We start from the raw sequence: 110,385 nt of genomic DNA, 5'->3' as shown, positions 1-110,385 counted from the left end.
GCCTCCAGCCTGGGCCCGGTGGCGGTCAGCACCGCCGACCCTTACAGCCCGCTGGGCCAGGACCTGGCCACCGCGCTCGAACGCGCCGGCGCCACGCCCGCGGTGGAAGGCCAGCCGGCCGCCACGCTGCAGGTGATGGCCGAACGCATGCGCACCCGCCCGATCAGCTTCCAAAGGGGGGCCAGCGTGCGTGAGTACCAGACCCTGTACCGGGTGGACTTCCAGCTCACCGGCGCCGACCGCAAGCTGCGGGTGCCGCGCCAGACCGTCGAACTCACCCGTGAGTACACCTACGACGCCGTGGGTTCGATCGGCTCGCCGGCCGAGGAGCGCCTGCTGCAGGAAGAACTGCGCCGCGACATGGTGGCCACCATCCTGCGCCGCCTGGACGCCGCGCTGCGCGCCGACTGATGGAGCTGCGCCCGGCCCAGTTCGCGCGCCAGCTGGCCGCCGAACCGCTGCGCCCGGTGTACCTGGTGGCCGGCTCCGAACCCCTGCTCGTGCAGGAGGCGGCCGACGCCGTGCGCGCCTGCGCCCGCGACCAGGGCTTCGGCGAACGCGAGGTCTACGACGTCGATTCCGACTTCGACTGGAACCGGCTCAGCCAGGGGCTGGCGTCGATGAGCCTGTTCGCCACGCATCGCCTGTTCGAACTGCGCCTGCCCACCGGCCGGCCCGGCAAGGAAGGCGGCGAGGCCCTGCGCGAATTCTGCGAAAACCCGCCGCCCGACACCGTGCTGCTGGTGACCTCGCAGGAGTGGAGCAAAAAACACGCCGGCAAGTGGAGCGAGGCCATCGCCCGCGCCGGGCACCTGGTGGTGTTCTGGCCGCTCAAGTCGCACGAACTGGGCGACTGGCTGCTCCAGCGCCTGCGCAGCCGCGGACTGGTGGCCACGCCCGACGCGGTGCAGCGCCTGGCCGACCGGGTCGAAGGCAACCTGCTGGCCGCGGCCCAGGAAGTGGACAAGCTGGCCCTGCTGGCCGGCGGCACCCGCGAGGCGATCGACGTCGACCAGATGGAAAAGCTGGTCGCGGACTCTTCGCGTTTTGATGTCTTCACCCTGGTCGATGCCGCCCTGGCCGGCGAATCCGCCCGCGCCGTGCGCATGCTGGCCGCCCTGCGCGCCGAAGGCGACCAGGTGGCCGGGCTGATGCCGATGGTGGCGAAAGAGGTGCTGGGCCTGTGCGCCCTGGCCCGCGCCAGCGAAGGCGGCCGCCTGGCGGCGGCGATGCGCGACGCCCACGTCTGGCAGAACAAGCAGGCCGCCTACCGGCGCGCGATCGAACGCCACCCGAGCTCGCGCTGGGAACAGTTCGTCGCCGAGTGCGGCCGCATCGACCGCAGCGCCAAGGGCCGCGGCGACGGCGATCCCTGGCTGCAGCTCGAACGCCTGCTGGTGGCGATCGCCGACGGCCGCGCCCGCGGCCTGCTGGCCTCGTGAGCCTGCGCGTTTTCTACGGCGGCACCTTCGACCCGGTGCATGCCGGCCACCTGGCCGTGGCCCGCGCCGCCCGCGACACCCTGCACGCCGCCGTGCACCTGGTGCCGGCCGCCGTGCCGCCGCACCGCGGCCCGACCGCCGCCGGTGCCCGGGACCGCGCCGACCTGCTGGAGCTGGCGGTGGCGGGCGAGCCCGGCCTGGCCGTCGATGCCCGCGAACTGCGCCGCAAGGGCCCGTCCTACACCGTGGACACCCTGCGCGAGGCGCGCGCGGACATGGGCTCGCAGGCACCGTTGGCCTGGCTGGTGGGGGCCGATGCCTTCCGGGGCCTGGCCCATTGGCACGACTGGCGGGAACTGTTCGACCTGGCCCACTTCGTGGTCGCGGTGAGGCCGGGCCACGGCCTGGAAGACCTTCCCGAGTCCTTGTCCGAGGCCTGCTCGGGCCGCTGGGCCAGGGCGCCCACCGCGCTGTCGGAGTCCGCCGCAGGCCACCTGTTCAGGCTGGACCTGCCGCCGCATCCGGCGTCCGCCAGCGAGCTTCGCCGGCGCCTGGCGGCCGGCGAGGACCCCGGCGATTGGTTGCCGCCCTCGGTGGCGGCCGAAATCGCACGCCGCGGACTGTACCGGGCGGCTTAAGGTGGCCCGGCGTATAATCCGCACCCGAATTCACCCAACGAGCCGCCCTTGACCACCCAAGCCCACGTCATCAAGACCCGGATGCCCGATCCGGCGCCCTCGCCGGAAGCCCTGCTCGAGCAGGTCCACGCCGCGCTGGAGGAAATGAAGGCCAAGGACGCCGTCGAAATCGACGTTCGCGGCAAGACCAGCATCGCCGACTACCTGGTGGTCGTTTCCGGCACCTCCACCCGCCACGTGAAGTCCGTGGCCGACGAAGTCGTTAAGTTCTCCAAGAAGTGCGGCGTCATGCCGCTGGGCGTGGAAGGCGAGCGCGAGGCCGAGTGGGTGCTGGTCGACCTGGGCGACGTCATCGTGCACGTCATGCTGCCGCGCGTGCGCGAGTTCTACGCGCTCGAACGCCTCTGGACCGTCGGCGACCAACCGCCCGAAGCGCCGGCCGAAGGTTCGCCGGAGGCTTGAAGCTGCTTTTTAGCCACGGATGAACACGGATGTACACGGATAGAGCAAAGTCAGGTCAGGTTTGTTTTGGCCTTATCCGTGTTTATCCGTGTTCATCCGTGGCCAATAGCTCCTTCAACGTCAGCCGATGAAGGCCCGGTTGATCGCGGTCGGTGAGAACCCGCCCGGGTGGGTGGCGGAGGGGTTCGGGGAGTACCAGAAGCGGCTTTCGCACTGGCTGCCGCTCGACCTGGTGGAAGTCGCGCCCGGGATGCGCGGCAAGGGCCGCGACGCCGCCCGCGCGATGGCCGACGAAGGGGCGCGCGTGCAGGCCGCCCTGCCGCGCAATGCCTGGGTGGTCGCGCTCGACGGCCGCGGCAAGGCCCACAGCTCCGAAGGCCTGGCGCAGCGGCTTGAACACTGGCGCCAGCAGGGCCGCGACCTGGTTTTCCTCATCGGCGGCCCCGAGGGACACGCGCCGGACGTGCTTGCGGCGGCCGACGAACGCTGGTCGCTGGGCCCGCTGACCCTGCCGCACATGCTGGTGCGGCTGGTGCTGGCCGAACAGCTGTACCGCGCCTGCAGCCTGCTCGCCAACCATCCCTACCACCGGGCCTGACCGGCTATCCTTGGGCGATGCTCTACCTCGCCTCGCAATCACCGCGCCGCCGCGAACTGCTCGCCCAGCTGGGCCTCGAGTTCGGCCTGCTCGATGTCGACGTTCCCGAGCAGCGCGAGCCCGGCGAACCGCCGGCTGCCTACGTCAGCCGCGTCGCCCGGGAAAAGGCCGGCGCCGGGCTGCTGCAGGTGGTCGCAAGCAAGGGCGCCGTGGTCCTGGGCGCCGACACCGAAGTCGTGCTCGACGACGAAGTCTTCGGCAAGCCGGCCGACGCCGCCGACGCCGCGCGCATGCTGCGCCGGCTCTCCGGGCGGGTGCACGAGTGCATTTCGACGGTGTGGGTGCTAAGCGCCGGCCGCGAACAGCACGCCGCCTGCGTCACCCAGGTGCGCTTCGAAAAACTCACCGACGCCCGCATCGACGCCTACATCGCCACCGGCGAATGTTTCGGCAAGGCCGGCGCCTACGCCATCCAGGGTCGCGCCGCGGCCTTCGTGGCCCATCTTTCCGGCAGCCACTCCGGCGTGATGGGCCTGCCCTTGCACGAAACCGCGCAGCTGATGCGCGATTTCGGCCTCATGGACTGAGGAGCCCCCCGTGTCGGAAGAAATCCTGGTCAACGTCACCCCGCGCGAAACCCGCGTGGCGGTGGTTGAAAATGGCATGCTGCAGGAACTGCACATCGAGCGCGCCTCGCGCCGCGGCGTCGTCGGCAACATCTACAAGGGCCGCGTGCAGCGGGTGATGCCCGGCATGCAGGCCGCCTTCGTCGAAATCGGCCTCGAGCGCGCCGCCTTCCTGCATGCCTCCGACATCCTGCGGCTGCCGGCCGCGCCCAGCGGCGAAGGCGAGGGCGAGGTGCTGGCCCCTTCGCCGCCGCCGGCGATCACGTCGCTGGTGCACGAGGGCCAGGAAATCGTCGTGCAGGTGGTCAAGGACCCGATCGGCAGCAAGGGCGCCCGCCTCACCACCCAGGTGTCCATCCCCTCGCGTTACCTGGTGTTCCTGCCGCATTCGCGCGTGCTCGGCGTGTCCGCGCGCATCGAGGACGAAACCGAACGGACCAGGCTCAAGACCCTGGTCGGCGAGCTGGCCAACGGCAGCGGCCAGGGCTACATCGTGCGCACCAATGCCGAAGGCCAGCCCGACGAGGCCCTGGCCGAGGACGTGGCCTACCTGCGCAAGGCCTGGGACGTCATCCGCGAAGCCAGCGCCAGCTGCAAGGTCGGCCAGCGCATCTACGAAGACCTGGCCTTGCCCCTGCGCGCGGTGCGCGACCTGATGCGCAAGAACGTGGACACCGTGCGGGTGGATTCGCGCGAGGCCTACGACCGGCTCAATGCCTTCGCCCACCAGTTCATGCCCGAACTGGCCGCGCGCATCGAGCACTACACCGGCGAACGCCCGATCTTCGACCTCTACGGCGTCGAGGACGAAATCCAGCGTGCGCTGCAAAAGGAAGTTCCGCTCAAGTCGGGTGGTTACCTGGTGATCGACCAGACCGAGGCGATGGCCACGATCGACGTCAACACCGGCTCCTTCCTGGGCCAGCGCAACCTCGAGGAAACCGTCTACCGCACCAACCTCGAGGCCGCCCAGTCGGTCGCCCGGCAGCTGCGCCTGCGCAACCTGGGCGGCATCATCATCATCGACTTCATCGACATGAACGACGACGAGCACAAACGCCAGGTGCTGCGCACGCTCGAGAAGGGCCTGGCGCACGACCACGCCCGCACGTCGTTCCACGAATTCTCGCCGCTGGGCCTGGTCGAGATGACGCGCAAGCGCACCACCGACAGCCTCGAGCGCCAGCTGTGCGAAACCTGCCCCGAGTGCAACGGGCGCGGCACGCTCAAGACCGGCGAAACCCTCACCTACGAAATCTTCCGCGAGATCACCCGGGCCGTGCGCCAGTTCGAGGCCCAGCAGCTGCTGGTCATCGCTTCGCCCAAGGTGGTGAACAAGATCACCGAAGAAGAATCGGCGGCCGTGGCCGAACTCGAGGAATTCCTGGGCAAGACCATTCGTTTCCAGGCCGACGAGCAATATGCTCAGGAACAATACGACGTGGTCCTGCTCTAAGCCGGCATGACCAGCCCGCTGCGCCGCCGCTTCCGCCATGCCCGCCGCGTGCTGGGCTACGGTTTCCTCGTCCTGCTGATCCTGCTGGCGACCGGCGTCGGCGCGCTCAACCAGCTGCTGCCCCTGGTCGAGCGGCATCCGGACAAGGTGGCCCACTGGCTGTCCGAACGCCTGGGCGAACCGGTGGCCTTCGAAAGCGCGCGCGGCGAATGGACCCGCCAGGGTCCGCGCTTCACCCTCGGCGGCCTGCGCATCGGCGAAGGCGAACGCCAGCTCGAGGTCGGCCAGGCCGAACTCCTGGTTGCCGTGTATTCGGGCCTGCTGCCGGGAGAACCGCTGACCGCGCTGAAGGTGCGCGACCTGTCCCTGGTGCTCGAGCAGGGCGAAGACCGCCGCTGGCGCCTGGCCGGCCTGCCGTTCGAACCCAAACCCGGCGTCGATCCGCTCGATACGCTCGAGGCCCTGGGCGAACTGCAGGTCGAGCGCGCCCGGCTGCAGGTGCGCTCGCCGGTCCTGCGCGCGCCGCTGGAAATGGCCCGCGTGGACCTGCGCCTGCGCGTGGACGGCGACACCGTGGTGGCCGGCCTGCGCGCCTGGGCCGACCCCGCCACGCCACCGCTGTCGGCCGTGGCCGACCTTCGCCGCGACGACTGGTCGGGCCAGCTCTGGGCCGGCGGCGACCAGCTGGTGCTGCAGGCCTGGTCGGCGCAGATGGCCGATACCGGCGTGGTGCTGGCCGGCACGGGCAAGCTCGACCTATGGGCCCGCATCGACAACCGGCGGGTGATGGACGTGCGCAGCCGCGCCGAGTTTTCGCCGCTCGCCATCGGTGCCCGCCAGCCCTGGTTGCCGGGCGCGGACGGACGGCTGGCGTCGCCGCCGGTGGCCTACGAGTCGGCCAGCCTGCTGGCGCGCTGGCAGGCCGGCGACGACGGCGCCTGGCAGCTGCATGCGCCGCGCCTGCGGCTGAGCGACCCCGGGCGCACCGAACCGCGACGCCTGGATGGCCTGTGGCTGGCCGGCGGCGAACGGTTCGCGCTGCTCGCCCCGAGCCTCGACCTGGTGCCGGTGCGACAGTGGGCCAGCCTCAGCGCCCGGGTGCCCGACGGACTGCGGCAGTGGCTGCACCGGGCGGCGCCGGAAGGCCAGCTGCGCCAGGTGCGCCTGCAGGGCCGGGAAGGCGACTGGCAGGCGTCCGCGGCGCTCGACGGCATTGCCTGGAACCCCAACGACGGCCGCCCCGGCCTGCAGGCGCTGGCCGGCCACGTCGCCATGGACCAGGACGGTGGCGTGCTGCAGCTCAGCCCCGGTCCCGCGTCCTTCCAGTGGCCCGAACGCTTTCGCGAACCACTGGACTTCCGGCTCGAGGGCCTGCTGGGCTGGTGGCGCGACGGCGGAGGCTGGACGCTCGGCGCCAGCCGGCTGTCGATTCGCGGACCCGACTACGGCACCCGGCTGCGCGCCGAGCTGGCCTTCCAGGGCGATGGCAGCAAACCGCGCATCGACCTGGCGGCCGTCGTCGACACCTCGCCGGTCGGCGCGGCGGGCCGGTTCTGGGTGCAGGGCAAGATGCCGGAAAAGACCATCGACTGGCTCGACCGTGCGCTGCTCGAGGGCGAAGTGCGCGACGGTCGCATCAGCCTGGCCGGCGACCTCGACGACTGGCCGTTCCGCGACGGGGAAGGGCGCTTCGACGCCCGGGCCCGCCTGGCCGGCGCACGCGTGCACTTCAGCGATGACTGGCCCGACGCCGAGGACATGGACATCGATGTCGGCTTCGACGGCGCAGGCATGACCCTGGACGGCCAGGCCGCGATCGCCGGCAACCCGGTGGATCGCCTGGTCGGCGGCATCCCGGAGTTCCGCGACCCGCGCCTGCTGCTCGATGTCTCCTCGGCCACCCGCGGCGAGACCCTGCAGTCCCTGATGCTGGCCAGCCCGCTGGCCGAACGCTACGGCGACCACCTGCGCGAAACCAGCGTGTCCGGCCTGGCCCGGGTGGCGCTGCTGCTTGACCTGCCGCTGGTGGCCCGCCTGGAAGGTCGCCGCATCGAAGGCCACCTCGACCTGGCCCAGGCGCGCCTGGCCGACCCGCGCTGGGACATCGTCTTCACCGACGTCAGCGGCCGCACCCGTTTCGGCGCGGGTGGTTTCTACACCGAAGACCTGCAGGTGCTCTTTGACGGCGAGCCGGGCGTGTTCAACCTCGCGGTCGGCAACGACACCGACGACCCGGCGCTGGCCGCACGCGCGCGCCTGCTGGGCGAATTCCCGGTCAAGGACCTGCTGGCCCGGCATCCACCGCTGGCCTGGCTGGATCCGCACGTGGACGGGCGTGGTTTCTGGGACATCCGCGTGGACGTGCCGGTGACGCCGGACGGGCAGCCGGCGCCACCTTCGCGCCTGCGGGTCGAGAGCGACCTGGCCGGCGTGCGCCTGGACCTGCCGGCGCCGCTGGCCAAGGCCGCCGACCTGGGGCTGCCCATGCGCCTGGACGTGCCGCTGCCGGTGAGCAAGGGCGAAGTGCAGCTGCGCCTGGGTTCGCTGGCGCGCCTGCGCGGCCGCATCGACGAACAGGGCCGGCTGACCGGTGCGCTGCGCCTGGGCGAAGACGGCCCGCTGGACCTGCCCGACTCGGGCCTGGTGGTGGTGGGCCAGAGCGCCACCCTGGATGCGGCCGGCTGGATCGGTTTCGCGGGCAGCGGCAGGGACCCCGATGCCGGCCCGGGCGAGGGCGGCGGCACCGTGCTGCGCACCGTGGACCTGCGCGTGGACCAGCTGGACCTGATGGGTTCGCGGTTCGCCGACACCCACGTGCGCCTGGCGCGCGGCGAGGACCGAACCCGCGTGACCCTGGACGGCCCGGAGATCGCCGGCAACATCGTCGTGCCATTCGCCGAAGGGGCCGCCGTCGAAGGGCGCCTGGAGCGCCTGTACTGGCCGGAGAAGACGCTGGTGCAAGCCGACGGGGCCGGGGCAGCTGCCGCTGACCCGGTCGCCGCGGAAGCCGGCGTGGCGGCGGTCGTCGGTGCCGCGGTGCCGGAAACAGCCGCGGCAGGCGAGGGCCAGGATCCGGCCACGCTGCCGCCGCTGGATTTCCAGGTGCGCGACCTGCGCATGGGCACGCTGGTGCTGGGCGAGGCCACGCTGCGTGCGAATCCGGTGCCCGCCGGCCTGCACATCGACACCTTCAGCACCCGCTCGCAGGGCTACCAGCTCGATGCCTCGGGCGACTGGCTGCGCGACGCGGACGGCGGCACCCGCTCCGACTTCGACGTGCGGTTCTCGGCGCGGGCGCTGGGCGACCTGCTGGGCGCGTTTGGCCTGGAAGGCATGGTCGAGGAAGGCCCCACCACCGGCCTGCTCGACGGCGGCTGGGCCGGGTCGCCCGGCGAATTCTCCCTGGCCGCCTTCGAAGGCCTGTTGAAGGTGGAAGTGGGCGAAGGCGCGCTGCTGGAGGTTGAACCCGGCGGTGGTGGCCGCGTGCTGGGCCTGATTTCCCTGGCCGAGATCCCGCGCCGGCTGACCCTGGACTTCAAGGATTTTTTCAACAAGGGTTTCGGCTTCAACTCCATGGCCGGCGAGTTCGTGTTCGCCGACGGCGTCGCCCGCACCGACCTGCTGCAGATCAACGGCCCGGCGGCGGAAATCCGCGTCAGCGGTTCCACCAACCTGCGCAGCCAGCAGTACGACCAGCGCATCGAAGTGCTGCCCAAGGCCGGCGGCGTGCTGCCGGCCATCGGCGCCATCGCCGGCGGGCCGGTCGGCGCCGCCGTCGGCGCCGTGGCCCAGGCCGTGCTGCAAAAGCCGCTCAAGGAAGCCGCGCGCACCGTTTACCACGTCACCGGCGACTGGGCCGACCCGGTGGTCGAAGTCGTGGAAAAGGGCCCGCCGGCCACGCCGCCGACGCCGCGCCAGCCTTGAAGGCCGCGCCCGCAGGCCGCATCTGGGACACTAAGGCCTTTCCCCAGTGAACCCCCGGATGACCCAGACCCTTACCCTGGCGCAATCGCGCCTGCTCACGCCTGCCGGACTCGGCCTGGAATCGCTCGAGCCCGCCTTCGGCCGCCTGATGGGCCCGGGCGTGGACTACGGCGACCTGTACTTCCAGCATTCGCGCCGCGAAAGCTGGGTGGTCGAGGACGGCATCGTCAAGGATGGCTCCCACGCCATCGAACAGGGCGTGGGCGTGCGCGCGGTCAGCGGCGAAAAAACCGGCTTTGCCTATTCCGACGACATCCGCGCCGAGGCGCTGCTGGAATCGGCGGCGGCGGCGCGCGCGATCAGCCGCGATGGCCGCGCCCAGGCCGCCGGCCACCGCGTGGTGGTGCCGGGCCGTTCGCTGTACCCGGCCATCGACCCGATCGAAGGCCTGGGCGCCGATGCCAAGATCACCGCCCTGCGCGAAGTCGACCAGTGGCTGCGCGACGCCGACCCGCGCGTGCAGCAGGTCATCGTCAGCCTTTCCGGCGGCGTGGACACGGTGCTGGTGGCGCGCAGCGACGGCGTGGTCGCCGCCGACGTGCGGCCGCTGGTGCGCTTGAACGTTCAGGTGATCGTCGAACACAACGGCCGTCGCGAACAGGGCTATGCCGGCGCCGGCGGCCGCTATTCCTACGAGGAGCTGTTCGCCAACGGCAAGCCGCGCGAGGTCGCCGCCGAAGCCCTGCGTCAGGCGCTGGTGTGCCTGGAGGCCGAAGACGCACCCGCCGGCACGCTGCCGGTGGTGCTGGGCCCGGGCTGGCCCGGCGTGCTGCTGCACGAAGCGGTGGGCCATGGCCTGGAAGGCGACTTCAACCGCAAGGGCACCTCGGTCTACGCCGGCCGCATCGGCGAACGCGTGGCCTCGCCCGGCGTCACCATCGTCGACGACGGCACCCTGGCCGGCCGCCGCGGTTCACTGAACGTGGACGACGAAGGCACGCCGACCCAGTGCACCACGCTGATCGAGGACGGCATCCTGCGCGGCTACCTGCAGGACACGCTCAACGCGCGCCTGATGGGCATGGCGCCCACCGGCAACGGCCGCCGCGAAAGTTTCGCCCAGCTGCCGATGCCGCGCATGACCAACACCTACATGCTGGCCGGCAACCACGACCCGGGCGAAATCATCGCGTCGGTGAAGAAGGGCCTGTACGCGCCCAACTTCGGCGGCGGCCAGGTGGACATCACCAGCGGCAAGTTCGTGTTCTCGGCTTCCGAGGCCTACCTGATCGAAGACGGCAAGGTCACCCGGCCGGTGAAGGGCGCCACGCTGATCGGCAACGGCCCGGAAGTGATGAACCGAGTCTCGATGGTCGGCAACGACCTCAAGCTCGACGAGGGCGTGGGCATCTGCGGCAAGGACGGCCAGTCCGTACCCGTCGGCGTAGGGCAGCCAACGCTGCGCATCGACGCGTTGACCGTGGGCGGTACGCGCCAGTGAGGGTTTCGTTTTTGAACACGGATTTACACGGATCAAAGCCGATAAACACGGATAAGGCAAAAGCACCCTTGAATGGCTTCTGCTCTATCCGTGTTCATCCGTGCAAATCAGATTTTATCCGTGTCCAAAAACGATCAGTCGTCAGCAGACGAATCGCCCAGCAAATCGCGCAGTTCGCGGAAGAGTTCGCGAAAGGCGTGCGGCGGTTTGTTGCGGGTTTTTTCCAGGGCGGCGTTGCGGGCCAGTTGGCGCAGGTGCTGGCGGTCGGCCGCCGGGTGTTTGTCCAGCAGTTCGGTCAGCGCCGCGTCGCCCTCGGCGACCAGCCGGTCGCGCCAGTATTCGACCTGGTGCAGGGCCTGCGCCTCGCGCCGGTGGTCGGACTTGTCGTGGTCGAGCGCGGCGCGGATCGCGTCCAGGGCCTCGGGCTCTTCCCGGCGCAGGTGCTTGGCCAGGAACTGCACCTGCCGCTTGTGGGCGATCTGCGCGGTGATGCGCTGCGCCGCCCGCGCCAGGTCGCGCAGGTCCTCGTCCATCGGGATCTGCACCAGGCGCGCCTCGGGCTGTTCGACCAGGCGCTTGGCCAGCTCAAGCACGGCCAGCGCGTCGCGGCGTTCTTCGCTGCGGCTTGGGCCGAACTCGCCTTCGTCTTCGTTGTATTGGTCTTCTTCGTGCATCGTCCACCATCCGTCCAAGGCGAAAGGATACGCCCATGAGCCACCCGGCCGCAGTTTCCGATGATTCCGCCCTGCGCCAGGCGCGCCTTTCCGAGGCCGCCCGAGAAGTATTGCGCCTGGCCGCAGCCCGCGGCGCCAGCCAGGCCGACGTCATCCTCAACGACGACAGCGGGCTATCGGTGAACGTGCGCATGGGCGAGGTCGAGACGGTGGAACGCAACCGCGACCGCGGCGTCGCCGTCACCGTCTATTTCGGCCAGCGCAAGGGCAATGCCAGCACCGCCGACCTGCAGCCGGGCAGCCTGGCGGCCACGGTCGAACAGGCCTGCGCCATCGCCCGCCACACCGAACCCGACCCCTGCAACGGCCTGGCCGACGCCGCGCGCATGGCCACCCAGGCCCGCGATTTTGATTCCTGGCACCCCTGGCCGATCGATGCCGACACCGCCATCGCACTGGCGATCGAGGCCGAGGACGCCGGCCGCGGCGCCGACCCGCGCATCAGCAATTCCGACGGTGCTTCGGTGCACAGCGGCGACAGCGTTTCGGTGTACGCCAACAGCCACGGTTTCCTGGGCGCCGAGCGCGGCACCAGCCAGTCGATCAGCGTGTCGATGATCGCCGGCCGCGGCGACGGCATGCAGCGCGATTACTGGTACACCAGCGCGGTCTCGCCCGACGACCTGGAATCACCCAAATACGTGGGCCGCAAGGCCGCCGAACGCACGGTCGCCAGGCTGGACCCGAAGCCGATCCGCACCGGCGAATACCCCGTGCTGTTCGCGCCGGAAGTCGCGCGCAGCCTGGTCGGGCACCTGCTGCAGGCTGCGTCCGGCGGCGTGCTTTACCGCAAGGCCAGCTTCCTCGTGGACCACGCCGGCAGGAAGATCCTGCCCGGCTGGTTCAACATCCGCGAACTGCCGCACCTGCCGCGCGGCCATCGTTCCTCGGACTTCGACCACGAAGGCGTGGCCACCGTGGATTCGGACCTGGTGCGTGACGGGGTGCTGGTGCGCTACCTGCTGTCGAGCTATTCGGCGCGCCGGCTCGGGCTTGAAAGCACCGGCAACGCCGGCGGCGCCCACAACCTTGAAGTGGCCGCGAATGCCTCCGGCCTGCACGAGATGGTGCGCGGCATGGGGACCGGCCTGGTGGTCACGGAAATGATGGGGCAGGGCGCCAACCTGCTGACCGGCGACTACTCGCGCGGCGCCAACGGATTCTGGGTCGAAAACGGCCACATCGTGCATCCGGTCGATGGCCTCACCATCGCCGGGCAGCTTCCGGCCATGTACCAGGCCATCGAAGCGGTGGGCGCCGACGTCGACAAGCGCTCGCACATCGCCATGGGCTCGCTGTTGGTGGGCCGGATGATGGTGGCCGGCGAGGCGGGCGCGGCGGCTTGACACTGCCTTCACTTGCCTTGACAGTAAACGGGTTGCGGCGCCGCGGGCGCTGCGTTTTCGACAGAAGGGGAGCCTCGTGAACGACACCATCCAGACCGCCGCACCGCAGGAAGACCGGACCATCGCCCTGATCACGCACCTTTCGGGCATCATCGCGGGCTTCATCGTCCCGCTGATCATCTGGCTCATCAACAAGGACAAGCCGGAGAAGGCCTGGCTTACCGACCAGTCGAAGGAAGCGCTGAACTTCCAGATCACCCTGCTGCTGGCCTATATCGTGTGCGTGGTGCTGAGCTTCGTGCTGATCGGCGCGCTGCTGATGCCGCTGGTCTGGATCGCCTCGCTGGTCCTGATGATCCTGGCCGGCGTCGCCGCCAACAAGGGTGAAAACTACCGCTACCCGGTGACCCTGCGCCTGATCTCCTGATCGCGCCGTCCCGCTGGAGAAAAAGCGGCCTTCGGGCCGCTTTTTTTTGCCCGCGCGCCGGCGTCAGTGCGCGCGCGAGACGGCGAACTCCAGCAGGCCGCGGAGCACGCCGGCCTCATCGCCGAAGCCGCCAAGGGCCTGGCGGCCACGGGCCGCGACCTCGTCCAGGTGCTGCCGGGCGCCGTCCGGGCCAAGCAGCGCCGGATAGGTGGACTTGGCCTGGGCCTGGTCCTTGCCGGCGGTCTTGCCCAGCTGTTCGCTGCTGGCCTCGATGTCGAGCAGGTCGTCGCGGATCTGGAAGGCCAGGCCCAGCGCGGCGGCGAAATCGTCCAGCGGTTGCAGCAGCGAGTTGTCGTGGGTGCCCGCCAGCGCGCCCATTCGCACGGCGGCGCGGATGAGTGCGCCGGTCTTTAGCGCGTGCAGGCGTTCCAGGTCATCGAGCGCCAGCGTCGCGCCGGTGCCGGCCATGTCCAGGGCCTGGCCACCGCACATGCCGGCGGCGCCGGTGGCGTTCGCGAGCGTCGCCAGCCAGGCCACGCGCAGGGCATGCGGGGCGCGGGTTTCACCGGCGAGCTCGGTGAAGGCCTGGGCCTGCAGCGCGTCGCCGGCGAGGATGGCCGTGGCCTCGTCGTAGGCCACGTGCACGGTCGGCCGGCCGCGGCGCAGCGCGTCGTCGTCCATCGCCGGCAGGTCGTCGTGCACCAGCGAGAACGCGTGCACCAGTTCGACCGCGGCGGCGGGCGCGTCGAGCAGGTCTTCGTCGGCCTGCACGGCGGCACCGGCGGCATACACCAGCATCGGCCGCAGGCGCTTGCCGCCGCCCAGCACGGCATGGCGCATGGCGCCATGCAGCGCCTGCGGGGACTGGTCGGCCGCGGGCAGGGTGGCTTCGAGCCGGGCCTCGACGCGCTGCAGCCAGCGCGCCAGGCGCGGGTCAGCCGGCATCGGGCTGGAAGGGTTGGGCGCTGTCGGGTTCGGCCGGGTCGGTCAGCAGGCGCACGCGAAGTTCAGCCTGTTCGAGCGCGCCCTGGCACTGGCGGTAGAGGCTGACGCCACGTTCGTAGGCGGCCAGCGACTGGTCGAGCGACATGTCGCCCTTTTCCATCTTCTGGACCAGTTGTTCAAGCTCGTCGAGCGAGGTCTCGAACTGCGCGACGGGCGACGGCGGCGGTGCGGGGGTCTTGGCGGCCATGTCGTGAAGTTTGGGCGCTCGCCGGCGGGTGGTCAACGGGGCGCGCAGGGGTGTTCAACGCCGACGACCCATCGTAGCCGCCCTCCCTGGGTGTCCAGCCAGTGCTGGAATTCGCCGGCGACAAGCAAATCGCCGGCGGCGAGCAGGCGGCCGTCGGGGTGGCTGAGCAGGGGCAGGCGGGCGCGTTCCCAGGGCGGGACGCCGAGGTCCTGCAGGGCGTGCTTGAGCGTGGTGTGGTGGTCGCGGCCCGGCAGTTGCAGGCGTTCGCCGCCCTGGCGTGCGTGCACGCGCAGCGGGGTGTCGAAGGCCAGGCCGGGTTCGAGCCGAAGCAGGTCGCCGGTGGGCAGCGCCAGCGGTTCGAGGCCGGACCATCGAACGCTGAAATCGCCCGCCAAGGGCGCCCTATCAGGGCCGGCGTGCAGCAGGTCGCGCCAGCGCCGGACCACGGCGCCCGACCAGGCGAAACAGGCCTCGGCATCGTCCCGGGCCGCCAGCAGTTCGGCCTCGATGGTGGCGGGGGCGTCGCCCGGCAGCGGCGGCAGGCCCAGGCCAGCGACCCAGGCCCGCAGCAGCCGGGCGCGCCAGGGCGGCGCTTCGGCCAGCAGCGCCGGCAGGCTGAGCGTGGCCGGGTCCAGGCCCTGCACCCGGGCCAGGCGGCGCTGGTCCTCGCCGGCCAGCAGATCGGCCTGTTGCGCCAGCAGATGCGCGCTGCGGGCCAGGGCCTGGCCGGCCTGCGGCCAGCGCTGTGCCAGGCGCGGCAGCACGTGGTGGCGCAGGAAATTGCGGTCGTGGCGGTCGGACTGGTTCGAGGGGTCTTCCAGCCAGTGCAGGGCGTGCTCGCGGGCATAGGCCTGCAGGGCCTCGCGCGGCACGTCCAGCAGCGGCCGCCACAGCCAGCCATTCGCGAACGGGCGCAGCGGCCGCATCGCCGCCAGGCCGTCGCCGGCGCCGCGCAGCAGGCGCAGCAGCACGGTTTCGGCCTGGTCGTCGCGGTGGTGGGCGGTGACCAGCCCTTCGCCGGGCGCAAGCGTTTGCGCGAAGGCGGCGTGCCGCGCCGCGCGTGCGGCGGCTTCCAGGCCCTGGCCGGTCTCGACCACGCTTACCCGGTGGACCTGCAGCGCGATGCCCAGCTGCCGGCAGTTCGCGGCGCAGGCTTCAGCCCAGGCCGCCGACTGCGGATGCAGGCCGTGGTCCACGTGCACCGCGCGCAGGCCGCGCGCGCGCAGTGCCGGTTCGCCGGCAAGGCGGTGCAGCAGCACGGTGGAATCCAGGCCGCCGCTGCAGGCCAGCAGCAGCGGGCCGTCGCGGGGAACCGGGGGCAGGGCGAAGGCCATGGCGGGGCGGGGCGCGCGGGCCCCGGGCTCAGGCCGCCTCGTAGGCGCCGTAGCGGCGCAGGCGCTGGTAGCGTTGTTCGAGCAGGGCGGGGGTTTCCAGGTGGTCGAGCGCCGCCAGCTCCAGCTGGATCTGCTGCTTGAGCGTGGCCGCCATCGCCGCCGGGTCGCGGTGGGCGCCGCCCAGGGGTTCGGGCACGACCTTGTCGATCAGGCCGTGTTCGAGCAGGCGCACCGCGGTCAGGCCCAGGGCCTCGGCGGCGTCGCGGGCCTTGTCGGCCGACTTCCACAGGATCGAGGCGCAGCCTTCCGGGGAAATCACCGAATAGGTGCCGTACTCGAGCATCAGCGTGCGGTCGCCGACGCCGATGGCCAGGGCGCCGCCGGAACCGCCTTCGCCGATGACGGTGCAGATGACCGGGATCTTGAGCTCGGCCATTTCCAGCAGGTTGCGGGCGATGGCCTCGGACTGGCCGCGCTCTTCCGCGCCCACGCCCGGGTAGGCACCGGGGGTGTCGATGAAGGTGAGCAGGGGCAGGCGGAAACGTTCGGCCATCTTCATCAGGCGCAGCGCCTTGCGGTAACCCTCGGGGCGCGGCATGCCGAAGTTGCGGCGGATCTTGGCCTTGGTGTCGCGGCCCTTCTGGTGGCCGATGACCATGACCGCGCGGCCGTCCATGCGGGCCAGGCCGCCGACGATGGCGGCGTCGTCGGCGAAGGCGCGGTCGCCGGCGAGTTCGTGGAATTCCTCGAACATCAGGCCGATGTAGTCGTTGGTGTAGGGCCGCTGCGGATGCCGGGCCAGCTGCGAGATCTGCCAGGGCGTGAGCGACTTGAAGATCTCGGCCGTGCGCGCGCGCAGTTTTTCCTGCAGGCCGTTGACCTCGGTCTCGATGTTCACCGCCGGGCCGGTGCTGGCCTTGCGCAGTTCCTGGATCTTGGCTTCCAGTTCGGCGATGGGTTGTTCGAAATCGAGGAAGTTGGGGTTCATTCGGCTGCCTGGAGCAAATACTCAGAAGCGCGATTCTACCGGGCAAAGGCCCGCGGTAGAACCGTCAGCCGCCCTGCTGCCAGGGACGGTGCAGGGCCAGGCTGACCTGGCTGACGCCGGGCAGGGCGCGCAGCTGGCTGAGCAGGCCCGGTTCGGTGCGCACGCCCAGGGCCCCGTTCACGTCCAGGCTGCCGCGTGCCTTGCGCGGACTCAGCAGGTCCAGGCGCAGCGGCGTGGCGCCGGGGCGGAAGCCGGCCAGGGCGGTCTCCAGGCGCTCCCAGGCGCCCTTGGCGCGCAGGTCGACGGTGATCGACAGGCGGCGCGCGTGTTCGGCGCACAGGGCGTGGAAGTCCCAGCACTGCCGGGCGCGCAGCACGAAGCCGCCGCTGAACTGGTCTTCGGCCAGGTTGCCTTCGACCAGCAGGATGCGGTCGCGCGACAGCAGGTGGCCCGATTCGGCGAAGGCTTCGCGGAAGAAGGCGACCTCGAGCTGGCCGCGGCCGTCCTCGAGGCGGGCGAAGGCCATCGTCTCGCCGCGCTTGCGCACCGCGCCGACCAGGCCGGCGAGCACCACGGCAGCTTCGCCGCGGCGGTCCTTCTTGCTCGACCAGATCGCGTCGAGGTCGGCCAGGCTCGCGCCCACCAGCGACTGCAGTTCTTCGCGCCAGGGGTCGAGCGGGTGGCCGCTGAGGTAGTGGCCCAGGGTTTCGCGTTCGCCCAGCAGCTTGGTTTCCAGCGGCCAGTCGGGCGCCTCGGGCAGTTCGATGTGGATGGCCGGCGCGTCGCCGCCGCCGCCGAACAGCGATACCTGGCCGGCCTCGCGCTCACGCGCCAGCTGTTCGGTGGCCTTCATGGCCTCGGGCACCTGCAGCAGCAGCGAAGGCCGGTTGGCGCCGATGCCGTCGAGCGCGCCGGCGTGCACCAGGGCTTCGAGCACGCGCCGGTTGAGCTTGCCGCTGTCCACGCGCTGGCAGAAATCGAGCAGGTCGCGGAACTCGCCGCCGGCCTTGCGCGCTTCCACGACGGCTTCGCAGGCGCCGCGGCCGACGCCCTTCACCGCGCCCAGGCCATAGCGCACGGTCTTGGCGTCGAGCGCTTCGAACATGTAGCCGGATGAGTTCACGTCCGGCGGCAGAACCGCCAGGCCTATCTCGCGCGCCTCGTCCAGGAACGTGACCACCTTGTCGGTGTTGTCCATGTCCGAGGACAGGGTCGCGGCCATGAACTCGGCCGGGTAGTGCGCCTTGAGCCAGGCCGTCTGGTAGGCCACCAGCGCATAGGCCGCCGAGTGCGACTTGTTGAAGCCGTAGTCGGCAAACTTCTCCATCAGGTCGAAGATGGCGGTGGCGTTGCCGGGGTCGATGTCGCGCTGCGCCGCGCCAGCCTCGAACTTGACGCGTTCCTTGGCCATTTCCTCGGGCTTTTTCTTGCCCATCGCGCGGCGCAGCAGGTCGGCGCCGCCCAGCGAATAACCCGCCAGGACCTGGGCGATCTGCATCACCTGTTCCTGGTAGACGATCACGCCGTAGGTGGGCTTGAGGATCGGCTCGAGCAGCGGGTGCGGGTAGCTGACTTCGGCCCGGCCATGGCGGCGGTCGATGAAGTCGTCGACCATGCCCGCGCCCAGCGGGCCGGGGCGGTACAGGGCCGCCAGCGCGATCAGGTCCTCGAAGGTCGAGGGCTGCAGCTTGCGGATGTACTCCTTCATGCCGCGCGATTCGAACTGGAACACCGCGGTGGTCTGGCCCTTCGACAGCAGGGCGTAGGTATCGGGGTCGTCCAGCGGCAGCGCGATGATGTCCACCGGCTCGATGCCGGCGCGTTCGCGTCGGGCATTGATGGCCTTCACCGCCCAGTCGATGATCGTCAGCGTGCGCAGGCCCAGGAAGTCGAACTTCACCAGGCCCACGGCTTCGACGTCGTCCTTGTCGAACTGGGTGACGATCGAGCGCGAGGATTCGCCCTTGGCCAGGTGTTCGGCGAACAGCGGGCTGAAGTCGGTCAGCGGCGTCGGCGCGATCACCACGCCGCCGGCGTGTTTGCCGGCGTTGCGGGTCAGGTCCTCGAGGCTGCGCGCCAGGTCGACCAGGTCGCGCACGTCGTCTTCGGACTGGTAGCGCGCGATCAGTTCGGCCGAAGCCAGGTCGGCGTCCTTGCGGGCTTTTTCGCTCAGGCCCAGCGCGTCGTCGAGGGTGATGCCAAGCGTGTTCGGGATCAGCTTGGCGATGCCGTCCACGAAGCCGTAGGGATGCCCAAGCACGCGGCCGCAGTCGCGCACCGCGGCCTTGGCGGCCATGGTGCCGTAGGTGATGATCTGGCTGACCTTGTCGCGGCCGTACTTCTGGCCGACGTAGTCGATCACCTCGTCGCGCCGGTCCATGCAGAAGTCGACGTCGAAGTCGGGCATGGACACGCGTTCGGGGTTGAGGAAACGTTCGAACAGCAGGTCGTAGCGCAGCGGGTCGAGGTCGGTGATGCCCAGCGCGTAGGCCACCAGCGAACCGGCACCCGAACCACGCCCCGGGCCGACCGGGATGTCGTTGGACTTGGACCAGTTGATGAAGTCCGCGACGATCAGGAAGTAACCCGGGAAGCCCATCGACACGATGACGTCGAGCTCGGTGCCCAGGCGCGCGGCGTAGTCGGACGCGGACTTGCCCGGCGCCAGGTCGATGCGGGCCAGGCGGCCGGCCAGGCCGCGGTGGGCTTCTTCGCGCATCCAGCTGTCGAGCGTGTGGCCATCGGGCACCGGGAAATCGGGCAGGAAGTACTTGCCCAGGCTCAGCGCCAGGTTGCAGCGTTTGGCCAGTTCGACGGTGTTTTCCAGCGCCTCGGGCAGGTCGGCGAACAGCTCGGCCATTTCCTCGGGCGACTTGAGGTACTGCTCGCGGCTGTATTCGCGCGGGCGCTTGGGGTCGTCGAGTACGCGGCCGGTGGCGATGCACACGCGCGCTTCGTGCGCCTCGAAGTCCTCGCGCGACAGGAAACGCACGTCGTTGCTGGCCAGCAGCGGCAGGCCCAGCTCGCCGGCCAGCGCCACCGCGGCGGCGTTGAAGGCGTCCTCGCCCTCGCGGCCGGTGCGGGTGAGTTCAAGGTACAGGCGGTCGGGGAAGGCGCGGGCCAGCTCGTCGAGCTGCTGGCGGGCGGCTTCTTCGCGGCCGCCCGCGAGGCAGCGGCCAACCGGGCTTTCCCGTCCGGCGATGGCCACCAGGCCGGCGCTGTCGGCGTAAAGCCATTCTGGCTGCACGGCCACGTAATCGCCGGCGTGGCCGTCGAGGTAGGCGCGGCTGATCAGGCGCGACAGGGCCAGGTAACCTTGCTGGTCGAGGCAAAGCAGGGTGATGCGCGCCGGCGCGGCGCCCGTTTCGATCCACAGGTCGGCGCCGGCCAGGGGCTTGAGCCCCGCGCCTTCGGCGGCCTTGTAGAACTTCACCAGCGCGAACAGGTTGCTGGTGTCGGTGACCGCCACCGCAGGCAGCCCGAGGGCGGCGCAGCGCGACACCAGCTCCGGGATGCGGATGCTGGAATCGGTGAGCGAATATTCGCTGTGAAGGTGGAGGTGGACGAATCGCGGGGACATGCCGGCTGCCAAAGACCAGCCGGCAGTTTACCCCGAGGGCGGGCCCGCCCGCCCCCGATCAGGAGACCCGGAACAGCGCCTGCAAGGGCTGGCCACCGGCATACGGGCGCGAGCGCACGTCCCGGCGCTGCTGCAGCAGGGCCAGTTCGGCCAGGCGGGTGCTTTCCCAGGCCAGACGGCGTTCGGCGGCGGTGCCGCGCGGCTGCTCCTGCTTGCGGAAGGCGCAGAAATCGCCGTAATCAAGCGACTGGTCGCGGAAGGCCGGCCAGGCCAGTTCCACCAGCAGGGCGTCGTCGAGGTGGCCGACCAGCGGCAGGTCGTCGGGGATCAGGTCGTTGACCTCGTGCAGGTAGCTGATGAGCAGGCGCGAACGTTCGCGCAGCTCGGCGTCGAGCTCCCAGTCGCCGTCGTTGAGCATGCGCCGCAGGTGTTCGGCGCGGCGCAGGCGTTCGGCCAGGATGGCGACGGCGCGTTCGCGCGGCTGTTCCTGCAGCCAGCGGGCCAGCGTGACCAGCTGGTCGGCGGTCACGCGCGGCGCGTTCGGGTCGAGCTGGGCCAGCAGCGCGTTGAAGCGTGCGACGGCGGTTTCCTCCAGCGCCAGGTCACCGACGTGGCGGCGGCGGGAGTCGGGGGACTCGGGCGGCAGTCGAAGGGCGAGCGGATCGTGGAAGGTGGACAACATGGCGGACTCCCGGGGCAGGGGGCGCAGGGACGATTCCCCGCGCACCTGCCTTTCACAGATGCCGCGCCAGCTTGCCCGGTTGCATCGCCATCGTCGCGTTCCGGAAGTGTGCGTTACCTTCGGCCCAATTCAGCCGGCCGACAGCTTCGTCCCCTGTTTCAGACGACGCGCAGGCCGCCTTCGAGCGGGCCGTAGTCGACGTAGTGCTGGTGGCGCACGCGGTGGAGCTGTTCCCACAGCGCGCCTTCCTCGAGCCGCGACTGCAGCCAGTTGTCGCGGGTGGGATGGCCGCCGAAGGCGTCGCCGGATTCTTCGCGGAAGCGCTGGAAGTCGCGATAGTCCTCCAGTTCCTCGGCGACCATCGGCCAGGCCAGCTCGACCAGCAGCGCGTCGTCGAGACGACCGACGCGCGGCGTGTCGTCCGGGATCAGGTCGCGCACGCGATCGACGTAGGCAAGCATGCGGCCGATGCGCCTGGCCAGGGCCGGCTCGACCGCCCAGTCGGGGTCGGCCACCAGGGCCTGGAGTTCGGCCAGGCGGCCCAGGCGCGCCTGCAGCAGCGCCTCGCCCTGGTCGGGCGGCAGGTCCATCAGCCAGCGGGCGACGCTGGCCACGGCGTCGGCGTCCACGTGCGGCGCGTCGGGGTGCAGTTCGTGCAGCAGGTCGTTGAATTCCGCGATGGCCCGGGGGGCAAGCGGCACCGGCCCGGCAAAGGCGGGGCCCTCGTGGCGGGCAAGGCGGGGCAGGGGCAGGGGCGTGCCTGCCGGGAGGGGAGGTTGGTGGCGCATGGCAGTCCTCGCTGCCGGCCGGTGGGGGGCGCGGTGCGCGGCTGGTCGGCGGTGGCCGCACGCCGCCGCATCCGCCGGGATGCAGGTCTTGGTCTACGCCTGCGCGGCGCCGGTGTCCAGTGCCGGCTCGTTCAGTCGAGCAGGGTCGGCGCCAGCAGCGCGCGCACCGGCGCGAAGCTGCGGCGGTGCTGTTCGCAGGGACCCAGTTCGCGCAGGGCCTGGAAATGTTCGGGCGTGGGATATCCCTTGTGCAGGGCGAAGCCGTAGCCGGGATGGCGGTGCTCGAGTTCACGCATGAAGTGGTCGCGTGCGACCTTGGCCAGGATCGAGGCCGCCATGATCGCCGGCTCGCGGGCGTCGCCCTTCACCAGGGCCTGCGCCGGGCAGGGCAGGTCGCGCGGCAGGCGGTTGCCGTCGATCAGGGCGTGCGCCGGACCGGGGCTGAGCGCGCGCAGGGCGCGGGACATGCCGGCCAGGGTGGCGTGCAGGATGTTCAGGCGGTCGATTTCGGCGGGCCACACCCATTCCACGTGCCAGGCCAGGGCCTGGGCCTGGATCAGCGGGGCCAGGTGTTCGCGGCGGGCCTGCGACAGGGCCTTCGAATCGCCCAGGCCGGCGATGGGGCGCGCCGGGTCGAGGATGACCGCGCCCACGGCGACAGGTCCGGCGAGCGGGCCGCGACCGGCTTCGTCGACGCCGGCGACCAGGCCGTGGTTCATCGCCCGGCCAGCAGGTCGGCCACGGCTTCGGCCGCGGCGGCGTCGGCGTCGCCGCGCAGCTTGGCGTGGATGTGTTCGTAGCGCGGCAGCAGCGTCGCCCGGGCGTCGGCATCGCGGAACCAGGACATGACCGCTTCGGCCAGGTTTTCCGGCGTGCAGTCGTGCTGCATCAGCTCGGGCACGATCGGTTCGTTGGCCAGGACATTGGGCAGGCTGTAGCGGGTGACGCGCATCAGGCCCAGGGCCATCACTAGGCGATAGGTCAGCGCCGAAATGCGGTAGCCCACGACCATCGGCCGCTTGGCCAGCATGGCTTCCAGCGCCGCGGTGCCCGAGGCCAGCAAGACGACGTCCGCGGCCACCATCACGTCGTGCGCCTGGCCGTCGTAAAGCGCCACGTTGGCCAGCTGCGAATTCGCCAGGCCGCGCTCGATCGCATCGCGGCAGGCCGGGTCGGCGGCCGGCACGGCCACCGCCAGGCCGGGCATCTGCAGCGTCACCAGTCGCGCGGCGTTGATGAAGGTGGGCCACAGGCGCTGGATCTCGCCCTGGCGGCTTCCGGGCAGCACGGCCAGCACGGGCACGTCCTGCGCCAGGCCCAGGCGTTCGCGCGCGGCCTGGCGGTCCGGCACGGCCTCGAAGGCTTCGGCCAGCGGATGCCCGACGAAGCGGGCATCTATGCCGTGGCGCTGGTAGATCGGCGGTTCCATCGGAAACAGGCACAGCACGCGGTCGGCGCTGCGCCCGATCTTCGCGGCCCGGCCTTCGCGCCAGGCCCAGACCGATGGGCTGACGTAGTGCACGGTGCGAATGCCGGCTTGCTTGAGCTTGCGTTCCAGGCCCAGGTTGAAGTCCGGCGCGTCGATGCCGACGAAGACGTCGGGCTTCCAGTCCAGCAGGCGGCGGCGAAGCCCGGCGCGCAGGCGCAGCAGCCGGGGCAGGTGGCGAATCACTTCGGCCAGGCCCATCACCGCCAGTTCGCCGCTTTCATGCCAGGCCTCGAAACCTTCGCCCAGCATGCGCGGCCCGCCGATGCCGGCGAACTGCGCGTCCGGGAAACGTTGTTTCAGCTCGCGCACCAGGCCGGCGCCGAGCAGGTCGCCGGAGGCTTCGCCCGCGACCAGGGCGAAACGCAGCGGACGCGGCTGGTCGCCGCCCATGCCGGCGTCAGCGCAGCAGGCCGCGCCCGCTGTGTTCGATGAAATCGAGCATCAGCTGCACGTCCTGCGAGTCGGCGGCGCCGGCGGCCAGTTGCCCGCGCACTTCGGCCAGCGGTTTGCCGGAAAGGTAAAGCGCGCGGTAGGCGCGCTTGATCGCCGAAATGCGGTCGGCGTCGAAGCCGCGGCGCTTGAGGCCTTCGGCATTGATGCCGCGCGGGGCGGCGTATTTGTCGGCGACCATCACGAAGGGCGGTACGTCGGCGTTGACCAGGCTGCCCATGCCGATGAAGGCGTGGGCACCGATCTTGCAGAACTGGTGAATGCCCGCGAAGCCGCCCAGGATCGCCCAGTCGCCCAGTTCGGCGTGGCCGGCCAGGGTGGCGTTGTTGGCCAGGATGCAGTGGTCGCCGACGATGCAGTCGTGGGCGATGTGCACGTAGGCCATGATCCAGTTGTGGCTGCCGATGCGGGTGACGGCGCCGCCGTCGCCGGTGCCGCGGCTGATGGTGGTGAACTCGAAGATGGTGTTGCCGTCGCCGACCACCAGTTCGGTGCGTTCACCGGCGAACTTCTTGTCCTGCGGGTCGTTGCCGACCGTGGCGTGGGCGTGGATGACGTTGTCGCGGCCGATGCGGGTGGGCCCGCCGATAACGGCATGCGGGCCGATCCGGCAGCCGTCGCCGATTTCCACTTCGGCGCCGATGATCGCATAGGGGCCGACCTCGACCCGCTCGCCGATCCGCGCCGTGGCGTCGATCAGGGCAGTCGGGTGGATCATGCTATTCCTTGCCTTCGGCGCACAGGATTTCCGCGCTGGCGACCACCTTGCCGTCGACGCGGGCGGAACCCTCGTAAAGCGCCATGTTGCGGATATTGCGCTTGAGCACCACCTCGATGTCGAGCTGGTCGCCCGGCACCACCATGCGGTTGAAGCGCGCGTTGTCCACCTTCACCAGGTAGAACAGCTTGCCGTCGCCGATCGCGTCGCGCGGCAGAGACAGCTGGGTGAGCAGGCCGCCGGCCTGGGCCATGGCCTCGATCACCAGCACGCCGGGCATCACCGGGCGGCCCGGGAAATGGCCCTGGAAGTAGGGTTCGTTGAAGGTGACGTTCTTGATGGCGCGGATGCGCTTGTGCGCTTCCAGCTCGACCACCCGGTCGACCAGCAGGAAGGGGTAACGGTGGGGCAGCAGGTGCAGGATGCAGGCGACATCCACGGGCAGCTTGATGGCGTCTTCGCTCATCCTGGGGTTCCTTGGCGGATTCAATCCTTGGGCGGGGCGCCCATTCTACGCGCCAGCGCGTCCAATTGCCGGAACCGGGCGGCATTGCGGCGAAAACGCCGGGCTTCCTGCGCGGCCATGGCCGAGGCGTATTCGCCCGGCTCGGTGATCGAGGCGGTGACCAGGCTCATGGCGGTGATCGTGACCCGGTCGCAGACCGACAGGTGGCCGGCGATGCCGGCGCCGCCGCCGACCAGGCAGTAGCGGCCGATCCGGGCCGAACCAGCCACGGCCACGCAGCCGGCCATGGCGGTATGGGCCCCGATGTGCACGTTGTGGCCCACCTGCACCAGGTTGTCCAGGCGCACGTCCTGTTCGAGCACGGTGTCGTCCAGGGCGCCTCGGTCGATGCAGCTGTTTGCGCCGACCTCGCAGTCGTCGCCGATCTGCACGCCGCCCAGCTGCGGCACCTTCAGCCACTGGCCGGCTTCCATCGCCAGGCCGAAGCCTTCGGCGCCGATCACGGCCCCGGGATGCACCCGCACCCGCGCGCCCAGCCGGACCCGGGTCACCAGCGTGACCCGGGCCAGCAGCTCGCAGCCGGGGCCGACCACGCAGTCGTCGCCGATGACGCAGCCCGGGCCGATGACGGCGCCGGCGCCAACCTGGCAGCGCGCGCCGATGCTGGTGAAGGGGCCGACGTGGGCGCCGGGATCGACCCGGGCGTCGTCGGCAACCACGGCGGAGGCATGCACGCCCGGCGCCGGGGCCGGACCGGTTTCGAACAGGGCCGCGATGCGGGCGAAGGCCGCATACGGTGATGCCGCGACCAGGCAGGGCACCGGGCAGTCGGCGGCATCGGCCTCGGCCAGCACCACCGCCGCCGCGCGGGTGCCCGCCAGGTCCTGGCGGTAGCGCGGGTTGGCCAGGAAGGCCAGCTGGCCTTCGCCGGCCCTGGCCAGCGTCGCCACGCCGCGCACCCGGACGGCGCCGTCGCCGCGCAGGCCCAGCGCGAAGCGCGCGGCGAGCTCGGCCAGCGTCGGCGACGGGGCGGGCATCGCCCCGGCCTTAGAAACTGCCGCCGAAGGTGAACTGCAGGCGCTCGACCTGGTCGGAACGCTCGCGCTGGATCGGCAGGGCGTAGCTGATCTGGATCGGACCCATCGGCGACTCCCATTGCAGCGCCACGCCCGTCGAGATGCGCAGCGTCTTGGCTTCCCAGTCCTCGAAGCCGTTGTAGACGTTGCCGTAGTCGATGAAGGCCGACAGGCGGGTGCCGCGGTTGTCGAACAGGGTGGGGAAATAGAACTCGATGGTGCCGGCGGTCTTGAGCGAGCCGCCGATCGGCTGGCGGAACCCGTCGCTGGCGAACTGGTAGGTCGGGCCGACCGTGTTGACTTCGAAGCCGCGGATCGAGTTCGGGCCACCGGCGTAATAATTGCGGAAGAACGGCAGGCCGCAGTTGGTGGTGGTGGTGATGATGTCGCCTTCGGTGTCGAAGCTGTCGCACAGCGCGTCGGCCGTGTCGCCGTAGCTGTCGCCGTAGCCCAGCTCGACACCGAACTTCATCACCAGCCAGTTGGCCAGCGGGATGTAGTGTTCGAAGTTGTAGCCGAGCTTGTAGTACTCGAGGTCGCTGCCGGGCAGCACGATCTCGGCGTTGATGCGGTGGTAGGTGCCGCGGGTCGGCAGCAGGAAGTCGTTGCGCGAATCACGCACCCAGCCGGTCTGCAGGCGCCAGGCGTTGACGTTCCACTGGCGCGAGCCGCCGGTCTGCAGCGGGTCGGTGGTGGTCGGGTCGTCGTCGTCGTTGTCCGGCGGCGTGGTGGGGTCGCGGTCATCGTCGACGTGGAACTGCGGGAAACGCTGGCGGTCGCCCAGGGTGCTGACCAGGTACTGGATCAGCGGTTCGGGCGTGAAGCCGTCCTGGGTGGTGATCTGGTTGCGGTCGATGCCCAGCGAGAACTGGATCGAGTCGGTTTCGGTCAGCGGGATGCCGGCCAGGATCTCGGCGGCCGACACGGCGTTGTTGTACTGGGCCAGGTTGGCGTCCTGGCGCGAGTAGCTGTAGTCGCTGTGGCTGAGGTTGTAGCCGACGCTGATGCCCGAGTCGGTGAAGTACGGGTCGGTGTAGCCGATCGAGTACTGCTTGGAGAAGCTGTTGTTCTGCACCGCGATGGAAACGCGGTTGCCCGTGCCCAGGAAGTTGTTCTGCACCAGCTGCAGGCTGGTGATCAGGCCGAAGGTCTGCTGGTAGCCCAGGCCGAAGGTGAACTGGCCGGAGTTGCGTTCCTTGACGTTGACAACCACGTCCACCTGGTCGGGCGCACCGGCGACCTCGGGGGTCTCGATGTCGATTTCCTCGAAGAAGCCCAGGCGCTGCAGGCGGACCTTGGAGCGATCGACCGCGGCCTGCGAGAACCACGCACCTTCGAACTGGCGCATTTCGCGGCGCAGGACCTCGTCGGCGGTGCCGGTGTTGCCCTTGAAGACGATGCGGCGGACCTGCACGCGCGGACCCGGCTCGACGAAGAAGTTCAGGCCGACGACGCGATTTTCGCGGTCGATGTCCGGCACCGGGTTCACCTGGGCGAACGCGTAGCCGATGTTGCCCAGCAGCGCGATCATCGCATCGGTGCTCAGTTCGACGCGGGCGCGCGAGAAGGTGCCGCCCTCGCGCACGAACAGCATCTTCTCCATTTCCTCGACCGGCAGGATGGTGTCGCCCGAGACCTTGACCTCGCCGATGGTGTAGACCTCGCCTTCGGCGACGTTGGCGGTGACGAAGATGTCGCGCTTGTCCGGGCTGATCGCGACCTGGGTGGACTCGACGTTGAAGTCGACGTAGCCGCGGTCCAGGTAATAGTTGCTCAGCTTCTCGAGGTCGCCCGAGAGCTTCTCGCGCGAGTACTGGTCGTCGCGGCGGTACCAGGACAGCCAGTTGCTGGTGTCCGATTCCCAGGTCTCGCGCAGGTCTTCTTCGATGAAGGTTTCGTTGCCGACGATGTTGATGTCGCGGATGCGCGCGGCCTTGCCTTCCTCGATGATGATCGTGACATCGACGCGATTGCGGTCGAGGTTGGAGACCGACGGCAGGATCGAGACGTTGTACTTGCCGCGGTTGTTGTACTGGCGGATCAGTTCCTGGGTGATGCGGTCGAGGTTGAGCGGGTTGTAGGTCTCGCCTTCGGCCAGGCCGATGCTGCGCAGGCCGACCATCAGGTCGTCGGTCTTGATGTCCTTGTTGCCGGTCAGCGTGATGGAGTTGATGGCCGGCCGTTCGGTCACCACCACGACCAGGATGTCGCCCTGGCGTTCGAGCCTGACGTCGCTGAAGAAGCCCGTGCGGAACAGCGCACGGATGGCGTCGCCGGAGCGGCTGCGGTCGAGGGTGTCGCCGCGTTCGACCGGCAGGTAGGTGAAGACCGTACCCGCGGAGATGCGCTGCAGGCCTTCGACGCGGATGTCGGCGACCTGGAATGCCTCGTAGTTCTGGGCGTGGGCGGGGCCGGCAAGAGCGGCGGCGAGCGCGATGCTCAGGAGGCAGCGTCGGACAGTGGGTCGCGTCATCGTCAATCCGTGGAAACCGGGCGGAATCGCCCGCAATGGGTGGAAGCTCAGGAGCCGAGCCGGAGAATATCGTTGTAAAAGGCCAATCCCATCAGGCCGGCCAGCAGGGCCAGACCGATGTATTGGCCCGCCATGAGGCTGCGTTCGCCGACCGGACTGCCCTTGACCAGCTCGATAAGGTAATACAGCAGGTGCCCACCATCCAAGACGGGGATGGGCAGCAGGTTCATGATGCACAGGCTCAGCGAGAGTATCGCGAGGAAGTTAAGAAACCATGCGGGGCCCAGCCCGGCGCTGCCGTTGGCGACCCGGGCGATGGTGATCGGGCCGGAAATGTTCTTCAGGGATGCCTGGCCCGAGACCATGCGCCAGAGCATGCCCAGCACGTCCGAGGTCATCTGGCGGGTCTCGGCCAGGGCCGCCGGCACCGCGGCCAGGGGGCCGAAGCGCAGCAGGGCGTCCTGTTCCAGCGGCGCGGCCAGCACGCCCAGCTGCCAGACCGCCTGGCCATCGCGTTCGACCCGCTGCGGGCTGACTTCCAGCGCCTGGCTGCGGCCGTCGCGCTCGACCTGCAGGACCAGCGGGCGGTCCGGACCGGCCAGTTCCTGCAGCAGGGGCGACACCTGGTCGTAGGTCTGCACCGGGCGGCCGCCCAGGGAAAGGATGCGGTCCCCGGCCCGCAGGCCGGCGGCGTCGGCCGCCGAGCCGGGCGCGACCTCGCCGACCACGGCCGGCCAGGCCAGGCTCAGGCCCAGGTCCGAGAACGGGCGTTCTTCGCTCAGCACCAGGCCCGGGCGGTCGAGCGGCAGCAGGCGCACGCGTTCCTGGCCGTCGGCGGTGCGCACCCGCACGGCCGTGGGCTCGCGGTCGATGACGGCGGTGGCCAGCGCGACGCCGGCCTCGCTCCAGCTGCGGATGGGGCGCCCGTCCACGTCCAGCAGGCGGTCGCCGGCCTGGAAGCCGGCTTCGGCGGCGAGGCCCTGGGCGCGGCCGATGTCGGGCTGGAAGTCGGGCTTGCCGACCACGAACATCAGCCACAGCAGGGCGATGCACAGCAGCAGGTTGGCGATCGGGCCGGCCGCGACGATGGCGATGCGCTGGTAGACCGACTTGGCGTTGAAGCTTTCGTGGCGCTCGGACGGGGCGACCTCGACCTCGCGTTCGTCGAGCATCTTCACGTAGCCGCCCAGCGGGATCCAGGCCACGGCGTATTCGGTGCCGTCGCGGCCGATGCGCTTCCATACCGGCCTGCCAAAGCCCACCGAGAAGCGCAGCACGCGCACGCCGCAGCGCCGCGCGACCCAGTAGTGGCCGAACTCGTGGAAGGTGACCAGGATGCCGAGGCTGACGATGAGCCACCACACCGAGCCGAAGAATTCCGTCATTGCCGCTGCATCCTCGCGATGATTTCCCCGGCCAGGCGCCGGGCCGCGGCATCGGTTTCAAGCAGGTCTTCCAGCGATTGGGCCGGGCCGCCCGGGTGGGCGTCCAGGCAGGCCTGGACCAGGTCCGGGATGCCAAGGAAGCCCAGTGTGCCCTGAAGGAAGGCTGAAACGGCGACTTCGTTGGCGGCGTTGAGCACCGCCGGGGCGCCGCCGCCGGCCGCGAGCGCCCGGTAGGCCAGGCCCAGGCAGGGGAAGGTTTCCAGGTCGGGCGGCTCGAAGTCGAAGCGGGCCAGGGCAGCCAGGTCGAGCGGCGCCACGCCCGAATCGATGCGCTCGGGCCAGGCCAGGCCATGGGCCAGCGCCGTGCGCATGTCGGGGTTGCCCAACTGCGCCAGCACCGAGCCGTCGACGTAGTCGACCAGCGAGTGGATGACGCTTTGCGGGTGCACCACCACTTCGATGCATTCCGGCGGCAGGCCGAACAGGTGCCGGGCTTCGATGACTTCCAGGCCCTTGTTCATCAGGGTGGCCGAATCCACCGAAATCTTCCGGCCCATCGACCAGTTCGGGTGGGCGCAGGCCTGGTCGGGCGTCACCGCGGCCAGCGCCGCGCGGTCGCGGCCGCGGAACGGGCCGCCGGACGCGGTCAGCAGCAGGCGGCGGACCCCCTGGCGGCCACCGTCGGCCGGCAGGCACTGGAAGATGGCGTTGTGCTCGCTGTCCACCGGCAGCAAGGTGGCGCCGCCTTCGCGGGCCGCGCGCACCAGCAGGTCGCCGGCCAGGACCACCGATTCCTTGTTGGCCAGCAGCAGGCGCTTGCCGGCCCGGGCCGCGGCCAGGGTCGAGGCCATGCCCGCGGCGCCGACGATGGCGGCGACCACGGTGTCGTGGGCCGGGTCGGTGGCGACCTCGTCCAGGGCGTCGGGGCCGGCCAGGGCCCGCGTGGACAGGCCCAGGGCCGCCAGGCCGTCGCGCAGGGCGGGGTAGGCGGCCTTGTCGGCCACCACGGCGGTGTCGGGGCGGAACCGGGCGCACAGGGCCAGCAGCGCGTCCACGCTGCCGTTGGCGGTGAGCGCGCCGACCCGGAAGCGATCCGGATGCCGGGCCACCACGTCCAGGGTCGAGCTTCCGATCGAACCGGTGGCGCCCAGCAGCGCGATCGTTTTCAGAGGCCGAGCCATGCCTTGCCCACCACGAACACCGGCAGGGCGGCCAGGATGCTGTCCAGCCGGTCCATCAGGCCGCCGTGGCCCGGGAACAGGTCGCCGGAATCCTTGACCCCCGAATGCCGCTTCATGAGGCTTTCGAACAGGTCGCCGACCACCGAGATGGCCGCCACCGCCAGGGTGACCAGCCACAGCGCCGGCAGCTGCGACCAGGCCAGGCCCAGCACCGGCACGGCCGGGATGGCCAGCAGGGCGCTGGTGGCCAGGCCGCCGTAAACGCCTTCCCAGCTCTTGCCCGGGCTGATGGTGGGCGCCAGCTTGCGCTTGCCCCAGCGGGAGCCGGCGAAGTAGGCGCCGCTGTCGGCGGCCCAGACGATCAGCAGGGCGAACAGGGTCCAGCGGGCGCCGTAGGGGTCTTCCGAGTGCAGCCAGCCCAGGGCGCACCAGGCCGGAATGATGCCCAGGCTGCCGGCCAGCAGCTTCAGGCTGCGGTTGGCGGCCGTGTCGGCCTTGCCGAAGGCGGGCCGGGCCAGCCACAGGCAGACCACCGCCCACCACAGCACGCCCACCATGCTCATCAGCTTGAGCGTGAACAGGCTGGGCCCGCCACCCCAGACCAGGGCGGCCATCAGCAGGGCGTTGGCGGTGAGGAAGGCGGCGCGCGGCAGGCGCTCGTGCACGCCGGCGAAATGGGTCCATTCCCACAGGCCGGCCAGCAGCACCAGGGCGACGATGGCCGCCAGCCAGGGCGTGGGCAGGAACAGCACCGCCAGGATCGGCAGCGGCGCCAGCACCACGGCCGTGGTGATGCGCTGGCGGCGGCTCACGTGGCACCCCCGGCGACCTGGGCACTGGTCAGGCCGAACCGGCGCTCGCGATCGGCGAACGCGGCCATGGCGGCGTCCAGCACCGCGTCGTCGAGATCGGGCCACAGGGTTTCGGTGAACCACAGCTCGGTGTAGGCCAGCTGCCAGAGCAGGAAATTGCTGATGCGCAGGTCGCCACCGGTGCGGATGAACAGGTCGGGCGACGGCAGCCCGGCCAGGCTGATGCGCTCCCCGAGCAGGGTTTCGGTGATGTCGCCGGGGGCCAGGCGGCCGGCCGCGACGTCCCCGGCCAGGCTCCGGCAGGCCTGGGTGATGTCCCAGCGGCCGCCGTAACCCACGGCGATGTTCAGGGCCAGGCAGGGCTGCGCGGGTGGATGCTGTTCGGCCTGGGCCATGCGGGTCTGGATCGTCTCCGGGAAGCCGCTGCGGTCGCCGATGAAGGACAGGCGCACGCCGCGGCGCTGGAGTTCGCCGACTTCGCTGTCGAGCATGCGCAGGAACAGCTTCATCAGCGCGCCGACTTCCTCTTCGGGCCGGTTCCAGTTCTCCGAGGAGAAGGCAAACAGGGTCAGCGCCCCGATGCCCCGCGCCAGGCAATAGTCCACGCACACCTGCACCGCCTTGGCGCCGGCGCGGTGGCCCAGCGTGCGCGGGCGATTGCGGCGCTGCGCCCAGCGGCCATTGCCGTCCATGATGACGGCCAGGTGGCGGGGCAGCCGCGTGGGAGGCGGGGCAGGCATCGTGGCGGCCTGGCTCAAACCGCCATCAGCTCCTGTTCCTTGGCCTTGACGACTTCGTCGACGTCCTTGACGGCCTTGTCGGTGAGCTTCTGGATCTCGTCCTCGGCGCGATGCGATTCGTCTTCGGTGACCTGCTTTTCCTTGAGCAGTTCCTTGACGTGCTGGATGGCGTCGCGGCGCACGTTGCGGATGGCGACCTTGGCGTTTTCACCTTCGGCGTGCACGTGCTTGGAGAGCTCCTTGCGGCGCTCCTCGGTGAGCGGCGGCAGGTTGATCCGGATGACGGTGCCGGCGGTATTGGGGGTCAGGCCCAGGTCGGAGGCCAGGATGGCCTTCTCGACCGCGGACACCATGCCCTTCTCCCAGGGCGTGATGGTCAGCGAGCGGGCGTCGGACACCGACACGCTGGCGACCTGGGTCAGCGGCATGTCGGAGCCGTAGTAGTTCACCTTCAGGTGGTCGACCAGGGCGGTGGTGGCCCGGCCCGTGCGCAGTTTGGTCAGGTCGTGGCGGAAGGCCTCGACGGACTTGTTCATGCGGGTGAGGGCGTCTTTCTTGATTTCTTCGAGCATCGCTGGCTCCGCGGACGGGTCGGTTTCTGGGGCAAGCCCGGGATTATAGGCGCTGGCGCGTGGCGGCGCTCAGCCCGCGTCGACCAGGGTGCCCAGCGACTCGCCGCGCAGGATGCGCATCAGGGCGCCGGGCTGCATCATGTCGTAGATGCGCACCGGCACCTTGTTGTCGCGGCACAGCGCGAACGCGGCGGTGTCCATCACCTGCAGGTTGCGGGCGATCACCTCGTCGTAGCTCAGGTGCTCGAAGCGCTTGGCGTTGGGGTTCTTCTTGGGGTCCGAATCGTAGATTCCGTCGACCTTGGTGGCCTTGAGCAGCAGGTCGGCGCCGATCTCGCTGGCACGCAGGCCGGCGGCCGAGTCGGTGGTGAAGAAGGGGTTGCCGGTGCCGGCGGCGAACAGGGCGATGCGGCCCTTTTCCATGTGCCGGATGGCGCGGCGGCGGATGTAGTCTTCGCAGACCTCGTTGATCTTGATCGCGCTCATCACCCGGGCGAAGCCGCCTTCCTTCTCCAGCGCGTCGGCCATGGCCAGGGCGTTGATGACGGTGGCCAGCATGCCCATGTGGTCGCCGGTGACGCGGTCCATGCCGGCCTCGGCCAGGCCGGCGCCGCGGAAGATGTTGCCGCCACCGATCACCAGGCCGATCTGGGCGCCCGCGCGCTGGGCCTCGACGATGTCCTTGGCCATGGCCTGGATCACCTTCGGGTCGATGCCGTAGTCCTCGTGGCCCATCAGGGCCTCGCCGGAGAGCTTGAGCAGGATGCGGCGGTACTTCAGGGGCTGGGTGCTCATGGGGCTCTCCGGTGGCTGGGCAAACGGCGGAATTCTAGCCGATCGCGGGCCGGTCCCGGTTGTCCGCCCGAAGCTTACTTCCAGTTCGCCAGTTCTTCGTCGGTCACGTAGCCGTCGCGATTGCGGTCCACGAGCTTCCACTCGAAGTGCAGGGCATGGTCGTCGGGCACCTCGGTGCGGTCCAGGCGTCCGTCGCCATTGGCGTCGAGGTCGGCGACCTTCACCGCGTACTGGCTGGCGTTGGGCAGCGGCGGCTGCACCGAAACCACGGTCACCGGGCCGGTCTGGGCTTCGAAGCTGGCCTGCGGGCCGGATTCGACGTTCTGCGCCAGGGCGGGGCCCGCGGCGAGCAGGGCGAGGCAAAACAGGGGGGTGTGGGCTTTCATGGGGGTTCCCTCGTGCAAGCTTGGGTGCCCGGAAGACTTGCAAGCCCCGGCCCAACCCGGGATGAACCGCCCGACGCGGCCATTCAGCAAAAGGAAAGGGCCGCGGGGTTGCCCGCGGCCCTTCCGGTGAAGCGTGGAGCGATGGCTCAGGCCAGGCCGGCCTGCTTCATCACTTCGGCGGCGTAGTCCTCGACCACCTTCTCGATGCCTTCGCCGACGGCCAGGCGCTGGAACTGCACCACGTCGGCGCCGGCGGCCTTGACGGCCTGCTCGACGGTCTGGTCGGTGTTCAGGACATAGGCCTGGCCGTACAGGGTGACTTCGTTGACGATCTTGGCGACCTTGCCGGCCATGATCTTCTCGAGGATCTCGGCGGGCTTGGACTTGTCCTTGTCGGACATCTTCGCCATCTCGATTTCCTTTTCCTTGGCGATGAAGTCGGCCGGCACGTCGGCGGCCTTGTTGTGCGGCGGGTTCATCGCCGCCACGTGCATGGCGATGCCGCGGGCCAGCTCGGCGTCGCCGCCCTTGAGCTCGACCAGCACGCCGATGCGGCCGCCGTGGATGTAGGCGGCGACGTGGTTGGCGCTGTCGACCCTGGCCAGGCGACGCACCTGCACGTTTTCGCCGACCTTGGCGATCACGGCGGCGCGGGCTTCCTCGACGGTGTCGCCGGAGGCGACCTTGGCCGCCTTCAGGGCGTCGGCGTCGGCGGCGCCGGAGGCCAGGGCGGCCTGGGCGACGGCGTCGGCGAAGGCCAGGAAGTTGTCGTCCTTGGCCACGAAGTCGGTTTCGGAGTTGATCTCAACCAGCACGGCCTTGCCGCCGTCCTGGGCCGCGACGATGCGGCCTTCGGCGGCCACGCGGCCGGCCTTCTTGTCGGCCTTGGCCAGGCCGGACTTGCGCAGGGCCTCGGCCGCGGCGTCGATGTCACCGCCGGTTTCGGACAGGGCCTTCTTGCATTCCATCATGCCGGCGCCGGTGCGCTCGCGCAGTTCCTTGACCAGGGAAGCAGTGATTTCCATGGGGTTCTCCAGATTCAGTGTGTGGCGCGCCGGCAAGGGGCCGGCGTGCGCGAAAGGGGGTGCCGCGGCGCAGCATGGCGCCGCGGCATGACGCTGTGCTTACTTGGCGGCGCGGGGCGCGCGCGGGGCGCGGGCACGCGGGGCCGGCTTCTTGTCTTCCTTGGCGACCGGGTTGCCTTCGCCATCGAGCTCGACGAAGTCGTCGGCGGCGGCCACGTGGGCCTGCGGCGAGGCGGCCTTGCCCTCGAGCACGGCGTCGGCGGCGGCGCGCACGTACAGCTGCACGGCGCGGATGGCGTCGTCGTTGCCCGGGATGGCGTAGTCCACCAGGTTGGGGTCGTAGTTGGTGTCGACCACGGCGACGACCGGGATGCCGAGCTTCTTGGCTTCCTGCACGGCGATGTTTTCGTGGCCGATGTCGATCACGAACAGCGCGTCCGGCAGTCGGCCCATGTCCTTGATGCCGCCCAGGGAGGCTTCAAGCTTGTCGCGCTCGCGGCGCAGGCCCAGCACTTCGTGCTTGACCAGCTTCTCGAAGGTGCCGTCGGTTTCGGCGGCCTCGAGTTCCTTCAGGCGCGCGACCGACTTCTTGACGGTGGCGAAGTTGGTCAGGGTGCCGCCCAGCCAGCGCATGCTCATGTAGGGCATGCCGCAACGCTCGGCTTCTTCCTTGATGGACTCGCGGGCCGAACGCTTGGTGCCGACGAACAGGATCGAGCCGCGCTTCTGGGCGATGCCCGAGACGAAGTTCATCGCGTCCTGGAACAGCGGCAGGGTCTTTTCGAGGTTGATGATGTGGATCTTGCCGCGGGCGCCGAAGATGTACGGACCCATCTTGGGGTTCCAGTAGCGGGTCTGGTGGCCGAAGTGAACGCCGGCTTCCAGCATCTGGCGCATGGTGACCTGGGACATGGTGTTTCCTTTGCAGACAGGGAGCCGGCCGCACGCTGGCGGCATCGAAGCTCCGGGGTTGGGCCTCCGCCAGGCCGCCGCCTCGAACCCCCGGACCGTGGTCCGCGGGCACCCCGGGGCGGGGGATTGCCTGGCGTGTGAATTCACCGGTGACGCCCGGCGTGGGCGGCCCGAATGGCCCTGTCAGGGGTTTTCCGAGCCCCGGGAGTATAGCCGGCTGGCCCAAGGCCCCGCAACTGGGCGATAATCCCGGCCATGCATATCAGCCTCAAGAGCCCCGAAGACATCGAGCGCATGCGCGTGGCCGGCCGCCTGGCCGCCGAAGTGCTGCAGGTGGTCGCCCCGCACGTCAAGCCGGGCGTCAGCACCGCCGAGCTCGACCGCATCTGCCACGACCACATCGTCAACGTGCAGGGGGCCGTGCCCGCCAACGTCGGCTACAAGGGCTTCCCGGCCACGGTCTGCACCTCGGTCAACAACGTCATCTGCCACGGCATCCCCAGCGACGCCAAGGTGCTCAAGGACGGCGACATCATCAATATCGACGTCACGGTCATCAAGGACGGCTGGCACGGCGACACCAGCCGCATGTATTTCGTCGGCGAACCCAGCGTCAAGGCCCGCCGCCTGGTCGAAGTGACCCGCGAGGCCATGTTCCGCGGCATCCGCACCGTCAAGCCGGGTGCGACCCTGGGCGACATCGGCCACGCCATCCAGAAGTACGCCGAAGGCGAGCGGTTTTCCGTGGTGCGCGAATACTGCGGCCACGGCATCGGCCGCATCTACCACGAAGACCCGCAGGTGCTGCACTACGGCCAGCCGGGCGCCGGCGTGGTGCTGCAAAAGGGCATGACCTTCACCATCGAGCCGATGATCAACGAAGGCTCGCGCCACACCAAGCTGCTGGGCGACGGCTGGACCGTGGTCACCCGCGACAAGTCGCTGTCGGCCCAGTGGGAGCACACGGTGGTGGTAACCGACGACGGCGTCGAGATCCTCACCCGCCTGCCCGGCGACGACAACGACCTGTGACCCGGGCCGGCCCGTGAGCGCCGCCCCGAACAGCCTCGACCCCGACCTGGCGACGACCCTTGCCGCGGCGGCCGACGACGGCGCCTGGCGCGACGCCGCCAAGGCCGCCCTGGTCGCCCGCCGCGAATTGCTGCGCCAGCGCTTCGACGCCGGCGAAGCCATCGACCGCCTGGTTTCGCGCTGCGCCGACGCCGCCGACGCCGTGGTGCGCGCGGCCTGGCAGCGCTGCCTGGGCGATACGCCCGGCCTGGACCTGCTGGCCACCGGTGGCTACGGCCGCGGCGAACTCTACCCGCAGTCCGACATCGACCTGCTGGTGCTGGCCGAACCCGACCTGCAGCAGCGCCACCAGGTGGAGATCGGGCGCTTCTTCTCCCTGCTCTGGGACGCCGGCCTGGCCACCAGCCAGGCGGTGCGTTCGACCGCACAGTGCATCGAGGGCGCGCGCGAGGACATCACGGTGCTCACCGCCCTGATGGAGTGCCGCGCACTGGCGGGTGACCCGGGGGCCCCCAAGGCGCTGGCGGCGGCCCTGGCGCCGACGGTGCTGTGGCCCCCGTCCGATTATTTCTACGCCAAGCGCGAGGAACAGCGGGCCCGCCATGCACGCTTCAACGACACCGCGCACAACCTCGAGCCCAGCATCAAGGAGGGCCCGGGCGGCCTGCGCGACCTGCAGACCATCACCTGGATGGGCATGCGCCTGTATGGCGTGCCCGGCCTGCGTGCCTTGGTGCCGCTGGGCCTGCTGGGCGAAGACGAATGCGCCAGCCTCGAGCGCGAATGGCGGGTGCTGGCGCGGTTGAGGTTCGGCCTGCACCTGCTGGCCGGCCGGCGCGAGGAACGCCTGGGCTTCGACTACCAGAAGAACCTGGCCGCGATGCTGGGCCTCAAGGACGAACGCCGGGACAACCTGGCGGTCGAACAGATGATGCAGGGTTTCTTCCGCAGCGCCGCGACGGTGATGCGCATCAACGACCGGGTGCTCCAGCGTTACGAGGAGCAGCTTTCGGGCCAGGAAGAAACCCTGTCGCTGGGCGAAGGCTACGAGTTGCGCCACGGCTACCTGGCCATGGCCGAACCGGGACGGCTGGGCGAGGGTTTCGCACCGGTGCTGGCGCTGTTCGTGGCCTGGGATGCGCAGCCGGGCGCCCGCGGCCTGCATTCGGAGACCGCACGCGCCCTGGGCGAATCCCTGGGGGCGATCGGCCCCTACACCGACCAGCCGGAAGCGCTGCGCCGGCAGTTCATGGACCTGATGCAGTCGCCGCAGGCCGTTTCGACGCTGACCCGCATGGCCCGCCTGGGCGTGCTGGCGCGCTACCTGCCGGCCTTCGGCAAAGTATCGGGCCGCATGCAGTACGACCTGTTCCATGTCTACACCGTCGACCAGCACACGCTGACGGTGCTGGCCTACCTCGATGGCTTCGCGCGCAAGGCCGACGAACGTTTCGGCATCGCCCACGAAGTCTGGCCGCGCCTGCGCAAGCCGCACGTGCTGCTGCTGGCCGGCCTGTTCCACGACATCGCCAAGGGCCGCGGCGGCGACCATTCCGAACTCGGCGCCACCGACGCACGCGAGTTCGCGGCCGCGCACGCGATGCCGCAGTCCGACGCCGACCTGCTGGCCTGGCTGGTCGAACAGCACCTGCTGATGTCCACCACCGCCCAGCGCCAGGACATTTCCGACCCGGTGGTGGTGGCGCGTTTCGCCAACAAGGTGGCCGACCGCGAACACCTTGATTACCTGTACCTGCTGACCTGCGCCGACATCGCCGGCACCAGCCCGAAACTCTGGAACGCCTGGAAGGACCGGCTGCTGGCCGACCTTTACGCCGCCACCCGCTTCGCGCTGCGCCGCGGCCTGGAAAACCCGGTGCACGCCACCGAGATCATGGCCGAGACCCGCGCCGCGGCGCTGGTGCGCCTGCTGGGCGAAGGCCTGACGCGTGAAGAAGTCGAGCGCATCTGGGCGGCCTATCCGGACGTGGGCTTCCTGCGCTACCGGCCCGAACAGATCGCCTGGCAGACCCACGGCATCGCCGCCTCGGCCGGTGCCGACACCCTGGTGATGGTGCGCCCGCACCTGGAGGACGGCGGCCTTGAGGTCTTCGTGCGCACGCCCGACCGGGACGGCCTGTTCGCGGCCCTGGTGGCCACCTTCGACCGCCTGGGCCTGAATGTGCTCGAGGCCCGCGTGCTGAACTCGATCGACGGCTTCGCGCTCGACAACTTCCAGCTGTTCGCGCCGCATGGCCGCGCGCCGGAACCGTCGGCGGTGGAAGCGGCGCTGAAGCTGGCCCTGAAGGACCCGGCGAAGGTGAAGCCGCCGCGCCGCGCCGCACCCCGCCAGCTGCGCCACTTCCGGGTGCCGGTGAAGGTGGGCTTCGATGAATCGGCCGACGGCCGCCGCACCCGCATGAGCCTGGTCTGCACCGACCAGCCGGGCCTGCTGGCTTCGGTGGCCCAGGTGCTGCGAAAGTTCCGGCTGCGCGTGCACGACGCCCGCATCGCCACCTTCGGCGAAAAGGTGGAAGATTTTTTCCTGCTCACCGACGAGGCCAACCAGCCCATCGGTGACCAGGCCCTCTTGGATCAACTGCGCGAGGCCATCGTGGCCGGCGTCGACGGAGACATGCACCATGGCAAGAAAGAAGCCCAGCACTGAACAGCTGCAGGCGATCATCGAGGACGCCTTCGAGCGCCGCGCCACCCTGACCGCGATGGAGATCGAAGGCTCCACGCGGCCGGCGGTGGACGAGGCGATCGAGCTGCTCGAGTCGGGCAAGGCGCGCGTCGCCGCGCCGAACGGCAAGCACTGGGAAGTCAACGAGTGGCTCAAGAAGGCCGTGCTGCTGTACTTCCGCATCAACGACATGCAGATGATGGAAGGTTTCCCGGCGCCCTACTGGGACAAGGTGCGGCTGCGCTTCGACAACTTCGACGACGCCGACTTCCAGAAGCTGGGCGCGCGCGTGGTGCCCGGCGCGATCGTGCGTTCGGGTGCGCACATCGGCAAGGACGTGGTGCTGATGCCCAGCTTCGTGAACATCGGCGCCCACGTGGGGGCCGGGACCATGGTCGACACCTGGGCCACCATCGGCAGCTGCGCCCAGGTCGGCAAGAACTGCCACGTCAGCGGCGGCGCCGGCATCGGCGGCGTGCTCGAACCCCTGCAGGCCAGCCCGACCATCATCGAGGACGGCTGCTTCATCGGCGCCCGCGCCGAAGTGGTAGAAGGCGTGATCGTCGAGAAGGGCAGCGTGATCGGCATGGGCGTGTTCCTGGGCCAGTCCACGCGCATCTACAACCGCGCCACGGGGGAAGTCTCCCAGGGCCGGGTGCCCGCCGGCAGCGTCGTGGTCTCGGGGTCGCTGCCCTCGGCCGATGGCCGGTACTCGCTTTACTGCGCCGTGATCGTCAAGCAGGTGGACGCGAAGACGCGTGCGAAAACTTCTGTCAATGAACTGCTTCGCGGGGCGGTAGAGTAGGCCAGCCCACGACCCACGGAGCCCCGCGATGCGCCTGTTCCCCCGACTGCCCCGCTGGCTGCTGGCCGCCTGTCTTATGGTGGCCATGCCGGCCCTGGCCCAGGTTGACCTGGCCGGTTTCATCAAGCTCGACAGCTTCAGCGATATCCGGCTCTCGCCGACCGGGGAGTACTACGCGGCCACGGTGCCCCTGGGCGACCGGACCGGGCTGGTGGTGCTGCGCCGCTCCGACAACGAGGTCACGGCGCGGTTCGCGCTGGGCAAGGACACCCACATCAGCGGCTTCGAGTGGGTCAACGACACCCGGCTGCTGCTGTCGATGGCCGAAAACTTCGGCATGGACGACACGCCCAGTGCCACCGGGGAAATATTCGGCGTCGATGCGGACGGCAAGAACATCGAACTGCTGGTGGGCTACCGGGCGGTGGGCTCGGGCCCCGGTTCGCGCATCCAGACCCGCACCCAGGAGTCGGTGGCGGCCTACCTGCTCGACACCCTGCCCGACGACGAGCACGAGGTGCTGATCGAGGTCTGGCCCTTCCATGACGACCCCTACACCCGGGTCGAGTCCCTGGACATCCGCAACGGCAAGCGCCGTCCGGTGACCCGTTCGCCGGTGCAGCGCGGCCAGTTCATGGTCGACCATGCCCGCCAGGTGCGCTTCGTGCGGGGATACGGCCCCGACAACGCCAGCATGCTCTACCACCGAAGCGGCGAGGGTGCCGAATGGGTGCTGGTGAACGACGAAAAGAAGACCCGGCGGGTGGATATCCCGGTCGGTTTCTCCGCCGACAACCGCATTGCCTACCTGCGATCGGACAGCCGCAAGACGCCCGACGCCCTGGTGGCCTACGACACCCAGACCGGCGAACGCCGGCCGCTGCTCCAGCACGAGGTCGTGGACCCTTACGAGGTGCTATACAGCCTGGGCGAAACGGGGGTCCCCGTGGGTGCCCAGTACCTGGGTGACAAGGTCGAGCAGCGCTTCTTCGACCCGCAATCGCCCGAAGCCAGGCTCTACGGCATGCTGCAAAGCGCCTTCGAAGGCCAGGCCGTCTACGTCACCTCCACCACCCGCGACGGCACGCTGGCGCTGGTGCAGGTAACCAACGGCAACAACCCGGGCGACTTCTACCTGTTCGACGTGCCGAACCGGAAGGCGGCCTACCTGCTCAGCCGCCGCCAGTGGATCGACCCGGAGGCGATGGGGAACGTGACGCCGGTGGCGCTCAAGGCGCGCGATGGCCTGGCGCTGCATGGCTTCCTGACCTTGCCGCCGGGTTCGGACGGCAAGAAGCTGCCGACCGTGGTTTACGTGCATGGCGGTCCCTTCGGCCGCTTCGACCGCCTGGAGTTCGACACCGACGCGCAGATCCTGGCCAAGGCCGGTTATGCCGTGCTGCAGGTCAATTTCCGCGGTTCGGGCAACTACGGCCGGGGCTTCCAGGAGGCGGGTGCCCAGGAGTGGGGCAAGGCCATGCAGGACGACGTCACCGACGCCACCCGCTGGGCGGTGGAACAGGGCATCGCCGACCCCAAACGCATCTGCATCCATGGCGGCAGCTACGGCGCCTACGCGGCGATGATGGGGGTGGCCCGCGAACCGGACCTGTACGCCTGCGCGGCCGGCTACGTCGGCGTGTACGACCTGGACCTGATGGTTCGCCAGGACAGCCGCGACAGCCGCTTCATGTCCAGCTTCAGCAGCCAGTGGGTGGGCAAGGCGGGCGGTCTTGCCGAGGTGTCGCCCACGCGCCTGGCCGACAGGATCAAGGCCCCCGTGTTCCTGGCCGCCGGCGGCGAGGACCGCGTGGCACCGGTCGAACACACCGAATTGATGGAAAAGGCCCTGCGCAAGGCGGGCGTGCCGGTGGAAACCCTGGTCTACAAGAACGAAGGCCACGGCTTCTACAAGGAAGAGCACCGCACCGAGTATTACCGCCGGCTGCTGGCTTTCCTGTCACGGCACCTCGGCGGCGCGCAGGCGCGCTGAGGGCCACGGAGAAAACGCGATGACGGTTATCTACGGACTGGACAAGTGCGACACCTGCCGCAAGGCGCGCAACTGGCTCAAGCGCTTCGACGTTGCGCACGCATTCGTGGACTACCGCGCGCAGCCGGTGCCGGCGCCGATGCTCAAGGACTGGGCCGCGCATCTGGGCGGCTGGGAAAAACTGGTCAACAAGGCCTCGACCACCTGGCGGCAGCTGCCCGAGGGCCGCAAGTCGCCGGGCTCGGACCCGGAATGGAGCCTGCTGCTGCGCGAGCACCCGGCGCTGGTGAAGCGGCCGGTCGTGGTCACCGACGATGGCCTGGTCAGCGTGGGCTTCAGCGACAACGGCTTCAAGCAGCGTTTCGGGGTGGGCCAGTGAGCGAGGTCCTGGCCCTGGCCCGCGACCTGATCGCCCGGCGCTCGGTCACCCCGGACGACGCGGGCTGCCAGGACCTGGTGGCGCAGCGGCTGGCGCGCGCCGGTTTCAGGCTTGAATGGCTCGATGCCGGCGACGTGCGCAATCTCTGGGCCACGCATGGCGAAGGCGGCGACGTGTTCTGCCTGCTTGGCCACACCGACGTGGTGCCGCCGGGCCCGCGCGAAGCCTGGGACAGCGACCCGTTCGAGCCCAGCGAGCGCGACGGCGTGCTTTATGGCCGCGGCGCCGCCGACATGAAGGGCAGCGTGGCGGCGTTCGTGGTCGCCGCCGAACAATTCGTCGCGGCGCACCCGGACCACCCGGGCACGCTGGCCATCCTGCTGACCTCGGATGAAGAAGGCGACGCCATCGATGGCGTGCGCCACGTCGCGCGGCGCTTCAGGGAAGAAGGCCGGCCGATCCATTTCTGCATCACCGGCGAACCCTCGTCGAAGGCCGCGTTGGGCGACCTGCTGCGCGTGGGCCGCCGCGGCTCGCTGTCGGGGCGCCTGCGGGTGAAGGGCATCCAGGGCCACGTGGCCTACCCGGAAAAGGCCCGCAACCCGATCCACCAGGCCTTGCCGGCGCTGGCCGAGCTAAGCGCGCGGGCCTGGGACGCCGGCTATCCGGAGTTCCCGCCCACCAGCTTCCAGATCTCGAACATCCAGTCGGGCACCGGTGCCAACAACGTCATCCCGGGCGACTGCGAACTGCAGTTCAACTTCCGGTTCAACCCGGGCTGGTCGGCAGAAGGACTGGAATCCGAAGTGCACGCCGTGCTCGACCGCCATGGCCTGGACTACGACCTGCACTGGCATCGCAGCGGCGAACCCTTCCTCACCGGCGAAGGCCGGCTGCGCGCGGCCGCGCGCGCGGTCATCAAGGACCAACTGGGTCGGGTTCCGGAAGAAAACACCGGCGGCGGCACCTCGGACGCCCGCTTCATCGCGCCTCTGGGCGCCGAGGTGGTGGAGCTGGGGCCCATCAACGCCAGCATCCACAAGGTCAACGAACACGTCGTCATCGAAGAGCTCCAGCGCCTCCCCGCGCTGTACCGAGCCATCGTCGAACGCCTGCTGCTCGCCTGATCCCCCCGCACTTCCTCCCCGGTGTTCCCCTGGTCGTATCTGCCTTGGCTCAGGCCGCGGCCTTGAACCAGGCCTGTTCCGCCGCGGGTGACGCCTGCGACGATTCGCGCAGTTCACGCAGGATGCCCAGCACCTGCCGGTGCACGGCCTGCAGGCCCGCGTGCGGCGATTGCCGGGTCTCGTGGTAAACCACCGCCAGCCACACGGCCACCGAACGCTGGCGCAGTTGCACGGATCGGTCCCTGACCCGCCCGGACGCCACCGACGCCACCGGACTCCAGGGCCGGTAGAGCATCGATTCGTTCGAACCGTGCCAGTGCGGATAGGGCAGGACCGAAGCCGCCTGGATTTCAGACAGGGTCTGGTCCGCGGTGGTCTTGCGCTGCGTGGCGTCCAGGGCGCGCACGGCCTTGAGCACGGCCGCAGCCTGGCGCCGCAACATCAGCTGGCGGTACTGCACCAGCACGTTAACTAGAATGTCCATCGAACCTACCTCGCCGAAAAACCATCGGTGCGGTAGATCGCTCCCCCTGACGGCGATCTCTCCGTCCCTGTCCCGGCGGAGCGAGCCGGGCCATTGCCCCGTTTATGGACCATTTAGTGACGGCTGTCAGGTTTTTGCTGCGAAAATGTGAACTAGTTCACGTTTTCGGGCTCCAGCCTCAGTACGTGCTCCGGCTCGCCGGGCAGGAAGGGCGTGGGTTCTCCTCGCACCCAGGCCGCGTGGCCCGCGCCCCAGAACGGCGACAGCGGGTGTCCCGACTGGCCGCCGGGCATGTGCGCGAAACCCTCGGCCTCGCGGCCCGGTGACACCACCATGCGTTCGCTGGCACCAAATCCCGGCGCCTGCACCAGCGGCATGTTGCCGTCGCCAGGCAGCGGCTCGGCCGGCATGCACAGCAGGCCCTGGGCCAGGCCGGGCAGGGCCGCGGCAAGCGGATGGCAGATGCGCGCGGTATTGCGTTCGCCCCAGCGGCGTTCGGCCAGCGGGCCGGCCTCTTCGAGCTGGCCGCGGATGTCGCGCGCCGCGTCGGCCAGCAGCGCGTCCCAGCTGGCGAACCGGCGCGGCAGCAGGTGTGCCGGCCGCTGCTGCAGCAGCGGCCAGGCGAAGGCTTCGGCCTGGGGCAGGTCGGGCATGACGAAGTCTTCGCCCAGCGCCGCCTGGGCCGGCGCCATCAGGCCGTTCTGGATGCGCTCGATCACCGCCAGGCGCCAGGCGCGCACGATGCGGTAGTCCACGGCATCGACGCTGGCACGGCCGGTCCAGTCGGCGCTGGCTTGTGCCAGTGCCTGCAGGTCGGCGTCGCCACCGCGGCCGGCTTCGGCCTGCAGCAGCGCGTGCCAGCGCTGCAGGAACAGGGCGCGGTTGTCGAGCTGCAGGGCCAGCAGGTCGGCTTCGGTGAAGCTCGGGCTCGCGCGCAGCACGTCGCGGATTTGCCGGGCGCGGGCGCCGTTGGCGTAACCGGCGTCGCCGACCAGGGCAAGCGCCTCGCCGTCCACCACGCGCGCGTTCGCGGTCCAGAGGATGCCGTCCGCCGGGTCCACGAGGCTGGGGTTTTCAGTCGGCGCCAGCCAGCCGGCCCAGCGGCAGGCCTGTTCGACCCGCAGTGGCTGCGTCGGCACGCAGTCGCCGGCGCGTTCGGGCAGCTGGGCCGTCAGGCGCCAGGCGATGCGGCCGTGGCGGTCGGCCATCAGCAGGTTCTGGGCAGGGATGCCGGCGACGTCGGCCACGGCCAGGCCCTGGTCGAGGTTGCCGGCGAAGGCCATGTCGGCCAGGCCGAAGTTCAGCGCGCCGGGCAACTGGGCGGTCCAGCGCAGCGCCAGCGCGTCGCCGTTCTCCAGGTCGACGGTGATCGGTCCCCAGCGGGTCTCGCGCACCTTCAGTTCGACCGGTTCGCCGCCCTTGACCTGGATCCACTCGCTGTCGGTGCGCAGCACCGCCTCGCCGCCGGGCACGCGGTAGCGCAGCCTGTCGGCGCCGGTGAACTCGACGCGGTAGAAGTCCAGCCAGTCGCCGTAGCTGTTGGTGAAGCCCCAGGCGACGTGGCCATTGCTGCCGACGATCACCGCCGGGATGCCGGGCAGGGTGAAGCCGCTGATGTCCACCTTGCCGCCGGGCGCACGCGCATCGGGGTAGCGCAGGCGCGCGCGGAACCAGATGTTCGGCGCGCCCAGGCCCAGGTGCATGTCGTTGGCGACGATGGCGCGGCCGTCGCGGGTGCGGCTGCCGGCCACGGCGAAGTTGTTGCTGCCGGGGGCGGCCGGCTCGGACACGGCGTAGTCGCCGTCTTCTTCGGGCATGGGCAGCGTGCGCAGGTCGACCTCGCCGGCGCCGGGCAGGGCGGGGTTGCCGCGCGGATCGCCCAGCAGCGGCGCATCCCACTCACTGCCGTCGGTGGCCACCAGGTCGTACAGCGGCGCCGGCAGCACGTCGCGGATGCGCCACAGCGCCAGTTCGCGCGAGTTCGATTCGTCCTGCAGGTCGAAGAACATGGCATAGCCGGCCAGCGCCGTATCCTCCACCGTCCACGGCTGCGGATCGGCCCGCAGCAGCAGGTAGGGCCAGGGCGTGCCGTCCAGGGCCAGCACGCCGGCGTTGACGCCGTCGCGGTAAGCCTCTAGCGCGGGCAGGCGGTCGCCGGCGATTTCGCCCAGGTGTTCGCGCAGGCGCGCCCGCAGGCGGTGCACGCGCACCTGCTTGTCGCGGTCGATGGCGATGCCACCGAACAGCGCCGACAGTTCACCGGCGGCCGATCGCCGCAGCAGGTCCATCTCGAAGAAGCGCTCCTGCGCATGCACGAAGCCCAGGGCCCTGGCGGCGTCGACTTCATTGGCGGCATCGATGGTGACGACGCCCAGGGCGTCGCGGCTGACCGTGACCGGCGCCGACAGGCCAGGCAGCGCCAGTTCACCGTCCAGGGTGGCCAGGCTGCCGCGCATGGCCCAGAGCCCGGCGAACACGGCGACGACGGCCAGGATGACCACGACCGCGAGCAGGCGGGCGAATACTCGGGCGGTCTTGCGCATGCGTGCGGCTCCGGGGCGTGCAGGTGGCGAAGCGCCAAGGATGGCCGAAGCAGGCGCCGGCCGCCACGGGGTGCTTGCGCGGGCCCGCGGCCCGTGCCTATGCTCGGCCCATGCGCGCCAACTTCGTCAATAACGCCAACAACAATAATCGTCCCCCTCCGCGGGTCGACGACTAGGCGCGCTCCACAATAAAACTGCCCCAGTCCCGACGGCCCGCACTGACCCCAGTGCGGGCCGTTTCCTTTTGCGCGAATGAAATTCCAAGGAGACCTGCCCATGTGTTCCATCCTCGGCGTCCACGACGCCCGCCCCGGTGCCGACCTGCGCGGCCTGCGGCCGCTGGCCCTGTCGCTGTCGGCGCTGCAGCGGCACCGCGGCCCCGACTGGTCGGGCGTGTTCGAATCGCCGGCTTGCCTGCTGGTGCACGAGCGCCTGGCCATCGTCGATCCGGCCGGCGGCGCCCAGCCGCTGCGTTCGGCCGACGGCGAGCTGGCGCTGGCCGTCAATGGCGAGGTCTACAACCACCGCGAGCTGGCCGACGGCCTGGCGGCGCCGTATGCGTTCACCAGCGGCTCGGACTGCGAGGTCATCAATGCGCTGTACCGGCAGGAAGGGCCGGATGCGGTGGCGAAGCTCAACGGCATCTTCGCCTTCGCGCTGTGGGACGCGGCGGCCGGGCGGCTGGTGGTGGCGCGCGACCCATTGGGCGTTTGCCCGCTGTACTGGGGCCACGACGGGGACGGCCGGCTGTGGCTGGCGTCGGAAATGAAGGCGCTGGCGCGCCTGTGCGCGGACGTCGCGGCGTTTCCGCCGGGGCATGTCTACGACAGCGGCAGCGGCGAACTGCGCCGTTTCCACCCGCAGCCCTGGCGCGACTACGAGGCCACCCGTGGCGTCACCACCACGCCGGTGGCACTGCGCGAAGCCTTCGAACAGGCCGTGCACCGGCAGATGATGACCGACGTGCCCTACGGCGTGCTCCTGAGCGGTGGCCTGGACTCATCGCTGGTGGCGGCCTGCGCGGCGAAGTTCGCGCGCCAGCGGGTGGAGGACGACGACCGCAGCGAAGCCTGGTACCCGCGCCTGCACAGTTTTGCCATCGGCCTGCCGGGCTCGCCCGACCTGGCGGCCGCCGAACGCGCCGCGGCGGCGCTGGGCACGGTGCACCACGGCTTCACCTACAGCGTTGAGGAAGGCGTGGACGCGCTGCCGGACGTGATCCGGCACATCGAAAGTTACGACGTCACCACCGTGCGCGCGTCGACGCCGATGTACCTGCTGGCGCGGCGCATCAAGGCCATGGGCGTGAAGATGGTGCTCAGCGGCGAGGGCAGCGATGAGATTTTCGGCGGCTACCTGTACTTCCACAAGGCGCCGGACGCGCGCGAGTTCCACGCCGAATGCGTGCGCAAGCTCGACGCCCTGCACCAGTACGACTGCCTGCGCGCGAACAAGGCGATGATGGCCTGGGGCGTGGAGGCGCGGGTGCCGTTCCTGGACCTGGCGTTCCTGGCCCTTGCGATGTCGCTCGACGCCGAAGCCAAACGCTGCGGTCCGGACCGCATGGAAAAGACGCTGCTGCGCGAAGCCTTCGAAGGCGCGTTGCCCGACGACATCCTGTGGCGGCAGAAGGAGCAGTTCAGCGACGGCGTCGGCTACGGTTGGATCGACGGCCTCAAGGCCCTGGCACAGGACCGCGTCAGCGACGCGATGCTGGCCGAGGCGCCGCTGCGCTTTCCGGTCAACCCGCCAGCCAGCAAGGAGGCATTCTGGTACCGGGACCTGTTCGAACGTGCCTTCCCCGGCGAGGCCTGCGCGCGCACGGTGCCGGGCGGCAAGTCGATCGCCTGTTCGTCGCCGGCGGCGATTGCCTGGGATGCGGCGTTCGCCGCATGCGCGGACCCGTCGGGGCGTGCCGTGGCCGGGGTGCACGGCCAGGGCCGGCCGGCGCGGTCGGTGGCCTGACGCCTAGAAGCCCGAGCCGGGCTGTTTGAGGAACTCGACTTCTTCGGCGGTCGATTCCCGGCCCAGGATCGCGTTGCGGTGCGGGTAGCGTCCGAAGCGGTCGATGATGGCCTTGTGGCGCAGCTCGAAGTCCAGGTTGTTGGCCGGCGCGTGTTCCCGGTACAGCACTTCCGCGATTTCATGGATGCGCGCCGATTCGCTGTGCATGTAGGGCAGCAGCAGGACGCTGCGTTCGGTCGGCGTCAGCGCGGCCAGCGCGCCGGCGCCGACGGCTTCCTGGGCGAGCACCAGCGCCACCGGGTCGCAGGCAAAAGCGCCCGGCGTGCCGCGGTGGATGTTCCTGGGGAACTGGTCGAGCACGATGATCTCGGCCAGCCGGCCATTGGCGTTTCCACGCCAGGCGTACAGTTCGCCGGCGGCGGCTTTCTCCAGCAGGCCGAGGAATCGTTCGCGGATCAGCGCGTCGAAATCCGGGTCCACCTTCCACCAGCGTTCCGGCGCAGTCTGCTCGAACCAGAAGGCGAGGATGTCCTGGGGCGACATGGCTCAGGCTCCCGCCAAGGCGCGGTCGCGGCGCCGTCCGGACAACACGGCCAGGCTGGTGCCGGCCAGCACCGCCACGATGGCGACCGCGGCGAACCAGAGCGGATGCGGGATCATCGCCAGGTTGGCGACCACGGCGGCCAGGACCAGGGCGCCCACCCCCGCGGCCAGCAGGCCGCGCCGGCCCGGCGCGAGCAGCGTCGCCACCAGCCCGCCGGCGTACGCGCCGGCCACCCAGGCGAAAAGCACGAACAGCAGTGCCCCGACCGGCATCGCCGCCACGGCGGCCTTGATCTGCTCGACATCGCCCGGGTCCAGACCCTGCGGCGGCGGATACACCGCATGCCCGAGGGATTCGAGTCCGGCCACGACGAAGCCGGCGACCAGGGCGCCGGCGAAGAAGGCCAGGGCGTAGCGCAGGATCTTCATGGCGTGTCCGCCCCGGCGGTCGGCGGATCGGAAGTGGCGGGCACGGAGACGTGGTCGAGGCTCAGGACGCGTGGCAGCCGCCAACTCCCGTCTTCCTGCCGCTGCCACACGTGCACGAAGCGCGCGAGGGTGCTGGTCTGCGCGCCCTCTTCGTCGAACCGGTGCACGCCCACCTGGGTCGCGCCGTACCCTTCCATGGGGTAAACGCGAAGGCTGCCCGGAACCACGGTGCGGGTGATGCCCTGTTTCGCCGGGCACGACGCGGTGAGGTTGCGGGTGTTTTCGCGCACCTGCTCACCGCGCGAGAAGCCCGCCTTGTCGTGATAGAACTCGACGTCGTCGGTGAAGATGGCGTTGACCACCTCCGCGTCGCAGGTGACGAAGGACGCCTCGAAGATGCGGCGGTCCATTTCGGCAAGTTCATCGAACAGCGCGCCTTGGCTGAGGCCGCCGGCCTCCATGGCCGTGGGCGTGGCCTCGTGCGCGGCGACGAAGCCGGAAAACACGAGGAGCGACATCGGGCAAAGGAACCTTAGGAGGGTGTCGGGCATGGGCTGTGGCTCGCCGGCGTGTCCAGGGTGCCTGCTACCGTAACGGCTTGCTTGCCGGCGTGCCACTGGCGGCCGGCAGCCGCAGGCCGGCGACGGCGCCGCCGCCTTCCCGGTTCACCAGCCGCGCGCTGCCGCCGTGCAGCGCGGCGACTTCGGCGACGAAACACAGGCCCAGGCCGCTGCCACGCTGGCCGCCGTCGGGGCGGGGCAGGGAGTAGAAGCGTTCGAACGCGCGCTCCAGGGCGTAGTCGGGCAGGCCCGGGCCGCGGTCGGCGACTTCCAGGACGACGTGGCCGTTGTCGCGCCTTGCCAGCAGGTCCAGCGCGCTTCCCGCCGGGGCGAAGCTGGCGGCGTTTTCCAGCAGCCCGCGCAGGGCCTGGTGCAGCAGGAAGGCGTCGCCGGTGACGACCAGGTTGTCGCTGGCGTGGTGCTGCAGCGAAAGACCGCGCGCCAGCGCGATGGCCTCGAAATCGGCCGCGACCTCGGCCAGCAGGGGCCCGACGGGCACTGGTGCGGGATTGTCCAGTGCGTGTTGGTGCTCCAGCGCCGCCAGGGCCAGCAGTCGCTCCACCATCTGGGTGAGGCGGTCGCCCTGGGCGTGGATGACCCGGGCGAAGCGTGCCTGGTCGGCCGGCGGCAGCGGCGATTCGAGCAGCTCGGCGCTGGCGCGGATGGCGGCGAGCGGGCTCTTCATTTCATGGGTGAGGTCCTGCACGTAGCGTTCGACGTACTGTTTGCCCTCGAGGCGGTTGCGCATGGTTTCCAGGGCCTGGCCAAGTTCGGCGAATTCGCCCGCCGCCGGCGGCAGGCGCCTGCGTTCGCCGTCGGTTGCGGACTGCGCATAGCGACGCAGGCCCTCGAGCTGGCGCGTGATCCAGGAGGCCGTGGTGGCGCCGACCAGCAGCGCCATGCCCAGCAGGCCGATGCCCCAGGCCAGCACCGTTCGCTGGCTGCGTTCGATGAAGGGCGCCACCGTGCGGTTGGGCTTGGCCACGGTGAGCGAGCCGACGATGCGTCCGGCCGGGTCGCGGATGGGCGCGGCCACGTGCATCACCGTGGCCTCGGGATCCGCCGGGTCGGGCGCCGAGGACCGGGCGCCGTAGTGGCCGCGCAGGGTCAGGTAAACGTCGTTCCACTGCGAATAGTCCTGGCCCAGGGCTTCGCCGCGGCTGTCGAAGACCACGGTGCCCGCGTCGTCGGTGACGTAGACACGCAAATCCGTGCTACGCTTGGGAACGCCCGAGATGGCGGCGCCGGGCTCGCGCCCCTGCGCGCGCTGCAGGCGGCGGGCGAAGTCGCCTTCGCCCAGGCGTCCGGCCAGGAAGTCGTCGGTCGCCAGTTCGGCCAGCGTGTTGGCAATGTCCACCAGGGTGTCTTCGGTGGTCTGGCGCACGCCGGGTTTGACCTGGGCGACGAACACTTCGGTGACCAGCAGCGCGCCCAGCGCCACGATGGCCAGGTACCCAAGCAGGATGCGCAGGCCGATGCGCATGCCTCAGCCGGCTTCCAGCGAATAGCCCAGGCCGCGATGGGTGCGGATGGGGTCGGCCGCGGCGTCCACGTCGCGCAGCTTGGCGCGCAGGGTCTTGATGTGGGTGTCGACGGTGCGTTCGGTGCTGTCGCTGTCGTCGTCCCAGACCCGTTCGAGCAGTTGCGCGCGGCTGAGGATGGCGCCCGGGCGGCGCAGCAGCGCGGCCAGCAGGCCGTATTCGTAGCGGGTGAGGTCCAGGCGCCTGCCGCGGAAGTCGATGCGTTTGGCTTCGGCGTCGTGCACGAAATCCGTGCTGGCCTCGGCGGGCGCGCTTCGCCGCAGCACGGCGCGCACGCGTGCCACCAGTTCGCGTGGGGAAAACGGCTTGCTTACGTAGTCGTCGGCGCCGATTTCCAGGCCCAGCACGCGGTCGGCTTCGGCGTCGCGGGCGGTGAGGAAGATCACCGGCAATGCGCGGTCGCGGCGCAGTTCCCGGCACAGCGCGAAGCCGCCGATGTCGGGCAGGCCGACGTCGAGGATGGCCAGGTCGAAGGCCTGCAGCCGCGCCAGCTGCAGCGCCTCGTGGCCGGTAAGTGCATGGGTGGTTTCAAAGCCGTCGGCACGCAGGGCGTATTCCACCGTCTGCGCGATCGCCGCTTCGTCTTCGACCAGCAGTACCCGAGCCATGGTGCCCCCTTGTCGCCCGAAGCATAGCCCAGGCCCGGGACTTCTTACTGGCTTCACGAAGCGGCCGCGCTGCCTTCACGGGGGCGCGCCAGCATGGCGTCGTCGGCCCCTTATTTCCGGAGACAGACCATGACCCAGACCCAATCCGACCCGCCCGCCCGGCGTGGCAATGCCTTCCGGCCCTACCTCTGGGGAGGCGCCGCCTTGCTGCTCAGCGTGCCGCTGATCGCCATGCAGTTCACCGACGAAGTGGACTGGGACCTGTTCGACTTCATCGTGATGGGCCTGCTGCTCGGCGGCGCTTGCGGGGCCTACGAACTGGGCACGCGCCTGTCGGGCCACTGGGCCTACCGGGGCGGCTTCGCCGTCGCGATCCTGGGCGGCTTCCTGATGACCTGGGTAAACCTGGCCGTGGGCATCGTCGGCAACGAGAACAATCCGGTGAACCTGCTGTTCTTCGCGATCCTGGTCGTGGGCGCCATCGCCGCGCCGCTGGGGCGGTTCCGGGCGCGGGGCATGGCGCGGGCCATGTACGCCACGGCGATAGCCCAGGGCCTGGTCACGGCCTACATCGCCATCGCCGGCCACGGTTACACCTTCGTGCTGGCGGGCTTCTTCATCGCCGTGTGGCTTTGCGCCGCGCACCTGTTCCTGCGTGCCGACGAGGACGCGGCCCGGGCGGGTGCCGGGGACTGAGGCCGGCCAGGAAGCCCGCTACTTGCCCCACTCGCCGCCCAAGGGAGGCGGGGGCTGGTAGTTGTCCACGCGTTCGAAAGCGATGCGGTTCGATTCGCGGAAGACGCTGTCGTACAGGGCCCGGCTCAGCGTGGGAGCCCCGGGGTCCTGGCCGAAGTCCAGGGGGATGTGCTGGGGCGCGGAACTGCCGTCCAGCGTCGTGACGCTCAAGGTGCCCGCACAGCAGGACGATCGCCAGTAGGTCCACAGCCGCGGGTGGCCCCCGGCCTGGTCCAGGGCGACCGCCTGGGGATGCAGTGCTAGCTCGATGCGCCGGAAGCCGCCCTTGCCATCGCTGAGCGAGACGATGAAGGGCCCGCCGCCGTTCCCGAACAACCCGGACGGCCCGGACATGATGCTGTCCGGAACGCCATCCCCGTTCAGGTCACCCGTGTGGACATAGCCCGTGCCGACGCCGGCTTCGCCGGAGACCAGAGCCAGGAGCAGCAGCAGTGGGGGCATGAGGGTCATCGTGGTGGCCTGGGTCCCGTGGGATATCAACGCGAAGAAGATTCCTCGAAGGCCCGTTTGATCCAGCCGGCCAGTTCGGCATCCACCTGCGAGGCATCGGTGAGCCTGACCTGGTAGTTGCACATCTTGCCCGGCGGCAGCTTTTCCAGCCGCGGGGACGGCGGCAGCTCCTTGATGTTCAGGCCCAGCTCGACGCGGGTGTTGGTGGCCGGACCGATCATCGCGAACTGCTTGCTGCGGCGGTAGCTGATGTATTTTTGCTTGGGCGCCGCCTCGAACTCGCCCAGCGGTTTCATCGTCGCAAGCAGGGCGTCGTGGATGGGGCGCAAGGCGGCCTTCGCGCCGGTGTACAGCGTATCGAGCGGGTCCGCGGCGGCCTGTTTCGGCGCCGCTGCCTGTTTTTCCGCATGGGCCAGCGTGTTGGCATCACCGTGCCCCAGCCCGAGTCCGGCCTTGAGGTGCGCGACGATTTCGCCGTGCTTCGCCAGCCCGCTGGCGCGGATGAGGGCGAACAGTTCATCGAGCGATTTGCCCGTGCGTGCCTGGATATTGCGCAGCTGGGTTTCCACTGCCTTCCGGACATCGGTCATGGTTGCCTCCCCGGGGCAAGATGCGTCATGCGGAACTCGTGGGCGTCTTCTCCCACGACCGAAAAACCAAGCCGTTCGTAGAGCTGCTTCGCCGGGTTGGCCTTGAGCACCGACAGCGTGACCGGCACGTCCGCTTTCGCGGCTTGTGCCATCACGTCTTCCAGCAGGCGCCTACCGAGGCCGCGGCCCCTCGTGTCCGCCGACAGCTGGAGCTGGAGGACATGCCATTGATCCGGCTCACGCAAGAGCTTCAGCAGGCCGACGGGCCTGCCTTCGGCCATGATGATCTCCGCGCAGTCGAAGCGGTGCATGACCCGCACCATGAAGTCCTCGTCCGTGCCGTGCAGGCCTGCCGTCGCCAGGTGCGGACCCATACTTTCCCGGCGAAGCGCCAGCAGGAACGGCAGGTCGGCGTCGGTGGCGGCGCGCAGGCTAAGTTGCATCAATGGCCGGCGCCGATGCTTTCGCCATTTCGCGGCGCAGCCTGGCGTCGAGCACCAGGAAGCCGAAGGGCACCACGGAACACAGCAGGGCCAGCAGCCAGGCGCCCACCGACCAGCGCTGCAGGTGGCTGACCAGCAAGGACATCACCACGAAGGCCAACCAGAGCACGCCGTGCGCCATGCCGACCGGCCAGACGAAATCGACACCGAACTGGTAACGCGCCGGCATCGCGATAAACAGCAGCGTGATCAGGGACAGGCCCTCGATGAGGCTGAGCAAACGGAAGCTGTTGAGCATGCTTGGAAAGTCCCCGGGAGGCGTGGTCGGAGGGGGTCAGGCCGCCGGCACGGCCGGCCGGTAGCCCAGCAGGCGTGCCGGCAGGAACAGCACGGCCTTGAGCAGCGCGAAGACGGCGTCCACGGCGATGCCCAGCGCGCGGAAGGGCAAGCTGATCAGCCAAAGCACCGGCCACAGGACCAGCACGGCCAGGGCCAGCGGCCAGGCCACGACGAACAGCAGGCACCAGAGCAGGACGATCATCAGGGTCTTCATCAGTGCACCTTTCAATGGTTCCGTGGGGGATGGTACTACCGCCGGTCCCGGGGCGCGCCTGCGGGGCAAGCCTTTCGGTCACCCCGCGACCAGCTTCTCAAGGGTGAGGATGTTCGCCTTGAAAACAGCGGCATCGTCGGGCCGGACGCCCGGCCGGTCGACCAGGTCGCGGTAGGCCGACAGACTGTCCCGATGCCGCCCGATCTTCGACAGGTAGGCGGCCCGATGCTGGGCGATGAAATACGCGTCGGTCTTGCGCTCGTAGTCCAGGGCGCGGGCAAGGCAGGCCAGGGCGGCTTCGGGATCGCCCCGCTTGTCCTCGACCGTGGCCAGGTTCACCCAGGTGATGCCCTTGTCGAAGTCGGGCAGGTCGCTGCCGGCGATCCGCTCGAATATTTCGATGGCCTTGGCGTACTCGCCCTGGTCGACGAGGTCAGACGCCTGTTTGGCCAGTGAGACATAGAGGTCGCGTTCCATGGGGTTCCCCGAACATGTGCCTTGTCCGCCGCCGTCACCCGCACGGCCGGACCCTACAAAGGGATGTTCCTGCTCTGGTTGTTTGCCGCCTCAACCGATGCAAGGATGGCATCGAGCCGGGGTCGATCCAAGTGGCGGCCATTGAGGACGACGCCCTGGATGGATCGGGTATTGGCGATGTCCTGCAGCGGGTTGGCGCGCAGCAATACCATGTCGGCGCGCAATCCCGGCGCGATCTTCCCGGAGGCGTGGCCCATCCTGCGCGCGGGAACCGACGTCGCCGCGTGCAGGGCCTGCGCGGGGCTCAGGCCAGCGTCGACCAGGGATTCGAGTTCGTCGTGCAGCGAGAACCCAGGCACCACGCCGGCGGTATTGGCGTCGGTACCCGCCATCAGCCGGACGCCCCGGTCCCGCATGGCCCGCAGCAGGATGTGATGCGCCGCGGCGAAGGTGGTCCAGTAGGCTTTCTGCGCGGCGCGCTCGGCGTCGCTGGCCTCCGGTGCCACTTCATAGGCGTTGTGGCCCGGTAGCCAGCCCCTGGACAGGGGGGTGCCTTCCACCAGGCCGGGATTTGCATAACGAAGTTCGATCGTGGCCACCACCTCGGCCGGCGCCACCTTCTGCGTGGCGATGCTCTCGATGAGCCACAGCGACGACACCACGGCGATGTCGTTTTCGACAAGTCGGGCGGCCACGTCGTCGCTGCGCTTGCGGACGAACGCGAGGTACTCGTCGCCGTTCGAATTGCCGAAGTAACCGAACTCCGCGTCGAGCGCTTTCGCGATTTCCTCGATGTGGGCGAGTTCGCCTTGCCCGGACGCCCAGAGCGACTCAAGCGACATCGACACCGGGAGGTGTCCTACCAGCGGCATCCCGGCCTCGGAGGCCGCGCGGTCGACTTCGCGGTAGGTCCCGGCATCGAGCATGCTGCCAAGCTTGACCGCGTCGAAGCCTTCTTCAGCCAGCGATTTCACGATGCCCGCGGCATCCCCGGGCCGGTGGACATTGATGCGGTTGCGCGTCCAGCGCTGGAAGTGCCCAGCAAGCCAGTCCCAGTTTTCCAGCTTCTCCGAGGCGACGAACATCCGGGGCCCGAGCCTTCCCGCATTGATCTGGTCGCGCCAGTTCAGGTGCTCGGCGCTGCCACTCATTTCGCGAACGCCGGTGACCCCGGCGGCCACGTAGACAAGAAGGTCGTTGGGGCTTTGCTTGAGATGCACGTGGGCATCGACCAGGCCGGGAATCAGATAAAGGCCGCTGCCGTCGACAACCCGGGCGCCCGCAGGCACGTCGACAGCCTCGCCCACGGCCAGGATGCCGCTTTCGTCGAATACCACCGTCTGGCCAGCCAGCATTTCCGCGCCGTCGCCCGAAAGCACGTGCACGTTGGTGATGGCGGTAGGGCCGGTGGTTGCGCCGAAACCATCTGGGTCGACCACGGCTGTTCCGGCTCCCGCGAAACGGTCGAGCTGGTAGTCAACCCACAGCAGGGACGCCGCGCAGACCAGCGCGATGACAATCAATGAGCGCAAGGCCCATTTCCTGATGGACGCGGCGGCCGCCATGCTCATTCTCCCGTTTCCCTGGGAAACTAGCAACTCCCGAGACGCAGGGCGCCGTGCCGATAGTCACGCGCCCGTTCCGACGCGCTCGCTCTTGCGGCCTGTAAACGAGTCGAAGATTCGCCGGTGCGCATGATACGACCACGGGTCCTGGCGCTCGTAGTAACCGCGGACCCAATCCTGGAGGGCCAGGAACATTTCATCCTGGGCTTCCTTCGAGGCGTACTTCTGAGGCTCCCAGGGGCGGTGGCGGTTGTGTTCCAGGCAGGCGTCCAGGCCCGGGTTGAGAAAGATCAATTCGGTGCAGTGGCACAACGTGGCCTCGACCAGATCGCCATAACAGCCTTCGATGACCCAGCGCGGATTGCCGGCGATGAAGTCGGCCAGGGAGGCCGCGATGGCCTCCGGCGAGCGCTGCACGGCCACCTTGCCGGGCTCCCAGACGATCGAATCCAGGTCCAGGTGCGGAAGCTGGTGCTGCTCGCCAAGGCGCCGGGCGAGCGTGCTTTTGCCGGATCCCGAATTACCGAAAACAAGGATCTTCATGGTCACAACGCTCCTTGCCTATCGCCAGTGCAGTGGAACAACTGCTTCGATGAAGTAGTACTGGCAGTCTTCGCCCTCGCGCCCGGGAATGAAGGTGTCGATGCAGGTTTGCCGGTCGTAAGTCGGCACATCGGCGACGGCCGGTGCCAGGAGTTCATCGGGCCAGCGGGCAAGGCTGCCGATCGCGGCGGCCAGGGCTGTCCCACAGTTCGCCCGGTACTGCACGTCAATCTGGTTCGTCAACGGACAGTTGACGCGCAGGGTATCGCCGTTGCTCCTGATCGCGGCCAGGGTGGATGCCGGAAGATCCACCGCGCTGCAGGTTGTTTCGACCGAGCAGGGAGCCGGATCGTGGGACATGTACCGGCCATCGCACGCCGCGGCCAGCAGCGTGGTGGCCGCCAGGGGGATGACCAGTTGTCTGCGAAGGCTCATTGTTCGCATCTCACTCGGGGTGAATACGGAATCCAGGGCGTTGGCCTGGATGATCGTTCAGGCAATGACCCTGGCGCCCGCGAACAACACCAGGGCAGCCATAGCCAGCCCACCAAAAGATAGCAGCAGGTCCAGGCCGAAAACCGAGTAGCCGAGAAACCTTCTCAGCCTTCCCTGGGAACGAACGGCTCCCCGGAGCGTGACGATGCCGGCGGGAAGCAGCAGGACAAGCAGGCATTGCGACAGGACGAGAGCCGTGCCCTTGTCGAGAGCCGGCACGGTGCCGCGCGCGATCAGCATGCTCGCAAGGATCAGGGCCAGGTTTGCCGCATATCCGAACAGGAGCCAACGATTCATCTCGCCATATGCCTTGGGTTGAACCGTGCCGAAGACGTTGGATTGAATTGCCCGTTAGTCGGCGCTTGCCATGAGCGCAAGGCCGCCGATGGCGAACAGTACCAGCCACGAAAGGTGCTTGCCACGGGTGAACAAAAGGGGAAGTGCGCCAGAGGCCAAGGCGGCGCAACCGATTATTTGCATTGCCGATTGCGAGTCGAGTTGCCCCCGGCTTGCCGCAAGAAGTAGCGCGCCAAAGCCAAACCAGGCGACGGTGGTGATGTGCCACGCGAAGCGCAGCGTCTGAACCGTGAACTCGGTGCTGCCCAGGACCTTGGGTAGATCCGGTCGCCTGAAAAGACGGACGAGTATGTAGCGCTCACCGAGTATCGAGTGGGCCAGGCCGAGAACGAGAATCAACAGGGCAGCAAGTTGGAGCATGGTTTGGTCGCCTCCTGGCGCCTTGAGTTGAGACGCGCCGAAGGCGTCGGCTTGTCGGTCATGCCCGCCTCCATGGCAGCTCGACCGCTCATTGGCGTTGCTTTCACCAGCGCCTGAAGCCCATGCCGAAGCGCCAGGTGCGGCGCACGCCCGGTCGGGCCAGGCGGGCCACCGGCGAGCGGATGAAACGCCTCGACGATCCGGGAGCGGGGTTGGCCGTCTTCCTGGTACCTGAGCTGGGTGCCGCCCCAGACGGTGCCGGGATGGCGGGTTACCTGGGCGATCTGTTCGCTTATGTGGGGGAAGGAGATCCTTTCCAGGGCGGCCTCGACCGGCAGCCATTCGATCCGGTCGATGCCCGGGGGAAGTTTCGTGCTGCCCGACTTCACCAGGGCGCTGTGGACAAGGCGGGTGGAGATCGCGCCGTCGGAATCGGCCCTGAGTGAGAACACGCCCCTGAGCTCCGGCTCGGTGACGGCGAGGCCATGGTTGGCCGCCAAGGCTTGCAGGCCCTGCCTGATGCTGGATTCATCGTCCTGGTACCAGCCCGGCGTCACCCAGCGACCGGAGTCCTCGAAACGAACCAGCATCAGCTCGCCGTCATCGTTGAAGACCAGCAGCCGATGGAAAGTCGACGCTGCCAACGCCTCTCCGGCGATGCACAGCAGGCAAAAGAACAGGATTGGAGGCAGCAGCGGCTTGTTCACGACGATCTCCCGGGTCGGTTCACGGTGAGGGACGCCACGTCGGCAGGAAAAGTTGCATCCCGGACTTCACCGCTAGTCAAGGCACATGACTCCAACGACAATCCCGTTCTCTACCGTACCGAGTCAACGGTAGGGTGGGTGGCACAAGCCGATAGCAGGATTGCCAGCAGCGTATACGCGAAGAATCTCAACCAGCCCCCTGACGCATGAACTGAGCCGTCCCGCGAAGCAGGCCCGGCTTGAATGAATTGTTAGGGCTCGTCGCCGTCCCACCACCGGACCGCGTACTCAACCGCCTCCTTTGCGTGTTCGGCTGAGTAGCCGGGCCACTCGAACTCTTCCCGGACGGCAGCCGCGAGCGCTATGTACTTCTCCATGCCTGCAGACGCCAAGTCCTGGTCGGAGAAATGGTCCCCGAAGACCAAGGAAAGAACCTCAAAGGCGTCCTGGCCGCAGAAGCGAGATTCTCCCGCGACCTCGTTCATCCTTTGAGCGAAGTTCGTGGTGACGGAGGAAAGGAACTGGACGTCATCAGTGTCACGCATGGTTCCCAACTCCTGAATAAAGTCGCGCCGAAGGCGTCGGTTGGAATGATTGGTTACGAGGCAAGCGACGCCGCGCTAATCTCCAAGGATCGTCTGACCAGCGCGGCAATCTCCTCGTTGCTACACGACGTAGAAAGAAGAACTTGATGTTCGGTCGCCGGCTTCTTGCCTTGCCCGTTCCGGACCATGGGGCAGATCATCAGGAGGCCTTCATCGGTTAGCGTGAGTTCAACTACAGGAAGCTTCTTGTTTATGGCGAAGGGGCTTCGGACCCGCAAAATCCTCGCCATATCGTCCAGGTCGATTGCCTCACTCGGATCCTTGAGCTCGTAGTGAGAAAGCGTTGGCGCAATGCGGCATATCCTCCCAAGCGCTTCTCCACTGACACTTTCCCGCGTGATTATCGTCATCTCATTGAAGACGAAGTGCCCATGTGGCGGAACAGCGCTGATTGGAGTAATCGCAAGCAGTGGGCTGGATTGAATGACCTCGGCCCTTCGCGTCCACGTATTCAATCGTGACTCCTAACGCCTTGAGTTGTGCCGCGCCGAAGGCGTCGGCTTGAATAATTGGTTAGGCCAATGCTCATTGACGCTGAAGAGAGGCCGCGAATGATCTAAACACAGCGCCGGACGCGAAAAGAAGCACGCAGCGATTTAATGAGAGAACCAATCCCGCATAGCCCAATGCGGCAATGACAATAGCGGTCTTTAGCGCGTCGGGGATGCCACGAGTATCGCCAAGCACCTCAGTCGAGGTCACGAGGTAAATGTAGAGGGCAGAGATGATGATGCTGAACGTAGCAGCAGAAGCCTTGAGAATTCGGGTTGCTCGTTCAAATGCCTTGTCATGCATGGCATTGAATTCATCGTCGGGTAGCTCCACGAAGCGCCTGAGGGTCGAGAAACGATTGGGAGTCACGTTGGTGGCCTATCGCCCTGAGTTAAGCCGCGCCGAAGGCGTCGGCTTGAATGAATGGTTAGGCCTGATCCAAGGGGTGGGTCGTCAATTGTACGTCCGAGGTTTCAATGATCCATCGCGCTTCCGCGCCGGGCGGGCCTGCCCATTCAATTTCGTGGATCAAGTTGCCAGCGTCGCTTAGACGAATTTCGCTGTAGCGCCAGTCAAAGTGACCTGCATGCGATGCTGGGTTGCTCATGCTGTACGAGAATACCTGTGGATAGTAAATCTCGATGTACATATCGTGGTAAGGACCAAGCAAGCGAACTCGGAGACTCAAAGTTCTAATCTCGTTCCGATCACCCTCCGATGGCTCCTCGAATCGGGCCCACTCTAACCACCCGTCGTGCGGGCATCGGTGATCAGATGCATCGAGTAGCAAGCCGGACGAGATCAGTTCGTATGCCGCCGCAGGAAACTTTGCTCGATTTGCCTCGACGTAATCTCGATATCGCCGAAATGGAATGTTCGGGTCACCCTTCATCGTATCGAGCTGTTCCGAAAGTACGAACATTAGGTTTAACGCCTTGAGTTAAGTCGCACCGAGGGCGTCGGCTTGAATGATTGGTCAGGATTAATGGAACGACATTTCGATGGACGTATAGAACGGCTCCTGCCACTTACCTCGAAATCCAGTTGAGACCAAACGCTTGTGCGTGCACAGTGCAAGTTGCGTATCGCCTTCCCGCCAACTCTCAGCGATGGAGCCATCCGAGTTGAGACGAAATACCAGCGTGAAGGCCGACAGGTCCATGTCTGGCTGCGCGCAGCTCGCCAAAGCGTCCTTAAGGGCATTTCCCTGTGCCTCCAGTAACTGCGAAGTCAGCTGAGGGTTTAGGTTCGACTCGTTCTCGTCGGCTAGGCGCTTCGCTTCGACAAAACCAAGGGTGCTCGCCGAGGCAAGCGCGGGTGCGAGAAAAACAATCAGTCCGAGCGGTCTCATCAACGACTCCCAACGCCTGAGTTAAGCCGCGCCGAGGGCGTCGGCTTGAATGATTAGTTAGACCTATTCGCACCAAGCGCGCGTCGGCCTGTTGGCTCGATGCTCTACGGAGCAGTGTTTGAGTCCGGCAGGGAGCTTCATTGACAGCCGAATGGTTGTCTTGGCGTAGCCGCAGTAGAACGAGTAGTCCTCGTAACCTTGCAGGGGCCAGCGATTCACAAAATCACCACCCACTTTCCCGGAGTAGGTCGTCTCAGGCTTCAGAAAGAAATTGTTCTCAGGAGGGCCTGAGAGAACTCCCATCTCGACTACAGGCAGTTTTCGGTCTCGCGATCCGAATCGGTAGTCAAATGCGTGCCAACCTGGCACGACCGAGGAAAGGCTCTGCGTCGTATCAAGATGCGTTGGGCAATTCAGCACCATAGGTTCTGAATGGTCGACAGCAGCGGCGAGGACGAACAAAGCCAAGATCGGGGTCATTGATGTCTAACGCCTTGAGTTAAGCCGCGCCGAAGGCGTCGGCTTGAATGATTGGTTAGGCGCGCGCGTAGATGCGAGCCCAGCGATGTGCTTCCAGAGAGTTTGGCTCAACGGCGAGCCACTCGACAACAGTGGGCCGAACCAGGTCTTGCCAAAGGGGGTGAGGGACAAGCATGTGAGAGGCTCTGCTTGTTGCAGCAATAGGGAGAAGCCAGCCTACAAAAGCCTTGCGCGCAACGAACGGCTGGGAGGATAGGGAGGAAATGAAGCTCTTTAAAGTGGAAAGTGCCGGCTTCCGTAACCCTTGCTCGAGTTGCGAGCAGTACGAGAAGTACCCCGCCCACTCGCTGTGCTCCGAGGCTTGCGATGCGACTGTGCGCAGGGATTCAAAGTATTCGTCCCGCCATTGCCACATGATGATCGCCTAACGCCTTGAGTTAAGCCGCGCCGAAGGCGTCGGCTTGAATGAATAGTTGGGCTGAGAACCTACGACGGAGCCAAGGAGTTATCAAGCCGGATCCCCCCGGAAGAGCCTCAGTTGCTGGCCTATTGCCCACAGCAAGTCGCCGAGCTCTGATAGACACTACAAGCTTCCAGCCCCTTCGTCGGGTGGAATGAGCACTCAATTCGAATGCTGTTCGTATCGATCGGGGGGAAGATGCGCTCGATCTTTATAGGCTGTACTCCGAGCAGCGTCTTTCCATCGTTTAGGTGCGAGACCTCAACGACTCCGTTTTCTCGAAGATAGTTCTCAACCACAGTCGATGAACTGCCTGGCTTAACGTCGCGGTCAAGTCTGGCTTTCCAGAGGCCCGCCGGGTCTAGGTCAGTTGCAGCCGCAGGAACTTCAATCGAGCACGAAGCTAGAAGGGCGGCAAGCGCGGCGGCAAGTACGAGCACCTTTCCCATGCGGGGCCTAACGCCAATTAGGCCTCAACAATGAGGCGATGCGCCGATGCTCTCGGAGGCCTGGGCGGCCGTCAAGTGTCGGGAAGACAGGCATGGCAAGGCGATCGACTGGGCGGAGGTCCTGGGAGATGGGCGGCCATCCGGGTTTATGCCTGTGGAACGATCAATAGGACGGAACTGGAGCGGATCCGCGGCATAAACCCTGAGACTCTTTCTCGGCTCGTTGGCGTCGGGCGCCTGTTTGGACGCGGTACGGCCTCAGCTGGCAGAGGACAGCTTGAGCCCCACGATCCCGGCCACCACCAGCACGATGCTGGCGATTCGCAGCGTCGACACCGGTTCCTTGAACAGCACCATGCCGGCGATGGCGGCACCGGCGGCGCCGATGCCGACCCAGATGCCATAGGCCGTGCCCAGGGGAATCTCGCGCATCGACAGGCTCAGCAGGTAGAAGCCGACGACCATCGCGATCACGGTCAGCACGCTGGGCAGGGGTCGGGTGAAACCTTCGGTGTATTTGAGGCCGACGGCCCAGCCCACTTCCAGCAGGCCCGCCAGGACCAGGAACAGCCAGTTCATCGTTCGTCTCCTCGCTTCAGATGCGTGACCAGGTTTGTCGCAGCCCGACCAGGTGCACCAGGCCGATGACCAGGCAGATGCCGGAGCTGACCGCCCAGAAGGTTGGGCTGTTGCCGGGGAAATAAGGCATCAGGAAATAGAAGCCGAGGCCCCGCACCAGGTAGATGCCGGTCACCAGGCAAAGCACGAATCGCAGCAGGGGCAGCCGGCGGATGATTCCCGCACCGGAAAGGGCGTAGGCCGACCAGGTGAACAACATGCCGGCGATCACCAGGGTGACCACCGTCGGGTACCAGTGCCCGGCCAGGTCCATCTGCGCCATCTGTTCGCCGGCGCCCAGGAACCGGTACCAGGGCGCGCCGAATACGATGCAGCCCAGGTGCGCGACGGCGGCCAGGGCGCTGAGGATGCCGCCCGCCAGCAGGAACGGGTTGGGCCGGCGCCGAAGCGAGGGCTCAGCCGGCATCTTTTTTCACGAAGCACGACTTGAGCTTCATCGGGCCGATGCCCTCGATGCGGCAGTCAATGTCATGGTCGCCGTCCACCAGGCGGATGTTGCGCACCTTGGTGCCGATCTTCACCACCGAGGACGAGCCCTTGATCTTGAGATCCTTGACCACGACCACGGTGTCGCCGTCGGCCAGCGGGTTGCCGTTGGCATCGCGCACGAGCTTCACGTCCTCGCCGGCCTCGGCTGCTTCGCCGGGAGCCCATTCGTGGCCGCACTCCGGGCAGACCAGCAGCAGGCCGTCCTGGTAGGCGTATTCCGACGCGCAGGCCGGGCAGGGCGGCAGCGTGCTCACGCGCCCACCTCGACCCGGTCGACCTTGGTGAAGCCGCGCGGCAGCAGGTTGCCGCGGCTCGCGCGGCCGCCTTCGTAGGCCTGCAGGTCGCGCCAGCTAAGCACCAGCTTCTGCTTGCCACTGTAGACCGTGAGTTCGCCGCCCTGGCGCACGCTGGCGATGGCCACCACCTTTTCCTGGCCGGACTTGAGCTTGGCCGGCGGAATCTGCACCAGCTTGTTGCCCTTGCCCTTGTCGAGTTCGGGCAGTTCGGCCAGCGGGAAGGCCAGCAAGTGGCCGGCGCTGGTTATGGACACCACCCAATCGGTCTTGACGTCCGTCACCAGGGCCGGCGCCAGCACCTCGCCCTCGCCGGGGTTGATCAGCGCCTTGCCGGCCTTGTTGCGGCCGGTGAAGTTTTCGAAGCGGGTGACGAAGCCGTAACCGTGCGAAGACGCCAGCACGTAGCGGGCGTCGTTCTCGCCCGCGGCCAGGGCCACGAATCCGGCCCCCGCCGGCGGGCTGAACCGCCCGCTCAGCGGCTCGCCGTTGCCGCGCGCACTGGGCAGCGAGTGCGCCAGGGTCGAATAACTGCGGCCGGTGGAATCGAGGAAGGCCACCTGCTGGTTGCTGCGCCCGCGCGCGGCCTGCAGCAGGCCGTCGCCTTCGCGATAGCTCAGGCTGGCGGCGTCGACGTCGTGGCCCTTGGCGGCGCGGATCCAGCCCTTCTTCGAAAGCACGATCGTCACCGGTTCGCTGGGCACCAGGTCGGTTTCGCTGATGGCCTGGGCGGCCTCGCGTTCCACCAGCGGCGAACGGCGCTCGTCGCCGAACTTCTTCGCGTCGGCCAACAGTTCGTCCTTCACCTGCTTCTTGAGCTTGGCCTTGCTGCCCAGAATGGTGGTGATCTTCTCGCGTTCCCTGGCCAGTTCGTCCTGCTCGCCGCGGATCTTCATTTCTTCCAGGCGGGCCAGCTGCTTGAGCTTGGTGTCGAGGATGTAGTCGGCCTGGTCCTCGCTGAGGTCGAAGCGCGCCATCAGCACGGGCTTGGGTTCGTCCTCGCTGCGGATGATGCGGATCACTTCGTCGAGGTTGAGGAAGGCGACCAGCAGGCCTTCGAGCAGGTGCAGGCGGCGCTCGACCTTGTCCAGGCGGTGCCTCAGGCGCCGCGCCACGGTGTCGGTGCGGAACAACAGCCACTCGGCCAGGAAGTCGCGCAGGTTCTTCACCTGCGGCCGGCCGTCGAGGCCGATGATGTTGAAGTTCACCCGGAAGCTTTTTTCCAGGTCCGTGGTGGCGAACAAATGGCCCATCAGGCCTTCGAAATCGACGCGGTTGCTGCGCGGCACCAGCACCAGGCGCACGGGGTTCTCGTGGTCGGATTCGTCGCGAAGGTCCTCGAGCCAGGGCAGCTTCTTGGCGCGCATCTGCTGCGCCACCTGTTCCATGATCTTCGACGGCGACACCTGGAAGGGCAGGTGGGTGATGACCAGGTTGTTGCCCTCGCGAAGCCACTTGGCGCGGGCACGCACGCTGCCGTGCCCGGTTTCGTAGATGGCGCGCAGGTCGGCGGCCGGGGTGATGATTTCGGCGCCGGTGGGGTAGTCGGGCCCGCGCACGTGTTCGCACAGGTCGCGCACGCTGGCGTCGGGGTCGTCGAGCAGGCGCACGGCTGCGCTGACCACTTCATTGAGGTTGTGCGGCGGGATGTCGGTGGCCATGCCCACCGCGATGCCGGTGGTGCCATTGAGCAGCAGGTGCGGCAGGCGCGCCGGCAGCCAGCTCGGTTCCTGCAGGGTGCCGTCGAAGTTGGGCACCCAGTCGGCCGTGCCCTGGCCCAGTTCGCCCAGCAGCACTTCGGCGATGGGGGTGAGCTTGGACTCGGTGTAACGCATGGCCGCGAACGACTTGGGGTCGTCGGTGGAACCGAAGTTGCCCTGGCCTTCGATCAGCGGGTAGCGATACGAAAACGGCTGGGCCATCAGCACCAGCGCTTCGTAGCAGGCGCTGTCGCCGTGCGGGTGGAACTTGCCGATCACGTCGCCGACGGTGCGGGCGCTCTTCTTGGGCTTGGCGGTCGCGCCCAGGCCCAGTTCGCTCATGGCGTAGATGATGCGCCGCTGCACCGGCTTGAGGCCGTCGCCGAGGAAGGGCAGGGCGCGGTCGAGCACCACGTACATCGAATAATCGAGGTAGGCGCGCTCGGCGTATTCGCGCAGCGGGATCTGTTCGAAGCCGTGGAAAACGGGGCGGGCAGGCTCGGTCATGCTTTACTCAGGTGGGAATTGGAACGATGGCCGCATTCTACCGGCCCAGGCAGGCCGGGTCCGCCACCGATTCACAAGGAGCAAGGCCATGAGCTGGGTCGGGATCATCCTGGTCATTCTGGGCATCGTGCTGGTAATCAAGTTCACCGCCTTCGCGCTGCGGCTGGTCTTCATCGGCATCATCCTGCTGGGGCTGTACCTGTTCCTGGGGCCGCTGCTGGGCTTTGGCTAGCGTCCCGGGCCGCCGGGGGCCTTGATATGCTTGCGCCGTTCCCCCGGCCGGCCCACGATGATCCCCCACCTCAACATCTCCCGCGCCCGGCTGGCCTTCATCCTGGGCGGCCTGGCCATGTTCGGGCCGTTTTCGATCGACACCGTGTTCCCGGCCTTCCTGGTGATGGCCGACGACCTGGGCGTGGGCAAGGTGGCCATGCAGCAGACGATCAGCGTCTACCTGATCGGCTACGCGGCGATGTCGCTGTTCCACGGCCCGATTTCCGACGCCATCGGCCGCAAGAAGGTGCTGCTGGCCGGCATCGTGGTCTTCACCCTGGCGTCGGTGGGCGCGGCGCTGGCCGGCGACATCACGACCATGCTGGCCTACCGCGCCCTGCAGGGCCTGTCGGCGGGCGTGGGCATGATCGTCGGGCGCGCGGTGGTGCGCGATGCGCTGCAGGGTGACGATGCCCAGCGCCTGATGAGCCACATCTCGATGATCTTCGGCGTCGCGCCGGCCATCGCGCCGGTCATCGGCGGCTGGATCCTGGGCTTCTCCGACTGGCACGGCATCTTCTGGTTCCTGGCGGCCTTCGGTGCCCTGCTGCTGGTGGTGACGGCCTGGGGGCTGCCGGAAACGCATCCGCCCGAGGCGCGGGTGCCCCTGCATGCGCGCACGATGCTGCGCGACTACTGGTCGATGCTGTCCAACCGGCGCTTCCGGCTGCTGACGCTGGCGGGCACGGCCAACTTCGGCGCGCTGTTCCTGTACATCAGTTCGGCGCCGGACTTCGTGATGGGCCTGCTGGGCCTGGGGGAACAGGACTTCGTGTGGTTCTTCGCCCCCACCATCGGCGGCATGATGCTGGGCGCCTTCGTGTCGGGGCGGGCGGCCGGGCGTTTGCCGGGCAAGCGGTTGGTGGAGTGGGGTTTCCTTTGCTGCGGCGTCGCCGCGGTCTACAACATCGGCTATAACGCGCTGGTTTCGTCGCCCAGCCTGCCCTGGGCCGTGCTGCCGACGGCGATGGGGGCGTTCGGCATCGCGCTGGTGTTCCCGATCGTGACGCTGGCGATCCTGGACATGTTCCCGCGCCAGCGCGGCAGCGCCTCGTCCATGCAGGCGTTCGTCGGCCTGATGTCGAACGCGGCGATCGCCGGCCTGCTTTCGCCCCTGGTCAGCCACAGCGGGCTGCTGCTGGCGGTCGTTTCCGCGGGCTTCGTGGTCGTGGCCTTCGGGACCTGGCGCTGGTACGTGGTGCACGACCGCGGCCTGGCGTCGGACGGGGCCTGAAAAACAGGAAGGCCGACGCTTGCACGCCGGCCTTCCCGGGTCACGCGGTGAAACCTGGGGTCAGGACTTGGCCGGCTCCCAGCCGCAGGTCTTGCCCTGGTTCTGTTCGGTCAGCCAGGTCTGCAACGGCTGGAAGTACTCCAGCACCGCCGACGCGTCCATCTGCTCGCCGCCGGTCAGTTCCTTGAGCGTCTGCTGCCACGGCTGGCTGGAGCCACGCTGCATCATCGCCCAATAACGCTGGCCCGCTTCCGGGTTGTCGGCGAAGTTGCAGGTGTACAGCGGGCCTTCGTGGCCGGACGCGTCGCACAGCGACTTGTAGAACTGGAACTGCAGCACGTGCGACAGGAAGTAGCGCGTGTACGGGGTGTTGCCCGGCACGTGGTACTTGGCGCCCGGGTCGAAGAAATCTTCGCCGCGCGTTTCGCCGGCCGGGGCCACGCCCTGGTACTTGGCCTTGAGCTCCCACCACGCCTGGTTGTAGTTGTCCGGCGTGATCGAGCCGTCGAACACGCCCCAGCGCCAGCGGTCGATCAGCAGGCCGAAGGGCATGAACGCGACCTTGGCCAGGGCCATGCGCATCTGGTTGTTGATCACCGCTTCTTCGCTGACCGCCGGCTGGTCGACCAGGCCGATCGAGGCCAGGTATTCCGGGGTCATGGAAAGCACGATGGTGTCGCCGATGGCTTCATGGAAACCGTCGTGCGCGCCGCCCTGGAACACCGGCGCCTGGTCCTTGTAGGCCAGGTAATAGTAGATGTGGCCCAGCTCGTGGTAGATCGTGGTCAGCTCTTCCTCCGTGGGCTTGATGCACATCTTCATGCGCACGTCGGTGCCGTCGGTGTTCATCGGCCAGGCGCTGGCGTGGCAGACCACGTCGCGGTCGCGCGGCTGGATCAGCATGGAATGTTCGTAGAACGATTCCGGCAGCGCCGGCATGCCCAGGCCGGTGTAGAAACCTTCGGCCAGCTTGGTCATGCGGGTGGCGATTTCCAGGTCGGCCTGGCGTTCGATTTCCACCTGCTTGGCGGCGGTCAGGTTGCGCATGCCGCCGGCCTTGGCCACCAGGTCGGACAGGATGTCCTGGCGCTGCTTTTCCAGCGCACCGTTGACGTCCAGGCTGCCGACGCCGTCGTAGGGCTGCAGCAGCGGCCAGAGGTTGCCCCAGTCCTGCTGCCACAGGTTGCCGGTGAGGTGGGCGGGGATCATGCCGTTGATCGAACCCTGCTCGCCGTACTTTTCCTCGAGCTTGCCGCGGGTGTAGCACTGCAGCTGTTCGTACAGCGGCTGCACCTGGCCCCAGAGGCGGTCGGCTTCGGCCTGGAAGTCGGCGGCGGGCATGTCGTAGCCGGCGCGCCAGACGTCGCCGGTGTTTTCAAAGCCCATCTCGACCGCGCCTTCGTTGGTCAGCTCGACGAAGCGCTGGTAGTCCTTGCGCATCGGCACGGCGATCGAATGCCAGCCTTCCCAGGCGGCGCGCATCTCGTCGTAGCTGCTGCCGTCGGTGTCGGCGAGGATCTGGCTGACCTGGCCGATGTCCTTGCAGTCTTCGCCGACGCACCACTTGCCCGACCCGTAGGTCGCGCCCATGCGGCTGGCGATCTCGGTCAGTTCCTTCAGCTTCGCCGGGTCGCGCGGGGCGGGCATGGACGAGCTGGTCTTGAGCAGGTGCAGGGCGCGCGCGGTGGCGGCGTCCAGGCCTTGCGTGTCGTAGGCCTTGGCCTGGGCGATGAATTCGTTGTTCTTGGTCAGCCAGCGTTCGTTGGCGGCCGACTCGACGCGCTGGCTGTCGGGGTTGATGTAGGTGGCGCCCAGCCACGCCGCCGAGGTCAGCTCGGGCGTCATCTCTTCGATGGTGGTGTTGACGCGGCCGACGAAGGCGTCGGCGGATTCGGACTTGGCCGCATCGGCCGGCGCGGCGGTCTTGCCGGCGGCGGTTTGGGCGGTGTCGTCATCGGATTTGCTGCAGCCGGCAAGGGCGAGCAGGCCGGCGGAAATGGCGAGCGCCAGCAGGGCGCGGTGGGATTTCACGGGTGTGCTCCAGAGGTTCAGTGGGAAACCACCCCCGAGCCTATCCCTAAATGGGGTCGGAGACCATTTTCAGGCCCCGGGAGGCGAGGAAGGCGCGGGCGTCTTCGGCGTCGTTTTCGAACCAGGCCCGGGCCGAGCCCAGGCGGAAGCTGTAGCCCCAGGCGTCCATGTCGGCCATAAGCCGGTCGCGGCCGACGCCGGGCAGGCGGTCGGCCAGCAGGATCTGCAGGCAGCAGGCGGCGTCTTCCTCGGGCACCGAATCGGTGGCGTCGGTATGCACCCGGGCGCGGCGCTCTGGCGGCATCACGATCAGGTGGCAGGCCTCGTGCAACAGGGAATGCACCGGGGTATCGGCGCGGGCATACACGGTGCAGCCGATCAGCCCGGCCTCGCATTCGCCCCAGTAACTGCCCGGGATGGGCTCGCCGTCGGGCACGGGCGCAAGCACCAGGCCGAATTCCCCGAGCAGCCGGGCCGGGGCCTGCAGGCCGATGTCGGCCAGCCGCAGCACGTCGGCTCCGGAAGCAGCAACGGCACCGGCGGGTGCCGGTGCCGTCGTGGACTCGCCCGTCATGGCGGCGTCAGCCGTTGGCGGCGGCCGGTTTTTCCGGCAGGGCCACGGAGATGTCCAGCAGTTCGCTGTCGCCGTCCTTGTGCAGGTCCACCTTCACCGCGTCGGCGTCGACGTTGATGTACTTGCGGATCACTTCCAGCAACTCGCGCTGCAGCACCGGCAGGTAGTCGGGTGCGTTGCGCAGGCTGCGCTCCTGCTGGATCAGGATCTGCAGGCGATTCTTGGCCGTGCTGGCGGTGTTCTTGTTGCGCTGGGTGAGGAAGTCAAAAAGGCCCATGGCTCAAGCTCCGAACATCTTGGAGAAGAAGCCCTTCTTCTCGACGGTGGTGAATCGCATCGGGCGCTCTTCGCCCAGGATGCGGGCAACGGCGTCGGTGTAGGCCTGGCCGGCCGGCGAGGCCTCGTCCAGGATCACCGGCACGCCGGCGTTGGAGCTTTGCAGCACCTCGGGCGATTCGGGGATGACGCCGACCACTTCAAGGCCCAGGATTTCCTGCACGTCCTTGATCGACAGCATGTCGCCGGCCTCGACGCGGCGCGGGCTGTAGCGGGTAAGCAGCAGGTGTTCCTGCACGCGGCCGCCATCTTCGGCCTTCTTGGTCTTGCTCGAAAGCAGGCCCAGGATGCGGTCGGAGTCGCGCACGGAGCTGACTTCCGGGTTGACCACCACCACCGCGCGGTCGGCGAAGTACATGGCCAGGAACGCACCCTTCTCGATGCCGGCCGGGCTGTCGCAGACGATGAAGTCGAAACCTTCCTCGCCCAGGTCCTTGAGGACCTTTTCGACGCCTTCCTTGGTCAGCGCGTCCTTGTCGCGGGTCTGCGAGGCAGCCAGCACGAACAGGTTCTCGAAGCGCTTGTCCTTGATCAGGGCCTGGCGGAGGCTGGCCTCGCCGTTGACCACGTTGACGAAGTCGTACACCACGCGGCGTTCGCAGCCCATGATCAGGTCCAGGTTGCGCAGGCCGACGTCGAAGTCGATGACGGCGGTCTTCTTGCCGGCCCGGGCCAGGCCACAGGCCAGGCTGGCGCTGGAGGTCGTCTTGCCGACGCCGCCCTTGCCCGAGGTCACCACGATGATTTCAGCCACTAATGTTCTCCGTAACGCGTTTGCGCCCTGGGGGCGTCTGTTGTTGGGGGGTCAGCCGAGCTGTTCGATCCGCAGCTTGTCATGCTCGAGCCATATCTGCACGGGCTTGCCCAGCAGTTCCTTGGGTATTTCCTCGAGCACCTTGTAGTGGCCGGCGACGGCGACCAGTTCGGCATGGAATTCACGGCAGAAGATGCGCGCGGAGGTCACGCCCGAGGCGCCGGCGAGGGCGCGTCCGCGCAGGGCGCCATAAACATGGATCGAGCCATCGGCGATCACCTCGGCGCCGGCGCCGACGGTGGCGCACAGGGTCAGGTCGCGGTCCTGGGCGTAAACCTGCTGGCCTGAACGCACCGGGTGCAGGTGCACCAGGCCGGGTTCGGCCCGGGTGGCCGGGGCTTCCGGGACCGGCGCGGCGGCGGCTTCCGCGGCCCGGGCGGCCGGGGCCGGGGCCGGGGCCGGCGAGGGGGCCGCGGGCAGTTCGCCGTCGCGTTCGTAGGCGGCGCGGAACTTGGCCAGCAGGGGCAGGCCCACGTCCTGGCTCAGGGCCTCCACGGCGCTGGTGCCGTAGGCCAGGGCCACCGGCAGCACGCCGGCGCCGCGCAGGGCGTCAAGCAGGGCGCGGGTCTGGCCGGCGTCGGGGCACTGGCTGAGGCCGCCGAAATCCACCACCACCGCGGCGCGGGCGAAAAGCTTGGGCGCGCGCCGGACACGGTCGGCCATTTCTTCGGCCAGTCGCTGGGGGTCGAGGGTGCGCACGCGCAGGTTGGCGATGCCCACCTGGCCGAACTTGAGCTCACCGGCCTGTTCGTAATCGGGATTGGCCGCCATCTCAGGTTCCCGTCGCCAGGACCGGCCGGCGGCCGGGCAGGGTTCGGGACTGCAGCCAGGGCACGTCGGGCAGGCGCCCGCCGTAGGTCTCGGCCACGAAGGGGTAGCTGCACATTTCCTTGAGCAGCATCGAGGCACGGATGCCGTTGGCCGACATCACGTTCTGGCCGACCTCGCGGAAGCCGAAATGGCCGTGGAACAGCAGCGCCGGGTCGTTGCCGGACTGCAGGAACACCTCGCAGGCCAGCAGCGGCCGGCGCACTTCGGCGAAGCTTTGGACGTCGGCGTAGAAGGCGCGGCCGCGGCCGCCGCCCCGGCGGGGCCGGGCGATGACGATGCGGTCGATGTAGAGGAAGTCCGGGTAGCGCTCCCGGAACCACTGGAAATTGGGACTCTCGTGCGGCGCGTCCGGGCCCAGGGCAACCAGGAAACCCGACACCAGGCCGTCCTGTTCGACGACCCGGAAATATTCGGCGTGTTCCCAGAAGAAGCGAGCCTTGGCCAGGTCCATCGGCAGGATGGACGGGCCGGCGGCGTTGTTCACGGCTACGACGGAATCCAGCTCGTGCTCGCGCACGTCGCGGATGGTGATCGGCATTGGACTACGAACTCCGATGGCGTTGGGGCCGCCAGGGGGGCGGACGATCGGGGCGGGATTATCGCACGGGTGCCCCGCCGGCGGGGCGGGAGGGGCCACATGACTTCCGGGGGCGTGCACGGCCGCAAGACCGCCGTAAGATGCCCCGATGCTGAACCGACTCACCCATACCCAGCTGCTGCGCTACGCCGGCCTGTTCACCTGGTTCGTGCTGGGCATTCCGCTGGTGGTGTTCACCTGGTACCTGGGCGCCGACGACGGCGATGCTGCCCAGGGCCCGGCCCCGCGCGCCGCGGTGGCGGTGTCGGCCTACCTGGCCTTCGGCCTGATCTACTGGAAAGTCACCCATTCCCTGGGTTTCCGCCAGCAGCGGCTGGGCGACCTGCTGCTGCTGGCGGCGCTGACGCTCTCGGCCATCCTGGTAAGCGCCGAAACCGGCACCGGCATGGGCGCGATCCTGATGATGATCATCGCCGGCGTCATCCCCTGGCTGGTGAACATCAAGGTGGGCGTGGTCTGGTTGATGCTCCAGCACGCGGCGCTGATCCCCGTGTTCAGCCGCATGGAGGGCTACACGCCGGGTCTGGCGGTGATGCAGGCGCTTACTTATGTCGGCTATTCCAGCTTCGCCATGGTGATCGGCCTGATCGCCATGCAGCAGGCCCAGGCCCGCGAAGAGCAGCGCCGCCTGAACGCCGAACTGCGCGCCACCCGGGCCCTGCTGGCCGAAAGCTCGCGCATGAGCGAACGCGTGCGCATCTCCCGCGAACTGCACGACCTGCTGGGCCATCACCTGACCGCCCTGAGCCTGAACCTGGAAGTGGCCGGCCACCTGACCGTAGGCAAGGCCCAGGAACACGTGCGCCAGAGCCACACCCTGGCCAAGCTGCTGCTCACCGACGTGCGCGAGGCGGTGAACGAGATGCGCCACGACGGCGCCGTCGACCTCAGCGGCGCCGTGCGCACCCTGGCCGAAGGCGTGCCGGCCCTGGACATCCGGCTGGACATGCCCGACCCGCTGCTGGTCGAGGATCCCGAATACGCGCACGTCATGCTGCGCTGCGCCCAGGAAATCATCACCAACGCCGTGCGCCATGCCGGCGCGTCCACGCTTTGGCTTACCCTTAGCCGCGACGCCCGCGGGCTGCGCATCCAGGCCCGGGACGACGGAACCGGCGCCGAAACGCTGGCGCCGGGCAACGGCCTGCGCGGCATGCGCGAGCGCCTGGCCAGCTGCGGCGGCCAGGTGGATATCATCACCGGGCGCGGCAAGGGGTTCGCGCTCGACATCCGACTTCCCCTGGAGAAACCCGCATGATCCGCGTGTGCCTAGTCGACGACCAGACCCTGGTGCGCCAGGGCGTGAAGTCCCTGCTTGAACTGGCCGACAACATCGAAGTCGTGGCCGAGGCCGGCGACGGCCGCCAGGCGGTGGAGCTGATTCCCGAAATCAAGCCCGACGTCGTGCTGATGGACATGCGCATGCCGGTGATGTCGGGCCTGGAGGCCCTGCAGGCCCTGGGCGCCAAGGGCGAACTGCCACCGACGATCATCCTGACCACCTTCGACGACGACCAGCTGGTGCTGGCCGGCATCCGCGCCGGTGCCCGCGGCTACCTGCTCAAGGACGTGTCGCTCGACCAGCTGGTATCGGCCATCCAGACGGTGGCGGATGGCGGCTCTCTGGTTCAGCCGGCGGTCACCCAGCGCCTGCTGTCCGGCCTGGAAGGCCTGCAGAACGAGTTCGTCAGCCTCGACCAGCCCGATCCGCTCACCGATCGGGAAACCGAGATCCTGAGGCTGATGGCCGGTGGTTTCTCCAACAAGGAAATCGCCAACTCGCTGGGCGTGGCCGAGGGCACCGTGAAGAACCACGTCTCCAACATCCTGTCCAAGCTGGGCGTGCGCGACCGCACCCGCGCTGTGCTCAAGGCCTTCGAACTCAAGCTGGTGTAGGCCGGCACGGGCCGCCGCGGCGGCCTTGTCGCGCCCGTAACGAAAACCCCCTGCCGGGGGCCGTCCTGACCTGATATCCTCTCCCGTTCCTGCGGCCGGGCACGTCTTCCGGCTGGGGGCCGTTCCTGGAGAATTCCCGAATGACCCGAGTTATCGAGTGGCTTATTTCCCTGCTGATCGTCGCCGCGCTGTTCGTCGTGATCGCATTGTTCCTGCCGGCGACGCGCACGGTGTCCCACTCCGTGGAGACCAACCGTCCGATGTCGACCGTGAACGACATCCTGTCCAGCTACACCCGTTTTGCTGACTGGAACGCCCTGGTCAACCACGACCCGCGCATGAAGCTGGACATTACCGGCCCCGAATCGGGCGTCGGCGCCAAGCTGTCCTTCCACTCCAACGACGCCACGGTCGGCGAGGGCAGCTGGGAACTGGTCGAGTTCGAGCCGGGCCGCAAGATCGTCTATGCCCTCGACACCCCGGGTCGCGGCTCCAACAAGACCATGACCTTCGACTTCGAGCGCACCGGCCAGCGCAAGCAGAACGTCAAGATCACCCAGACCTTCGACGTCGACTATGGCTACGACCTGATCGGTCGTTACGCCGGCCTGTACGTCACCGACAACGTCGGCGAAGACATGAAGCTCGGCCTGGGCAAGTTCAGCAACCTGATCGCCACGATCCCGCGCTTCGACTACAGCCAGCACGACGCCGAGTTCGCCTTCGTCGACCTGCCGGCGCAGAACGTGCTGTCGGCCACCGCCACGGCCAAGCGCGCCAACGACGACATCGCCGTGGCCATGACCAACCAGCTCAAGTGGATCGAGCAGGTCATGGAAGAAAACGAGCTCGAGTCCGCCGGCCCGCTGCGCATCGTCACCAACGAGTTCGGCTCCGACGCCTACGGCTTCGACGTGGTGATGCCGGTCCGCCCGGAAGGCTCCGGCCCGGCCGGCGAGCAAGACGCCAGCGAAGAAGGCGATGACGTCGCCGCTGCCGACGGCGAAGAGGCTGCCGAAGGCAACGGGGCCGCCGCCGAGGGCGCCGACGCCGAGGAGCGCATCGCCAAGATCTCCCAGGAGCGCGTGCAGCTCGACGACCCGTTCGACGCCGGCGCCATGCCCGAAGTGCTGGACATCGAGATCAAGCCCGGCCGCAACAACACCGCCAACCCGGTGGTTTACCTGCAGGTCCCGGCCCATCGCGCGGTCACCACCACCTACGTGGGTCCGGCGCCGGCGCTGCCGCGCGTGCGCGACCTGATCCGTGCCTGGGCGATGGTGCGCGGCGCCGAAACCGCCGACCGTCCCTACGAGGACTACCGCATCAAGATCGAGGACATGCTGTCCGACACCGCCGAATTCCAGGCCTACTGGCCGGTGAAGGTCGGCAATGAGATGCCGGGTGCCGCGGTGCAGCTGGTGCCCGAGCCGGTCGCGGAGGGCAAAGGCAGCCCGCCGCCGGGCGAAGAGGGCGACGCCGGGGAAGAAGACGCCCCGGCCGACGCGGAAGAAACCGAGTCCGCCGAGTAATGAAACACGCAGGGCGGGCCAGATGGCCCGCCCTGTCGTTTGTGGAGACAACGAGAACCCAGACCCGATGATCGAAGCCAATGCCCTGCACAAACGCTACGGCCGCCTGCTGGCCGTGGACGGCATCAGTTTCAAGGTCGAACCCGGCGAAGTGCTGGGATTCCTGGGCCCCAACGGGGCCGGCAAGTCCACCACCATGAAGATGATCGCGGGGTTCCTGGCGCCCAGCGCCGGTACCGCCCGCGTCTGTGGCCACGACGTGCAGACGGCGCCGATGGCCGCGCGCCGGGCGCTGGGCTACCTGCCCGAAGGGGCACCGGGCTACGGCGAGATGGGCCCGCTGGCGTTCCTGGGCTTCATCGCCGACGTGCGCGGGCTGCGCGGCGACGTCCGCCGCAGCCGCCTCGATGCGGTCATCGGTCGCCTGGCCCTGCAGGGCGTGCTGCACCAGCCCATCGACACCCTGTCCAAGGGCTTCAAGCGTCGCGTCGGCCTGGCCGCCGCGATCCTGCACGACCCGCCGGCCCTGGTGCTGGACGAACCCACCGACGGCCTGGACCCCAACCAGAAGCACGAAGTGCGCAGCCTCATCCGCGAACTCGCCCGCGACCGCACGGTGCTGCTGTCCACCCACATCCTCGAGGAAGTCGAGGCGGTGTGCAGCCGCGCGATGGTCGTCGCCCGCGGCAAGGTGCTGGCCGACGCCACGCCGGCCGAACTGCTGGCGCGGTCGCGCTACCAGGGTGCGGTGTCGCTGCTGGCGGCCGACAGCATCGCCGCGCGCGCGGCGCTCGACGGCATGCCGGGCGTCAGCGGCTTCCACCAGGAAAGCAGCGACGGCCGGCTCTATGTCTTCCCGCAGGGCCGGCCGGTGTCCACCGATGCGGTGGCTGAACGCCTGCGCCAGCGCGGCGTCGAGCACAGCGGCCTGCAGACCGAACGGGGGCGCCTGGACGAAGTCTTCCGTCGCATCACCACCCAGGAGGAGCAGGCATGAGCGGCGTCTGGCCGGTGCTGCGCCGCGAGTTCGGCGCCTATTTCGCCACGCCGCTGGCGGCGGTGTTCCTGGTCATCTTCCTGGTGCTGTCGGGGGCCTTCAGCTTCTACCTGGGCAATTTCTACGAAACCGGGCAGGCCGACCTGCAGGCCTTCTTCAGTTTCCATCCCTGGCTGTACCTGCTGCTGGCGCCGGCGGTGGCCATGCGACTGTGGGCCGAAGAACGAAAGGCTGGCACCCTGGAGCTGCTGCTGACCCTGCCGCTGACGGTCTGGCAGGCGGTGCTGGGCAAGTTCCTGGCGGCCTGGGCCTTCCTGGGCCTGGCGCTGGCGCTGACCTTCCCGATGTGGGTCACCGTGGCCTGGCTGGGCGAACCCGACCATGGCCTCATCGTCGCCAGCTACCTGGGCAGCTGGCTGATGGCCGGCGCCTTCCTGGCCGTGGGCGGGGCGCTTTCCGCGGCCACACGCAGCCAGGTGGTGGCCTTCATCCTCACCGTGGTGGTGTGCCTGCTGTTCCTGCTGGCGGGCTTCCCGATGGCGCTGGACATGGTGCGCGGCTGGGCGCCGCAGCCGCTGGTGGACGCCTTCGCCGGCCTTAGTTTCCTCACCCACTTCCAGGCCATCACCCGCGGCGTGCTCGACCTGCGCGACGTGGTGTTCTTCGTGCTGTGCATCGCCGCCTGGCTGTGGGCGACGGTGCTGGTGATCGACATGAAGAAGGCCGACTGAACGCCATGAAGATGTTCAACCGACGTTCCGCCCCCCTGTTCGCCCTGGCGCTGCTGGCGCTGGCCTTCGTGGCGCTGGTGTCGCTTTCCACCCTGGCCCTGCGCGGCGCCCGCGTCGACCTCACCGAACAAGGCCTTTACACCCTGTCCGACGGCACCCTGCGCATCCTGGCGAACGTGCAGGACCCGGTCACGCTGAAGCTGTATTACTCCGAACACGCCACCGGCGAACTGCAGCAGTTCCGCAGCTACGCCACCCGCGTGCGCGAGCTGCTGGAGGAAATCGCCGCGCGTTCGGACGGCCGGGTCAGCCTGGAAGTGATCGACCCCGAGCCCTTCTCCGAAGCCGAGGACCAGGCCGCCGCTTACGGGCTGCAGGCCATCCCGCTGGGCAGCACCGGCAACAAGCTCTATTTCGGCCTGGTCGGCAGCAACAGCACCGACGGCGAGTCGCTGATGCCCTTCATCCAGCCCGACAAGGAAGCCTTCCTGGAATACGACGTGGCCAAGCTGGTCAGTTCGCTGGGCAGCGCCGACCGACCGGTGGTGGCGATGATCAGCGGCCTGCCCACCGGTCCGCGCATGGACCCCAGCGGGCGCCCGGAGCCGGGCTGGGTGATCGACCGCCAGCTGCGCGAGTTGTTCGAGCTGCGCCGTCACCAGGGCATGCCCGCGGACATCGCCGACGACGTCGACCTGCTGCTGCTGGTGCATCCCAAGGACGTGCCCGAACACACCCTGCTGGCGATCGACCAGTTCGTGCTGCGCGGTGGCCGCCTGCTGGCCTTCCTGGACCCGGACGCCGAGGCCGACCAGAGCGGCATCAACCCGCTCGACCCGCTGTCCGCGGCGGTGCCGCAGGCCTCGCACCTGGGGCCGCTGTTCCAGGCCTGGGGCATCAATTTCGACCCGGAACGCGTGGTGCTCGACGAACGCCATGCCCTGCAGGTGCAGCCCGACCCGAATGGTCCGCCGGTGCGCCACCTGGCCGTGCTGGGCCTGGGCGCGGAGGTCCTGAACCAGGACGACGTCGTGTCCGCCGAGCTCGAGACCCTGCACTTTTCCACCGTGGGCGCCCTGGGCCTGGCGCGTGAATCGAGCCTGGCGATGGAGCCGCTGGCCCAGACCTCGCGCCGCGCCGCCCTGGCCGACGTGGTGGCCGTGCGCGAGGCCGTGTCCGACCCCGATTCGCTACGCGAAGGCTTCAAGCCCGGCGCCGAACCGCTGGTGCTGGCGGCCCGCTTCACCGGCGGGCTCAAGACCGCGTTTCCCGACCGCGTGGGCGAGCCAGGCCACCTGGCCGAAAGCGACGGCCCGGTCAACATGATCGTCGTCGCCGACACCGACGTGCTGACCGACCGGCTCTGGGTGCAGGTGAACGATTTCCTGGGCCAGCCGGTCTACAACGCCTTCGCCAACAACGGCGATTTCGTCTTCAACGCGGTCGACAACCTGGTCGGCAACGCCGACCTGATCGCCGTGCGCACGCGGGCGCCTTCCGCCCGGCCCTTCAGCCGGGTCGAACGCATCCGCCGCGGCGCCGAAGAACGCTACCGCGCCACCGAACAGCGCCTGCAGCAGCAGCTTGACGACCTGGAGCTGCAGCTCGGCGCCCTGCAGCAGCCCGGCGCGGAAGGACAGGCGCAGGCGATCAGCCCGGCCCAGCAGGCACAGATCCTGCGCTACCAGGAAGACCGCCTGCGCATGCGCAAGGAGCTGCGCGAAGTGCAGCACCGCCTCAACGCCGACATCGACGCCCTGGGCGACCGGCTCAAGCTGATCAACATCCTGGGCATGCCCGCGCTGGTGGTGCTGGTGGCCCTGCTGGTCGCCTGGCGCCGCTGGTCGCGCCGGCGGGCCGCGGAGTCCTGAGCCATGCGCACGCGCTCGCTGGTGCTTCTGGCGGTGGTGGCCCTGGGGCTGGCGGCATTGGCCACCTGGGCCCTGCTGCAGCGCGCCGCCGTCGCGCCCGCCAGTAGCGGCGAGGCCTTGCCGGGTTTTGCCGCCCGCATTGAAAGCCTGCAGCGGGTCGAGGTGCGCGGCGCGGGTGACCGCCTGCTGGTGTCGCTGGTGCGCCGCGACGAGGCCTGGGAGGTGGAACAGCACCCCGGCTGGCCGGCCAACCAGCGCGAAATCAGCCGGGCGCTGTTCCGGCTGGGCGAAGCCCGCCGCATCGAAGCCAAGACCGACCAGCCCGCGCTGCACGCGCGCCTGGGCGTCGAAGACGTCAGCCAGGCCGACGCCAAGGGCGCCGAACTGCGCTTTGAAGGTGGCGGCGACCCCCTGGGGCTGGTGGTGGGTCGCAACCATCCCGGGCTCGGCGGCAGCTACGTGCGGGTCGCGGGCGAAGACGCCTCCTGGCTGATAGACGCCGACCTCAGTCCGGCGCGCGACCCGGTGGCCTGGCTCGACCGGCGCCTGCTGGACCTGCCGCTGGCGCGCACCGAACGCGTGCGCATCAGCCCGGCCTCGGGCCGCGACTTCAGCCTGGAGCGCGACGGTGACTCCTTCGTCGTGCGTGGCGCGCCCGCGGGCGGCAGCCTCGACGCCCAGGCCACGGCCACCGCGGCCGTGCCCGAACAACTGGCGCTCGACGGCCTGGCGCAGGACGACGGCCACGAAGCCAGCCTGCGCCACGTCTACGAAACCGTGGACGGCCTGCGCCTGGAAATCGCCAGCTGGCAGGATGAGGCCGGTACCTGGGCACGCCTGTCGCTGGACCTGGACGAAGACGCCGCCACCGCCTGGTTCGACCAGGCCGGCGAAGACGCCGAGCCATCGGCCGAACGCCTGGCGCGGCTGCGCGGGCAGGTGCAGGCGTGGCAGGGTCGCTTCGAGGGACGCAAGTTCCTGCTGCCGTCGCACAAGGCGGCCAACCTGCTCAAGTCGCGCGCCGACCACCTGGTCCCGCGCTGATGCCGGGCCTGCCGCGCCTGTTCGCCGCCTTCGGGGCCCTGGCCTGTGGCCTGGCGGTGGCGCTGGGCGCTTACGCCAGCCATGGCCTGGAAGGCGAGGCGGCCGGCCGGGCCGGCCTGGCGGCCCTGTTCGCCTTCGGCCACGGCCTGGCCCTGCAGCTGCTGGTGCGCGAGGCCAGCGGCCGCCTGCGGCTGGCGGCTGCTGGCGCGATGCTGGCGGGCCTGCTGCTGTTCGCCGGCAGCCTGTGCGGGGCGGTTTTCCTGGGCTGGCCAACGCGGCTGGCACCCGCCGGCGGATTGCTGCTGATCGCCAGCTGGCTGATGTTCGCCGTCGACACGCTCCGGCGCTGAGCCCCGACCCCATGGCCCGCTACCGCCGCGGATTCGACCTGGACCTCGCCGCGGCGCACCTGCGCCGGCGCGACCGCAAGCTGGCGCGCTGGATCGACCGCATCGGGCCACTGGACGTGGGCGAACGCTGGCGCCGGCGCTTCGACCCCACCGACGCCCTGGCCCGCGCCATCCTCTACCAGCAGCTTTCGGGCAAGGCCGCGGCGACCATCGTCGGCCGCGTCGAGGCGGCGATCGGCGCCCGCAGGCTGCACGCCGACACGCTGGCCCGCATCGACGACGCCGGCCTGCGCGCCTGCGGCGTGTCGGGCAACAAGACCCTGGCCCTGCGCGACCTGGCCGCGCGGTCGGCCGCCGGCGAAGTGCCCACGACCACCGAAATGGCCCGCCTGCATGAAGACCAGATCATTGAACGCCTGACCGCCGTGCGCGGCATCGGCCGCTGGACGGTGGAGATGATGCTGATGTTCCAGCTCGGCCGGCCCGACGTGCTGCCGGTCGACGACCTGGGCGTGCGCAAGGGCGCGCAGCTGCTCGACAAGCTCGACGACATGCCGCGGCCGAAGGTCCTGGCCGAACGCGGCGAAGCCTGGGGGCCTTACCGCACCCTGGCGGCGCTGTACCTGTGGCGCATCGCCGACTTCGCCGCGCCGGAAAAGGCGCCGGTCAAGCGTTCGCAGGACTAGCGTCGTCCGGCGCCGCCGGGCGCCAGCACCAGTGCCAGGGTTCGTAGCTGATGCCGTGCGGATTGCCGCGCGGGTAGCTCATGCGGAACCCAAAGTCGCCGGCCCGCTCGCGCAGCCAGGCGAAGGCCGGCGTCGCCTCGAAACTTTCTTCGGCCGGGGGCTCGCCCGGCGTGCCGATGTCCATGGCCAGGCCGCCGTGGTGTTCGCTGTAACCCGGGGCGGCGTTCACGGCCAGGATCTCGGGCATGGTCTGCCCGCGCGCCAGCTTCCGCTCGAAGATGCCCAGTTGGTAGGCGTGGCTGCGATAGCCGGAAATGGCGTCGAGCACGATGCCGTCGGCCCGCGCCGCGCGCTGCATCCGGCGCCAGGCGCGCGCGGCCGGTTCACGCAGCCACAGCGGGCGCCGGAAGCGGTCGAAGCCGGCGAATTCGAGTCGCGATGGTTCGGGCACCAGGGCCAGGCCGGTGTCCTCGCCGTAGGACGCGTCCAGGCCCAGCGCGGCCAGGCGATCTTCCAGGCCGGCGAGCGGCAGCGGCGGCCCCCCGGGCGTGCCGGCGGCCTCGATCGCGGCGACGGCGTCGCCGATGCCGGGTTCGCGGGCCAGCCCGTGCCGGAGCGCGTGCAGGCGCTGGCCGTCGTAGGTGGCCAGGAATCGTCCGTCGGATTTGCGCCGCAGGCACCACGTCGCCAGGGCCAGGGCCCGGGCGTCGGCGTTGGCGCGCGCACGCGGCCGTAGCAGCCGCGCGGGCAGGGCTTCGACGTGGGGGCTGTTGACCAGGTGCCAGTCCAGGGCGTGCATGCGTGGAGCTTAGCGCGTCAGGCGGCAGCGCGGCGCAGGATGTCCAGCACCGCTTTCGGGTGTTCGAAGCTCAGCAGCCAGACCCGGCCGTCGGCGTGCGGCAGCGCCAGCACCTTCGAAACGTCGGTGACCAGGCAAAAGGCCTTGCGCCGGTCGCGCAGCATGAAGTGCCCGGCCCAGTAGCCCGGCAGCCCGAAGCCATTGGTCTTGAGCAGTGGCTTGAATTCGCCGTGTTCGCGCGTGTCCACCACCCGGGCCTGGTCGAGCCGGAAATCCGCCAGCGGCGACTGCCGGCTGTAATAGGTGGCCTTCACCCGCAGCTGCTTGCCGTCGAAGGCGACCTGGCGCCGCCACATCGGCAGCAGCAAGGCCAGGATGACCAGCGCCACCAGCGCCTGCATCGCCAGGATCAGTACGGCCTTGTCGCCTTCCGCGCGGGCGAAGCTGATGGCGAGGACCGCCGCGGTCGCCGGCACCAGGGTGCCCAGGACCACGGCGAACCAGATCGCCGCCTTGCCGATCGGGGGCAGCGCGAAGTTGCGGAACATGTCAGTCATCGCCGTTCTCTTCGGGTTTCTTCAGGCGGCCCTGCTTGCGCAGGGCTTCACGCAGGACGTATTCAATCTGGGCGTTCACCGAGCGCAGTTCGTCGTCGGCCCAGCGCTGGACGGCGTCCAGCACCTTGGTGTTGATGCGCAGCGGGTAGGCTTTTTTTTCCGCCAAGACCCCGGCCTCAGTACACGCTGCCGGCGTTCACCACCGGCTGGGTGCCGCGTTCGGCGCACAGCACCACCAGCAGGTTGGACACCATCTGCGCGCGGCGTTCGGGATCGAGTTCGACCACGTTGCGGGCCGACAGTTGTTCGAGCGCCATCTCGACCATGCTCACCGCGCCTTCGACGATGCGGGTGCGGGCGGCGATGATCGCGCTGGCCTGCTGGCGCTGCAGCATGGCCTGGGCGATTTCCGGCGCGTAGGCCAGGTGGCTGATGCGCGCTTCGATGACGTGCACGCCGGCCTGGGCCAGGCGGTCCTGGATTTCATCGGTGAGGTGCTTGGAAATCTCGGTGGCGTGGCTGCGCAGGGCGATGGTGCCGTCTTCGTGCTGGTCGTAGGGGTAGGACGTGGCCATGGCGCGCAGCGCGGCCTCGGACTGGATGTGCACGAAGCTTTCGTAGTCGTCCACGTTGTAGACGGCTTCGGCCGAATCCACGACCTGCCAGACGATCACCGAGGCGATTTCGATCGGGCTGCCGTCGAGTTCATTGACCTTGAGCTTGCCCGACTCGAAGTTGCGCACGCGCAGGCTGACCTTCTTGGCCGAGAAGAACGGGTTGTTCCAGCGCAGGCCCTGGTCCTTGACGGTGCCCACGTACTTGCCGAACAGGCTAAGCACGGCGGCCTGGTTGGGTTCGACCATGTAGAAGCCACCCAGGGACACGCAGACGGCCAGCGTGATCAACAGGCTCAGGATCTGGGCCATGCCGCTTGCGCCGGTGCTGCCCGGCAGGTTCTGGACGAACAGGAACAGGGCGAAGCCAGCGGCAAGCAGCAAGACCAGCAGCGCCGGGATGCCGGGGAAGGAGCGGATGGGCTGTTCTTTCATGACGGGCCTCCTGGGGAATGGGAGGATGATATCAATCTGATATCAAAAGTCATCCCCCGGAAGTCATGGCCCCGGCTTTCCCGAAACAAGCCAATAAAATCAACGACCTGGCTAGCGGATCAGTCGGTAGCGCAGGAATGGCGAGGGCAGCTGTTCGCTGCCGATGACCATTTCCGTGCCGGCCGGGTCGAAGGCCAGGGCCTCGGCCTGGGGCAGCCAGGGCAGCAACAGGTGCGGCATCTTGTTGTTTTGGTCCAGGACCTCGCGCCAGTCGCCGCCGCGCGGGCGGATAAGAAAATGCACCGACTGGTAGTTCAGCACCGCCAGCACCCGGCCGTTGGGGCTCAGGTCGGCGGCGGTCACCTGGGATCGGTAGCGGCCGTAGACGGGGTTTTCGGCCAGGGTGCCGGCGTCGGGCTGTTCGATGCCGGGCAGGGTGCCCAGGCGTTCGGCCACCACCGGGTCGCGGCCCGGGCGCAGGGGCACGCGGAACAGTTCCGCCGGCACGCGCTTTTTCGACACCAGCAGCACCTCGCCGGCGACCGGGTCCACCGCCGCGGCCTCGCAGTCGCGGGCGCCGTCGGGCCAGGTGAAGCGGATGGTCCAGGCCAGCAGCGCCGGCTGGCCGAGATCGCGGGGCTGTTCGAGCACGTAGAGCTGCAGCTCGCGGCGCAGGCCGCCATTGTCGCCGACGTCGGCGATCAGCAGGTAGTCGCCCCCCTCGAAGCGGAAGCTGGCCAGGTCTTCCCAGTCGCGGTTGGGTACGCCCGGCGTGTCCACGCTGCCCTGGAAGCGGCCATTGCCGTCCACCAGGTGCAGCTGCGCCGGGCTGCCGCTGTCGTTGATGACCCAGTAGTGGCCGGGGAAATGGGTGGCCGCGGCCAGGCCGCTGATTTCCCCGATGGCGCGGTGCGTCACCAGGCCGCCTATTTCAGGCTCGCTCCAGCGCGCGGCCTGGGCCGGGGCGGCGGCAAGCAGCAGGGCGGACGGCAGCAGGGCGGCAAGGGCGTGGGGAAGAAGAAAGCGGGTCATGTCGGATCGTCAGGCTAGGGCCCGAGCATGACAGAAAGCACCCAGGGCGGGCGACGCGGTCCACGCCGCTACAATGGCGGCCCACCCGCCTGTTCAAACGCCGCCATGTCCAACCCGTCGTCCGTCACCCTGGGCACGCCGCTGTCCGCTTCCGCCCGCCGCGTCCTGCTTCTTGGCTCGGGCGAGCTGGGCAAGGAAGTGGCCATCGAACTGCAGCGCTTCGGCGTCGAGGTGATCGCCGCCGACCGTTACGCCGATGCGCCGGCCATGCAGGTCGCGCATCGCGCGCACACCCTGAACATGCTCGACCCGGCGGCGCTGCGTGACCTGATCGCGCATGAACGGCCCGACCTGGTGGTGCCCGAGATCGAAGCCATCCACACGCCGACCCTGGTCGAACTCGAAGCCGACAAGGGCCTGCACGTGGTGCCGACCGCGCGCGCCGCGCGACTGACCATGGACCGCGAGGGCATCCGGCGCCTGGCGGCCGAAACCCTGGGCCTGCCGACGTCGCCCTATCGCTTCGTGGACACCGAGGCCGAATACCTCCAGGCCGTGGCGGCCATCGGCCTGCCCTGCGTGGTGAAGCCGCTGATGTCCTCGTCGGGCAAGGGCCAGAGCACCGTGCGCGGCGAGGCCGATGTCGCCAGGGCCTGGGCCTACGCCCAGTCCGGCGGCCGGGCCGGGCAGGGCCGCTGCATCGTCGAGGGTTTCGTGGATTTCGACTATGAAATCACCCTGCTGACCGTGCGCCACCGCGACGGAACTTCTTTCTGCGATCCCATCGGCCACCTGCAGGTGGATGGCGACTACCGCGAAAGCTGGATGCCGCAGCCGATGTCGGACGCCGCGCTGGCGCGTTCGCGCGACATCGCCCGGGCGATCACCGACGACCTGGGAGGCTGGGGCCTGTTTGGCGTCGAGTTGTTCGTGAAGGGCGACGAGGTGTGGTTCAGCGAAGTTTCGCCGCGCCCGCACGACACCGGGCTGGTGACCCTGGTGTCGCAGGAGCTGAGCGAATTCGCGCTTCACGCCCGCGCCATCCTCGGCCTGCCCATTCCCACGATCCGCAGCCTGGGTGCCTCGGCGTCCTGCGCGGTGCTGGCCACCGGCCACGGCGTGCCGGAGTTCGGCAACGTCGATGCCGCGCTGGCCGAAGCCGACACCCAGCTGCGCCTGTTCGGAAAGCCGCGCGTGGAAGGCCACCGACGCGTCGCCGTCACCCTGGCCCGGGACACCGACGTCGAAGCCGCGCGCGCCAAGGCGCGGCGGGCCGCCGGGGCGCTGCAGGTCACGCTGAATCCGATCCCTTAGGAGTGCCTGAAGGCGCCGCTACAAGTGCGGGTTGACCAGGTCCACCCACACCATCCGGTGGTCCGTCGCGTCCAGCCAATCGGCGCCGGGTTGCCCGGGCGCCGGCCAGAACACGCCGCTGCCGGTCACGCTGAAACCGACCGAAGGCAGCACGTAGTCCACCCGGAAATTGCCGCTGCGCGGACCGAACTGCGCGGTGTCGTGCGCCGGCGAAGAATGCTGGTCGGCGTCGGCGGCACTGCCACCGACGGCGGCCACGGCGCCTTCACTGCGAGGCGTGGCATGGCGCAGCACGCGCGGGTGTTCGAGCAGCAGCTGGATCGTGCCCGGCAGGCTGCTGCCGTCGGCCGGGTCGGCGTTGTAGTCGCCGGCGATGACGAACCGTTCGCCTTCAGGCAGGCCACCGCAGCGCTGCCGGTCGTCGCACAGCCAGGGCTTCTCGCCCGGGGAAACATACTCCGCCCACAGCCGGATCTCGTCGTGGTTGCGGGCGGCGTTGCGGCGCTCGGGGCCATCGAACACCGGCGGTGTCGGGTGCGCGGCCAGCAGGTGCACGGTGCCCAGCGGGGTAAGCACGGGCAGGTCCCAGTGTGACTTCGAGCTCAGCCGAAGCTGCTGCCAGGTTTCCTCGGGGTACCAGGGGCCGCCCGTGGCCGGGTCCCTGGGCGCCAGGGCGCCCGGCATCGCGGCCCAGCGCAGCAGCCGGAAGCTCCGCGCCGCGTCGGTATCGATCGGGTAGCGCGACAGCACCAGCATGCCGTACTGGCCCGGGTGCAGTCCGTAGCCCCAGGCGTCGTTGCCGCGTTCGCGACCCTGCGTGGCGACGCGGCCGTTGAGGTCGAGGTCCAGGCCGCTGGGTTCGCCGGTATTGACCGGGGCCAGGTAGTGGTAGGGGTAGGTGATGGCTTCCTGGCCGTGCTGCCCGACGCCCAGGTAGTCGCGCATGAACAGCGCCGCGGCCGCGCCTTCGGGGTCGTAGTCGAATTCGTTGATCAGCAGCACGTCCGGGCGCTGGCGCTGGATCACCGCGGCGATCTTGCGCGCGTCCGGGTCGCCGGCCTGCAGCCGCGCCAGCAGGCCGCCGGCCTGTTCGGTGTAAAGCGAGGCATTGAAGGTGGCGAACCGCAGGCTCATCGCGTGGTCGGCCGTCGCGACGGGAGCATTCGCCCGGCAGGCCGCCAGGACGAACAGGGACAGGGCCAGCAGGCCGGAACGGAGGGCAGGGCGCATGGGGCGCGATTGTGCCCGATGGACGTGACGCCGTCGCTCATTCCGGGTCCGGCATGCTTCGCCAGCGGGGCCCGTCGAGGTATTCCAGCGGCCGGTAGGCGCGCTTGTAGGCCATCTTGCGGTGGCCGTCGATCCAGAAACCCAGGTAGACATAGCCGCGGGCCTCGCGCCGGGCGCGGTCTATCTGGGCCAGGATCGCGTAGGTGCCCAGGCTGCGCGCGGCCAGCGCGGGGTCGAAGAAGGTGTAGACCGCCGACAGCCCGTCCGGAAGGACGTCGGTGACGGCCAGGGCGACCAGCCGGCCGTCGAGCCGGAATTCCATGAACTCGGTCGGACTCCAGCGGCAGGCCAGGAAGGCGTCGAAATTCTCCGGCGCCGGGTCGTCCATGCCGCCGCCGGCGTGGCGGGTGTCGAGGTAGAGCCGGTAGAGCCCGAAGTTTTCCTCGGTGCGCTCGGGCGGCGCCGTCGTCACCACCAGGTCGGCATTGCGGGCCTGGCAGCGCTTCTGGGCGCGGTTGGGTTCGAAGCGTTCGGCGGGGATGCGCACCGAGATGCAGGCCCGGCAGCCGGCGCAGTAGGGCCGGTAGACGTGGCCACCGCTACGGCGGAAACCCATCGCCAGCGCCTGGCCATACACCGACGGCAGGTGCGGGTCGGTCGGATCGATGATCAGGTCGCGCGCCAGCCGGTCCGGCCAGTAGCCGCAGGGATGCTCCAGGCTCTGGAACAGGCGGATCGCATGCTGGCCGCTACTGCGCATCGCCCAAGTCTATCCCAAGCAAAATGGGGTCATCGGACGACGCGGCCGAGGCGCTGGCCGACGCGGGTTTGGGTTTCGGTGGCGAAGCTGTCGAGTTCGACGGCGTCGCGGGGGAACAGCAGCACCACGGTCGAGCCGTAGTTGAAGCGCGCCATTTCCGCGAAGCGGCCCAGGGTGACGCCCTTGCCGCGCCAGTCGCGGCGGATCAGCGTGTTGGCGTAGGCGGGTATCTCGACGCCGTTCCACACTGTTTCCACGCCAGAGACGAGCATCGCACCGACCATCACCGAACACATCGGCCCGAAGTCGGTTTCGAAGTGGCAGACCAGGCGCTCGTTGCGCGCGAACAGGCGCGGGATCGCCTGCACGCCCCAGGGCGCGACCGTGAACAGCCGGCCCGGCACGTGCAGGGTTTCGACCAGGGTGCCGGCCCAGGGCATGTGCACGCGGTGGTAGTCGCGCGGCGAAAGATAGACGTTGGCGAACCAGCCGTCCGCGTAGGGCGCGGCCATGGCCTCGTCGCCCAGCAGTTCGGCGGCGGTGAAGGACTGGCCCTTGGCCTGGAAGATGCGGCCGGACTCGATGCGCCCGACCTGGCTGACCTTGCCGTCCGCGGGCATCAACAGGGTGTCGGGGTCGGCGTCGGCCACCCGCGCACCGGGACGCAGTTCGCGGGTGAAGAAAGCGTTGAAGTGCGGGTAGTTTCGCGGCTCCGGGTCGGCGGCTTCGGACATGTCGACGCCGAACTTGCGGATAACCAGCGCGATCAGCCAGTCCTTGAAGCGGCCGTTCGTGGACCGCGCCACGCCATAGGCCATGCGCGACAGCAACCGGTGCGGCAGCAGGTACTGCAGCGCGACCTTCGGGCTCACGGCGCGACCTCGGCCAGCAGCGCCAGGTCGGCGGCGATGTCCGCGGGCACGAAGGGCGGGCGGATCAGGCCCACCTGGCGCCCCTGCGCGTCCAGCACCACCAGGGCGCTGGAGTGGTCCATGGTGTAGTCGCCGCCTTCCAGCGGCACTTTCATGTAGACAAGGCCCAGGCTGGTGGCGAAGTTTTCCAGCGCCGGCTCGGGCGCGGTGGCGGCCAGGGTGTCGGCGTGGAAGTAGCGGGCGTATTCGCCGGTCTTGGCCGGCGTGTCGCGCTCCGGGTCCACCGAAACAAACAGCACCCGCGGCCGGCGTCCCTCCGGCAAGTGGTCCCACTGGGCCTGGGCGCGGGACAGGTCGGTCAGGGTGGTCGGGCAGACGTCGGGGCAGTGGGTGAAGCCCAGGAACACCACCGTCCAGCGGCCCAGCAGCTCGGCCGGTTCCAGCGGCGTGTCGTCGGACTGTTGCAGCGCGAAGGCCGGCACGGTGCGCGGCGCCGGGAACAGGCGCACGGCCTTGAGCCGGTCCGGATCCACCGCCGGCAGCGCCGCGGCCGGGGCTGCCGGAGAGGGCGCCGTGCCCGGCGACATCACGACCTGGGCTGCCCAGAGGCCAAGCCCGGCGGCGATGGCGGCGACAAGGATGAGCAGCGTCTGGCGATTGAACACGTGGAACCCCGGGGACCTGGTGGATGCCGGCAATTATAGGCCGGGCGCGGCTATACTCCCGCCATTGCAAGGGATTTCAAGAACATGCCGGCGGAACTTGCCACCATCATCGACTTCATCCGCTACGGCGCCAGCCGTTTCAACGCCGCTGGCCTGAGCTTCGGCCACAGCATGGACAACGCCCTGGACGAGTCCACCCAGCTGGTGCTGCATGCCCTGCACCTGCCGCACGACCTGGGCCCGGCCTACGGCCAGGCGCGGCTGACCACCGAAGAGCGCCAGGAAGTCCTGTCGCTGTTCACGCGCCGCATCAACGAACGCATCCCGGCCTGTTACCTCACCGGCGAAGCCTGGTTCGCCGGCCTGAGCTTCAAGTCCGACGCGCGCGCGCTGGTGCCGCGCTCGCCCATCGCCGAACTGATCGAAGCCGGCTTCGAACCCTGGCTCGGCGGTCGCGAAGTCAAGCGCGCGCTGGACATGTGCACCGGTTCGGGCTGCATCGCCATCGCCACCGCGCACTACCACCCGCACTGGCAGGTGGACGGCGTCGACCTGAGCGAAGACGCGCTGGCGCTCGCGCGCGAAAACGTCGAACGCCTGCACGCGGACAACGTGCGCCTGGTGCATTCGGACCTGTTCCACAACCTCGACGGCGAGGTCTACGACCTCATCGTCACCAATCCGCCCTACGTCACCCACGCCGAAACCGACGCGCTGCCGCCGGAATACAGGCACGAGCCCGAACTGGGCCTGCGCGCCGGCGACGACGGCCTGGACCTGGCGCTGGAAATCCTGCGCGACGCGCCCCGCCACCTTTCCCAACACGGACTGCTGATCTGCGAAGTGGGCGAAAGCGAGCAGGCGCTGGCGAAGCTGCTGCCGGACGTGCCCTTCAACTGGGTCGAGTTCAAGGTCGGCCAGATGGGCATCTTCGTGGTCGAACGCGAAGACCTGGTGGCCCACCACGCCAGCATCAAGGCGCTGGCCGATGCGCGCAGGGCCTGAGCCCACGTGAGCGACAACAGCTTCGGCCGCCTGCTTCGGGTCACCACCTTCGGTGAAAGCCACGGGCCGGCGATCGGCTGCGTCGTCGACGGCTGCCCGCCGGGCATCCCGCTGGCGCCGGAAGACTTCAGCCACGACCTGGCGCGCCGCGCCACCGGCAAGACCCGCCACACCTCGCAGCGCCACGAGGCCGACGAGGTCGAGATCCTCAGCGGCGTCTTCGAAGGCCGGACCACCGGCACGCCGATCGCCCTGCTGGTGCGCAACACCGACGCGCGCAGCAAGGACTACGCGAAGATCGCCGACCAGTTCCGCCCGGGCCACGCCGACTACACCTACCTGCACAAGTACGGCGTCCGCGACCCGCGCGGCGGCGGGCGCAGTTCGGCCCGCGAAACCACGATGCGGGTGGCGGCCGGCGTCATCGCCCGCAAGTGGCTGGCCGATCGTTTCGGCGTGCAGGTGCGCGCCTGCGTCTCGCAGGTGGCCGGCCTGGTGCCGGGCCGCTTCGACTGGGACGCGGTCGAATCCAATCCCTTCTTCTGGCCCGACGCGGGGCAGGTGGCCGAACTCGAAGCCTTCATGGATGCACTGCGAAAGTCCGGCGACTCGGCCGGCGCCCGCGTGCACGTGCAGGCGCTGGGCGTGCCGCCGGGTTGGGGCGAGCCGGTCTACGGCAAGCTCGACGCCGAGATCGCCGCGGCCATGATGTCCATCAATGCGGTCAAGGGCGTGGAGATCGGCGCGGGTTTTGCATCCGTCACCCAGAAGGGCAGCGAACACCGCGACCTGATGTCGCCCGAGGGTTTCGCCAGCAACCACGCCGGCGGCATCCTGGGCGGCATTTCCAGCGGCCAGCCAATCGACGTATCGGTGGCCTTCAAGCCCACCTCCAGCCTGCGCCTGCCCGGCGCCACGGTCGACCGCAGCGGCGCCGCGGTGGAGGTGGTTACTACCGGCCGCCACGACCCCTGCGTGGGCCTTCGCGCGCCGCCCATCTGCGAAGCCATGCTGGCCCTGGTGCTGATGGACCACGCCCTTCGCCACCGCGCCCAGAACGCCGACGTCCCGCCGGTCACGCCGAAGGTTCCCGGCGGCTGACGTTCCCCCGATTTTTCCCACGGATGATCCATGAGCGACAAGACTTTCAACGTTGCGGTAGTTGGCGCCACCGGTGCGGTGGGCGAGGCGATGCTGGCGATCCTGGCCGAGCGCCGGTTCCCGATCGGCAAGCTGCATTTGCTGGCAAGCGCGCGTTCGGCCGGTGAAAAGTTCAGCTTTGGTTCGCAGAAACTGGTGGTCGAGGACCTGGCCGGCTTCGACCCCGCCGGCATCGACGTCGCGCTGTTTTCCGCGGGTGGATCGGTGTCCAAGGAATTCGCGCCCAGGTTCGCCGCCGCCGGCGCCGTGGTCATCGACAACAGTTCGGCCTTCCGCTACGACGACGACGTGCCCCTGGTCGTGGCCGAGGTGAATCCCGAACAGGTGGAGAACCGCCCGCGCGGCATCATCGCCAATCCCAACTGTTCGACCATGCAGATGCTGGTCGCACTGGCGCCGATCCACCGCGCCGCCGGCATCGAACGCATCAACGTCGCCACCTACCAGTCGGTGTCGGGCGCCGGCCGCAGCGCCATGGAAGAACTGGGCCGGCAGACCGCCGCGATGCTCAACTTCCAGCCGCATGAACCGGCGAAGTTCCCGGTGCAGATCGCCTTCAACCTGATCCCGCACATCGACGACTTCCTCGACAACGGATTCACGAAGGAAGAAATGAAGATGGTCTGGGAAACCCGCAAGATCCTCGGCGACGACGCGATCCAGGTGAACCCGACCGCGGTGCGCGTGCCGGTGTTCTTCGGCCACGCCGAAGCGGTGCACCTGGAAACCCGGCGCAAGATCGGCGCCGCCGAGGCCCGCGAGCTTCTCGAAGCCGCGCCGGGCGTGGAAGTCGTGGACGATCGCGAGGCCGGCGGCTATCCGACGCCGGTGACCCACGCCGCCGGCACGGATCCTGTTTACGTCGGCCGCATTCGCGAGGACATCTCGCATCCGCGTGGCCTGGACCTGTGGATCGTCGCCGACAACATCCGCAAGGGCGCGGCCCTCAATGCGGTGCAACTGGCTGAACTCGTGGTCAAAAGCCGTTCCTGACCGGTATATTCGCCAGCAATGACGTCGGGGCCGCCGCAGGGGAGTGGTCGCGCCATCCACAGTCGGGGAGAAACCGCGCGTGAAAATCAGGCATCTGCAGCTTCCGTTGGCCCTGGCACTGGCCCTGGGCGCCACGCCCGCCCATGCCCTGGGCCTGGGTGCGCTCGAGGTCAAGTCAGGCCTGAACCAGCCCCTGGTCGCTGAAATCCCGATCCTGTCCGCGGCCCCCGGTGAGCTCGAGGAGCTGGAAGTCCGCCTGGCCTCGCCCGAGGCCTTCGCCCGGGTTGGCCTGGAACGCCCGGTCGGCCTGACCGCCAACCTGCAGATGGAAGTCGGCCGCAACGCCCAGGGCCAGCCGGTCATCCGCGTCACCACGTCCAACCGCTTCAACGAACCCTTCCTGACCTTCCTGATCGAGGCCAACTGGGGCCGCGGCAGCGTGGTCCGCGAATACAGCGCCCTGGTCGATCCGCCGCACATCGCGCCGGCCGTCATCCGCCCGCTGGAAACCCCGGTGGTCGCCCCGGCTCCGGCGGTAAGCGCCCCGCCGACGCCGGCCGCGGCGGCCGAGCCGGTCGCCCTGCCGGAGGAGCCGGCCACCGAGGTCGCCCGCATCCCGGACGAACCCGAGCCGCTGCCCGAGCCCACGCCGCCGCCGATGCCCGAGCCCGAGCCGGAACCCGTGGCCGCAGCCCCCGAGCCCGAGCCCGCCCCGCTGCCGGCCCCGGAACCCGAGCCGCTGCCTGAACCCGAACCTGAAGTCGCCGCCCAGCCCGAGCCGGCGCCCGAGCCCGAGCCGGCACCTGCACCTGCACCCGCGCCCGCGCCGGTGCCGGCCGACCCGGGTCGCTACGGTCCCGTCGCCGACGGCCAGACCCTGTGGTCCATCGCCAGCAACACCCGGCCCGACCCCGCGGTGACCGTCAACCAGATGATGCTGGCGCTGCAGCGGGCCAATCCCGAAGCCTTCATCAACGACAACATCAACCAGCTCAAGCGGGGCGCCGTGCTGCGCATCCCGACCACCGAAGAAGTCCGCCAGCTCGGTGCCGCCGAGGCCGCGCAGCTGGTGCGCGCCCAGGCCGAAGCCTGGCAGGGCCGCCGCCGCCCCGTGCCGCAGCCGGCCGAATCCGTGGCCGACAGCCGCCCGGCGCCGTCCACCGGCCGGCCTGCAAGCGCCCCGGCGCCGGAAGGCCGTCTCGAAATCGTGCCGCCCACGGGCGACGCCCAGGCCGCACGCGGCGTGCAATCGGGCGCGGCCGCCGGGGAAAGCGGCGCAGAACTGCGCGCTGAAATCACCCAGGCCAAGGAAGACCTCGCCGCCCGTGAAGTCGAGATCCAGGAACTGCGTTCGCACATCACCGAGCTCGAGGCCCAGCAGGGCGACAGCCAGCGCCTGATCGAAATGCAGTCCAGCCAGCTTAAGGCCCTGCAGGAACGCCTGGCCGCCGCCGAGGGCGAAAGCCCGGTGCCGGCCGTGGCCGCCGCGCCCGCGCCGGAGGCCGCCGCCCCCGATGCCACGGCCGACAGCCTGGCCGACCCGGCGGCTGCCGCCGGCGAACCCGCCGCGGCCGCGCCCTGGTACCTCAATCCGATGGTGCTGATCGGTGCCGGCCTGGTGCTGCTCGGTGGCCTGGTGCTGGCCCTGCGCGGCAAGCGCAAGCCGGCGCCGCTGCCGGTGCCGCCGCGCCGGATTTCCGACGACGATGCGCTCAAGGCCAGCCTGCCGGGCGCGCGTACCGCCGCGGCGAGCGCCGTGGTCGAGGCCGGGGACGAGGACGAAGACGCAATCGAAGAGAGCCCGGCCGACGCCGAACGCGACCGCCTGCAGGCCGCCGTCGGTGAGCAGCCGACCGACCTGGAAGCCCACATCAGCCTGCTGCGCCACCTGCACAAGCAGCGCGACCGGCAAGCCTTCGAGATCGCCGCACAGGCCATGCGCCTGCATGTCCGCAGCACCCTGGACCCGCGCTGGCGCGAAGCGGTGGTGATGGGCGTGGCGCTGGCCCCGGGCAATCCGCTGTTCAGCCAGGCTGGCTGGAACACCCCGCGCTTCGGCGACACCGGCGTCATGCCTTCCAGCCCGGCGGCCGCGGCCCAGCCGGCGCCGCCGGCGCCACCGGCCGACGAAGACCTGGCCGACCTGGCGGCCCTGGCCGCTGCGCCCGCGCCGGCCCAGGACACCGCCGAAGACTGGGAAAGCCTGCCGCATGCGGACCTGCCGGACCTGGTTTCGGATTCGTCCGGGGCCGCCGACGACGCGTCGGAACTGCAGTTCGAGCCGGCGTCCGAATCCCCGGCCGCGGCCGGGGATGGCTTCGAGCTGCTTGATCCCGACGCCCAGGGCGACGACGCCGGCGCCGACGTGCCGATGGCCGACGCCGTCGCCAGCGCCGACGACGATGCTAGCGCCACCAAGATCGAACTGGCCAAGGCCTACCTCGACATCGGTGACGTCGATGGCGCCCGCGGCATGCTCGAGGAAGTGGTCGCCGAAGGCAGCCCGGCCGTGCGCGCCGAAGCCGAACGCCTGCTGCGGGAGATCGGCTGACCCGGTGCGCTACGCGGCGGGCATCGAATACGACGGTTCCGGTTTCCTCGGCTGGCAGCGGCTGGCCGAGGGCGCGACCGTGCAGGGCGCGGTCGAAAAGGCCCTGGGCTTCGTCGTCGACCACCCGCTGGACGTGGTCTGCGCCGGCCGCACCGACAGCGGCGTGCATGCCCGCTGCCAGGTGGTGCATTTCGACACAAAGGCCGACCGCACGCCCTACGCGCTGCGCCAGGGCGGCAACAGCCGGCTGCCGCCGGGCGTAAGCATCCTGTGGTGCCAGCCGGTGGACCCGGACTTCCACGCCCGCTACGCCGCGCGCGCCCGCCGCTACCGCTATACGGTGCTCAACCGCCGGGTGCGGCCGGCCATGTTCCGCGATTACCTGACCTGGGAACGGCACCCGCTGGACGCCGATGCCATGCACCGCGCCGCCCAGGCGCTGGTCGGCGAGCACGATTTCAGCGCCTTCCGCACCGTGCACTGTCAGGCCAGGCACGCGCGCCGCAACGTGCATCACATCTCGGTGCGGCGCGATGGCGAACACGTGGTCATCGAAGTACAGGCCAACGCCTTCCTGCACCACATGGTGCGCAACTTCGTCGGCAGCCTGCTGCTGGTGGGCCGGGGCGAACAACCCGCGGCCTGGGTGGCGCAGGTGCTGGCCGGCGGTGACCGCACCGTCGCCGGCCCGACGGCGCCGTCGAACGGGCTGGTTTTCCTGGGCCCGCGTTATCCGAGGCGCTGGGCCTTGCCCGAAGACGTGGCCTTCGACGGCGATTGAGCCACCTGCACGGTACGCACACGCGTACGGCCTACAATGCGTGCATGCACACCCGGATCAAATTCTGCGGCATGACCCGCCCCGGTGACGTCCGCCTGGCCGTCGAACTGGGCGTGGACGCCATCGGCCTGGTGTTTGCGCCGGGCAGCCCGCGCTGCCTGGATGCCGCCCGCGCCGAACCGCTGCGCCAGGCGATCCCGCCGCTGGTGCATGCCGTGGCCCTGTTCATGGACAACCCGGGCAGCGAGGTCGAGGCCCTGGTGCGCCAGCTCAAACCCGACCTGCTGCAGTTCCACGGCAGCGAAAGCGACGCCTTCTGCCGCGGCTTCGGCCTGCCGTTCGTGAAGGTGCTGGCCATGGGCGGGCAAGCGGGCGATGCGGCGGCGCAGCGGAAACGCTACCCTTCGGCCAGTGCCTTCCTGCTCGACGGCCATGCCCCCGGCAAGCCCGGTGGCAGCGGCGAGCGCTTCGACTGGTCCTGCGTGCCCCCGCTCGGCAAGCCGGTATTCCTGGCCGGGGGGCTGCAGCCGGCCAATGTCGGCGAGGCGGTGCGCACCGCGCGCCCGTTCGCCGTGGATGTGTCCAGTGGCATCGAAAGCGCGCCCGGCATCAAGGATGGCGGGCGCATGCAGCAATTCGTGGAAGAGGTGAAACGTGCAGACCGCAGTGTCCAAGGATGACATCCCGCAGGCGTCGGAAATCGCCGATTTCAACGTGTTCCCGGATGCCGCCGGCCACTTCGGCCGCTACGGCGGCGTGTTCGTCTCCGAAACCCTGGTCGAACCGCTGCGCGAGCTTGAAGCCGCCTATGACGCGGCACGGTCCGACCCGGCGTTCCAGGCCGAACTCGAGCACGAATACAAACACTACGTCGGCCGGCCCAGCCCGATCTACGAGGCCCGGCGCCTGTCCGAACACGTGGGCGGCGCGCGCATCCTGCTCAAGCGCGAGGACCTGAACCACACCGGCGCGCACAAGATCAACAACACCATCGGCCAGGCCATGCTGGCCCGCCGCATGGGCAAGACCCGGATCATCGCCGAAACCGGCGCCGGCCAGCACGGCGTCGCCAGCGCCACCGTGGCCGCGCGCCTGGGCCTGGAATGCGTGGTCTACATGGGCGCCACCGACGTCGAACGACAGGCGCCCAACGTATTCCGCATGAAGCTGCTGGGTGCGACCGTGGTGCCGGTCACTTCGGGCAGCAAGACCCTCAAGGACGCGCTCAACGAAGCCATGCGCGACTGGGTCACCAACGTGCGCGACACGTTCTACATCATCGGCACCGTGGCGGGCCCGCACCCGTACCCGAAGCTGGTGCGCGACTTCAATGCCGTGGTCGGCCACGAGGCGAGGGGGCAGATGCTGGCCGATTACGGCCGCCTGCCCGACGCCGTCACCGCCTGCGTGGGCGGCGGCAGCAACGCCATCGGCATCTTCCACGCCTTCCTCAACGACCGCGGCGTGCGCCTGGTCGGCGCCGAGGCTGCGGGCGACGGCGTCGAAACGGGCCGCCACGCGGCGTCGCTGGTCGCGGGCCGGCCGGGCGTGCTGCACGGCAACCGTACCTACGTCATCTGCGACGACGACGGCCAGATCATCGAAACCCACTCCATCTCCGCCGGCCTCGATTACCCGGGCGTCGGGCCCGAGCACGCCTTCCTCAAGGACAGCGGCCGCGCGGACTACGTGGGCGTCACCGACGACGAAGCCATGCAAGCCTTCCACCTGCTGGCGCGCAAGGAAGGCATCCTGGCCGCGCTCGAATCCAGCCACGCCATCGCCCAGGCCATGAAACTCGCCCGCGACCTGCCCAAGGACGCGCTGGTGCTCTGCAACCTGTCCGGACGCGGCGACAAGGACATCTTCACCATCGCCAAGCGCGAGGGCATCGAACTGTGAGCGAACGCATCCGACTGAAGTTCGAAACGCTGGCAAGAAACAATCGCAAGGCCCTTGTCCCGTTCATCACTGCCGGCGACCCCTCGCTGGAGGCCACGGTGCCGGTGATGCATGCGCTGGTGCGCGCCGGGGCCGACGTGATCGAGCTGGGCGTGCCGTTTTCCGACCCCATGGCCGACGGCCCGTCCATCCAGCGCAGCTCCGAACGTGCAATCGAACGCGGCGCCGGCCTGCGCTACGTGCTGCGCTGCGTGGCCAGCTTCCGGGAAAGCGACGCCCACACGCCCGTGGTGCTGATGGGCTACCTCAATCCCATCGAAATACTGGGCGCGGATGCCTTCGCCCGCGACGCCGCCGCCGCCGGCGTGGACGGCGTGCTGCTGGTGGACCTGCCGCCCGAAGAAGCCGGCCCCGATCGCGCGGCCTTCAACGCCGCCGGGCTGGACCTGATTTCGCTGGCCGCGCCCACCACCACCGAAGAACGCCTGGCGCGCCTGGCCTCGGAGTCGCAGGGTTACCTGTACTACGTGTCCTTCGCCGGGGTCACCGGCGGCAGCCAGCTCGACGTCGCCGACGTGCGCCAGCGGGCCGGCGACCTGCGCGCCCGCGCCAAGGTGCCGGTGCTGGTGGGCTTCGGCATCCGCGATGCGGCCTCGGCCGCCGCACTGGCTCCCGCCGCGGACGGCGTGGTGGTCGGCAGCGCCCTGGTCGACGCCCTGGTGGACGCCAAGGGCCCGGAAGACGCTGCGGCCCGCGCCCAGGCCTTCCTCGCCCCGCTGCGCGAGGCGCTGGACGCCGGCTGAGCGGCCGGGGCGGGGCAGGGGCCGGGGCCCGGCCTTTCGGGATAAACTGCCCGGCCCAGAAACACACCGGTGGACCAATGAGCTGGCTGACCAAACTCATGCCCTCGCGCATCCGCACCCAGGGCAACGGCAAGCGCGGCGTGCCCGAGGGCTTGTGGGAAAAGTGCGACAAGTGCGGCGCGGCCCTGTACGGCCCCGAGCTGGAAAAGAACCTGCGCGTCTGCCCCAAGTGCTCGCACCACATGGCCATCGGCGCCCGCGAGCGCCTGGTGGCCCTGCTCGACGACGACAGCGGCGAAGAAATCGGCGCCACGCTGGGCCCGGTGGACGCTCTGCACTTCAAGGACCAGAAGAAGTACGCCGACCGCATCAAGGCGGCCCAGAAGAACGTCGGTGAACGCGACGCCCTGGTCGCCGTGCAGGGCCAGCTCAAGGGCCGGCCGGTATGCGTGGCGGCGTTCGAATTCCGCTTCATGGGCGGCTCGATGGGTTCGGTGGTGGGGGAACGTTTCGCCCTGGCCGCCGAGCGCGCGGCCGAGATCGGCTGCCCGCTGGTGTGTTTTTCGGCCACCGGCGGCGCCCGCATGCAGGAAGGCCTGTTCTCGCTGATGCAGATGGCCAAGACCTCGGCCGCACTGGGCCGCCTGCGCGCCAGGGGCCTGCCTTTCGTCTCGGTGCTTACCCACCCGACCACCGGCGGCGTGTCGGCTTCGCTGGGCATGCTGGGCGACATCAACGTGGCCGAGCCGCATGCGCTGATCGGTTTCGCCGGCCCGCGCGTCATCGAGCAGACCGTGCGCGAGACCCTGCCCGAGGGCTTCCAGCGCTCGGAGTTCCTGGTCGAGCACGGCGCCATCGACCTGATCGTCGATCGCCGGCAGATGCGCGAAAAGCTCTCGGCGCTGTTGGCGCTGATGATGCGCCAGCCGGCGCCGGCGCCCGACCCGGCCGCCGCGGCCGAGACGGCCTGAGGCGGGCATGGGCGATCGCAAGTATTTCGGCACCGATGGCATCCGCGGGCGGGTCGGCGAGTTTCCGATCTCCGCCGACTTCATGCTGCGCCTGGGCGCCGCCGCCGGCCGCGTGCTGGCCGGCGAAGGCCGGGAACACGCGGTGGTGGTCATCGGCAAGGACACCCGCATTTCCGGCTACATGTTCGAATCGGCGCTCGAGGCCGGACTGGTCGCCGCCGGCGCCGACGTGCGCATGCTCGGCCCCATGCCGACCCCGGCGGTGGCCTACCTGACGCGCTCGCTGCGCGCCGACGCCGGCATCGTCATCAGCGCCTCGCACAATCCGCACCACGACAACGGCATCAAGTTCTTCTCGGCCCAGGGCGAAAAACTGCCCGACGCGGTCGAGGCGGCGATCGAAGCCGAGATCGACAAGCCCTTCCGGACCGTGTCCTCCGAACGCCTGGGCAAGGCCCAGCGGGTGGACGACGCGCTGGCGCGCTACGCCGAGTTCTGCAAGACCACGGTGCCCGAGGACTTCAGCCTCGCCGGCATGCGCCTGGTGGTCGACTGTGCGCACGGCGCGACCTACCAGGTGGCGCCGCGCGTGTTCGAAGAACTGGGCGCGGTGGTGGACACCCTGGGCGTCGAGCCCGACGGCCTGAACATCAACAACGGCGTGGGCTCCACCCACCCCGAGGCGCTTATGGCGCGCGTGCGCGACACCGGCGCGGACCTGGGCATCGCCTTCGACGGCGACGGCGATCGGGTGCTGATGGTGGACGGGCGCGGCCAGCTGGTCGACGGCGACGGCCTCATCTACCTGCTGGCGCGCGACTGGCAGGCCAGCGGCCGCCTGGCGGGCCCGGTGGTCGGCACCCTGATGACCAACTACGCGATGGAACGTGGCCTGGCCGGCCACGGCATCGGTTTCATCCGGGCCCGGGTCGGTGACCGCTTCGTGCACCGGGGCCTGGTCGAAAACGGGGGCGTGCTCGGCGGCGAAGCTTCGGGCCACCTGCTGTGCCTGGACCGGGCCAGCACCGGTGACGCCCTGGTCAGCGCCCTGCAGGTGCTCGAGTCGCTGCGCCGGCAGGGGCGGTCGCTGGAACAGGCCCTGTCCGACTACCAGCCGCTGCCGCAGCAGACGGTCAACGTGCGCATCGCAGCCGGCGCCAAGCCCCTGGACCAGCCGGCGGTGCAGGCGGCAAGGGACGAGGCCGAAAAGGCCCTGTCCGGCCGCGGCCGCCTGGTGCTGCGTGCCTCGGGCACCGAACCGGTGGTGCGCGTCACGGTCGAGGCCGACGACGCCGCCCTGATGCGCCAGGTGCTCGACCGCCTGGCCGACGTGGTGCGCGCCGCGACCTGAACCGCCGGGCTTGAGCGGCGTCAAGGAAGCTTGCACTCCGCCTGGCCTAGACTTGCCCCTTCCAACCCCACTGGACCCCGCCGTGACCGCCCGCATTCCGACCCTCGACATCCAGCGTTTTGACACCGACCGCGACGCCTTCGTGGCCGAGCTCGGCGCCGCCTACCGCGAATGGGGTTTCGCCGGCATCCGCAACCACGGCATTGCGCAGGCGCAGATCGACCGGGCCTACGACGTTTTCCAGCGTTTTTTCGCCTTGCCCGAAGAGACCAAGCGCAAGTACCACGTGCCCGGCAGCGGCGGCGCCCGCGGCTACACGCCGTTCGGCATCGAAACCGCCAAGGGCGCGACGCACTTCGACCTAAAGGAGTTCTGGCACGTCGGCCGCGAGATCCCGCGCGATTCGAAGTACGCCGACGTGATGCCGCCGAACCTGTGGCCGGGGGAAATCCCGGAGTTCAGGGAAGTGGCCTACGGCCTGTATACGGCGCTCGACCAGCTTGGTTCGCGCGTGCTCAGCGCGCTGGCCCTGCACATCGGCCTGCCGCAGGACTGGTTCGCCGACAAGACCAACTTCGGCAACTCGATCCTGCGCCCGATCCACTACCCGCCGATCACCGCGCCCGACGTGCCCAACGTGCGCGCCGGTGCGCACGAGGACATCAACTTCATCACCCTGCTGGTGGGCGCCAGCGCCGCCGGCCTGGAAGTGCTGTCGCGCAAGGGCGAGTGGGTGCCGTTCACGGCCGACCAGGACACCATCGTGGTGAACATCGGCGACATGCTGCAGCGCCTTACCAACCACGTGTACCCGTCGACGACGCACCGCGTGGTGAACCCGCCGGGCGACGAGGCGCGCAAGCCGCGCTACTCCACCCCGTACTTCCTGCACCCGAACCCTGACTTCCTGATCAAGACGCTGCCCCAGTGCATCAGCGCGGACAACCCGGACCGCTACCCGGAGCCGATCACCGGCCACGAATACCTGATGGAGCGGCTGCGCGAGATCAAGCTGGTCTGAGTGGAACTCAGGCCAGCTCCCACGCTTTGCTGCGCAAAACGCGGGCCCCGTGAGTGTTCTTCCGATCCCCGCGCCTTCGGCGCGCCCGCTTGCCAAGGGGGCTCAGCTTTCAGTCCGCGTCGCGGAAATCCTTGGCCTTGGCGGCCAGCAATGCGCGGGCCAGGCGGTCGGGCAGGTACTTCGACAGGCCGGCGATGAGCTTGTTCGAGCGGCCGGTGACGATGCGGGCGCGGCCCGATTCCACCGCGTCCACGCCCAGGCGGGCGACTTCGGCGCTGGTCAGCCAGATGCCCTTGGGCAGCTTGGAAACCTTGTCGCGCATGCCGTTGACGTCGTGGAACTCGGTGTAGGTCATGCCCGGGCACAGGGCGGTCACGTACACCCCGCGGCTGCGTGACTCCTGGTCGAGCGTTTCCGAAAAACGGATCAGCCAGGCCTTGCTGGCGCCGTAGAGCGTGTGCCCGGCCGACGAGGGCACCAGGCCGGCCAGCGACGCCACGTTGAGGATCCGCCCGCGCCCGGCCGCTTCCATCGCGGGCAGGTAGAGGTGGGTCAGGTGCGCCACCGCCGTCATCAGGACCTGGATCGAATCGGCGTGGGTTTTCCAGTCCACGCTCAGGTAGCGCCCGGGCACGCCGAAGCCGGCGTTGTTGACCAGCGTGTCCACGAACAGGCCGCGGGCCTGGGTCTGCGCGAACAGCGCCGCCGGCGCCGCCGGGTCGGCCAGGTCGGCGGCCAGCACCACGCAGGGCACCTGGGCGGACAGCTCCGCCGCCAGCGCTTCGAGCCGCTCGGCCCGGCGCGCGGTCAGCACCAGCGGCTTGCCGCGGCGGGCGTATTCGCGCGCGATGTCGGCACCGATGCCGCTGGAGGCGCCCGTGACCAGGGCGTGGGGCAGGGATGTCGGCATGGGGCGGGCTCCGGGTGGTTTCGCGCCATTATCACCCCGCCTGCGCGCTAATCGTGGCCGTACGCCCAGGGCGACGGGCCACAGGGGGCCGCATGATCACTGGCAAGGCAGCGCGCGCACGACGGGCCGCGGCATGGCCGAATCGCACGCCGGGCTGGGCATCACCGAGGCGGACTTCAACGCCCTGGTCGAAGACCTGGTGGACGCGATGGAGGCCCGCGGCATCCCGCGCGCGGCCCAGAACCGGCTGTTGGCCCGGCTGGCGCCCATGCACGGGGACATCGTCAGCCCCTGACCGGGCGCGTTAAACTGGCGGTCTTGTCCGCAGGAGATAGCGCATGCGCCCCAGGATCGTCGCCGGCAACTGGAAGTTGAACGGCAGCCGCAGCTTCGCCAGGGAACTGCTTGACGCGGTGGTGGCCGCGCCGCGGGCCCCGGGCGTCGAGCTGGTGGTGATGCCCCCCGTGCCCTACCTGGGCGAACTGGCCATGCAGTACCACGATGCCGGCCTGGCCTTTGGTGCCCAGGACCTGGGCGTGAACGAGCAGGGTGCCTATACCGGCGAAATCTCCGGCGCCATGCTGCGCGACGTCGGCGCCCGCTACGTGCTGGTGGGCCACTCCGAGCGCCGCCAGTACCACGGCGAAAGCCCGCAGGACGTGGCCGAGAAGTTCGTCGCCGCCCGCAAGGCCGGCCTGGTGCCGGTGCTGTGCGTGGGCGAAACCCTGAATCAGCGCGAGGCCGGCCATACCGAGTACGCGCTGGAAAAACAGCTGGCCCCGGTGGTCGACCTGGCCGGCATCGCCGCCTTCGAGGGCGCCGTGCTGGCCTACGAGCCGGTCTGGGCCATTGGCACCGGCCGCACGGCCTCCAAGGAGCAGGCCCAGGAGGTCCACGCCTTCATCCGTGGCGAACTGGCGGCCCACGATGCTAGAATCGCCGGCTCGCTGCCCATCCTTTATGGTGGCAGCGTCAAGCCCGCCAACGCGGCCGAGCTGTTCTCGCAGCCCGACGTCGATGGCGGCCTGATCGGGGGCGCGTCCCTCGTGGCCCAGGATTTCCTGGCAATCGCCGCCGCGGCGGCGAGGTAACGGAAGAACATGCTGCTCACCATCGTCAGTGTCATCTACGTGCTGGTCGCGATCGCCATGATCGTGCTCATCCTCATGCAGCGCGGCTCCGGCGCCGCCGCGGGCTCGGGCTTCGGCGCGGGCGCGTCGGCCACCGTCTTCGGTGCGCGCGGGTCGTCCAATTTCCTGTCCACCGCCACCAAGTGGCTGGCCGTGCTCTTTTTCGCCCTGAGCCTGGGCATGGCTTGGTACGCCACCCACGGCGGCCGCCCGACGGCCGAACCGATGGAAGACATCGGCGCCATGTCCGACGTCCCGGCCGCGGCGGCACCGGCGGGCGAACTGCCGGCCAGCGAAGTACCTGCCAGCGACCTGCCGCCCGATGCGTCGGTGCCCGCGGCCAGCGATGCCGCTCCGGCGGCCGCGGACGCGGCACCGGCCGAAGCCGAAGCCGCCGAGCCGGCGGCCGGCGACGACGCGGAAAACACCCGCGGCGACTGATCCGCTGGTACAATCTTCGGCCTTCGATCCGGTCGCCGGAGCGAAGGCACACCTGCCCAGGTGGCGGAATTGGTAGACGCACTACCTTGAGGTGGTAGCGACGAGAGTCGTAGGGGTTCGAGTCCCCTCTTGGGCACCAATTGAATCAACGGGCTGCCGCCCGGCAATGACTGGAGCGGCGGCCCTGACGCGCCCAAGGGCGCCAAGGTGAGGAAGCGCGCGTGTTGGGCGAATATCTGCCGATCCTTCTGTTCCTCTTCGTCTCGACCGGCCTGGGCATCGTCCTGCTGATCGCCGGCTGGGCCCTGGGTCCCAGGCGCCCGGACGCCGAGAAACTCTCGCCCTACGAGTGCGGCTTCGAAGCCTTCGAAGACGCGCGCATGCAGTTCGACGTGCGTTATTACCTGATCGCCATCCAGTTCATCATCTTCGACCTGGAAATCGCGTTCGTCTTCCCGTGGGCGGTCAACTTCCGCAACCTCGGCATCGTCGGCCTCACCGAAATGGGCATCTTCATCGGCCTGCTGGTGCTTGGCTTCGTTTACGTCTGGAAGAAGGGAGCGCTCGAATGGGAGTGATCCAGTCCGTTTCGAACGTGATGCACAACCCGATCCCGGAAGGGCGGGTGGATGACATCCTGCGCCCCGAAGGCGACAACCCGCTGCTCGAGCGCGGTTTCGTCACCACCTCGGTGGACACGCTGGTCAACTGGGCGCGCACCGGTTCGATGTGGCCGATGACCTTCGGCCTGGCCTGCTGCGCCGTCGAGATGATGCACGCCGGCGCCTCCCGCCTTGACCTCGACCGCTACGGCGTCATCTTCCGCCCGTCGCCGCGCCAGTCCGACGTCATGATCGTCGCCGGCACCCTGGTCAACAAGATGGCCCCGGCGCTGCGCAAGGTCTACGACCAGATGCCCGAGCCCAAGTGGGTCATCTCGATGGGCAGCTGCGCCAACGGCGGCGGTTATTACCATTATTCGTATTCGGTGGTGCGCGGCTGCGACCGCGTGGTGCCGGTGGACGTCTACGTGCCGGGCTGCCCGCCGACTGCCGAAGCGCTGATCTACGGCATCCTGCAGCTGCAGAAGAAGATCCGCCGAACCAACACCATCGCCCGCTAAGGACCCAGCAGACGCCATGGTCGAACCGAACACGAGCTTCATCGAGCGCCTCAGGGCGCGCCTGCAGGACAAGCTTGTGTCCGTGCACGAGGCGCTGGGCGAAACGACGGTCGAAATCGTGCCCGAGGCCTGGGACGCGGCGGCGCGCATCCTGCGCGACGACCCCGATCTGGCGTTCGAGCAGCTCATCGACCTGTGCGGCGTCGACTACCTCGGCTACGGCGATGACGAATGGGACACCGACGACGTGTCCTCCGAAGGTTTCTCGCGCGGCGTCGAAGGCGCCGCCGGCCCGGGCCGCTTCGACTGGGAACACCGCCCGCGCGGCAATGGCCCCGAGCGCCGTTTCGCCACGGTCGTGCACCTGCAGTCGGTGCGCCACAACCGCCGCCTGCGCCTGCGCTGCTTCGCCGCCGACAACAGCCTGCCGGTGGTGCCGTCGCTGGTCGAGGTCTGGCCGGTCGCGAACTGGTTCGAGCGCGAGTGCTTCGACCTGTTCGGCATCATCTTCGAAGGCCACCCGGACCTGCGTCGCATCCTGACCGACTACGGTTTCGTCGGGCATCCGTTCCGCAAGGACTTCCCGCTGATCGGCAACGTCGAGGTCCGCTACGACGCCGAACGCAAGCGCGTGGTCTACGAACCCGTTTCGATCGAGCCGCGCGTGCTCGTGCCGCGCGTGGTGCGCGAAGACTCGCGCTGGCAGCAGGCCGCTTCCGAGCAGCCGAGCAAGGACTGACCGGCCATGACCCAGGAAATCCGCAACTACACCCTCAACTTCGGCCCCCAGCATCCGGCCGCGCACGGCGTGCTGCGCCTGGTGCTGGAGATGGACGGCGAAGTCGTGCAGCGCGCCGACCCGCACATCGGCCTGCTGCACCGCGGCACCGAGAAGCTGGCCGAGTCCAAGCCCTACAACCAGTCCATCGGTTACATGGACCGCCTGGACTACGTGTCGATGATGTGCAACGAGCACGCCTACGTGCGCGCCATCGAAAAGCTGATGGAAATCGAGGTGCCGCTGCGCGCCGAATACATCCGCACCATGTTCGACGAAATCACCCGCATCCTGAACCACCTGATGTGGGTCGGATCCAACGGCCTGGACCTGGGCGCGATGGCGGTGTTCCTGTACGCCTTCCGCGAACGCGAAGAGCTGATGGACTGCTACGAGGCGGTGTCGGGCGCGCGCATGCACGCCACCTACTACCGCCCCGGAGGCGTCGCCCGCGACCTGCCCGACACCATGCCCAAGTACCGCGAATCGCCGTGGCGCAAGGGCAGCGAACTCAAGCGCGTCAACGAATGGCGCGAGGGCTCGATGCTCGATTTCCTCGACGCCTTCACCGACGACTTCCCGCGCCGGGTGGACGAGTACGAAACCCTGCTCACCGACAACCGCATCTGGAAGCAGCGCACCGTCGGCATCGGCGTGGTGCCGGTCGAGAAGGCCCTGGCCTGGGGCATGACCGGCCCGATGCTGCGTGGTTCCGGCCTGGCCTGGGACCTGCGCAAGAAGCAGCCCTACGCCGCCTACGACAAGGTTGATTTCGACATCCCGGTGGGCGTGCAGGGCGACTGCTACGACCGGTATCTCGTGCGCATGGAAGAAATGCGCCAGTCCAACCGCATCATCAAGCAGTGCGTGCAGTGGCTGCGGGCCAACCCGGGCCCGGTGATGGTGCGCAACTTCAAGGTCGCGCCGCCGCGCCGGGCCGAGATGAAGGACGACATGGAAGCGCTGATCCACCACTTCAAGCTCTTCACCGAAGGCTACTCCGTGCCGGCCGGCGAAGCCTATGCCGCGGTGGAGGCCCCGAAGGGCGAGTTTGGCGCCTATATCGTCTCCGACGGCGCCAACAAGCCCTTCCGCCTGAAGCTGCGCGCGCCGGGTTTCGCCCATCTCTCGTCCATGGACGCGATCGTGCGCGGCCACATGCTGCCCGACGTCGTCGCCATGATCGGCACCTACGACGTCGTGTTCGGCGAGATCGATCGCTAAGGACTGCCTGACCGATGAAAGCCACCGGAAATTTCGCCGCCTGCCAGGACGTCGACCCCATGGTCGCCCTGTCCGACGCCACGCGCGCGCACATCGACCACTGGGTCGCCAAGTTCCCGCCCGACCGCAAGCGTTCGGCGGTCATCCAGGGCCTGATGGCCACCCAGGAACAGAACGGCGGCTGGCTCAGCGACGAACTGATCGCCGCCACCGCCAAGTACCTCGAAATCCCGCCGGTCTGGGCCTACGAGGTCGCGAGTTTTTATTCGATGTTCGACCTGCAGCCGGTCGGCCGGCACAAGGTCGCCATCTGCACCAACATCAGCTGCTGGCTCAACGGCGCCGAAGACATCGTGCGCCACTGCGAAGGCAAGCTGGGCATCAGGCACGGCGAGTCCACCCCGGACGGCCGCATCTTCCTGAAGATCGAGGAAGAGTGCCTGGCCGCCTGCGCCGGCGCGCCGATGATGGTGGTGGACGGCCATTACCACGAGAAGCTGACCACCGAGC

116 protein-coding genes, 1 tRNA gene and 1 pseudogene (2 of these 118 only partly in view) are annotated in these 110,385 nt (G+C 69.0%); 51 read left to right on the top strand and 67 right to left on the bottom strand.

Annotation, left to right across the window (positions count from 1 at the left end; translation table 11 throughout):
- The 9 genes from IEX13_RS07800 to tldD form a co-directional block, all read left to right on the top strand.
- A protein-coding gene (locus tag IEX13_RS07800) for an LPS-assembly lipoprotein LptE (RefSeq protein WP_188662784.1) crosses the window boundary here: on the top strand, window positions 1-411 show its 3' portion. Its footprint begins 81 nt before the window's first position; the window shows 411 of its 492 coding nt (coding positions 82-492); the start codon falls outside the window, past its left edge; its stop codon occupies window positions 409-411.
- Window positions 411-1,442 (top strand): DNA polymerase III subunit delta, encoded by a 1,032-nt coding sequence (holA, locus tag IEX13_RS07795; protein ID WP_188662782.1) that lies wholly within the window; start codon window positions 411-413, stop codon window positions 1,440-1,442. The genes IEX13_RS07800 and holA overlap by 1 nt, the downstream gene beginning before the upstream one ends.
- Window positions 1,439-2,080 carry a nicotinate-nucleotide adenylyltransferase gene (nadD, locus tag IEX13_RS07790; RefSeq protein ID WP_188662780.1) on the top strand — a complete coding sequence of 214 codons (642 nt, stop codon included), beginning with the start codon at window positions 1,439-1,441 and terminating at the stop codon, window positions 2,078-2,080. Before holA ends, nadD begins: the two co-directional genes overlap by 4 nt.
- A 48-nt stretch (window positions 2,081-2,128) precedes the next feature.
- Window positions 2,129-2,542, top strand: coding sequence for a ribosome silencing factor (gene rsfS, locus IEX13_RS07785; protein WP_188662778.1), 414 nt, complete (start codon window positions 2,129-2,131; stop codon window positions 2,540-2,542).
- Window positions 2,543-2,669: 127 nt separating this feature from the next.
- Complete coding sequence (gene rlmH, locus IEX13_RS07780; protein ID WP_188662776.1) at window positions 2,670-3,140, top strand: 23S rRNA (pseudouridine(1915)-N(3))-methyltransferase RlmH; 471 nt, start codon at window positions 2,670-2,672, stop codon at window positions 3,138-3,140.
- Between the two features lie 17 nt (window positions 3,141-3,157).
- The gene (locus tag IEX13_RS07775) at window positions 3,158-3,727 is read left to right on the top strand and encodes a Maf family protein (protein WP_188662774.1); all 570 of its coding nucleotides are present in this window, start codon (window positions 3,158-3,160) and stop codon (window positions 3,725-3,727) included.
- 10 nt (window positions 3,728-3,737) lie between these two features.
- Window positions 3,738-5,222 (top strand): ribonuclease G, encoded by a 1,485-nt coding sequence (gene rng / locus IEX13_RS07770; protein ID WP_188662772.1) that lies wholly within the window; start codon window positions 3,738-3,740, stop codon window positions 5,220-5,222.
- Window positions 5,223-5,228: 6 nt separating this feature from the next.
- A complete protein-coding gene (locus IEX13_RS07765; RefSeq protein ID WP_188662770.1) occupies window positions 5,229-9,146 on the top strand; it encodes a YhdP family protein in 3,918 nt (1,305 codons plus the stop codon).
- A 58-nt stretch (window positions 9,147-9,204) separates the two neighbouring features.
- The gene (gene tldD / locus IEX13_RS07760; RefSeq protein ID WP_188662768.1) at window positions 9,205-10,647 is read left to right on the top strand and encodes a metalloprotease TldD; all 1,443 of its coding nucleotides are present in this window, start codon (window positions 9,205-9,207) and stop codon (window positions 10,645-10,647) included.
- A 134-nt stretch (window positions 10,648-10,781) separates the two neighbouring features.
- On the opposite strand, the gene yjgA is transcribed toward tldD, so the two are convergent.
- A complete protein-coding gene (yjgA, locus tag IEX13_RS07755; protein WP_188662767.1) occupies window positions 10,782-11,321 on the bottom strand; it encodes a ribosome biogenesis factor YjgA in 540 nt (179 codons plus the stop codon).
- Between the two features lie 35 nt (window positions 11,322-11,356).
- On the opposite strand from yjgA, the gene pmbA reads away from it, so the two are divergent.
- Both pmbA and IEX13_RS07745 read left to right on the top strand, forming a co-directional pair.
- Window positions 11,357-12,727: a metalloprotease PmbA gene (pmbA, locus tag IEX13_RS07750; protein ID WP_188662764.1), complete on the top strand. Its 1,371-nt coding sequence runs from the start codon at window positions 11,357-11,359 to the stop codon at window positions 12,725-12,727.
- 76 nt (window positions 12,728-12,803) lie between these two features.
- On the top strand, window positions 12,804-13,154 hold the full coding sequence (locus IEX13_RS07745) for a DUF4870 domain-containing protein (RefSeq protein ID WP_229668479.1): 351 nt from the start codon (window positions 12,804-12,806) through the stop codon (window positions 13,152-13,154).
- Between the two features lie 63 nt (window positions 13,155-13,217).
- Here the strand turns inward: IEX13_RS07745 and IEX13_RS07740 are convergent, their stop codons facing one another.
- The 22 genes from IEX13_RS07740 to rpsB form a co-directional block, all read right to left on the bottom strand.
- Window positions 13,218-14,099 carry a polyprenyl synthetase family protein gene (locus IEX13_RS07740; RefSeq protein WP_188662762.1) on the bottom strand — a complete coding sequence of 294 codons (882 nt, stop codon included), beginning with the start codon at window positions 14,097-14,099 and terminating at the stop codon, window positions 13,218-13,220.
- On the bottom strand, window positions 14,089-14,346 hold the full coding sequence (locus IEX13_RS07735; RefSeq protein ID WP_188662760.1) for an exodeoxyribonuclease VII small subunit: 258 nt from the start codon (window positions 14,344-14,346) through the stop codon (window positions 14,089-14,091). Before IEX13_RS07735 ends, IEX13_RS07740 begins: the two co-directional genes overlap by 11 nt.
- 32 nt (window positions 14,347-14,378) lie before the next feature.
- Window positions 14,379-15,680 (bottom strand): tRNA lysidine(34) synthetase TilS, encoded by a 1,302-nt coding sequence (gene tilS / locus IEX13_RS07730; protein ID WP_188662758.1) that lies wholly within the window; start codon window positions 15,678-15,680, stop codon window positions 14,379-14,381.
- A gap of 28 nt (window positions 15,681-15,708) precedes the next feature.
- Window positions 15,709-16,668: an acetyl-CoA carboxylase carboxyltransferase subunit alpha gene (locus IEX13_RS07725; protein ID WP_188662756.1), complete on the bottom strand. Its 960-nt coding sequence runs from the start codon at window positions 16,666-16,668 to the stop codon at window positions 15,709-15,711.
- 64 nt (window positions 16,669-16,732) lie between these two features.
- Window positions 16,733-20,248, bottom strand: coding sequence for a DNA polymerase III subunit alpha (gene dnaE / locus IEX13_RS07720; protein ID WP_188662754.1), 3,516 nt, complete (start codon window positions 20,246-20,248; stop codon window positions 16,733-16,735).
- Window positions 20,249-20,306: 58 nt separating this feature from the next.
- Window positions 20,307-20,930, bottom strand: a complete 624-nt coding sequence (locus tag IEX13_RS07715; RefSeq protein ID WP_188662753.1) for a YkvA family protein — start codon at window positions 20,928-20,930, stop codon at window positions 20,307-20,309.
- 158 nt (window positions 20,931-21,088) lie between these two features.
- Window positions 21,089-21,631 carry a YkvA family protein gene (locus IEX13_RS07710; RefSeq protein WP_188662751.1) on the bottom strand — a complete coding sequence of 181 codons (543 nt, stop codon included), beginning with the start codon at window positions 21,629-21,631 and terminating at the stop codon, window positions 21,089-21,091.
- 218 nt (window positions 21,632-21,849) lie between these two features.
- Window positions 21,850-22,437, bottom strand: a complete 588-nt coding sequence (rnhB, locus tag IEX13_RS07705) for a ribonuclease HII (RefSeq protein WP_188662749.1) — start codon at window positions 22,435-22,437, stop codon at window positions 21,850-21,852.
- On the bottom strand, window positions 22,434-23,597 hold the full coding sequence (gene lpxB / locus IEX13_RS07700) for a lipid-A-disaccharide synthase (RefSeq protein ID WP_188662747.1): 1,164 nt from the start codon (window positions 23,595-23,597) through the stop codon (window positions 22,434-22,436). Before lpxB ends, rnhB begins: the two co-directional genes overlap by 4 nt.
- A 7-nt stretch (window positions 23,598-23,604) precedes the next feature.
- Entirely contained in the window at window positions 23,605-24,375 is a 771-nt protein-coding gene (gene lpxA / locus IEX13_RS07695) for an acyl-ACP--UDP-N-acetylglucosamine O-acyltransferase (RefSeq protein WP_188662745.1), read from the bottom strand.
- Window position 24,376: 1 nt separating this feature from the next.
- Window positions 24,377-24,841, bottom strand: a complete 465-nt coding sequence (gene fabZ / locus IEX13_RS07690; RefSeq protein ID WP_188662743.1) for a 3-hydroxyacyl-ACP dehydratase FabZ — start codon at window positions 24,839-24,841, stop codon at window positions 24,377-24,379.
- A 20-nt stretch (window positions 24,842-24,861) separates the two neighbouring features.
- Window positions 24,862-25,878: a UDP-3-O-(3-hydroxymyristoyl)glucosamine N-acyltransferase gene (lpxD, locus tag IEX13_RS07685; RefSeq protein ID WP_188662741.1), complete on the bottom strand. Its 1,017-nt coding sequence runs from the start codon at window positions 25,876-25,878 to the stop codon at window positions 24,862-24,864.
- Between the two features lie 10 nt (window positions 25,879-25,888).
- Window positions 25,889-28,390 (bottom strand): outer membrane protein assembly factor BamA, encoded by a 2,502-nt coding sequence (gene bamA / locus IEX13_RS07680; protein ID WP_188662739.1) that lies wholly within the window; start codon window positions 28,388-28,390, stop codon window positions 25,889-25,891.
- 47 nt (window positions 28,391-28,437) lie between these two features.
- Window positions 28,438-29,775, bottom strand: a complete 1,338-nt coding sequence (rseP, locus tag IEX13_RS07675; RefSeq protein ID WP_188662736.1) for an RIP metalloprotease RseP — start codon at window positions 29,773-29,775, stop codon at window positions 28,438-28,440.
- Entirely contained in the window at window positions 29,772-30,956 is a 1,185-nt protein-coding gene (locus IEX13_RS07670; RefSeq protein WP_188662735.1) for a 1-deoxy-D-xylulose-5-phosphate reductoisomerase, read from the bottom strand. The genes rseP and IEX13_RS07670 overlap by 4 nt, the downstream gene beginning before the upstream one ends.
- Entirely contained in the window at window positions 30,941-31,768 is an 828-nt protein-coding gene (locus tag IEX13_RS07665) for a phosphatidate cytidylyltransferase (RefSeq protein ID WP_188662733.1), read from the bottom strand. The genes IEX13_RS07670 and IEX13_RS07665 overlap by 16 nt, the downstream gene beginning before the upstream one ends.
- The gene (gene uppS, locus IEX13_RS07660; RefSeq protein WP_188662731.1) at window positions 31,765-32,508 is read right to left on the bottom strand and encodes a polyprenyl diphosphate synthase; all 744 of its coding nucleotides are present in this window, start codon (window positions 32,506-32,508) and stop codon (window positions 31,765-31,767) included. The genes IEX13_RS07665 and uppS overlap by 4 nt, the downstream gene beginning before the upstream one ends.
- Window positions 32,509-32,522: 14 nt before the next feature.
- A complete protein-coding gene (gene frr / locus IEX13_RS07655; protein ID WP_188662729.1) occupies window positions 32,523-33,080 on the bottom strand; it encodes a ribosome recycling factor in 558 nt (185 codons plus the stop codon).
- 69 nt (window positions 33,081-33,149) lie between these two features.
- Window positions 33,150-33,875: a UMP kinase gene (gene pyrH / locus IEX13_RS07650; RefSeq protein ID WP_188662727.1), complete on the bottom strand. Its 726-nt coding sequence runs from the start codon at window positions 33,873-33,875 to the stop codon at window positions 33,150-33,152.
- A gap of 74 nt (window positions 33,876-33,949) precedes the next feature.
- Window positions 33,950-34,261, bottom strand: a complete 312-nt coding sequence (locus tag IEX13_RS07645) for an EF-hand domain-containing protein (protein WP_188662725.1) — start codon at window positions 34,259-34,261, stop codon at window positions 33,950-33,952.
- Between the two features lie 146 nt (window positions 34,262-34,407).
- Entirely contained in the window at window positions 34,408-35,286 is an 879-nt protein-coding gene (tsf, locus tag IEX13_RS07640; RefSeq protein ID WP_188662723.1) for a translation elongation factor Ts, read from the bottom strand.
- Window positions 35,287-35,385: 99 nt separating this feature from the next.
- Window positions 35,386-36,198, bottom strand: coding sequence for a 30S ribosomal protein S2 (gene rpsB, locus IEX13_RS07635; protein WP_188662721.1), 813 nt, complete (start codon window positions 36,196-36,198; stop codon window positions 35,386-35,388).
- A gap of 255 nt (window positions 36,199-36,453) precedes the next feature.
- Here rpsB and map point away from each other — a divergent pair, with 255 nt between their 5' ends.
- Genes map through dapE form a run of 6 tightly spaced genes read left to right on the top strand, consistent with a single transcriptional unit; the run spans window position 36,454 to window position 44,220 of the window.
- A complete protein-coding gene (gene map, locus IEX13_RS07630; protein ID WP_188662719.1) occupies window positions 36,454-37,230 on the top strand; it encodes a type I methionyl aminopeptidase in 777 nt (258 codons plus the stop codon).
- A gap of 13 nt (window positions 37,231-37,243) precedes the next feature.
- Complete coding sequence (gene glnD, locus IEX13_RS07625) at window positions 37,244-39,898, top strand: [protein-PII] uridylyltransferase (protein ID WP_229668478.1); 2,655 nt, start codon at window positions 37,244-37,246, stop codon at window positions 39,896-39,898.
- Window positions 39,807-40,721 (top strand): 2,3,4,5-tetrahydropyridine-2,6-dicarboxylate N-succinyltransferase, encoded by a 915-nt coding sequence (gene dapD, locus IEX13_RS07620; protein ID WP_425489048.1) that lies wholly within the window; start codon window positions 39,807-39,809, stop codon window positions 40,719-40,721. The genes glnD and dapD overlap by 92 nt, the downstream gene beginning before the upstream one ends.
- Before the next feature lie 28 nt (window positions 40,722-40,749).
- Window positions 40,750-42,714, top strand: a complete 1,965-nt coding sequence (locus tag IEX13_RS07615; RefSeq protein WP_229668477.1) for a S9 family peptidase — start codon at window positions 40,750-40,752, stop codon at window positions 42,712-42,714.
- A gap of 19 nt (window positions 42,715-42,733) precedes the next feature.
- Window positions 42,734-43,093 carry a Spx/MgsR family RNA polymerase-binding regulatory protein gene (locus tag IEX13_RS07610; RefSeq protein ID WP_188662715.1) on the top strand — a complete coding sequence of 120 codons (360 nt, stop codon included), beginning with the start codon at window positions 42,734-42,736 and terminating at the stop codon, window positions 43,091-43,093.
- On the top strand, window positions 43,090-44,220 hold the full coding sequence (gene dapE, locus IEX13_RS07605) for a succinyl-diaminopimelate desuccinylase (protein ID WP_188662713.1): 1,131 nt from the start codon (window positions 43,090-43,092) through the stop codon (window positions 44,218-44,220). The genes IEX13_RS07610 and dapE overlap by 4 nt, the downstream gene beginning before the upstream one ends.
- Window positions 44,221-44,269: 49 nt before the next feature.
- Here the strand turns inward: dapE and IEX13_RS07600 are convergent, their stop codons facing one another.
- Both IEX13_RS07600 and IEX13_RS07595 read right to left on the bottom strand, forming a co-directional pair.
- On the bottom strand, window positions 44,270-44,704 hold the full coding sequence (locus IEX13_RS07600; RefSeq protein ID WP_188662711.1) for a hypothetical protein: 435 nt from the start codon (window positions 44,702-44,704) through the stop codon (window positions 44,270-44,272).
- 152 nt (window positions 44,705-44,856) lie between these two features.
- Window positions 44,857-47,247, bottom strand: a complete 2,391-nt coding sequence (locus tag IEX13_RS07595) for a penicillin acylase family protein (protein ID WP_188662710.1) — start codon at window positions 47,245-47,247, stop codon at window positions 44,857-44,859.
- 276 nt (window positions 47,248-47,523) lie between these two features.
- Between IEX13_RS07595 and asnB the strand changes: the two genes are divergently transcribed.
- Entirely contained in the window at window positions 47,524-49,212 is a 1,689-nt protein-coding gene (asnB, locus tag IEX13_RS07590; protein WP_188662708.1) for an asparagine synthase B, read from the top strand.
- A gap of 3 nt (window positions 49,213-49,215) precedes the next feature.
- Here the strand turns inward: asnB and IEX13_RS07585 are convergent, their stop codons facing one another.
- The 5 genes from IEX13_RS07585 to creB are packed head-to-tail and all read right to left on the bottom strand — an operon-like array spanning window position 49,216 to window position 52,893.
- On the bottom strand, window positions 49,216-49,755 hold the full coding sequence (locus IEX13_RS07585) for a DUF924 family protein (RefSeq protein ID WP_188662706.1): 540 nt from the start codon (window positions 49,753-49,755) through the stop codon (window positions 49,216-49,218).
- A gap of 3 nt (window positions 49,756-49,758) precedes the next feature.
- Window positions 49,759-50,184 (bottom strand): hypothetical protein, encoded by a 426-nt coding sequence (locus tag IEX13_RS07580; protein ID WP_188662704.1) that lies wholly within the window; start codon window positions 50,182-50,184, stop codon window positions 49,759-49,761.
- Window positions 50,181-50,735, bottom strand: coding sequence for a nuclear transport factor 2 family protein (locus tag IEX13_RS07575; protein WP_188662703.1), 555 nt, complete (start codon window positions 50,733-50,735; stop codon window positions 50,181-50,183). The genes IEX13_RS07580 and IEX13_RS07575 overlap by 4 nt, the downstream gene beginning before the upstream one ends.
- A 34-nt stretch (window positions 50,736-50,769) precedes the next feature.
- Window positions 50,770-52,227, bottom strand: coding sequence for a two-component system sensor histidine kinase CreC (gene creC, locus IEX13_RS07570; RefSeq protein WP_188662701.1), 1,458 nt, complete (start codon window positions 52,225-52,227; stop codon window positions 50,770-50,772).
- 3 nt (window positions 52,228-52,230) lie between these two features.
- On the bottom strand, window positions 52,231-52,893 hold the full coding sequence (gene creB / locus IEX13_RS07565; protein WP_188662699.1) for a two-component system response regulator CreB: 663 nt from the start codon (window positions 52,891-52,893) through the stop codon (window positions 52,231-52,233).
- Between the two features lie 129 nt (window positions 52,894-53,022).
- Here creB and IEX13_RS07560 point away from each other — a divergent pair, with 129 nt between their 5' ends.
- Window positions 53,023-53,589, top strand: a complete 567-nt coding sequence (locus tag IEX13_RS07560; RefSeq protein ID WP_229668476.1) for a hypothetical protein — start codon at window positions 53,023-53,025, stop codon at window positions 53,587-53,589.
- Window positions 53,590-53,607: 18 nt separating this feature from the next.
- Here IEX13_RS07560 and IEX13_RS07555 read toward each other — a convergent pair whose 3' ends face one another.
- The 21 genes from IEX13_RS07555 to parC form a co-directional block, all read right to left on the bottom strand.
- Window positions 53,608-54,099 (bottom strand): hypothetical protein, encoded by a 492-nt coding sequence (locus IEX13_RS07555; RefSeq protein ID WP_188662697.1) that lies wholly within the window; start codon window positions 54,097-54,099, stop codon window positions 53,608-53,610.
- A 26-nt stretch (window positions 54,100-54,125) separates the two neighbouring features.
- Entirely contained in the window at window positions 54,126-54,689 is a 564-nt protein-coding gene (locus IEX13_RS07550) for a DUF5655 domain-containing protein (protein WP_188662695.1), read from the bottom strand.
- Window positions 54,686-55,132, bottom strand: coding sequence for a GNAT family N-acetyltransferase (locus IEX13_RS07545; protein ID WP_188662693.1), 447 nt, complete (start codon window positions 55,130-55,132; stop codon window positions 54,686-54,688). The genes IEX13_RS07550 and IEX13_RS07545 overlap by 4 nt, the downstream gene beginning before the upstream one ends.
- Window positions 55,122-55,430 carry a DUF3817 domain-containing protein gene (locus IEX13_RS07540; RefSeq protein ID WP_188662691.1) on the bottom strand — a complete coding sequence of 103 codons (309 nt, stop codon included), beginning with the start codon at window positions 55,428-55,430 and terminating at the stop codon, window positions 55,122-55,124. The genes IEX13_RS07545 and IEX13_RS07540 overlap by 11 nt, the downstream gene beginning before the upstream one ends.
- A 36-nt stretch (window positions 55,431-55,466) precedes the next feature.
- Window positions 55,467-55,685: a hypothetical protein gene (locus IEX13_RS07535; protein WP_188662689.1), complete on the bottom strand. Its 219-nt coding sequence runs from the start codon at window positions 55,683-55,685 to the stop codon at window positions 55,467-55,469.
- Window positions 55,686-55,763: 78 nt separating this feature from the next.
- Entirely contained in the window at window positions 55,764-56,162 is a 399-nt protein-coding gene (locus IEX13_RS07530; protein WP_188662687.1) for a tetratricopeptide repeat protein, read from the bottom strand.
- 53 nt (window positions 56,163-56,215) lie between these two features.
- Window positions 56,216-57,733, bottom strand: coding sequence for an amidohydrolase family protein (locus IEX13_RS07525; protein WP_188662685.1), 1,518 nt, complete (start codon window positions 57,731-57,733; stop codon window positions 56,216-56,218).
- Window positions 57,734-57,790: 57 nt separating this feature from the next.
- The gene (locus tag IEX13_RS07520; RefSeq protein ID WP_188662683.1) at window positions 57,791-58,270 is read right to left on the bottom strand and encodes a P-loop NTPase family protein; all 480 of its coding nucleotides are present in this window, start codon (window positions 58,268-58,270) and stop codon (window positions 57,791-57,793) included.
- An 18-nt stretch (window positions 58,271-58,288) separates the two neighbouring features.
- The gene (locus IEX13_RS07515) at window positions 58,289-58,705 is read right to left on the bottom strand and encodes a hypothetical protein (protein WP_188662682.1); all 417 of its coding nucleotides are present in this window, start codon (window positions 58,703-58,705) and stop codon (window positions 58,289-58,291) included.
- 57 nt (window positions 58,706-58,762) lie between these two features.
- The gene (locus IEX13_RS07510) at window positions 58,763-59,062 is read right to left on the bottom strand and encodes a hypothetical protein (RefSeq protein ID WP_188662680.1); all 300 of its coding nucleotides are present in this window, start codon (window positions 59,060-59,062) and stop codon (window positions 58,763-58,765) included.
- Window positions 59,063-59,116: 54 nt separating this feature from the next.
- The gene (locus tag IEX13_RS07505; RefSeq protein ID WP_188662678.1) at window positions 59,117-59,482 is read right to left on the bottom strand and encodes a hypothetical protein; all 366 of its coding nucleotides are present in this window, start codon (window positions 59,480-59,482) and stop codon (window positions 59,117-59,119) included.
- Window positions 59,458-60,189, bottom strand: coding sequence for an NUDIX hydrolase (locus tag IEX13_RS07500; protein ID WP_188662677.1), 732 nt, complete (start codon window positions 60,187-60,189; stop codon window positions 59,458-59,460). The genes IEX13_RS07505 and IEX13_RS07500 overlap by 25 nt, the downstream gene beginning before the upstream one ends.
- Before the next feature lie 251 nt (window positions 60,190-60,440).
- Window positions 60,441-60,734 carry a hypothetical protein gene (locus tag IEX13_RS07495; RefSeq protein ID WP_188662676.1) on the bottom strand — a complete coding sequence of 98 codons (294 nt, stop codon included), beginning with the start codon at window positions 60,732-60,734 and terminating at the stop codon, window positions 60,441-60,443.
- 53 nt (window positions 60,735-60,787) lie between these two features.
- On the bottom strand, window positions 60,788-61,249 hold the full coding sequence (locus IEX13_RS07490) for a hypothetical protein (RefSeq protein WP_188662675.1): 462 nt from the start codon (window positions 61,247-61,249) through the stop codon (window positions 60,788-60,790).
- A gap of 70 nt (window positions 61,250-61,319) precedes the next feature.
- Window positions 61,320-61,655 carry a hypothetical protein gene (locus IEX13_RS07485; protein ID WP_188662674.1) on the bottom strand — a complete coding sequence of 112 codons (336 nt, stop codon included), beginning with the start codon at window positions 61,653-61,655 and terminating at the stop codon, window positions 61,320-61,322.
- A 613-nt stretch (window positions 61,656-62,268) separates the two neighbouring features.
- On the bottom strand, window positions 62,269-62,637 hold the full coding sequence (locus IEX13_RS07480; protein ID WP_188662673.1) for a hypothetical protein: 369 nt from the start codon (window positions 62,635-62,637) through the stop codon (window positions 62,269-62,271).
- Window positions 62,638-62,700: 63 nt separating this feature from the next.
- Window positions 62,701-63,117, bottom strand: coding sequence for an STY0301 family protein (locus IEX13_RS14405; RefSeq protein ID WP_425489044.1), 417 nt, complete (start codon window positions 63,115-63,117; stop codon window positions 62,701-62,703).
- 1,167 nt (window positions 63,118-64,284) lie between these two features.
- A complete protein-coding gene (gene sugE / locus IEX13_RS07475) occupies window positions 64,285-64,605 on the bottom strand; it encodes a quaternary ammonium compound efflux SMR transporter SugE (RefSeq protein ID WP_188662672.1) in 321 nt (106 codons plus the stop codon).
- 16 nt (window positions 64,606-64,621) lie between these two features.
- The gene (locus IEX13_RS07470; protein ID WP_188662671.1) at window positions 64,622-65,071 is read right to left on the bottom strand and encodes a hypothetical protein; all 450 of its coding nucleotides are present in this window, start codon (window positions 65,069-65,071) and stop codon (window positions 64,622-64,624) included.
- Window positions 65,061-65,408 (bottom strand): zinc ribbon domain-containing protein YjdM, encoded by a 348-nt coding sequence (locus IEX13_RS07465; RefSeq protein ID WP_188662669.1) that lies wholly within the window; start codon window positions 65,406-65,408, stop codon window positions 65,061-65,063. The genes IEX13_RS07470 and IEX13_RS07465 overlap by 11 nt, the downstream gene beginning before the upstream one ends.
- On the bottom strand, window positions 65,405-67,654 hold the full coding sequence (parC, locus tag IEX13_RS07460; protein WP_188662667.1) for a DNA topoisomerase IV subunit A: 2,250 nt from the start codon (window positions 67,652-67,654) through the stop codon (window positions 65,405-65,407). The genes IEX13_RS07465 and parC overlap by 4 nt, the downstream gene beginning before the upstream one ends.
- A gap of 88 nt (window positions 67,655-67,742) precedes the next feature.
- On the opposite strand from parC, the gene IEX13_RS07455 reads away from it, so the two are divergent.
- Window positions 67,743-67,886, top strand: coding sequence for a hypothetical protein (locus IEX13_RS07455; protein WP_188662665.1), 144 nt, complete (start codon window positions 67,743-67,745; stop codon window positions 67,884-67,886).
- A 57-nt stretch (window positions 67,887-67,943) separates the two neighbouring features.
- Complete coding sequence (locus IEX13_RS07450; protein ID WP_188662663.1) at window positions 67,944-69,161, top strand: multidrug effflux MFS transporter; 1,218 nt, start codon at window positions 67,944-67,946, stop codon at window positions 69,159-69,161.
- A 60-nt stretch (window positions 69,162-69,221) separates the two neighbouring features.
- On the opposite strand, the gene IEX13_RS07445 is transcribed toward IEX13_RS07450, so the two are convergent.
- Genes IEX13_RS07445 through IEX13_RS07420 form a run of 6 tightly spaced genes read right to left on the bottom strand, consistent with a single transcriptional unit; the run spans window position 69,222 to window position 74,285 of the window.
- A complete protein-coding gene (locus tag IEX13_RS07445) occupies window positions 69,222-71,192 on the bottom strand; it encodes a M2 family metallopeptidase (RefSeq protein ID WP_188662661.1) in 1,971 nt (656 codons plus the stop codon).
- Window positions 71,193-71,238: 46 nt separating this feature from the next.
- A complete protein-coding gene (locus tag IEX13_RS07440; protein ID WP_188662659.1) occupies window positions 71,239-71,766 on the bottom strand; it encodes a hypothetical protein in 528 nt (175 codons plus the stop codon).
- Between the two features lie 7 nt (window positions 71,767-71,773).
- Window positions 71,774-72,043 (bottom strand): cell division topological specificity factor MinE, encoded by a 270-nt coding sequence (gene minE, locus IEX13_RS07435; protein WP_188662658.1) that lies wholly within the window; start codon window positions 72,041-72,043, stop codon window positions 71,774-71,776.
- 3 nt (window positions 72,044-72,046) lie between these two features.
- On the bottom strand, window positions 72,047-72,856 hold the full coding sequence (gene minD, locus IEX13_RS07430) for a septum site-determining protein MinD (RefSeq protein ID WP_188662656.1): 810 nt from the start codon (window positions 72,854-72,856) through the stop codon (window positions 72,047-72,049).
- Between the two features lie 51 nt (window positions 72,857-72,907).
- Window positions 72,908-73,687, bottom strand: coding sequence for a septum site-determining protein MinC (gene minC, locus IEX13_RS07425; RefSeq protein ID WP_188662654.1), 780 nt, complete (start codon window positions 73,685-73,687; stop codon window positions 72,908-72,910).
- Window position 73,688: 1 nt separating this feature from the next.
- Entirely contained in the window at window positions 73,689-74,285 is a 597-nt protein-coding gene (locus tag IEX13_RS07420) for a GNAT family N-acetyltransferase (protein ID WP_188662652.1), read from the bottom strand.
- A 148-nt stretch (window positions 74,286-74,433) separates the two neighbouring features.
- Between IEX13_RS07420 and IEX13_RS07415 the strand changes: the two genes are divergently transcribed.
- The 9 genes from IEX13_RS07415 (at window position 74,434) to IEX13_RS07375 (ending at window position 83,452) form a co-directional block, all read left to right on the top strand.
- Entirely contained in the window at window positions 74,434-75,603 is a 1,170-nt protein-coding gene (locus IEX13_RS07415; RefSeq protein WP_188662650.1) for a sensor histidine kinase, read from the top strand.
- The gene (locus IEX13_RS07410) at window positions 75,600-76,241 is read left to right on the top strand and encodes a response regulator (protein ID WP_188662648.1); all 642 of its coding nucleotides are present in this window, start codon (window positions 75,600-75,602) and stop codon (window positions 76,239-76,241) included. Before IEX13_RS07415 ends, IEX13_RS07410 begins: the two co-directional genes overlap by 4 nt.
- Before the next feature lie 140 nt (window positions 76,242-76,381).
- Window positions 76,382-77,773, top strand: coding sequence for an SRPBCC family protein (locus tag IEX13_RS07405; protein WP_188662646.1), 1,392 nt, complete (start codon window positions 76,382-76,384; stop codon window positions 77,771-77,773).
- A 67-nt stretch (window positions 77,774-77,840) separates the two neighbouring features.
- Window positions 77,841-78,770, top strand: coding sequence for an ABC transporter ATP-binding protein (locus IEX13_RS07400; protein WP_188662644.1), 930 nt, complete (start codon window positions 77,841-77,843; stop codon window positions 78,768-78,770).
- Entirely contained in the window at window positions 78,767-79,501 is a 735-nt protein-coding gene (locus tag IEX13_RS07395) for an ABC transporter permease (protein ID WP_188662642.1), read from the top strand. The genes IEX13_RS07400 and IEX13_RS07395 overlap by 4 nt, the downstream gene beginning before the upstream one ends.
- 5 nt (window positions 79,502-79,506) lie before the next feature.
- On the top strand, window positions 79,507-81,372 hold the full coding sequence (locus IEX13_RS07390) for a GldG family protein (RefSeq protein WP_188662641.1): 1,866 nt from the start codon (window positions 79,507-79,509) through the stop codon (window positions 81,370-81,372).
- Between the two features lie 3 nt (window positions 81,373-81,375).
- Window positions 81,376-82,416, top strand: a complete 1,041-nt coding sequence (locus tag IEX13_RS07385) for a DUF4340 domain-containing protein (protein WP_188662639.1) — start codon at window positions 81,376-81,378, stop codon at window positions 82,414-82,416.
- Window positions 82,416-82,766 (top strand): DUF423 domain-containing protein, encoded by a 351-nt coding sequence (locus IEX13_RS07380; protein ID WP_188662638.1) that lies wholly within the window; start codon window positions 82,416-82,418, stop codon window positions 82,764-82,766. The genes IEX13_RS07385 and IEX13_RS07380 overlap by 1 nt, the downstream gene beginning before the upstream one ends.
- Window positions 82,767-82,777: 11 nt before the next feature.
- Window positions 82,778-83,452: a DNA-3-methyladenine glycosylase family protein gene (locus IEX13_RS07375; RefSeq protein WP_188662637.1), complete on the top strand. Its 675-nt coding sequence runs from the start codon at window positions 82,778-82,780 to the stop codon at window positions 83,450-83,452.
- Here the strand turns inward: IEX13_RS07375 and IEX13_RS07370 are convergent.
- From IEX13_RS07370 to IEX13_RS07350, 5 genes are all read right to left on the bottom strand, one after another.
- Window positions 83,433-84,251 carry a M15 family metallopeptidase gene (locus IEX13_RS07370; RefSeq protein WP_188662636.1) on the bottom strand — a complete coding sequence of 273 codons (819 nt, stop codon included), beginning with the start codon at window positions 84,249-84,251 and terminating at the stop codon, window positions 83,433-83,435. The two genes, IEX13_RS07375 and IEX13_RS07370, sit on opposite strands and share 20 nt — an antisense overlap.
- A 17-nt stretch (window positions 84,252-84,268) precedes the next feature.
- The gene (locus IEX13_RS07365; RefSeq protein ID WP_188662635.1) at window positions 84,269-84,808 is read right to left on the bottom strand and encodes a hypothetical protein; all 540 of its coding nucleotides are present in this window, start codon (window positions 84,806-84,808) and stop codon (window positions 84,269-84,271) included.
- Window positions 84,801-84,974, bottom strand: a complete 174-nt coding sequence (locus IEX13_RS07360; protein ID WP_188662634.1) for a type II toxin-antitoxin system antitoxin — start codon at window positions 84,972-84,974, stop codon at window positions 84,801-84,803. The genes IEX13_RS07365 and IEX13_RS07360 overlap by 8 nt, the downstream gene beginning before the upstream one ends.
- 10 nt (window positions 84,975-84,984) lie before the next feature.
- Entirely contained in the window at window positions 84,985-85,857 is an 873-nt protein-coding gene (locus tag IEX13_RS07355; protein WP_188662633.1) for an SPFH domain-containing protein, read from the bottom strand.
- Between the two features lie 111 nt (window positions 85,858-85,968).
- Complete coding sequence (locus IEX13_RS07350; RefSeq protein WP_188662632.1) at window positions 85,969-86,889, bottom strand: hypothetical protein; 921 nt, start codon at window positions 86,887-86,889, stop codon at window positions 85,969-85,971.
- 105 nt (window positions 86,890-86,994) lie between these two features.
- Between IEX13_RS07350 and purT the strand changes: the two genes are divergently transcribed.
- On the top strand, window positions 86,995-88,203 hold the full coding sequence (purT, locus tag IEX13_RS07345; RefSeq protein ID WP_188662631.1) for a formate-dependent phosphoribosylglycinamide formyltransferase: 1,209 nt from the start codon (window positions 86,995-86,997) through the stop codon (window positions 88,201-88,203).
- Between the two features lie 18 nt (window positions 88,204-88,221).
- Here purT and IEX13_RS07340 read toward each other — a convergent pair whose 3' ends face one another.
- Genes IEX13_RS07340 through IEX13_RS07325 form a run of 4 tightly spaced genes read right to left on the bottom strand, consistent with a single transcriptional unit; the run spans window position 88,222 to window position 91,730 of the window.
- The gene (locus IEX13_RS07340) at window positions 88,222-89,586 is read right to left on the bottom strand and encodes an endonuclease/exonuclease/phosphatase family protein (RefSeq protein ID WP_425489039.1); all 1,365 of its coding nucleotides are present in this window, start codon (window positions 89,584-89,586) and stop codon (window positions 88,222-88,224) included.
- A complete protein-coding gene (locus IEX13_RS07335) occupies window positions 89,471-90,193 on the bottom strand; it encodes an arginyltransferase (protein ID WP_188662627.1) in 723 nt (240 codons plus the stop codon). The genes IEX13_RS07340 and IEX13_RS07335 overlap by 116 nt, the downstream gene beginning before the upstream one ends.
- A gap of 29 nt (window positions 90,194-90,222) precedes the next feature.
- Window positions 90,223-91,011 (bottom strand): archaetidylserine decarboxylase, encoded by a 789-nt coding sequence (asd, locus tag IEX13_RS07330; protein WP_425489081.1) that lies wholly within the window; start codon window positions 91,009-91,011, stop codon window positions 90,223-90,225.
- A 50-nt stretch (window positions 91,012-91,061) separates the two neighbouring features.
- The gene (locus tag IEX13_RS07325; protein WP_188662624.1) at window positions 91,062-91,730 is read right to left on the bottom strand and encodes an SCO family protein; all 669 of its coding nucleotides are present in this window, start codon (window positions 91,728-91,730) and stop codon (window positions 91,062-91,064) included.
- An 84-nt stretch (window positions 91,731-91,814) separates the two neighbouring features.
- On the opposite strand from IEX13_RS07325, the gene prmB reads away from it, so the two are divergent.
- The 11 genes from prmB (at window position 91,815) to IEX13_RS07270 (ending at window position 104,269) form a co-directional block, all read left to right on the top strand.
- The gene (gene prmB / locus IEX13_RS07320) at window positions 91,815-92,735 is read left to right on the top strand and encodes a 50S ribosomal protein L3 N(5)-glutamine methyltransferase (protein WP_188662622.1); all 921 of its coding nucleotides are present in this window, start codon (window positions 91,815-91,817) and stop codon (window positions 92,733-92,735) included.
- A gap of 6 nt (window positions 92,736-92,741) precedes the next feature.
- Complete coding sequence (gene aroC / locus IEX13_RS07315) at window positions 92,742-93,836, top strand: chorismate synthase (RefSeq protein ID WP_188662620.1); 1,095 nt, start codon at window positions 92,742-92,744, stop codon at window positions 93,834-93,836.
- Between the two features lie 30 nt (window positions 93,837-93,866).
- Window positions 93,867-94,889 carry an aspartate-semialdehyde dehydrogenase gene (locus tag IEX13_RS07310; RefSeq protein WP_188662618.1) on the top strand — a complete coding sequence of 341 codons (1,023 nt, stop codon included), beginning with the start codon at window positions 93,867-93,869 and terminating at the stop codon, window positions 94,887-94,889.
- A 79-nt stretch (window positions 94,890-94,968) separates the two neighbouring features.
- Entirely contained in the window at window positions 94,969-97,440 is a 2,472-nt protein-coding gene (locus tag IEX13_RS07305) for a motility hub landmark protein FimV (RefSeq protein WP_188662616.1), read from the top strand.
- Between the two features lie 4 nt (window positions 97,441-97,444).
- Window positions 97,445-98,221 carry a tRNA pseudouridine(38-40) synthase TruA gene (truA, locus tag IEX13_RS07300; protein ID WP_188662614.1) on the top strand — a complete coding sequence of 259 codons (777 nt, stop codon included), beginning with the start codon at window positions 97,445-97,447 and terminating at the stop codon, window positions 98,219-98,221.
- 44 nt (window positions 98,222-98,265) lie between these two features.
- Complete coding sequence (locus IEX13_RS07295) at window positions 98,266-98,901, top strand: phosphoribosylanthranilate isomerase (protein WP_188662612.1); 636 nt, start codon at window positions 98,266-98,268, stop codon at window positions 98,899-98,901.
- A 1-nt stretch (window position 98,902) separates the two neighbouring features.
- Entirely contained in the window at window positions 98,903-100,123 is a 1,221-nt protein-coding gene (trpB, locus tag IEX13_RS07290) for a tryptophan synthase subunit beta (RefSeq protein ID WP_188663068.1), read from the top strand.
- The gene (gene trpA / locus IEX13_RS07285) at window positions 100,120-100,926 is read left to right on the top strand and encodes a tryptophan synthase subunit alpha (RefSeq protein ID WP_425489035.1); all 807 of its coding nucleotides are present in this window, start codon (window positions 100,120-100,122) and stop codon (window positions 100,924-100,926) included. Before trpB ends, trpA begins: the two co-directional genes overlap by 4 nt.
- Before the next feature lie 77 nt (window positions 100,927-101,003).
- Window positions 101,004-101,897, top strand: a complete 894-nt coding sequence (gene accD / locus IEX13_RS07280; protein WP_188662610.1) for an acetyl-CoA carboxylase, carboxyltransferase subunit beta — start codon at window positions 101,004-101,006, stop codon at window positions 101,895-101,897.
- Window positions 101,898-101,904: 7 nt separating this feature from the next.
- Window positions 101,905-103,248, top strand: coding sequence for a phosphoglucosamine mutase (gene glmM / locus IEX13_RS07275; RefSeq protein WP_188662608.1), 1,344 nt, complete (start codon window positions 101,905-101,907; stop codon window positions 103,246-103,248).
- An 82-nt stretch (window positions 103,249-103,330) separates the two neighbouring features.
- A complete protein-coding gene (locus IEX13_RS07270) occupies window positions 103,331-104,269 on the top strand; it encodes an isopenicillin N synthase family dioxygenase (protein ID WP_188662606.1) in 939 nt (312 codons plus the stop codon).
- 109 nt (window positions 104,270-104,378) lie between these two features.
- Here the strand turns inward: IEX13_RS07270 and IEX13_RS07265 are convergent, their stop codons facing one another.
- On the bottom strand, window positions 104,379-105,179 hold the full coding sequence (locus IEX13_RS07265) for an SDR family NAD(P)-dependent oxidoreductase (protein WP_188662605.1): 801 nt from the start codon (window positions 105,177-105,179) through the stop codon (window positions 104,379-104,381).
- Window positions 105,180-105,318: 139 nt separating this feature from the next.
- On the opposite strand from IEX13_RS07265, the pseudogene IEX13_RS07260 reads away from it, so the two are divergent.
- From IEX13_RS07260 to nuoE, 9 genes and pseudogenes are all read left to right on the top strand, one after another.
- Window positions 105,319-105,474: pseudogene (locus IEX13_RS07260) on the top strand (globin family protein); the annotation flags it as partial.
- 43 nt (window positions 105,475-105,517) lie between these two features.
- Window positions 105,518-106,270 carry a triose-phosphate isomerase gene (gene tpiA / locus IEX13_RS07255; protein WP_188662601.1) on the top strand — a complete coding sequence of 251 codons (753 nt, stop codon included), beginning with the start codon at window positions 105,518-105,520 and terminating at the stop codon, window positions 106,268-106,270.
- A gap of 9 nt (window positions 106,271-106,279) precedes the next feature.
- A complete protein-coding gene (gene secG, locus IEX13_RS07250) occupies window positions 106,280-106,750 on the top strand; it encodes a preprotein translocase subunit SecG (RefSeq protein ID WP_188662600.1) in 471 nt (156 codons plus the stop codon).
- Between the two features lie 54 nt (window positions 106,751-106,804).
- A tRNA-Leu gene (locus IEX13_RS07245) sits at window positions 106,805-106,889 on the top strand.
- 82 nt (window positions 106,890-106,971) lie between these two features.
- Window positions 106,972-107,328: an NADH-quinone oxidoreductase subunit A gene (locus IEX13_RS07240; RefSeq protein ID WP_188662599.1), complete on the top strand. Its 357-nt coding sequence runs from the start codon at window positions 106,972-106,974 to the stop codon at window positions 107,326-107,328.
- Entirely contained in the window at window positions 107,319-107,873 is a 555-nt protein-coding gene (locus tag IEX13_RS07235) for a NuoB/complex I 20 kDa subunit family protein (protein ID WP_188662598.1), read from the top strand. Before IEX13_RS07240 ends, IEX13_RS07235 begins: the two co-directional genes overlap by 10 nt.
- Before the next feature lie 16 nt (window positions 107,874-107,889).
- Complete coding sequence (locus tag IEX13_RS07230; protein WP_188662597.1) at window positions 107,890-108,612, top strand: NADH-quinone oxidoreductase subunit C; 723 nt, start codon at window positions 107,890-107,892, stop codon at window positions 108,610-108,612.
- Between the two features lie 6 nt (window positions 108,613-108,618).
- The gene (locus IEX13_RS07225) at window positions 108,619-109,875 is read left to right on the top strand and encodes an NADH-quinone oxidoreductase subunit D (protein ID WP_188662596.1); all 1,257 of its coding nucleotides are present in this window, start codon (window positions 108,619-108,621) and stop codon (window positions 109,873-109,875) included.
- A gap of 14 nt (window positions 109,876-109,889) precedes the next feature.
- Window positions 109,890-110,385 carry the 5' portion of an NADH-quinone oxidoreductase subunit NuoE gene (nuoE, locus tag IEX13_RS07220; protein WP_188662595.1) on the top strand. It continues 32 nt past the right edge of the window, so the window shows 496 of its 528 coding nt (coding positions 1-496); the start codon lies at window positions 109,890-109,892; its stop codon lies beyond the right edge, outside the window.

This window comes from Arenimonas soli (genome assembly GCF_014643775.1).
GTDB lineage: Bacteria > Pseudomonadota > Gammaproteobacteria > Xanthomonadales > Xanthomonadaceae > Arenimonas > Arenimonas soli.
Note: the sequence above shows the minus strand (reverse complement) of the source record. Positions and strands in the feature narration are given on the sequence as shown.

What these genes read in the sequence shown, in the direction of transcription:
- holA (WP_188662782.1), top strand. Translation starts at nt 411, where the DNA reads ATGGAGCTGCGCCCGGCCCAGTTCGCGCGCCAGCTGGCCGCCGAACCG.
- rlmH (WP_188662776.1), top strand. Translation starts at nt 2,670, where the DNA reads ATGAAGGCCCGGTTGATCGCGGTCGGTGAGAACCCGCCCGGGTGGGTG.
- IEX13_RS07775 (WP_188662774.1), top strand. Translation starts at nt 3,158, where the DNA reads ATGCTCTACCTCGCCTCGCAATCACCGCGCCGCCGCGAACTGCTCGCC.
- IEX13_RS07765 (WP_188662770.1), top strand. Translation starts at nt 5,229, where the DNA reads ATGACCAGCCCGCTGCGCCGCCGCTTCCGCCATGCCCGCCGCGTGCTG.
- tldD (WP_188662768.1), top strand. Translation starts at nt 9,205, where the DNA reads ATGACCCAGACCCTTACCCTGGCGCAATCGCGCCTGCTCACGCCTGCC.
- yjgA (WP_188662767.1), bottom strand. Translation starts at nt 11,321, where the DNA reads ATGCACGAAGAAGACCAATACAACGAAGACGAAGGCGAGTTCGGCCCA.
- pmbA (WP_188662764.1), top strand. Translation starts at nt 11,357, where the DNA reads ATGAGCCACCCGGCCGCAGTTTCCGATGATTCCGCCCTGCGCCAGGCG.
- IEX13_RS07740 (WP_188662762.1), bottom strand. Translation starts at nt 14,099, where the DNA reads ATGCCGGCTGACCCGCGCCTGGCGCGCTGGCTGCAGCGCGTCGAGGCC.
- IEX13_RS07735 (WP_188662760.1), bottom strand. Translation starts at nt 14,346, where the DNA reads ATGGCCGCCAAGACCCCCGCACCGCCGCCGTCGCCCGTCGCGCAGTTC.
- tilS (WP_188662758.1), bottom strand. Translation starts at nt 15,680, where the DNA reads ATGGCCTTCGCCCTGCCCCCGGTTCCCCGCGACGGCCCGCTGCTGCTG.
- IEX13_RS07725 (WP_188662756.1), bottom strand. Translation starts at nt 16,668, where the DNA reads ATGAACCCCAACTTCCTCGATTTCGAACAACCCATCGCCGAACTGGAA.
- dnaE (WP_188662754.1), bottom strand. Translation starts at nt 20,248, where the DNA reads ATGTCCCCGCGATTCGTCCACCTCCACCTTCACAGCGAATATTCGCTC.
- IEX13_RS07715 (WP_188662753.1), bottom strand. Translation starts at nt 20,930, where the DNA reads ATGTTGTCCACCTTCCACGATCCGCTCGCCCTTCGACTGCCGCCCGAG.
- rnhB (WP_188662749.1), bottom strand. Translation starts at nt 22,437, where the DNA reads ATGAACCACGGCCTGGTCGCCGGCGTCGACGAAGCCGGTCGCGGCCCG.
- lpxB (WP_188662747.1), bottom strand. Translation starts at nt 23,597, where the DNA reads ATGGGCGGCGACCAGCCGCGTCCGCTGCGTTTCGCCCTGGTCGCGGGC.
- lpxA (WP_188662745.1), bottom strand. Translation starts at nt 24,375, where the DNA reads ATGATCCACCCGACTGCCCTGATCGACGCCACGGCGCGGATCGGCGAG.
- fabZ (WP_188662743.1), bottom strand. Translation starts at nt 24,841, where the DNA reads ATGAGCGAAGACGCCATCAAGCTGCCCGTGGATGTCGCCTGCATCCTG.
- lpxD (WP_188662741.1), bottom strand. Translation starts at nt 25,878, where the DNA reads ATGCCCGCCCCGTCGCCGACGCTGGCCGAGCTCGCCGCGCGCTTCGCG.
- bamA (WP_188662739.1), bottom strand. Translation starts at nt 28,390, where the DNA reads ATGACGCGACCCACTGTCCGACGCTGCCTCCTGAGCATCGCGCTCGCC.
- rseP (WP_188662736.1), bottom strand. Translation starts at nt 29,775, where the DNA reads ATGACGGAATTCTTCGGCTCGGTGTGGTGGCTCATCGTCAGCCTCGGC.
- IEX13_RS07670 (WP_188662735.1), bottom strand. Translation starts at nt 30,956, where the DNA reads ATGGCTCGGCCTCTGAAAACGATCGCGCTGCTGGGCGCCACCGGTTCG.
- uppS (WP_188662731.1), bottom strand. Translation starts at nt 32,508, where the DNA reads ATGCCTGCCCCGCCTCCCACGCGGCTGCCCCGCCACCTGGCCGTCATC.
- frr (WP_188662729.1), bottom strand. Translation starts at nt 33,080, where the DNA reads ATGCTCGAAGAAATCAAGAAAGACGCCCTCACCCGCATGAACAAGTCC.
- pyrH (WP_188662727.1), bottom strand. Translation starts at nt 33,875, where the DNA reads ATGAGCACCCAGCCCCTGAAGTACCGCCGCATCCTGCTCAAGCTCTCC.
- IEX13_RS07645 (WP_188662725.1), bottom strand. Translation starts at nt 34,261, where the DNA reads ATGAAAGCCCACACCCCCCTGTTTTGCCTCGCCCTGCTCGCCGCGGGC.
- tsf (WP_188662723.1), bottom strand. Translation starts at nt 35,286, where the DNA reads ATGGAAATCACTGCTTCCCTGGTCAAGGAACTGCGCGAGCGCACCGGC.
- rpsB (WP_188662721.1), bottom strand. Translation starts at nt 36,198, where the DNA reads ATGTCCCAGGTCACCATGCGCCAGATGCTGGAAGCCGGCGTTCACTTC.
- map (WP_188662719.1), top strand. Translation starts at nt 36,454, where the DNA reads ATGCATATCAGCCTCAAGAGCCCCGAAGACATCGAGCGCATGCGCGTG.
- IEX13_RS07615 (WP_229668477.1), top strand. Translation starts at nt 40,750, where the DNA reads ATGCGCCTGTTCCCCCGACTGCCCCGCTGGCTGCTGGCCGCCTGTCTT.
- IEX13_RS07610 (WP_188662715.1), top strand. Translation starts at nt 42,734, where the DNA reads ATGACGGTTATCTACGGACTGGACAAGTGCGACACCTGCCGCAAGGCG.
- IEX13_RS07600 (WP_188662711.1), bottom strand. Translation starts at nt 44,704, where the DNA reads ATGGACATTCTAGTTAACGTGCTGGTGCAGTACCGCCAGCTGATGTTG.
- IEX13_RS07595 (WP_188662710.1), bottom strand. Translation starts at nt 47,247, where the DNA reads ATGCGCAAGACCGCCCGAGTATTCGCCCGCCTGCTCGCGGTCGTGGTC.
- asnB (WP_188662708.1), top strand. Translation starts at nt 47,524, where the DNA reads ATGTGTTCCATCCTCGGCGTCCACGACGCCCGCCCCGGTGCCGACCTG.
- IEX13_RS07585 (WP_188662706.1), bottom strand. Translation starts at nt 49,755, where the DNA reads ATGTCGCCCCAGGACATCCTCGCCTTCTGGTTCGAGCAGACTGCGCCG.
- IEX13_RS07580 (WP_188662704.1), bottom strand. Translation starts at nt 50,184, where the DNA reads ATGAAGATCCTGCGCTACGCCCTGGCCTTCTTCGCCGGCGCCCTGGTC.
- IEX13_RS07575 (WP_188662703.1), bottom strand. Translation starts at nt 50,735, where the DNA reads ATGCCCGACACCCTCCTAAGGTTCCTTTGCCCGATGTCGCTCCTCGTG.
- creC (WP_188662701.1), bottom strand. Translation starts at nt 52,227, where the DNA reads ATGCGCATCGGCCTGCGCATCCTGCTTGGGTACCTGGCCATCGTGGCG.
- creB (WP_188662699.1), bottom strand. Translation starts at nt 52,893, where the DNA reads ATGGCTCGGGTACTGCTGGTCGAAGACGAAGCGGCGATCGCGCAGACG.
- IEX13_RS07560 (WP_229668476.1), top strand. Translation starts at nt 53,023, where the DNA reads ATGACCCAGACCCAATCCGACCCGCCCGCCCGGCGTGGCAATGCCTTC.
- IEX13_RS07555 (WP_188662697.1), bottom strand. Translation starts at nt 54,099, where the DNA reads ATGACCCTCATGCCCCCACTGCTGCTGCTCCTGGCTCTGGTCTCCGGC.
- IEX13_RS07550 (WP_188662695.1), bottom strand. Translation starts at nt 54,689, where the DNA reads ATGACCGATGTCCGGAAGGCAGTGGAAACCCAGCTGCGCAATATCCAG.
- IEX13_RS07545 (WP_188662693.1), bottom strand. Translation starts at nt 55,132, where the DNA reads ATGCAACTTAGCCTGCGCGCCGCCACCGACGCCGACCTGCCGTTCCTG.
- IEX13_RS07540 (WP_188662691.1), bottom strand. Translation starts at nt 55,430, where the DNA reads ATGCTCAACAGCTTCCGTTTGCTCAGCCTCATCGAGGGCCTGTCCCTG.
- IEX13_RS07535 (WP_188662689.1), bottom strand. Translation starts at nt 55,685, where the DNA reads ATGAAGACCCTGATGATCGTCCTGCTCTGGTGCCTGCTGTTCGTCGTG.
- IEX13_RS07530 (WP_188662687.1), bottom strand. Translation starts at nt 56,162, where the DNA reads ATGGAACGCGACCTCTATGTCTCACTGGCCAAACAGGCGTCTGACCTC.
- IEX13_RS07525 (WP_188662685.1), bottom strand. Translation starts at nt 57,733, where the DNA reads ATGAGCATGGCGGCCGCCGCGTCCATCAGGAAATGGGCCTTGCGCTCA.
- IEX13_RS07520 (WP_188662683.1), bottom strand. Translation starts at nt 58,270, where the DNA reads ATGAAGATCCTTGTTTTCGGTAATTCGGGATCCGGCAAAAGCACGCTC.
- IEX13_RS07515 (WP_188662682.1), bottom strand. Translation starts at nt 58,705, where the DNA reads ATGAGCCTTCGCAGACAACTGGTCATCCCCCTGGCGGCCACCACGCTG.
- IEX13_RS07510 (WP_188662680.1), bottom strand. Translation starts at nt 59,062, where the DNA reads ATGAATCGTTGGCTCCTGTTCGGATATGCGGCAAACCTGGCCCTGATC.
- IEX13_RS07505 (WP_188662678.1), bottom strand. Translation starts at nt 59,482, where the DNA reads ATGCTCCAACTTGCTGCCCTGTTGATTCTCGTTCTCGGCCTGGCCCAC.
- IEX13_RS07495 (WP_188662676.1), bottom strand. Translation starts at nt 60,734, where the DNA reads ATGCGTGACACTGATGACGTCCAGTTCCTTTCCTCCGTCACCACGAAC.
- IEX13_RS07480 (WP_188662673.1), bottom strand. Translation starts at nt 62,637, where the DNA reads ATGAGACCGCTCGGACTGATTGTTTTTCTCGCACCCGCGCTTGCCTCG.
- IEX13_RS14405 (WP_425489044.1), bottom strand. Translation starts at nt 63,117, where the DNA reads ATGACCCCGATCTTGGCTTTGTTCGTCCTCGCCGCTGCTGTCGACCAT.
- sugE (WP_188662672.1), bottom strand. Translation starts at nt 64,605, where the DNA reads ATGAACTGGCTGTTCCTGGTCCTGGCGGGCCTGCTGGAAGTGGGCTGG.
- IEX13_RS07470 (WP_188662671.1), bottom strand. Translation starts at nt 65,071, where the DNA reads ATGCCGGCTGAGCCCTCGCTTCGGCGCCGGCCCAACCCGTTCCTGCTG.
- parC (WP_188662667.1), bottom strand. Translation starts at nt 67,654, where the DNA reads ATGACCGAGCCTGCCCGCCCCGTTTTCCACGGCTTCGAACAGATCCCG.
- IEX13_RS07455 (WP_188662665.1), top strand. Translation starts at nt 67,743, where the DNA reads ATGAGCTGGGTCGGGATCATCCTGGTCATTCTGGGCATCGTGCTGGTA.
- IEX13_RS07450 (WP_188662663.1), top strand. Translation starts at nt 67,944, where the DNA reads ATGATCCCCCACCTCAACATCTCCCGCGCCCGGCTGGCCTTCATCCTG.
- IEX13_RS07440 (WP_188662659.1), bottom strand. Translation starts at nt 71,766, where the DNA reads ATGACGGGCGAGTCCACGACGGCACCGGCACCCGCCGGTGCCGTTGCT.
- minE (WP_188662658.1), bottom strand. Translation starts at nt 72,043, where the DNA reads ATGGGCCTTTTTGACTTCCTCACCCAGCGCAACAAGAACACCGCCAGC.
- minC (WP_188662654.1), bottom strand. Translation starts at nt 73,687, where the DNA reads ATGGCGGCCAATCCCGATTACGAACAGGCCGGTGAGCTCAAGTTCGGC.
- IEX13_RS07420 (WP_188662652.1), bottom strand. Translation starts at nt 74,285, where the DNA reads ATGCCGATCACCATCCGCGACGTGCGCGAGCACGAGCTGGATTCCGTC.
- IEX13_RS07415 (WP_188662650.1), top strand. Translation starts at nt 74,434, where the DNA reads ATGCTGAACCGACTCACCCATACCCAGCTGCTGCGCTACGCCGGCCTG.
- IEX13_RS07410 (WP_188662648.1), top strand. Translation starts at nt 75,600, where the DNA reads ATGATCCGCGTGTGCCTAGTCGACGACCAGACCCTGGTGCGCCAGGGC.
- IEX13_RS07405 (WP_188662646.1), top strand. Translation starts at nt 76,382, where the DNA reads ATGACCCGAGTTATCGAGTGGCTTATTTCCCTGCTGATCGTCGCCGCG.
- IEX13_RS07400 (WP_188662644.1), top strand. Translation starts at nt 77,841, where the DNA reads ATGATCGAAGCCAATGCCCTGCACAAACGCTACGGCCGCCTGCTGGCC.
- IEX13_RS07395 (WP_188662642.1), top strand. Translation starts at nt 78,767, where the DNA reads ATGAGCGGCGTCTGGCCGGTGCTGCGCCGCGAGTTCGGCGCCTATTTC.
- IEX13_RS07390 (WP_188662641.1), top strand. Translation starts at nt 79,507, where the DNA reads ATGAAGATGTTCAACCGACGTTCCGCCCCCCTGTTCGCCCTGGCGCTG.
- IEX13_RS07385 (WP_188662639.1), top strand. Translation starts at nt 81,376, where the DNA reads ATGCGCACGCGCTCGCTGGTGCTTCTGGCGGTGGTGGCCCTGGGGCTG.
- IEX13_RS07380 (WP_188662638.1), top strand. Translation starts at nt 82,416, where the DNA reads ATGCCGGGCCTGCCGCGCCTGTTCGCCGCCTTCGGGGCCCTGGCCTGT.
- IEX13_RS07375 (WP_188662637.1), top strand. Translation starts at nt 82,778, where the DNA reads ATGGCCCGCTACCGCCGCGGATTCGACCTGGACCTCGCCGCGGCGCAC.
- IEX13_RS07370 (WP_188662636.1), bottom strand. Translation starts at nt 84,251, where the DNA reads ATGCACGCCCTGGACTGGCACCTGGTCAACAGCCCCCACGTCGAAGCC.
- IEX13_RS07365 (WP_188662635.1), bottom strand. Translation starts at nt 84,808, where the DNA reads ATGACTGACATGTTCCGCAACTTCGCGCTGCCCCCGATCGGCAAGGCG.
- IEX13_RS07355 (WP_188662633.1), bottom strand. Translation starts at nt 85,857, where the DNA reads ATGAAAGAACAGCCCATCCGCTCCTTCCCCGGCATCCCGGCGCTGCTG.
- IEX13_RS07350 (WP_188662632.1), bottom strand. Translation starts at nt 86,889, where the DNA reads ATGACCCGCTTTCTTCTTCCCCACGCCCTTGCCGCCCTGCTGCCGTCC.
- purT (WP_188662631.1), top strand. Translation starts at nt 86,995, where the DNA reads ATGTCCAACCCGTCGTCCGTCACCCTGGGCACGCCGCTGTCCGCTTCC.
- IEX13_RS07340 (WP_425489039.1), bottom strand. Translation starts at nt 89,586, where the DNA reads ATGTCTACCTGGGTTTCTGGATCGACGGCCACCGCAAGATGGCCTACA.
- IEX13_RS07335 (WP_188662627.1), bottom strand. Translation starts at nt 90,193, where the DNA reads ATGCGCAGTAGCGGCCAGCATGCGATCCGCCTGTTCCAGAGCCTGGAG.
- asd (WP_425489081.1), bottom strand. Translation starts at nt 91,011, where the DNA reads ATGGCCTATGGCGTGGCGCGGTCCACGAACGGCCGCTTCAAGGACTGG.
- prmB (WP_188662622.1), top strand. Translation starts at nt 91,815, where the DNA reads ATGCCGGCGGAACTTGCCACCATCATCGACTTCATCCGCTACGGCGCC.
- IEX13_RS07310 (WP_188662618.1), top strand. Translation starts at nt 93,867, where the DNA reads ATGAGCGACAAGACTTTCAACGTTGCGGTAGTTGGCGCCACCGGTGCG.
- IEX13_RS07295 (WP_188662612.1), top strand. Translation starts at nt 98,266, where the DNA reads ATGCACACCCGGATCAAATTCTGCGGCATGACCCGCCCCGGTGACGTC.
- accD (WP_188662610.1), top strand. Translation starts at nt 101,004, where the DNA reads ATGAGCTGGCTGACCAAACTCATGCCCTCGCGCATCCGCACCCAGGGC.
- glmM (WP_188662608.1), top strand. Translation starts at nt 101,905, where the DNA reads ATGGGCGATCGCAAGTATTTCGGCACCGATGGCATCCGCGGGCGGGTC.
- IEX13_RS07265 (WP_188662605.1), bottom strand. Translation starts at nt 105,179, where the DNA reads ATGCCGACATCCCTGCCCCACGCCCTGGTCACGGGCGCCTCCAGCGGC.
- tpiA (WP_188662601.1), top strand. Translation starts at nt 105,518, where the DNA reads ATGCGCCCCAGGATCGTCGCCGGCAACTGGAAGTTGAACGGCAGCCGC.
- secG (WP_188662600.1), top strand. Translation starts at nt 106,280, where the DNA reads ATGCTGCTCACCATCGTCAGTGTCATCTACGTGCTGGTCGCGATCGCC.
- IEX13_RS07235 (WP_188662598.1), top strand. Translation starts at nt 107,319, where the DNA reads ATGGGAGTGATCCAGTCCGTTTCGAACGTGATGCACAACCCGATCCCG.
- IEX13_RS07230 (WP_188662597.1), top strand. Translation starts at nt 107,890, where the DNA reads ATGGTCGAACCGAACACGAGCTTCATCGAGCGCCTCAGGGCGCGCCTG.
- IEX13_RS07225 (WP_188662596.1), top strand. Translation starts at nt 108,619, where the DNA reads ATGACCCAGGAAATCCGCAACTACACCCTCAACTTCGGCCCCCAGCAT.